The organism is [Clostridium] aerotolerans DSM 5434, from assembly GCF_000687555.1.
GTDB classification, from domain to species: domain Bacteria; phylum Bacillota; class Clostridia; order Lachnospirales; family Lachnospiraceae; genus Lacrimispora; species Lacrimispora aerotolerans.
In genome coordinates this window covers 57,672-173,014 of record NZ_JHWJ01000007.1, presented here as the reverse complement: position 1 = coordinate 173,014, position 115,343 = coordinate 57,672, and the positions used below count along the sequence as shown (strand labels likewise).

Here is a 115,343-nt window from a genome sequence, read left to right as displayed (position 1 = left end):
ACCCTGGCTTCAGGACTTTACTGCCTCATATCTGGATCATTATATTCCCTATGGACCCAAGGAGGTAAGAGCTCAGATTCAGGCGGTCTACGATGCCGGATATGATGAGTGGATTCTGTGGAGTGCTTCCAACCGCTATACATGGGAAGGGCTTCTTACCAAAGAAGAAGGGGAAAAAGAACAAAAAGAGCTGGAGCGCTTAAGGCCGACTTCCAGTGCCTCCCAGGCGGAGACCAGTAAGGCTTATGAAAGCCTGGAGGGAAAGGTGGCCAAGGAAGAGCCCACGCCTGAAAGCTCTGAAGATAAAAAACCAAACGTCAGGAAAAAACCAAATGTTGTGATTGTAACCACAGGTGGTTCCAGGAATTAGGAAGTGAGGAAAGCCATGGAAAAAGAACCCAGGCCAGGAGATTTTTACAGACATTTTAAAGATAAGATGTATCAGATCGTATCGGTAGCCACTCACTCGGAAACAAGGGAAAAGATGGTGGTATATCAGGCGCTTTACGGTACCTATCAGGTATATGTCCGCCCTTATGATATGTTTGTCAGTGAGGTGGATCATGAGAAGTATCCCGAAGTAAAGCAGAAATACCGGTTTGAGAAGATAAACATAGAAGCAGCCCCGGAAACAGTCCCCCAGGTGGAAGCTTCCGCAGAGACTAAAGCGGAAGATTTCAGGGGAGCCAATAAAAATCTTCTTGCATTTCTTGACGCAAGGACGTATCATGAGAAACTGGAGGTTCTTTTCGATAGAAAGGATGAATTTTCACCGGAAGAGCTTCTTGCTATTTGTGAAATACTGGAGATCGGACGGCTGGATTCTGAACCGGAAGAGAAGTATTACGCAATTAAGCGGCATCTGGAACTGCAAAATAAGTACGATGGATCAAGATTGAGGTGATTCGTTTTCATGGACCACATCGAATTTAATATAGAAGAAGAATTAAAAAAACTGCCGTCCCAGCCTGGAGTGTATATTATGCATGACAGGAGGGACGAAATTATCTATGTAGGAAAAGCAATCAGCTTAAAAAACAGGGTCAGGCAGTATTTCCAAAGCAGCAGAAACAAGACGGCAAAAATCGAACAGATGGTGTCGAGGATCGCCCGGTTTGAATACATTATAACAGACTCGGAATTGGAAGCCCTTGTATTGGAATGCAATTTGATCAAGGAGCACCGTCCCCGCTATAATACCATGCTTAAGGATGATAAAACCTATCCTTATATTAAAGTTACGGTAAACGAGGATTTTCCCCGTGTCCTGTTCTCCAGAGAGATGAAAAAGGACAAATGCAAGTATTTTGGTCCCTATACCAGCGCTGGAGCTGTGAAGGATACCATAGAGCTGATTCATAAGCTATATCAGATACGGACCTGCAACCGGAATCTGCCCAGGGATATCGGCAAGGAACGGCCATGCTTAAATTACCATATTAAGCAGTGTCAGGCTCCATGCCAGGGCTATATCAACAAGGGAGATTACGGAAAGTCCATTAGTCAGGCTCTGGAATTTCTGGGCGGGAAATACAGTCCGGTCATTACCATGTTAGAGGAGAAGATGCAGGCTGCCTCAGAAGAGATGGATTATGAAAAGGCCATTGAATTCAGGGATTTGTTAAACAGCGTAAAGCAGATCGCCCAAAAGCAGAAGATTACGGACAGCGGTATGGAAGACCGGGATATCATTGCCATGGCAAAGGATGAAAAGGATGCCGTTGTTCAGGTGTTTTTTGTGCGGGAAGGCAGGCTGATCGGCCGGGAGCATTTCCATGTAAATATCGGAGCAGCTGAGGATAACCAGCAGATTCTGACTGGTTTTGTAAAGCAGTTCTATGCCGGAACGCCTTTTGTTCCCAAGGAGCTGTGGGTACAGACCGGACTTGAGGATGATACGGTAATCGAAGAATGGCTGTCTGCCAAGCGAGGCCAGAAGGTGAAAATCATGGTTCCGAGAAAGGGCCAGAAGGAACGTCTGGTGGAGCTTGCGGAGAAGAACGCTGCCCTTGTCTTATCCCAGGATAAGGAAAAGATCAAACGGGAAGAGCTGCGTACCATTGGAGCCATGAACGAAGTGGGCAATTGGCTGGGGCTTACGGAAGTCAGAAGGATTGAAGCGTTCGACATTTCAAATATAAGCGGTTTCGAGTCAGTAGGCTCTATGATAGTCTACGAAAATGGGAAACCAAAGCGTAATGATTATCGAAAGTTTAAAATAAAATGGGTAAAGGGAGCTAATGACTATGCTTCCATGCATGAGGTGCTGACCCGAAGATTTTCCCATGGATTAAAAGAAGCAGAAGAGCTAAAGGAAAAGGGCGTGGATGAAGAGTTCGGAAGCTTCACCCGTTTTCCTGACCTCATTATGATGGACGGCGGCCGTGGGCAGGTAAATATTGCACTTCAGGTTATCAAGGATCTGGGGCTTGCAATTCCCGTCTGCGGTATGGTAAAGGATGATAACCATCGTACCAGGGGACTTTACTATAACAATGTGGAGATTCCCATTGACCGGCATTCAGAGGGGTTTAAGCTGATTACAAGAGTCCAGGATGAGGCCCACCGGTTTGCAATTGAATACCATAGAAGCTTAAGAAGCAAGGGACAGGTGAAGTCCATCCTTGATGATATTGAAGGAATTGGGCCAAACCGCAGAAAAGCGCTTATGCGTGAATTTAAAGGGCTGGAGCCTATAAAAGAAGCTTCGATGGAGGAACTTTTAAAAGTTCCGGGCATGAACGCCAGAGCGGCTAAGAGTGTTTATGATTTTTTTCATTGACCATTATAAGCTTTTCAAAATACGGAATCTGTGTTAGTATGAAAAAAACAGATGGAAAAAGGAGCGTTTCGCCATGCATGGAGTAGCGATTACGGATTTGATCGAAAAGATGAGTCTTAGAAATATGACTCCCGAAATTGATGCGGATAAAATTGTATTAAGCCATCCTGATGTCAATCGTCCGGCACTGCAGCTTACTGGATTTTTTGATCATTTTGACAATGAAAGAGTGCAGATCATCGGCTATGTGGAGCAGGAATATATCAATCAGATGAGCAAAGAGAGAAAGCTTGAGATGTATGATAAGCTTTTAGCCTGTCAGATTCCGTGCCTGGTATACAGCCGCAGCCAGGTTCCTGATGAGGATATCCTGGCTCTTTGCAACCATTACGGCGTTCCCTGTCTTGTTTCAGATAAGACCACATCTGACTTAATGGCAGAGGTTATCCGCTGGTTAAAAGTTAAGCTGGCTCCCTGCATCAGCATTCACGGAGTTTTAGTGGATGTTTTTGGTGAAGGCGTGCTTATCATGGGGGAGAGCGGTATCGGAAAAAGCGAAGCAGCTCTGGAACTGATTAAACGAGGACACCGTCTGGTGACCGATGATGTTGTGGAGATCCGTAAGGTAAGTGATGCTACCCTGATCGGAAGAGCTCCGGAAATTACAAAGCATTTTATCGAATTAAGGGGAATCGGTATTATTGATGTAAAGACCCTGTTCGGTGTGGAAAGCGTAAAAGATACCCAGGCCATTGATATGGTAATTAAATTAGAGGACTGGGATAGAGATAAAGAATATGACAGACTGGGGATTGAAGACCAGTATACGGAATTTTTAGGAAACCGGGTGGTGTGTCATTCCATTCCAGTACGTCCAGGACGTAACCTGGCCATTATCGTTGAATCAGCGGCTGTCAATTACAGACAAAAGAAGATGGGGTACAACGCGGCTCAGGAATTATATAACCGCGTCCAGGCAAACCTGTCAAGAAAACAGGATGATTGAGGTGTCTGATGACTGATATTTATGAAAAACTTCTTGGTGCAGCCGATAAAAACCATATAAAAGTAGGGGAAGAGATGCGAAAGCATACATCCTTCAAGGTAGGCGGACCTGCTGCCTGCTTTGTAACTCCAACCGAGGAAAAGGAGCTTTCTGGTGTTCTGCGTGTATGCCGGGAGGAAGAGGTTCCTTATTTCATTCTGGGAAATGGAAGCAATCTTCTGGTGGGAGATGAAGGGTTTGACGGAGTTGTGATATCCATGGACGGCTTTGCAGGCTGCGAAGTGGACCGGGAGACAGGGATTGTTCAGGCTGGTGCCGGACTTTCTTTAGCCCGGATTGCCCAGGAGGCTTATAAGGCATCCTTAACAGGGTTTGAATTTGCAGCAGGCATCCCGGGTACACTGGGAGGAGCGGTTGTAATGAATGCCGGTGCATATGGTTCTGAGATGAAAGAGGTGCTGCGCTCTGTAAGAGTATTGACTCCTGAGGGCGAAGTAAAGGAAATTCCAGCTCCTGAGCTGAATCTTGGATATCGAACCAGCTGCATCATACCAATGGAATATGTGGTACTGGATGCCAAAATCCGGTTAAAGGAGGGAGATCCTGTTTCTATTAAGAGCAGGATGGATGAACTTGCCGGAAGAAGAAAAGAAAAACAGCCTTTGGAATATCCCAGCGCAGGCAGTACCTTTAAAAGACCGGAAGGTTATTTTGCTGGTAAGCTGATCGAAGATGCAGGACTGAGGGGATTTACCCTGGGTGGTGCGCAGGTATCAGATAAGCATTGCGGTTTTGTGATCAATAAAGATCATGCCACTGCGGCGGATATCAAGGCACTTTGTGAGGAAGTTAAGGAACGGGTAAGAAAAAAATCCGGAGTAGAGCTTGAGATGGAAGTAAAGACGCTGGGTAAGTTCTAACAGTGCAAAGGAGAACAACGTGAGGCTTGTAATAATAACTGGCATGTCTGGAGCAGGAAAGACGCAGGCGTTAAAGATGTTGGAAGACATGGGGTTTTACTGCGTGGATAATCTTCCCATCCCTTTGATTGAAAAGTTCGCGGAACTGACCCTTAATAATCCGGACGGCATACCCAATGCTGCTCTTGGAATTGATATCCGAAGCGGAGAGGATTTGTCGGTACTGAATCGGATTTTTGATGAATGGTCCAGAAACCGTGTGCCCTTTGAGATCCTTTTCCTGGATGCTGGTGATGAGACACTCATCAAGCGGTATAAGGAGACCAGAAGGGCGCACCCTCTGGCAGCAGGAGGACGGATTGACAGCGGTATCTTAAAAGAGCGGGGGAAGCTGGCGTTCTTAAAGGAAGAGGCAGATTATATTATAGATACCAGCAAGCTTCTCACAAAAGAATTGAGGCAGGAACTGGAGAAGATTTTTGTTAACCATGAATCTTACCGGAATCTATACATTACTCTGCTTTCCTTTGGTTTTAAATATGGGATTCCTACTGACGCAGACCTGGTGTTTGATGTGAGATTTCTCCCTAATCCTTATTATGTGGAAGACCTTCGGCACAAAACCGGAGAAGAAAAGATTGTGCGGGACTATGTCATGCAGCATGGAACCGCTGACGTATTTTTGGACAAGCTATATGATATGCTGGATTTCCTCATTCCCAATTATGTGCAGGAAGGGAAAAACCAGTTGGTAATAGCCATTGGCTGTACCGGAGGCAAGCACCGTTCCGTAACCATTGCAAAAGCAGTCTACGACAGGCTTAAGCCCAGTGAGGAATTTGGGCTTAAGATAGAGCACAGAGATATTGATAAGGATAGTATACGGAAAAGGATGGGCTAGACATGTCATTTTCTTCCAAGTTAAAAGAAGAGCTTTCCCGGCAGATCAGTCCGGCAAGGCATTGTCAGATTGCGGAGATGGCCGCTATTATCAGTCTTTGCGGGAAAATAATCATATCCGAAGAAGACAGATACACCATTAAAATTCATACGGAAAATGTAGCAGTTGCAAGAAAGTACTTTACATTATTGAAAAAAACATTTAATATAAGTACTGATGTTTCTATTAGAAGAAACGCTTACTTGAATAAGAACCGGACGTATACCGTTACTATCCGGGAGCATGAGGATGCCCTTAGGGTCTTGCATGCAGTAAAGCTTCTTGATGAAAACGGAGAAGTTGGGGAAAACTTAAATGTAGTACAGAATGTAGTCATCCAGCAGTCCTGCTGTAGAAGAGCATTTATCAGAGGAGCTTTTTTATCCTCAGGTTCCATTAGCGATCCTGAGAAATTCTATCATTTTGAAATCGTTTGTGCAACAGAAGAGAAAGCAGAGCAGTTAAAGAATATCATTGCCACCTTTGGCCTTGAAGCAAAAATTGTAAAAAGAAAGCGTTATTACGTAGTCTATATCAAAGAGGGAAACCAGATCGTAGATATCTTAAATGTGATGGAAGCCCCGGTTACCCTAATGGAGCTTGAGAATATCAGGATTTTAAAGGACATGCGTAACAGCGTAAACCGTCAGGTAAACTGCGAAACTGCCAATATTAACAAAACGGTATCCGCTGCGGTTAAGCAGATAGAAGATATAGAGTATATCAAAGATACAATAGGACTTGATAATCTTCCCGACAATTTAAGGGAGATTGCCAGAGAGAGACTTGAAAGACCGGAAGCGACCTTAAAGGAGCTTGGAGAAGCGCTTGACCCACCAGTGGGAAAATCAGGTGTGAATCACCGGCTGAGGAAACTTTGTGATCTGGCAGGACGTCTGCGCAGCGCAGGTATGGGCAGCAGAATGGAATAGATTCGTTCATAGGAATGAGGAGGATAATTATGGTAAGAAGAACAGTCACCGTGGAACTCGCATCAGGCTTAGAAGCCAGACCGGTAGCTATGTTAGTTCAGGTTGCAAGTCAGTATGATAGCAACATCTATGTTGAGATCGAATCCAAAAGAGTCAATGCAAAGAGCATTATGGGTATGATGACCCTTGGTCTTGCGGCTGGGGAACAGATTACGGTCACAGCTGAAGGTACGGATGAGGAACAGGCTGTTACCGAGATTGAGAAGTATTTAAGCAATCATGAGTGATTCTGAAATAATAGGTAGATGATAAGGCGGAGATTTCCATAGAACTGTATGGAAGCTCCGCCTCTTGTTGTTTTTGAAAAGTTGGGATAAGATGTTTCAGGGCGACTCCCTTTGTGTTATAATAGAAGAAATAAGGAAAGTAGGAGATACGACAGATGGCATTTACGCATTTACACGTCCATACAGAATACAGTCTTTTGGATGGTTCCAGTAAAATCAAAGAGCTTGTGCACAGAGTCAAGGAATTGGGTATGGACAGTGTAGCGATCACAGACCATGGTGTCATGTATGGTGTGATCGATTTTTACAGAGCAGCCAAAGAAGCCGAAATCAAGCCCATTATTGGGTGTGAGGTGTATGTGACCTCCGGTTCAAGATTTGACCGGGAGGTTAACAGCGGAGAAGACAGATACTACCATCTGGTACTTCTTGCGGAAAACAACCAAGGGTATCAAAACCTGATGAAGATTGTTTCCAAGGGATTTGTGGATGGATTTTATTATAAACCAAGAGTGGATTATGAGGTTTTAGAGAAGTATCACGAGGGAATCATAGCTCTTAGTGCATGTCTGGCAGGCGAGGTCCAGCGGTACATAAGCCGTGGTCTTTACGATCAGGGAAAGGCGGCAGCCCTTCATTATCAAGAGATATTTGGAAAAGGAAACTTCTTTTTAGAGCTTCAGGATCATGGAATACCGGCCCAGCAGACCGTCAATCAGGGACTGGTCCGCATGAGCCAGGAACTCGGGATTGATCTGGTGGCAACCAATGACATTCATTATACCTATGCAGAAGATGAGGCACCACACGATATCCTCTTATGCATTCAGACGGGGAAAAAGGTTGCAGATGAGAACCGGATGCGCTATGAAGGCGGCCAGTACTATTGCAAGACTGAGGAAGAGATGAGAACCTTGTTTTCCTTTGCCACGCAGGCTGTTGACAATACTCAGAAAATTGCAGACCGTTGTAACGTAGATATTGAGTTTGGAGTGACCAAGCTTCCTAAATATGAGGTGCCGGAAGGGTTTGATTCCTGGTCTTATTTAAATAAACTGTGCCTTGATGGTTTTAAACAGCATTATCCGGAGGATGATGGAACCTTAAAGGAGAGACTTGATTATGAGCTTGATGTCATCCACTCCATGGGATACGTGGATTACTTCTTAATCGTTTGGGACTTTATCCATTATGCCAGATCCCAGGACATTATGGTGGGGCCAGGAAGAGGGTCTGCCGCCGGCAGTATTGTATCCTACTGTCTGGGCATTACCAATATTGATCCCATACGCTATAACCTGCTGTTTGAACGTTTCCTGAACCCGGAACGAGTATCCATGCCTGATATTGATATTGACTTCTGCTTCGAACGGCGGCAGGAAGTCATTGACTATGTGGTGGAGAAGTACGGCAAGGATCAGGTAGTTCAGATCGTGACCTTTGGTACCCTGGCAGCAAAGGGTGTGGTCCGTGACGTTGGAAGGGTGCTTGACATGCCTTATGCCCGCTGTGACGCCATCGCGAAGATGATCCCGGGTGATCTTGGCATGACTCTTGAGAAGGCCTTAAAACAAAGCCCTGACCTTCGTAGTGCCTATAACGAGGACTCAGAGGTCAAATACTTGATCGATATGTCTATGCGTCTGGAGGGGCTGCCAAGGCATACCTCTATGCATGCAGCAGGAGTGGTAATCAGTAAGAATTCAGTGGATGAATACGTTCCCTTATCAAGAGCAGCGGACGGAACCATCACCACCCAGTTTACCATGACGACTCTGGAAGAACTGGGACTGTTAAAGATGGACTTCCTGGGACTTCGTACCCTTACCGTTATCCAGAAGGCAGTTGCAGAAGTAGAGAAAAACAGAGATATGGTCATTGATATGGACCGTATTGATTATGATGATAAGGCTGTTTTAAATTCCATTGGTACCGGAAAAGACGAAGGCGTGTTCCAGCTGGAGAGTTCTGGTATGAAGAGCTTTATGAAGGAGCTGAAGCCAGAAAGCCTGGAGGACATCATAGCCGGAATCTCCCTGTATCGTCCAGGTCCTATGGACTTTATCCCCAAATACTTAAAAGGGAAGAATGACAGGGCCTCCATCACCTTTGACTGTCCCCAGCTTGAGCCTATCTTAAGGCCGACTCACGGCTGTATCGTATATCAGGAACAGGTTATGCAGATCGTGCGGGATCTGGCTGGTTACACCATGGGCCGAAGCGATCTTGTCCGCAGAGCCATGTCAAAGAAGAAGACATACGTCATGGAAAAGGAGCGCCAGAACTTTGTTTATGGTAATCCGGAGGAAGGAGTTACCGGCTGTATAGCTAATGGAATTGATGAAAAAGTGGCGAATCGCATCTACGATGAGATGATCGATTTTGCCAAATATGCCTTTAACAAATCCCATGCAGCCGCTTATGCAGTGGTTTCCTATCAGACAGCTTATTTAAAATATTATTATCCTCAGGAGTTTATGGCAGCTTTACTTACCTCTGTTATGGATAATGTAACAAAGGTATCGGAATATATTTTAAACTGCAGACAGATGGGCATTCAGATTCTTCCCCCTGATATTAATGAGGGAGATAGCGGATTCTCTGTGTCAGGGGGTTCCATTCGCTACGGCCTTTCAGCCATCAAAAGCGTGGGACGATCTGTGGTGGAACTTATTGTCCAGGAGCGCCAGCAAAATGGGGTGTTCCATGACATGGAAGATTTTATTGATCGCATGAGCAACAAGGAAGTCAACAAACGGACCCTGGAAAACTTCATTAAATCAGGAGCCCTTGATACTCTTCCCGGGACAAGAAAGCAGAAGCTTTTGATCGCGCCCGAGCTTTTAGATCAAAGGAGCAAGGAACGTAAAAATACCATGGAAGGCCAGATGACTCTTTTTGATTTTGCAGGAGAAGAGGAAAAGACCCACTACCAGATTACATTCCCGGACGTGGGAGAGTTTATCAAAGAGGATATCCTGGCATTTGAAAAGGAGACCCTTGGAATTTACTTAAGCGGTCATCCCATGGAAGCCTATGAGGAGACCTGGAGAAACAACATCACCGCGGTCACCAATGATTTTATCGTAGATGAGGAAATCGGAGCCGCAAAGGTACAGGACGGTTCTTATGTGACCATCGGAGGAATGATTACCGGGAAAACAGTAAAAACTACAAGAAACAACAAAATGATGGCTTTTATTACTCTGGAAGATCTTCTTGGGTCCGTGGAAGTAATTGTATTTCCCAAAGACTATGAAAGCAAGCGGGACGTTTTTATAGAAGAATCTAAAGTATTTATTCAGGGAAGAGTATCCATTGGAGATGATCCTGTAGGAAAGCTGGTCTGCGAGCGGGTGATTCCCTTTGCAGTTCTTCCCAAGGAGCTTTGGCTGAAATTTCCGGATAAAGAGGCTTATGCAGGCAGTGAACGGGAGATTTTAGAAGAATTAAAGGAATCAGAGGGTAATGATTCTGTTATCATCTATCTGGAAAAGGAACGGGCAAAAAAGGTTCTTCCAAGCAATCGCAATGTCAATGCCGATGAAGAGCTGATTCGTCATTTAGCCAAGAAACTTGGTGAAAAAAATGTCAAAGTTGTGGAAAAAAAACTTGAAAAGATTGGCAAAATGAATTAGAATACAACGTGTACGTATTGAAAAACAATATTAGTATCCATAAATCAGGAGGAAGTTACTATGGCAAATCAAGTGAAAACCATTGGCGTCTTAACCAGCGGCGGCGATGCACCAGGTATGAATGCTGCAATTCGCGCTGTTGTCAGGACTGCAATCCATAAAGGATTAAAGGTAAAGGGAATCATGAGGGGATACGCGGGCCTTCTGCAGGAAGAAATCGTGGATATGGACAGCACCAGTGTGTCTGATATCATTCATCGTGGAGGAACGATTCTTTATACAGCCAGATGTCAGGAGTTTACCACTGTCGAAGGGCAGAAAAAAGGCGCCGAAATCTGCCGGAAGAATAACATTGACGGCATTGTGGTAATCGGCGGAGACGGATCCTTCCGTGGAGCGGGTAAGCTGTCTGCACTTGGTATTAATACCATTGGACTTCCAGGAACCATTGATTTGGATATTGCTTGCACGGATTATACCATTGGCTTTGACACAGCTGTGAATACGGCGATGGAAGCCATTGATAAGGTACGTGATACCTCTACCTCTCATGAGCGCTGCAGCATCATCGAGGTTATGGGCCGTAATGCAGGATACATCGCCCTTTGGTGTGGTTTTGCAAACGGAGCCGAGGATATCCTTCTTCCAGAGCGTTATGATGGAGATGAACAGTCTTTAATTAATCGAATTATCGAAAACAGAAAGCGTGGAAAGAAGCATCACATTATTATCAATGCAGAGGGTATCGGTCATTCTTCCTCTATGGCAAGAAGAATCGAAGCTGCCACCGGAATTGAGACAAGAGCTACCATTCTCGGTCATATGCAAAGAGGCGGAGCGCCTACCTGTAAGGACCGTGTTTACGCTTCCATTATGGGAGCCAGAGCGGTTGAGCTTCTTTATGAAGGAAAAAGCAACCGTGTGGTAGGCTATAAGCATGGAGAATATGTTGACTTTGATATCCAGGAAGCGCTTGCTATGACAAAAGATATTCCGGAAGATCAGTATCAGATCAGTAAGATGCTGGTGAGATAAGGAGAACATAAATATATTAGTTAATTGCAAGATAGCTCATATAAGATAGTTTCAGAGGTACGATTAATCCATAAAACGATACCCCTATATAGGACAAAGAAATCTAAAAATCCTATATAGGGGTATTTTGTTGTTATATGTAATAATTTTGCATCAATGCACACAACAAAACAATTTTGTCCCAGTCTTTCCTCCTGTTATAGATTTTCCATCCATGTATGAGCCAGAGAGATCCAGTTTTGGCACTGAGGCACGATGTGTTTCCCATCTACATCTGAGACTTCCTGGTTCGCAAGAGATAACCCATGGCAGCCGGTGGGATATATGTGCATTTCCACATTTACCCCATGTTCTGTCAGAGCATCTGCCAGAAGATAACTGTTTTTTACTGGTACTGCATCATCCGTGGAAGTATGCCAGATAAATGTCTTTGGTGTGTGGGAACCTACCTGATGCTCCAAAGAAACCAGCCTCCGGATCGTTTCATCCTCTGCTCTTTCCCCTAACAAATTCTGGAAGGAGCCGGAATGACAGCAGGGCCCTGCGGATATTACGGGATAAGCCAGAATCAGACCATCTGGACGGATGTCATCTGGACTCAGACCAAGAGAATCATATAAGAATGACTGATTCCAGAATGCTCCAAGGCTGCATGCCAAGTGTCCGCCTGCAGAAAACCCGGTTACCACAATCTTTTCAGAGTCAATGGGATACTCTGAGGCAAGGGAACGGACCATGGCTACAGCCATAGCCAGCTCCATCTGAGGATAGGGAAAGCCGTCTGGAGCAAGACTATAATGAAGAATAAACGTATGGTATCCCATCCCTAAGAACTGCATGGCTATAGGTTCTCCTTCACGGTCCGATAGATGGCAATAACCGCCGCCCGGGCAGATGATAACCGCCGGTCGTTTTCGGTCCATGCATACTGATATGGAATCAAGGATATAAGCGTCAAGACTTGCCGGAGCTCCAGACTTTTTAAGGCCTGCCTGCTCCTGTGAAATGAATATCTTTTTTGTAAATTGTTTCATGATTGTTTTTTGTTCCTTTCTTTATGTTCCTGTCAGAATTTCTACCTTGTACACCTCATTTTAATATGTTACCGTACAATGACTGGTTGTTTCTTTGTTCTAATATCCATATCGAAAGCACAAATTTAATAGATTCGGTTAGAACTGTCAATATAGCTAAAAATGAATCCATATGTTGTGTAAGTGCTTACACTCTTCATTTATATTACCAGAAGATAGAAAAGATGAAAGGTGAAAATTGAATAAAAAAGAAAATATTTATTATGAAAAACAACTAAAAAACCAAGACAAGCGCCCCATATGGTAAGGAGGGGAGAGTGAGGTTTCAAAGGGATATTTCATGAACAGGGTTTGACAACTTAGTTATTTCCAGTTATGCTGATAGAAAGCTGACCACGGTGGAACGCAGTATCGTCCAGATGGGGACTATGGGGTTGAACATGCTCCTTACCTATGTGGAAGATGGAATACATCCGGGGAGAGGTATGGCAGAATCAGAAACCGAAACAGCTTGTAAATGGATCAAAACCAACAACACAAATAGCAAAGTGAGGAATACGAGCGTGGATGCAATTGAGATGTACATCAATGAGCTGATGGAAAAAAGTACGCCGGACTGCCCGGCCTGGAACATTGAGAAACTCCTTTCCGGAGAAAAGTCAGGTTGGAATTACATTGACGGCTGCATGATTAAGGCTATTTTAGAAATGTATGCCATAACAAAGGATTCCAGATATTTTGAGTTTGCGGATGCTTTTATTGATCACCGGGTAAGAGAAGACGGCACCATTGACGGCTACGATGTGGAGGAATTGAACATCGACAATATCAATGCCGGAAAAACTTTGTTTGAGCTTTACGATCTGACCGGTAAGGAGAAATACAGAAAAGCAATCGATTTGATTTACAGCCAGATTGGAATGATGCCAAGAACAAAAGAAGGTAACTTCTGGCATAAAAACATTTATCCGAATCAGGTATGGCTTGACGGTCTTTATATGTGCCAGCCATTTTATATGGAATATGAAACAAGATTTCACGATAAAAAGAATTGCAATGACATTTACAGCCAGTTTTCCAATGTGAAGCAATTTATGAAGGATACAGAAACCGGTCTTTATTACCATGCCTATGATGCAGAGCGTGAGATGTTCTGGTGTGATAAGGTCACTGGCCTCTCTCAGAATTTCTGGCTGAGGGCTCTTGGCTGGTATTCCATGGCTCTTCTTGATACCATGGATAAGGCGGACCCATCAGATATTCAGGAAGTGAATGGGATGAAAGAGGCATTTGTAGGCTTGATTGATGCCATGCTGAAATACCAGGATGAAAGCGGCATGTGGTACCAGGTGGTAAATTTAGGCGGCATGGATAAGAATTATCTGGAGACCAGCGGAAGTGCAATATTCTCCTATGCTATTTTAAAAGGGGTACGTCTTGGATACCTTCCAGCAGATTACGCCCAGTACGGAAAGAAAGCCTTTCTTGGTATCTGTGACAAGTACTTAAATCTGGAAAAAGGCAATATGAGCCTTGGTGGAATTTGTCTTGTAGCAGGACTTGGCGGAAAGGACAGAAGAAACGGAACCTTTGATTACTATATGTCAGAACCGATTGTTAAGGATGATGCAAAAGGAGTGGGACCATTCCTTCTTGCCTATACAGAGATGAAACGGACTGGCTGGGAATACCAGTCATAACATAGAAAGAGGATCAGAGCTCACATGGAGTTCTGGTCCTCTCTTATATTAACTTAAGCTGTTCTGTGCATACTTCTTCGGTGAGATCCCTGTTTTTTTGGTAAAGGCTTTGAAGAAATTGCTATAATCATTAAATCCGCACATGAGATAGACCTCATTGACGCTGTAGCCGCCTGACAATAAAGTCTGAGCCAGCTCGATCCTGCGGTTGGTAATATAGGAATTAATGGTGGTGCCAGTCCCCTTTTTAAATAATCTGCAAAGATAAGAGGTGCTTAAGTAAAAATGAGCTGCTATCTCTCCGATGCTAAGGGGGGAATCAATGTTATGATGGATGTAAGTGATGATATCTGCCACTTTACTGTTAAAATACTGTCTCTGGTCCTCGGTTTCGTCACCTGCGGAGGCATCCATGGCCAGTTTTGTCACAAAAACCATAAATTCGGCGAAAACAGACCGTTCCTCCACGTCCTGCCCAAAGCCTTCCTCAGCGGATAATTTGTTGATATAGTAAGTAAATCGTCGTTGCTGGCCCTGGTTCAGAGCGATTCGATGGGAGAATTTGTCAGGTCTGTGAGTGAAGCAATAGGTTAAATCTGTCAGTGGAGTGGAAATGCTTTTTAAATAAGAAGGATCTATAAAAATAGTGTATCTTTCGTGTGGTATGGTAGAATCCATTTGAATCACCTGATGCTTTTCGTGATTGTTGATCATGAACAAATTCCCTGGTTCTACGCGGTAATTATTGTCCTCGATTAAAAAAGTACGTTCCCCGCTGATGGAATAATTGAACTCATAACAGCGGTGGCTGTGCATACTTAATACACCGGATTCTTTATGAAGATGGGCAATTGAGAAGTATTTGGAAGCCATGCAATGGTCAATTCCGTCTGAATATGAGGTAAGTACTTTCATAAATTGGATTCTCCTTAGCTAATATTACTAAAATTATACCATAGGATGTCAATATATTCAATGTTTTGTGCCGTATTTGAAATGAATTATAAGATGATGGATGCTATAATATAGAAAAAGCACAGTGTAAGCGCTTACGCAATGGTTGAAAAAATTGTTGAAAATTGTAAATGCTTCCAAAGGCTTTTAAAGAACTCATTTGAGGGATAGAAAAAAGGAGAGAGAAAAATGAGAAAAATCAAACAGTGGACAGCAATGGGGTTAGCGACTGTTATGGCTATGTCATTATCTGCATGTGCAGGCGGCAAGAGCACGACCGAGACAACCAGTGCAGCTGAGACAACAAAGGCAGCAGAGACAACTTCTGCAGCAGCTTCAGACACAACCTCTGGAGAGCCAGTAGAAATCAAGTTTTCCTGGTGGGGTGGAGACAGCAGACATGCTGCAACAGAAGAAGCAATCAAAGCCTTTATGGCAAAATATCCAAACATAACAGTTACTCCTGAGTACGGCGCATGGACAGGCTGGGAAGAGAAACAGTCCTTAAACATCTTAGGCGGCAACGCAGCAGATGTTATGCAGATCAACTGGAACTGGATCGAATCTTACGGCCAGGGCGGAAAGTCATTCGCTAATCTTGAGGATTACTCCGATGTTCTTGATTTAAAGCAGTTTTCACCGGAAAGCCTTGAGCTTTGTAAATTAGATAGTAAGTTAATGGCAGTTCCGATTTCTTTAACAGGACGTCTGTTCTACTGGAATAAATCAGCTTTTGATGAGGTTGGTGTAGCAATTCCTACAGACCTTGATTCCCTGTACAAAGCAGGAGAAGCTTTCAAAGCAAAAGATCCTGATATGTATCCATTAGCAGTTGGTGAGTATGATCGTATGATCTTAATGGTTTACTATCTTGAGTCCAAATATGGCAAGAACTGGGTAGAAGAAGGTCAGATCAACTACACAGAAGATGAAGTAAAAGATGGTATGGATTTCATTACTGGTTTAGAAGAGAAGCACGTTATCCCAACATTAGCTACCATCAATGGCGATATGGCTGACTCTCTTGACAAGAATGCAAAATGGATCGATGGCAAGTATGCAGGTATCTTCGAGTGGGATTCCTCTGCTTCCAAGTTCAAAAAAGCACTTGAAGGCAGTGTTAACAAGCCAAACCAGGAATTTGTTCTTGGCGACTTCATTAAGATGGGCAACAACAACGGTGGATTTACAAAAATCTCCATGGCATTTGCAGTTCCTTCAAGCTCCAAGCATCCAAAAGAGGCAGCTATGTTAATCAACTTCCTTTTAAATGATGAAGAAGGCGTTAAGATCGGTTCTACAGAGAGAGGAATTCCTTGCTCTGCAGAAGGCTTAAAGATTCTTCAGGATAACAAGCTTGGCGATCCGTTAACCATCGAAGCTAACACAAAGGTTATGGGTTACAGCAAGTTCACTCTGGACAGCAAATTTGAGCACAACGACTTAAAGGCTAACCCAGACGGCGTTTACTTCAAAGTATTTGGTAAATTAAGTGCAGGTGAAATTGATTCCAAGCAGGCTGCAACCGACTTAGTAAAGGGTGTTACAGATACTCTAGAGAACTAATTAACCTTATAGAAAAGCAATACACATTTCATACGAGCCGCCATAACGTTATGGCGGCTCCCATAAAGAAAAGGGCAGACAAAAGTCATGGAATGCAGATATGAGACATTGAAACCATACCAGCTGACTGGTGCAGTACAAATGTATGAGGCTTTTGGGGAAGAGTCTTATAAAGAATTTGTACTGTATCATTTAAGCGGGCTTAAGGCCCTGGAGGGGACGGCAGGCAGCCTGCCGATGCAGGACTATTTAGCATATTTTTTTGCTTATGGGCAAACAGACAATGAGGAATACAGACAGAAGATTGATAATGCAATAATATCAAATGAATGGACTATGGATTTCATGCCATTTGTTACAGCGTATGAAACGAGATATAATAGGAAAGAACATTATAATGAAATTGCTGCAATGTTTCGGAACAGGGAATCCTTTACAGGAGATGATTTAGTAGCCCTGATCGAGACCATCAGTCAGATGTCAGAAGAGATCTACGAATATTATAGAGAATTAAGGGATTTGTTTCAGGTTATAGTCAAGGAAAAGATGAAAGACCTCCCGGATTCTCCTGAAATTTTGGAAATCGGTTATTCCATCCTAAAGGCGTGCAACATTGGCGTTCTTCAAAGGGAGAAATACAGCAATTTCGGGGAACTTGTTTGGAATATGATTGCGGGGAACGATAATCAAGCTTGCGTAGGTTTAGAGAATATGATCCGTGCGCAATACACAATACTTAAAAAACAGGAGGTATAAGCAGTATGAAGTCTAAGGGTATTCATAAGTTCCTGGCAGAGAATGCAGGATTTTTCTTTGTGCTACCGTGGCTGATTGGATTTATACTTTTTAAAGTTTATCCGTTCGCATCTTCACTGTACTATAGCTTTACAAATTATGACCTGTTCAGTGGTGTAACAAAGACAGGTTTGATGAACTATAATAAGATTTTCACAGATTCTGACATCAGAAGAGCTTTCATGGTTACATTCAAATATGCAATTATTGATGTTCCTGTAAAGCTGACATTTGCATTATTCATTGCATATATACTAAATTTTAAATTAAAGGGTGTAAACTTCTTTAGAACTGCATATTACATTCCCTCCATTCTTGGCGGTTCCATTGCCATAGCAATTCTATGGAGAGCGGTATTTAATACAGACGGTCTGATCAATACCGTAATTGGCGTTTTCGGAGCTGAAAAAATCAACTGGATGGCATCTGCCAACGGCGCTCTTGCAGTTATCATTCTGTTAAGAGTATGGCAGTTTGGATCTGCCATGGTTATCTTCCTTGCCGCTCTAAAGGGCGTATCAGAAGATCTCTATGAAGCAGCATCTATTGACGGAGCAGGAAAGTGGACACAGTTTTTCAAGATCACAGTTCCGCTTATCACACCAGTTATTTTCTACAATCTGATTACCCAGCTATGCCAGGCATTCCAGGAGTTCAACGGACCATTCCTTGTAACAAAGGGAGGACCAAACGGAGCGACAACACTTATTTCCATCTTGATTTACAACAACGCATTCTTACGTCACAAGATGGGTATGGCAAGTGCACAGGCATGGATTCTGTTCCTTATCGTTATGACCTTTACGGCTGTGGCGTTCGTAAGCCAGAAGAAGTGGGTTTACTATTCAGATGAGGACGGGAGGTAGATAACATGACGAAAGAGACTAGAAGACAAATCAGTACAGTGATTCGTTATACGCTTCTTATTGCTGTAGGTTTCATTATGGTATACCCCCTGATCTGGATGGTGGGAGCTACCTTTAAAACAAACTCTGAGATTTTTACCAGCGCATGGTTCTGGCCAAAGAATCCTGTTATGGACGGATATGACAATGCATTTGTTGATTACGGCGGCAAGATAAACTTAATCAAGTCCATGCTCAACACTTATAAAATCGTAGTACCTAAAGTAATTTTTACTGTTTTCTCTGCAACCATTACTGCTTACGGTTTCGGACGGTTTGAATTTAAGGGAAAAGCAATCCTCTTCTCCTTAATGATCTCCACTTTATTCCTTCCACAGGTAGTTTTAAATGCACCACAGTACATCATGTTCAATCAGTGGGGATGGACGAACTCCTATCTTCCATTGGTGATTCCTTCTCTGTTTGCAGGAGATACTTACTTCCTGTTCATGCTGGTACAGTTCTTAAGAGGTGTGCCAAAGGAGCTTGAGGAAGCAGCTAAGATTGATGGATGTAACTCCATTAAAACCTTATGGTATGTAATCGTTCCTATGTTAAAGCCATCTTTGGTTTCCGTTGCACTGTTCCAGTTCATGTGGACCACCAATGACTTTATGGGACCCCTCATTTACGTTTCAGATATGCCCAAATACACAAACTCCATTTACTTACGTATGTCAATGGATGGTGATGTTGGATTCCAGTGGAACCGAATTTTAGCGATGTCTTTAATCTCTATCATTCCTTCCCTGATTGTATTCTTCTGTGCACAGGATGCCTTTATTGATGGTATCGCAGCCGGAGGCGTAAAAGGTTAATTGAATTAGATTGGGCGTAGTATTAAGTTGCTGCGCCCTTTTTGAATATACGAAAAGAAAATGCGAGGTTAAGTCAGTATGAAACTTAGAGTTGCTTTAAAGACAGCACGTTCTGCAACCATTGAAACCATAACAGAGCAGATCTATGAATATGATACTCCTGGGACGATCTATGTAAATGGAGAAAGCCATGGAGAGACAAAAAAGACCGTATTTACTTTATTTGACTTAAAACCGGATATGGATTATAATATCTGCTTGGAAAGAGATGGAAAAAAGGCAGAAGTAGTTTTTCGTACCGATTATGAGTTTGTCACCTTAAATGTTCGTGAAATCGGGGCAAAGGGGGATGGCATTCAGGATGATACTCCCTTTATCCAGGCGGCTATTATGGCTTGTCCTAAAGATGGAAGAGTACTTATTCCAAAAGGTACCTACCACATTACCAGCCTGTTCTTAAAGAGCCATATTAAGATAGAGCTTGCCGAAGGTGCCGAGCTTCAGGCAGATACAGACCGTAACAAATTCCCAAGATTTCCGGGTGTCATAGAAAGCTATGACGAAAAGGAAGATTATAATCTGGGAACATGGGAGGGCAACCCCTTACCGATGTTTGCTGGAATTATTACTGGTATCGATGTAGAGGATGTTGTGATCTACGGAAGAGGTTTGATCAATGGACAGGCTGATTTTGATAACTGGTGGCACGATGTTCGACAGATGAAGATTGCCTTCCGCCCCCGTATGGTATTTTTAGAGAGATGTAAAAATGTAAGCTTACAGGGATTTTCTTTGAAGGACAGTCCGGCATGGGTGCTTCACCCTTACTTTAGCCAAGATTTGAAGTTCATTGATTTAACCATCAATAATCCTGCCAATTCCCATAATACAGACGGATTGGATCCAGAATCCTGTAAAGATGTTGAGATCCTGGGGGTTCATTTCTCTTTAGGAGATGACTGTATTGCCATTAAGTCCGGAAAGATTTATATGGGAAGAAAGTATAAAACACCTTCTGAGAATATTATGATCCGTCAGTGTCTGATGGAAAACGGCCACGGTGCGGTTACTGTAGGAAGTGAAGTAGGAGCCGGGGTTAAAAACATTCGGGTGGAATACTGTCTGTTCCGCCATACCGACAGAGGGTTGAGAATTAAGACGAGAAGAGGTCGGGGAAAAGATTCTGTGCTTTCCGAAATATATTTTGACCATATCCACATGGATCATGTTATGACACCTTTTGTGGTAAACAGCTTTTATTTCTGCGATCCAGATGGGAAATCCGATTATGTACAGTCTCGCGAGGCCTTGCCTGTTGATGAGCGGACTCCCAGCATCAAAGGGCTGTATTTCACAAACATAAAAGCAGAGAATTGTCATGTGGCTGCTTCCTTCTTTTACGGACTCCCAGAACAGAAGATTGAGCGTATTGAACTTAAGAATGTTGAGGTTTCTTTTGCAGAGGAAGCAAACAAAGGTGCACCAGCCATGTTAAGCGGAATCGAGGAATGCTCAAAGAAAGGTTTCTTAATCAATAACGTTGAAACGTTGATTCTTGATCAGGTTTCGATTTCCGGACAAGTTGGGGAAGCGTTTGATGTGACCAATGTGGATCACTATGATGTAAAATAAAGGAGAAGTGAATTATGCAGATTGGAATCCGGTTACACGATGTAGCACCAGGCACAATAGAAGAACGATTAAAGATTGCACAGGAACAGGGGTTTTGCTGTGCTCATCTGGCATTAACCAAAACGGTGAAGGAGCATTCCGTAGACGACTCTGCATTGACTCCAGGCTATGCTACCTATCTTCGTAAGCTGTTTGCCAAGTATGATGTGGATATTGCAGTGTTAGGCTGTTATCTGAATCTGGCACATCCTGATCCAGTTGAGCTTAAAAAGATTCAGGAACGTTATTTTGCACATCTTCGTTTTGCCTCCATGTTAGGATGCAGCGTAGTGGGTACGGAAACCGGGGCACCTAATGCAGAATACCGCTTTGTACCGGAAAGCCATACAGAGGAATCCTTACAGACTTTCATTAAGAATTTTCGTCCCGTGGTAGAATGCGCGGAAAAATTTGGTGTTATCATGGCCATAGAACCAGTGTGGAGCCACATTGTATATGACTCCAAACAGGCGTTAAAGGTATTAAAGGAAATCAACTCACCCAATCTAAGAATCATCTTGGATCCAGTAAATCTTCTTTCTGTAGAAAATAGCGCTCGTTATGATGAGGTGATTACAGAAGCTATTAAAGATCTGGGCGAGTATACAGATGTGGTTCATATGAAAGACTTTGTTATCGAAGGAGATAAGGTTGTTTCAGGAGCGCCTGGAAGTGGCACCATGAAGTATGATACCATTCTCAACTTCGTAAAGAAAGACAAACCTTTTATCCAGATGACCATTGAAGACAGTACTCCTGATAATGCGGAGTGGTCCAGGAAGTTTCTTGAGGATTATAAATAAACTGGAAACGAGCTTTGAAGTCCTGTATGTCAGGGTTTCAAAGCTCGTTTTGGTTATATAGTTATCCGGTGATGCGTTTGAGCAGATAATAATACTCTGTACTGTGTATCATGCTGAATTCCCCGGGCTTCATGCCGGGGACAATAAATACCTTGGTCTCTGGTATCATATCAATCAGCTTATGGATGGAAGGGTCCATACGCTTAATTTCCCTGGAACCTATGATAATCATTACATTGGCTCTGGTGTTTTTTAATTCATCTGAGACCGCATAAGAAGTGTGATTCACTGCGATGTTTATCAGGGAATCTTTTGTCATGGAGCTGGTGTCGCTGAAGTATTGAATAAAATGTTGTTTCTTTATAGATAATTCTCTTGCTCTGATTTTAGCAAACCATTTCCGATGATAAAGTCTGTACGCGAGTCTGCCTGCCAAAACTGTTAAAAATGTCAGAGATTTAGATGGTATCACCCAAGGACTTTCTATGATGGCATACCTGGCAATATCAGTCCTTTGAGACAGCGCCTCAACGACTATCTGTGCCCCCAGAGTGGAACCGCCCATGGCAAAGACGGAACCGTTGTTATTTTCATCAATATACTGGATCAGTTTACGGGCAGAATCCTGGATACTTAAAAAAGTAGTCTGCGCATCTTCTCCGTGTCCGTCTATAATGGGAGCTACGATGTGGTAATCCCTCTTTAGCAGTTCAATGGTTTCCATCAGAGACCACCAGGAAAGGCCGCCTTCATGGAGAAGGACTATGGTCGGTGCACTGGCGGTTCCAAACTCTTTAAATATCATGCGGCTAAGCACCTCCGTTCCCTGGCAGAAGACTATTTCCCTGATCCCAGTGCCTCGGCCAGATGGTCTAAATAAGAGTTATGGGTGATTGCAACTATCTTGTCACCAGCAATCAGATGAGTGTTTCCTCTGGGTAAAAGAAGCTGATCCTTTCGAAGGATAGCGACCAGAACACATTCCAGAGGCAGATTTATCTCCTTTACCGTTTTCCCAGCGGCTGGAGATGCCGGATCCACCATACGCTCTACCAGAGAGTACTGACCGCCGTGTAGCTTTAAAAGGGTCATCATATCGCCCATAGTCATTTCCTCTGCCACCAGACGAGCCATTAGATCTGCCTGGTTAAGAGCTGCATCGACTCCCATGATTCCCTGAAAGAGCCATGCATTTTTAGGATTATTTACCCTTCCTACCACACGGCGTACCCCATACTCCATGCGGGATAGAGTGGCTACCACCAGGTTTGTTTCATCTGAGCCGGTCACGGCAGCCACCACATCGGCCTCATTGATCCCAGCGGCCTCTAAGACCCTTGGCTCGGCTCCATTTCCGCAGATGACACATTCCTCAGGAAGGTCCCGCTTTAAGACCGGTATTCTGGTTTCTCTTACATCAATGATTTTAATTTCATGCCCCCGTTCCAATAGAAGGGAAGCTAAATATGCGCCAACCTGGCCGCCCCCAATAATTATGACCTTCATCTTCATATCCCCTTTCCATTGGAAATTCCAAATAAACGTTTTAACCGGTCAAAGGAGGATACGGCGGCAGCTACATAGAGAATATCTCCTTTTTGCAGTGCAGTACCAGTTGTGGGCAGTATGGTCTTGTTTCCCCTTGTAATGGATACAATTTTCACTTCCCCGGGGATGGAGAGTTCACTGGCCTTATGGCCTTCCATGAGAGGCGTGGTCTCAATTTCCACAAGCTCCACATCTCCATTTCCCATGCTGAATATGGTATGAAGAGGAGAGTAGCAAAGCAGGTCAACAGCCCTTTGAATTCCCCAGGCAGTAGAGGATAAGGTCTGTACGCCCAGGCGCTTATAAATCTCGGCCTTTTCCCTGTCATGAAGACGGGCGACCACCTTTGGTACATGATAAATTTCTTTGGAGATTCGTGCAATCACTGCATTGGATTCATCACTGGAGGTAAAGGCAGCCAGTGCATCGGTCTTTTTGATCTGTGCCTTTAAGAGGACCTCCTGGTCAAACCCAATTCCCTCTATGGTCTCTCCCCGAAAATTAGGGCCAAGCTCTTTAAATGATCCTGGGTTGGAATCTATAACGGTCACGTTGTGGCCCATTTTACTTAATGCCAGTGCCAGGCCGGAACCATTTCGTCCGCAGCCTACGATAATCATTCTCATGAATTATACATCTCCTTCTTCTCATAATTTCCTTTACTCTTTCTGGGTCTAAGATTTCGCAGGAAGAATTTCCTGATTTCATCAATGAGCAGAACCGCAAATGGAATCCAGATTAAGAATGCCCATTCCTTTAAGCCCAGTGGAGCCGTATTAAAAAGATTGTGGAGGAACGGAAGGTAGGTGATGAGGCTTAAAAGGATCAGCTCTACCACGATTCCTACAAGAATCAGCTTGTTGGTATGAAATCCTGTTTTAAAGATGGATACCCGCTCGGTCCGGCAGGCAAATACAGCGCCTACCTGAGCCAGTACAATGGCTGCAAATGTCATGGTGGTCGCCATCCGGTAAATCGTTCCTGTACCGGGAAGGGGAGTACCAGGCCAGCCGTTCAGCCAGTTTAGGTAAAAGAAAGCAGCCATACAGGCGATTGCTTCCATGGAGCCGTACCATAAGAGGGCACGTGACAGCAGTTTTTTAGTCAGCAGAGACTCTTTTTGTGAACGGGGTGGAATATCCATAATTCCAGGCTCCGGTGATTCTGCACCAAGACCCATGGCCGGTACCATATCGGTTCCAAGGTCAATACAAAGAACCTGCATAATGGTCAGGGGAAGTGGAATCGTACCTCTGGAGAAAAGATAAAAAATCATAGGCACTGCCTCAGCCATATTGCTGTTGAAAATGTACACTGCAAATTTACGGATATTATTGTAGACCGCACGCCCTTCCTCCACTGCGTTGACAATGGAAGCAAAGTTATCATCGGTCAGGATCATGTCAGCAGCTTCTTTTGCTACATCAGTGCCGGAAAGCCCCATGGCAACGCCGATATCTGCTTTTTTCAGAGCGGGTGAATCGTTAACTCCGTCACCGGTAACCGCAACGATATGCTTCATCTCCTGAAGTGCAGTTACCACCTGCAGCTTTTGTTCCGGTGCCACTCTGGCAAAGAGAACTTCACCCTCCAGGGCATTTTTCAGTTCTTCCGGCTGCATTTTCCCAAGTTCGATTCCAGTAATAATTCTTGGATGCTCTCCTTTTATGATTCCGATTCGGCGGGCAATGCTTTCTGCCGTGAGGCCGTAGTCACCGGTAATCATAATAATCCGGATGCCTGCCCGGTGGCATTTCTTAACTGCTTCGGATACCTCAGGACGGGGAGGATCTACCATGGCAATGAGGCCTAAAAAGGTAAGCTCCTGCTCAATGAGCTCCGGGGTATATTGGCTTAAGCTTTGAGGAATCCCGGTAATGCCCTTTAGATTTCTGGATGCAACAGCAAGGACTCTGAGGCCATTTCTTGCATAACGGTCATTGATTTCCATGATTTCGGCACGGGTCTTTCCGTCCATTTCCATGGAGGTTCCATTTACCTTTATGTGGGTGCATAGCTCAAGAACTTCCTTTGGCGCGCCTTTTGTAAAGGCAATCCGGTCGTTTGAGACCTGGTGAATCGTGGTCATACGTTTTCTTACGGAGTCAAATGGTAGCTCACGAAGGCGGAGTTCTTTCTTATTTAAATCCTCTGGTGTTAAGCCATACTTTTGAGCAGCCACCAGAAGAGCAGCCTCTGTGGGGTCTCCAAGTACAGTAAAACGGGAAGATTCCGGGCCTGGGGGCACGAGATGAGCGTTGCAGCAAAGGGCCGCTGCACCTAAGAGCCTGCTTAAATCAGGTGTTTCTGATGCCACAGGATGCCCGTTTTCTAGAATTTTGCCTTCCGAAGGGTCATAGCCTACTCCGGTTACATCAAGGGATTTTCCCCCAATCCAAATATTGCTTACGGTCATCTCATTTTGAGTCAGAGTTCCTGTCTTATCTGTACAGATCACAGTGGTACAGCCCAGTGTCTCCACAGCAGAAAGGCGCTTTATAAGGGCATTTCTTTTTGCCATTCGCTGAACACCCATGGCAAGGGATAAGGTAACTGTGGGAAGGAGTCCCTCCGGGATAAAAGCGACGATCATACCCATGGCGAAAATAAATGCCACGGCTAATTCTGTACCAACAAGAACAATGGACAGCAGGAAAAATACTACGCCAATGCTGATGGCAAGGATGGAAACAGTCCTGGTCAGCTTATTCATCTCTTTTTGAAGAGGACTTAATTCTTCTTTCAGCGTCTGGGTAAGGCCCGCAATTTTGCCAAACTCTGTATTCATGCCAGTCGCATAAACAATTGCCTTACAGGTTCCTGCCGCTACGTTGGTACCGGCAAAAATCATATTAGGCTGTTCGGAACGGGAGAGGTCATCCCGTATTACCTCATCCTTAGATTTGTGGACCGGGTGGGATTCTCCGGTCAGGGTGGATTGATTCACGCTTAAATCATTGTCCTCCACCAGACGGGCATCGGCTGAAATGCGGTCCCCTTCTCCAAGGAGGATGAGATCACCAGGGACCAGATCCTCTGCCAGTATTTTTTGTTCTTCCCCGTCTCGGACCACACGGGCATAATCTGGGAGGAGCTTCTTTAAAGCCTCGGTTGCTTTGCCAGCCCGGAATTCCTGCCAGAAACTGAACGCACCGTTTATGATGTTTACCATCCAGATTGCAATTCCAAGTTCAGGCAGCTGGGCAATGAAGCCTACTAAACCTGCACACCAGAGGAGAATGGCCATAAAGTGGGTAAAGTTAGAGAGAAATTTAAAGATAAGTGGCTGACCCTTCTTCTCCTGGAGCGCATTTTTTCCAAACTGGTGGATGCGCGTGGTGACCTCTGATTTTAACAGCCCTTTTTCTCCGGTGTTTAAAGCAGAATACACCTCTTTTACGGGCAGTTTTTGTAAATCGGATAACACATCGGGAGAAAATGCTTGCTTTAATGTTTTACTCATAGCGATCTATCTTCCTATCCTTTTTCGTAGATTGACAGCTTGGGAAAAAAGCCGTCTGCTTTTTCATTGCTTTGCCAGATCGATTTGGTAATTTCTATCATAGCTCTTAATTTGTGAGTGGAGTGTGAGAATGGAAGAGGGGGTGTGAGAATGGTGTGAGAACGGTATAAGAATCGTATGAGAAAGAAAAACAGGGATAAGAAGTCATAAAGAACTTCTTATCCCTGGATAGATTGTTGCTGTCTGTCTACTCATCCACCAGCCGGTACCCCACCCCTATTTCCGTTATAATGTAGCGAGGTTTGGCTGGATTTTTTTCGATTTTCCGCCTGAGGCCGGCCATAAGGGCCCGGAGTGCCTGGGTGTCATTGCCGTAGTGAATCCCCCAGATCTCAGTCAGTATCTGCCTTGTGGTCAGTACCTTACCCATGTTTTTAAAGAACAGGGTCAAAAGACTGTATTCCATAGGAGTCACATGTACCTCCTGGTTTTCCAGATAGACCAGTCTTTTTTCAAAATCAATTTGAAGGTCACCTGCCTGAAGGTGGTTCTGGGCCTTATCCGGTCCATTGTGCTGGTTTAAGTGCCGTAGTGCCACTCGAATCCGTGCAAGAAGCTCTGTGGCGGAAAATGGCTTTGTGAGATAATCGTCGGCCCCCAAGTCAAGTGCCGCCGCCTTTTCCTTGTCCTGATCTCTGGCAGAAACCACGATAATGGGAAGCTCTGACCATTCCCTTACCTTCTTAATGACTTCCATGCCGTCAAGATCCGGCAGTCCAAGATCCAGGAGCATGATATCAATTTGATCCGATAGAAGGATACTGAGAGCCCCCTGGCCGGCGCCTGATGTGACATAGGCAAACCCTTCCTGATCAAGGGAATAGCTGATGAAATTTCTTATTTGCTTGTCGTCTTCAACAATCAGGATTTTTCTGTTATTTAGATTCATGAAAATTCTCCTTTAAAGGAAGGGTGAAAATAAATTCTGCGCCCGGTCCATTCTCCCTGTTCCTTGCTTTAATTTCCCCGCCGTGAGCTTTTACAATGGCTTCGCAGATGGTCAGCCCCAGTCCAACTCCCAGCTTAACGTCGTTTCGCCTGGAAGCAGAGGTATAAAACATTTGAAAGATATTAGAAATATCTGATGCATCAATGCCTTCTCCATGATCGCAGACAGAGAAAACAGCAAAATTACCGCTGTTCTCCTTTTTTAAGGAGACCTGGATTTCCTGTTCCGGCTTTGTATGCTTGATGGCATTGTCCAAAAGATTGATCAGAACCTGCCGGATTAATTTGGCGTCCATGGGAATGAGAAGCAGTTCCTCGGGAGCAGTGACCCATATGTCGTGCTCCGGGTGAAGGTGCAGGACGTGGTGTACCGCAGCACCTATGACCTCCTCCCCAGCTTCCTCCTGCTTATGAAGAACTAATTTTCCTTCATGGAGGCGGGTCAGGCTTAGGATGTTTTCCACCAGAGAATGGAGCCAGTCCGCGTCTCCGTATATTTCCTTGATCAGATCATACCGGTTGTCGTCCTTCCCTGTCATAGTAAGAAGCATTTCTGCTGTGCCCATAATTCCTGTAAGAGGAGTGCGAAGGTCGTGAGAGATAGCCTGAAGCAGATTGCCCCGGTAACGCTCCTGGACGATGGCCTCATTTGTCTTACGCCGCTGCTCTGATGCATGAAACCGGTCCATGGCAAGTGCCGTGTTTTCAATCATTCCCTGAAGCAGCCGTGTCTGGGTAGGAGTCATGCGCTTTGCATCATCCATGGGAATTCTTATAACACCTAAGGTAGAGTCCCTTCCGGATATGAGCCAGTCAAAAAAGGATTTCTGAGAGGCTGCCTCCTCCGGCGTCCCATTCTTTGGAGAAAACTGCCGGGAAAAGGCTTCGTCCGGTTTCCCGGATTCATCAAAGCAGACACAGCCGACCCTGCAGTTTAGCATCTCACAGACCGCACTTGCTGCAATGTCTGCAATTTCAGGAATGTCTGCCGCATCAGTCAAACGGTTGGTAAGAGAATAGAGTGCTTTCGCTTCCTCCTCCCGTTCTCTGGCCCGAAGGGCATTTTGCTTGGCATGGGTCGTTAAGGTACTGGTAATAAAGGCGGTGATTGCCATAATGGTAAAGGTAATAATATAGTTTGGTGTATTAACTGAAAAGGTGTAATAAGGCTCCATAAATAAAAAATTAAAGATAAAGGCAGCAAAGAGAGAGACCCAGAAGCCAAAGAGGTATCCTCCCGTATACCGTGCCGTTAAAAGGACAGCCAGCAGATAAACGATGGCAATATTGGTTTCCTGTAATTGGAGTGCTTTAAAGCTATATCCGATTAAGGAGGCTCCCAGTAAAAATGAAAACATGATGCTCATACGGATTAGAAATGGAGCCATGGCAGAATAATGGTCCTGGATACCTTTCCCGTTCTCAGGGGCATTTTTAAAGAAATTCATTTCGTATTCTCCTTTATGAGCCATGAAGTTATTTTATAAATAGTATATTAGCATAGGAAGAATTATACAAGATACCTGTTAAGAAATATTGTTTCATATAGATTCCTTTGGTATAATAAGCAAAATCAAGTACAGGAGGAGGAAATAATGAGCATAAGCATACGAAAAGGAATAAGGCGTGATGTGGATGATCTGGAAATTTTGTATGATGCAATCAATGACCATATGGAAAATGGGATTAATTATTGTGGTTGGAAAAAGGGAGTCTATCCCACGCGCAATGATGCCATGCGGGGAATCGAAGAGGGCAATTTACACGTTGCTATAAATGAAGGCGTTATCGTTGGCTCCATGATCTTAAGACACAAACCGGAAGAAGCTTATTTAAGCGTCAGGTGGAAGAAAGATTTATCCTATGATAAGGTTCTCGTAGTTTATACATTTACCGTTCATCCAGGTTATTTCAATCAGGGAATTGGATTTAAACTGTTAAAATATGCAGAAGAACTGGGAATAGAAGAGGGAACAGAATCCTTACGGCTAGATGTTTACACAGAGAATGTTCCAGCCATTCATCTTTATGAAAAGTGTGGTTTTGAGTATATTGATACGGTAAGTCTTGGATTAGAAGAAGCTGGACTTGATTGGTTTAAACTATATGAAAAATTGATTTAAGATTAAAAAATAAGGCCCATGTATGAAACATACACAGGCCTAAGAGGTTTATTTACTGACAGTCTTTCATGACTGCATAAGCACCCTTTTCTTCAATGGCTTTTAAGTAACCTGCCACAGCTGTTTCAAATCCAGGGATCTTGCTTAAATCCTCATCCCAGAAATCGGTATTGCTGCAAACGGCATGAGCCAGAGTTTCTGCATCATCATCTTTATGATCATAGAAGAACTGAAGGACTGGCTTATCGTCTTTTACCGTATATTCGTCGCCTGCTGGTCGGGAAGCAACCAGGCCCTCCTCGGTTAAGTTCATGCCGTGATAGAAGGCGATGTAGAATGCAAAGGAAGCTGTGATGCATTTTGGCAGTTCCCCGGTTTTCTCTACATATCCTTTAAAGGAAGGCATAACTCTTGCTTTCCACTTGGAGGTGGAGTTTAAGGAAATGGCAAGCAGAGCATGATCGATGAATGGATTCTTAAAACGTTCTGTGACGGAACCAGCAAAGCTCAATAATTCTTCCTTTGGCAGTGTCAGAGTAGGAATGATTTCATCATAGATAGTCTTGTTCATAAATCCGCAGATCACTTCGTCATCCATACAGTCTCGGACAATATCCTGACCAGCAAGGTATGCACCTAATACAAAGGAAGTATGAGCACCGTTTAAGATACGTACCTTTCTCTGCTTGTATGGCTTGTGGTCATCGCAGATAATAACCGGAAGGCCGGCTTCTTCAAAAGGAAGCTCTTTCTTTAAAGATTCAGGACCTTCAATGACCCAGAAGCCAAAGACTTCACCAGTATTGATCAGATTATCCTGATAGCCTAATTCTTCGCAGATGGAGGAAGCTTCATTTCTTGGATATCCGGTTACGATACGGTCTACCAGAGTAGAGCAGAAGATGTTCTCAGCCTTGATCCAGCTGATAAATTCTTCTCCTAAGTTCCACTGCTTTGCATACTGCAATACGCATTTCTCAAGCTCTTTTCCGTTGTTGTCAATCAGCTCACAGGAGAGAATAACAAAACCTTTGCCGGCTTCCTTACCGAACTTCTCAAATCTTTTATATAAGAACTGAGTCAGTTTTCCAGGATAGCTGTCAGCTGGTACATCGGTAAACTGACAGGAAGGATCGTATGCAATTCCTGCTTCTGTTGTGTTGCAGGCAATGTAGCGAAGGTCCGGGTTTTCTGCGCAGGCAAGAACCTCATCATACTCCTTATAAGGGTTTAAGCATCTGCTGACGCAGGAAATGACTCTTTTGTCATTTACTTTCTTTCCGTTTTCAAATCCGCGGAGGAAGAGGGTATAAAGTCCCTCCTGCTCGTTAATCATATCTGCAAGACCTGGGGCGATGGGCTGGCATAAAACGACTTTGGAATTAAAACCAGTTCTCTCGTTGAGCATATCAACAAAATAGTCCACGAAAGCCCTTAAAAAGTTTCCTTCGCCAAACTGCAGAACACGCTCAGGTGCATCCTTTAAAAGATAACCGTCATAACCCTGCTTTTCCAGTGTTGCATAACATAACTTTTCCATTCGAATTAATCTCCTTTTCCTGTATCCATGAAGTATTATAAAGTCACGCCCCGTTTGAAGATGGCCATATCGTGGAAGCCTGCTTCCTCGGATTTTACCTTCTTGCCGGAAGCAACTTCAATTACAAAATCAAAAAACTGGTTCTTAAGGGTATCCATATCGGTGTCTTCTACTAAAACACCGCAGTTGAAATCGATCCAGTTACTCTTTTTCTCGCTCAGGGCTGTGTTGGTAGCAATCTTCATCGTAGGTACCGGACATGCAAATGGAGTTCCGCGGCCTGTGGTAAAGAGAACAATATGAGCTCCGGAAGCAGCAAGAGCCGTAGAAGCAACCAGGTCATTGCCAGGAGCGCTTAATAAGTTTAAGCCCTTTGTCTGTACTGGCTCTCCGTATTTTAATACATCCACCACTTCAGCGCTGCCTGACTTCTGGACGCATCCTAAGGATTTATCCTCCAGTGTGGAAATGCCGCCTTTTTTATTACCAGGTGACGGATTTTCGTAAATGGTCTGGTTGTGGCTGGTAAAGTAGTTTTTAAAGTCGTTGATGAGCTCTACTGTTTTTTCAAAGGTTTCCTCATCTTTACAACGATTCATCAGAAGTGTTTCCGCTCCGAACATCTCCGGAACCTCAGTAAGAATAGTGGTGCCGCCCTTAGATACCAGCATATCTGAGAAAGCGCCTACCGTTGGATTGGCTGTAATTCCAGACAGACCGTCAGAGCCGCCGCACTTCATGCCGATGATCAGCTCGCTGCAGCTGATTGGTTCTCTGTGGAACGTACCTGCATACTCCGCTAATTCTTCGATGAGAGCCATGGAATCCTCCATCTCATCCTCAGATTCCTGAGCCACCAGGAATTTGACCCTGCGCTCATCATATTCCCCGATGTAGCGCTTTAACTCCTGAACGTTGCTGTTTTCACAGCCAAGTCCAAGGACAAGAACGCCTCCTGCATTGGGGTGGTTGATTAAATCTGCTAAAATGGTTCTGGTGTATTCCTGATCGTCGCCCATCTGGGAACAACCGTATGGGTGTGGGAATGCCGCTACTTCGTCAATGGATCCGGTAATGTATTTTTGAGATGCACGTTCAATGGCAGAAGCAATCTTATTGACACAACCAACCGTTGGGATAATCCAGATTTCGTTTCGTACGCCTACTTTACCGTCAGGCCGTCTGTATCCCATAAAGGTGCGGTCCTCTGTCTTTGAAAGACTGCTATCCTGTTTGTCGTAACTGTAAGTAAGTAAATCCCCTAACCCTGTTTTTAAATTGTGTGTGTGAATCCAGGCCCCTGCCGCAATATTCTCCTTTGCTGCGCCGATGGCACAGCCGTATTTCATGACGGATGAGCCGGCAGGTATATCGGTAAGGGCAAATTTGTGGCCCTGAGGGATATCTTCCAGAAGGGTCACTGCCGTATCGCCTGTCTCAATGAAAGTACCGGCTGCAAGCGGCTTTAAGGCAACGGCTACGTTATCTTCGGAATGAATTTTGATAAAATCCTGCATAAGCTTCCTTTCCTTTCTTAGTACCGGTTTTATATTAAATACATGCAATGTAAGTACTTACATAAAACATACACCATTTTAATCCTATAGTCAATAGGGAAAGAGCGAAAGAAAGTTTTTTTCTTTATAGATAAGCCGATTTATTAAAATAAAATATCAATTATTTCCTATATTAATGCTGAATAACGGTTGCTTTCTATGAAATAATCCTGTATAATTGACCGAGAATAGTGTAAGCGCTTACGCTGGCTTTCAAAAACGGCAAAAGCTGCCTTACCTGCATTGAAATTTATGATACTAAGAGGGACTACAATGAATATTTATGATATCGCACAGCTTGCAGGAGTTTCCATTGCTACGGTATCCCGGGTGGTGAATGACAGCCCCCGAGTAAGTGAGAAAACGAAAAATAAAGTAAGAGCTATTATGGATGAAAATGGCTATACTCCCAATGTGTTTGCCAGAGGTCTTGGACTGGATTCCATGAAGACCATTGGAATTATGTGCCCTGATGTTTCAGATGCTTATATGGCCACAGCAGTGGCTCATTTGGAAAGCCGCATGCATGAGCATGGATATGACTGCATCTTATGCTGTACGGGATATGAACAATCAGTGAAAGAAAAGTATGTAAGCCTTCTTTTAGCGAAAAGAATCGATGCACTTATTATGGTAGGCTCAGTCTATGCAGGTTCCGGTGACAGTGACAGCCTGATTCAGTATGTCCGTGACGCCGCTAAGACGGTTCCTGTTTTTCTCATCAATGGTTATCTGGATAATGAAAATGTATACTGCGCCTACGGAGATGATTATAAAGCCACCTTTGATGTAACCAGCCAGATGATTGAAAGAGGAAGAAAGCGGATTCTCTTTCTCTGCGATTCCCATTCCTACAGTGCGACCCAGAAGCTGGAAGGCTATGAGGCAGCTTTAAAAAGCCACGGACTTCCCGTGCTTGGCGACTTAAAGCTTTATGTAAAGAACCGGATCCATTCCGTGCGGGATATCCTTCTGGAACGGAGAGATTTAAACTTTGACAGCGTGGTGGCTACTGACGATGGTCTGGCAGTCGGCGCCATTAAATATGCAAATTCAAAGCTGTTAAAGATACCAGAGGATCTTTGCATTACCGGGTTTAATAATTCTGCCCTTTCCATCTGCAGCGATCCTGAACTATCCTCTGTTGATAATAAGGTAGAAGAGCTGTGTAATCTGACCATTAGCAATATGATGAAAATCCTTCACGGAAATGGAGAGGAAGTTCCCCGTGACAGCAAGATTCCCTGTAAGCTGATTAAACGCTGTACTACTGATTTTTAACCTTGTCTTTTTATATCCGTTATGCTACAATATAAAGCCAGTAAAGCAAATGAAACGCCCTGCTGGCTTTTTTTTATGAAAAAATGCAGGGAATTTTAGATAGAAAGTGCGGTGGCAGGAATAAAGATGGAACATGATGGAGACAATGTGGTGCTGTGTGGTGCCAATTCCTATGAGCAGAGATTCTATTTTAACCAGCAATTCCAAAGCCTTCCGGAAAGCATCAAACAGGATTTAAAAGTCATGTGCGTGCTTTATACGGAAGACGTTGGCGGTATCCTCCTTCTGGAATTTACCGAGGATGGCACACTGGAATTTAAAGTGACGGCAGAAGAGAGCGATTACCTGTTTGATGAAATTGGAAGCGTGTTAAAGATAAAGCAGTACCGGAAGGAAAAAAGGGAACTCCTGGAAGCCTTAGAGATGTATTACCGGGTATTTTATCTTGGAGAAGAATTAGAAAATGGAGCAATGGATAAGTGAAGCTTAGAATTGGAAATGTGACGCTTGACAATAACCTGATACTGGCGCCGATGGCAGGGGTTACAGACCTGCCATTTCGATTTTTGTGCAGGGAGCAGGGCTGCGGTATGGCAGTAACCGAGATGGTCAGCGCCAAAGCGATTTTATATAAAAACAGAAATACAAAAGAATTATTGGAAGTTGCAGACGGCGAAGGCCCGGTTAGCGTTCAGCTTTTTGGGTCAGATCCTTCCATTATGGCAGATATGGCGGCCCAGATTGAATCTGGTCCTTTTGCCTTTATAGATGTAAATATGGGCTGTCCCGTTACCAAAATCGTCAAAAATGGGGAAGGCTCTGCACTTATGAAGGACATAAAGCTTGCGGAGCGCATATTATCTTCCATGGTGAAAGCAGTAAAAAAGCCTGTAACGGTTAAGTTTAGAAAAGGCTTTGCCGAGGATGATATTAATGCGGTTGAGTTTGCAAAAATGGCAGAGAGCTCCGGAGTGGCGGCAGTAGCTGTCCATGGACGGACCAGGGAACAGTATTATTCCGGAACCGCGGACTGGGATATCATACGTAAAGTTAAAGAAGCGGTCTCTCTTCCGGTCATTGGCAACGGCGATGTCTTTAAGCCGGAGGATGCCAAGGCACTTTTGGAGGAGACTGGATGTGACGGCATTATGATTGCCAGAGGCGCAAAAGGAAATCCCTGGATCTTTTCCAGAACCCTTCACTATCTGGAAACAGGAACCTTGCTCCCGGAGCCGAATGCAGGAGAGATCAGCCAAATGATCCTGCGTCATGGCAGTATGCAGATGGAGCAAAAAGGAGAAAATGTAGCCATGCGTGAGATGCGAAAGCATATGGCATGGTATACCGCAGGACTTCCTCATTCTGCCAAATTGAGAAATGATATCAATCAGGTAGAAACCATGGACGAATTAAGGCGATTTGTGGAAGAAAGAATCTTAGTATTGTAACCAGTAAAACCAAGCAGAATCTTGACATTTTCAGATGTTTACGCTATAATATCTGGAATGCGAATGAGCGAGTAAGAAACCAGGAGGAATCGAAAACCATGGTAGATAAGAAAAACATTTTAACCTACGAAGGTCTTAAAAGATACGAAGATGAGCTTCAGAACTTAAAGGTAGTTAAAAGAAAAGAAGTTGCCCAGAAGATCAAGGAAGCCAGAGAGCAAGGCGACTTATCCGAGAATGCTGAGTATGATGCCGCTAAGGATGAACAAAGAGACATCGAGCTGCGTATAGAAGAACTGGAAAAATTACTCAAAAATGCAGAAGTCGTTGTGGAAGATGAGATAGACCTTGATAAGATTAACATTGGCTGTAAGGTAAAAGTTTACGATGTTGATGAAGACGAAGAGATGGAATTCAAGATTGTAGGCTCAACAGAAGCGAACAGCCTTCAGAATAAGATTTCCAACGAATCCCCGGTTGGCCAGGCGTTAATGGGCAAAAAGGTGGGAGACGTTGTGGAAGTGGAAACCCAGTCTGGAGTGATTCAGTATAAGGTACTGGAGATCCAGAGAGTATCATAATAATTAACTGTTCGAGGAGCCGCAAGGCGAATCGAACTTCCTTATTTTATAGTTCACAAAGGAGTGCAAACAGGTGGCAGAACAGCAGAATCAAAACCAGAATCAGGTTGTGGAAGAGGATTTAAACCATTTATTAAAGGTTCGCCGTGAGAAGTTAACAGAGCTTCAGGAAGCGGGAAAGGATCCATTTCAGGTAACAAAATACGATGTCACTGTACACAGCAGCGACATTAAGGAGCATTACGATCAGTGGGAAGGCAAGGAAGTAACGATTGCAGGACGTTTGATGTCCAAGAGAGTTATGGGAAAGGCTGCCTTTTGTAATGTTCAGGATTTAAAGGGCAATATTCAGTCCTATGTAGCCAGAGACAGCATTGGAGAAGAAGAGTATAAGGAATTCAAAAAGCTGGATATTGGTGATATCGTTGGAATTAAGGGTACTGCATTTACCACGAAAACAGGCGAGGTTTCTATCCATGCAGAAAGGGTAGATCTGCTGACCAAGAGCCTTCAGATTCTTCCTGAAAAGTTCCACGGACTTACCAATACAGACACCCGTTACAGACAGAGATATGTGGATCTGATCATGAATCCGGAGGTAAGAGATACCTTTGTAAAGAGATCCCAGATCATCAAAGCAATCCGTGACCATCTGGATGGCCAGGGCTTTATGGAAGTGGAAACACCTATGCTGGTAGCCAATGCCGGCGGTGCTGCTGCAAGACCATTTGAAACCCACTATAATGCACTTGATGAAGATGTAAAGCTTCGTATTTCTCTGGAGCTTTATTTAAAGCGTCTCATTGTAGGCGGTTTAGAGCGTGTCTATGAAATCGGACGTGTTTTCCGTAATGAGGGCGTCGACACCCGCCACAATCCGGAATTTACTCTTATGGAATTATACCAGGCCTATACCGATTACCATGGCATGATGGATTTGGTTGAGAACCTCTTCCGTTCCGTTGCCTTAAAGGTACTTGGTACTGCTGTTGTTACTTACGATGGTGTTGAAATTGACTTATCAAAGCCATTTGAAAGAATATCTATGGTAGATGCTCTTAAGAAGTATAAGGATATTGACTTTACAGAGGTTCATACAGACGAAGAAGCAAAGGCGCTGGCTGACAAGTATCACGTATCCTACGAAGCACGTCATAAGAAAGGTGATATCTTAAGCCTTCTGTTTGAAGAGTTCGTGGAAGAGCACCTGATTCAGCCTACCTTTATCATTGATCATCCGGTGGAAATCTCCCCGCTGACCAAGAAAAAGCCAGAAGACCCAGAGTACACCGAGCGTTTCGAGCTGTTCATCACAAAGCGTGAGATGGCTAATGCTTATTCTGAGTTAAACGATCCTTTGGATCAGATCGAGCGTTTCAAGGCGCAGGAAGCACTTCTTGCTGCTGGTGATGATGAGGCGAACTCTATGGATGATGACTTTATCAATGCGCTGATGATTGGTATGCCACCAACTGGCGGTATTGGTATTGGTATCGACCGTTTTGTTATGCTACTTACAGATTCTTATGCGATTAGGGATGTTCTGCTGTTCCCGACGATGAAAACCATCGACAAGTAAAAACCTAATAAAATCAATAGTCTACACAGGTTTTTTGCTTTAAAATTAGAGGTTTTACATCAAATTTACATCAAATAGTTAATTTGATATAAGCAGGGATAAAGCTTTACACGTTTATGTAAAAAGTATCAGTGATTGATTCATACAATATAATATGGCAGAATTGCTTATTATTTGGACATTTCCTTAAAAGGGAGTGTCCTTTTTTTCTCCTCTTAAATTCGTATTAGTGAAAAATCGTGAAAGTTGTAAATATTATGTAGCTTACTATTTAAGACATATAATAGGAAAATATCTGTCATCATTTTCTTTTATATCGGTTGTATATCTCGCCCAAATTCTTAACGAAGCTTCATTTGACTTTAATATATCCGCAGTCACATATTTAAATCCTGCTTTTTTAATAATCGGTAGAAATAACGAAAAAGTTTCCTTGCCATAACCTTTTCCCCATAAACGACTTTCTAACCAATATCCACACCCAGCTGTTGAATCATCTCTTTTATAAAATGATATAGAACCAATCGGTCTCTCATTATATAGAATCACAAAATTACTTCCGTTTTTTCTTATTTCCCATGCCTTGCATCCTTCATAATACTCATTACCTGTAATATTTTTGCGTGGACTGTTTAGAGAAAATGCTAAATGTAATTTTTCATCTGAATTTAGCAATTCAGCCAAATCATTACAATAAACTTTATCTATTATTTTTATCGTAATACCCATTATTATTTCTCCTCATATCATATACAGAATAATTTACCTATATGTGTTAGATAAAGATAGGTGCTCTATCCGTGACCTATCTTTCCCCTAATAGAATATTTCGTCTCATTAATCCTATAATATCTGTGATTCGGCGTAGTTTTGATAATGATAGCGTTACATCTTATGCATTTCTGACAGGTGATGTTGCAGAAACTTTTGAATGTGTATTCACATTTGACAGCAACGATAGAACTGTAAGCGCATTTAAGGTTGAAAATCCTGGTAAACAGATTCCGTTAATTATGTCGTTTTGCAATTTGATTAAGGAATTAAACCTATCATGGGACGAAGATGTTATTAAGACTAAATTACGCGTTACAGGTGGCAACGATGCAAGTGGAACAGCTTTGTCCATTGCTTCTTTAAATCCATCGGTTAATAAATACATTACAAACTTCAGCTGCTTTTACAATGATATGAGTGTAGCGTTAAGAATGTCTATAACAACATGGACCATTAAAGCTGGCGAGGAGAAGTCCCATAATACTGTTTAAAGGCCTTATAGAAATTGCTGCTATTGCTGTATCCCAGCATATCAGCAATTTTTTCAATAGAAAGATCCGTATGATCCAATAATAGCTTGGCTCTACGCATCAGTGATTCGGTTACCAGAGCAGAAAAGGTCTTCCCTGTCTTTTCCGGCAAAAGACGGGAAATATAAACGGGGTGATATCCAAAATGGGATGCAATCTCTTTCAATGTTACAGAATCAGAGTGTGATTCAATATATTCCATAATCCGGTCAATTAATGTGGTGCAAGCAGGGGTATGCTGACGCTTGTACTCATAGGAAAGATACATTGCAAGGGACATGACCATAGGCTTTAATATTTTCTGTGTGTCCTCAGTTTTATGAGCGTATTCAAGAATCATGACATTCAGCAGCTGCCAGATTGGCGAAGAGGCTGGAATTTCCAGATGAATGAACTCTTCTGAATATTTGTCTTTCTGTGGTTTTAGAAAAAAATTAAGCATGAAGCTATCTGCTGAGAGTGCACTTAAATATTCCCGGAAAAAGGTTTCTTTACGAATCAGTACTGCGAGAATAATACATTCGTGATTACAATCTCGCTGGACAGCATAGCCGCTGTAGGGCTGACCGATATAGCAGTCTCCTTCTTTTATCGTGATCCGATTGTTACAGCTGGCGCTTAATGCATCATAATCTCCGAGGTAAGCAAAATGAATGAAAAAAAAGTCCTGGCGGTGAAAACGCTCCTGAAATTTTTTCCCTTCAAATGCGCTTACCATAACTTCCTCGTATTCCTCTCCCAGCCAATGGGAAATCAATTCGTTATTTCCTGAGGAGGGATCAGGGCTAAAGTCCCAATTAAGGTGCAGAAAGTCCTGACTGAGTTTTTCTAATGCGTGATCGATTTCGGTATTGCAATTCCAAGACATAACAACGTTCCTTTCTTCAAACAGACATACTTAAATCCGATTATAAGTTAAAATAAGCCACAATTCAAGTTAATATTTAGCGCTGATTTGGAAGGCTAAAATCTATATGATAAATTAGTGACAAGAAAATTCAGATTGGGAGGAATCGTACATATGTACAATTTTGATTTTTATATGCCGACGAAAGTATTATTTGGAGCGGGAAAACTTCAGGAGCTGCATACAGAAGTTCTGCCGGGTAAGAAAGCCCTGATCGTGACATCCAATGGTTCATCTGCGAAGAAGTTCGGATATCTGGACGCGCTTATAAAAGAGCTGGAACTTGCAGGAGTCACCTATGAGTTATTTGATGAGATCCGTCCAAATCCCACAAACCGCAATATTATGGATGGTGCAGCGAAAGCAAAGAGTACTGACTGTGAGTTTGTCGTTGCACTTGGGGGAGGCTCCGTCATGGACGCCAGCAAATGTATCGCACTCATGATGACCAATCCGGGTGATATCTGGGATTACAGTTATTCGTTAAATGGAGGAAAAAAGAATCCAGAGAATAATGCCGCTCCAATTGTCGCTGTTACCACATCAGCAGGAACGGGAAGTGAAGTGGATTGCTGTGCGGTGCTCAGCAACGACAAGGTAAGTGAAAAATCCGGTTTTTTAGCTCCATCCATGTTCCCGGTACTGTCTGTCGTTGATTCCAATTTGATGATGAGTGTATCGCCTAAATTTACAGCTTTTCAGGGAATGGATGCTTTTTTCCATGCAGCTGAGTCTGTGATTAATAAAAATGAGCATCCGATGGGAGAAATGTTTGCTTTGAAAGCGATTGAACTGATTGCCGCCAATCTTCCGGTTGCATATCGGGATGGCAGCAATAAGGAAGCGAGAGCAAATATGGCACTGGCTAATTCACTTGCGGGCTACTACATGCTCATCACATCAGCGCATACAATGGAGCATGCCATGGGATCCTATCACGAAAACCTGGTCCACGGTGCTGGTCTGATTATGATTGCTCATGCCTATTATGATTTCTTTGCAGAACGCAAAGCCGCAGAAGGACAGATGATCAAAATGGCAAAAGCAATGGGAGTGGAGAACCCCTCATCCGGAAAAGATTTTATCAGAGCATTGGATGAACTGATTGAAGCAGTGGGATGTAAAGATCTCCGCATGAGCGATGCAGGAATCAAGGAAGAAGAGCTTGTTAAGTATCCAAAGAGAATACACGAGGTAATGGGAGGAGATACTACCGCAGATCCGTTACCGCTTACGGATGAAGATTATCTAGAAATCTATAAGAAATCATATCGTTAAGAGCATAATTCATTGTATAATTGTGATTCATTACAAATTTAAAGGAGATTAAACATGTCTAGAAAAAATATTGGAGCAAAGCCATATATCACACCCATGCCGGTGTTGATGATTTCATCTTATGATGAAGCAGAAAAGCCCACTGCCATGTTAGCAGTATGGGGAGGAATCAGCAATGAGACAGAAATTACGATTGTCGTGGCAGCCCAGAGAAATACGTTAAAAGGAATTCTTGCCAGAGGCTCCTTTGTTGTAAGTATGGCGGATGTGGAAAATGAAGTTGCCTGTGATTACCTTGGTATAACAGCAGGAAGTAAAGTGGAAGATAAATTTGAAAATTCAGGATTTCATACAACAAAATCCGAATTCGTAGATGCACCGATTATCGATGAGCTTCCATTTGCCGTTGAATGCAGAGTGAAGAGCTATGATGAGGAAACCTGGAGACTGGTTGGCGAAATCGTCAATGTAAGTCTGGATGAACGGATTCTTGGAGAAGATGGCAAGGTATCATTTGAAAAATTCCATCCGATCACTTTCGATTGGATGAATAAGTCATATCTGTCCGTTGGTGAGAAGGTCGGTAATGCTTACCGCGATGGACTACAGCTTAGAAAGAATAACTAAGAGGAGATTGCATATTATGATGAAAAACTTAGGTCCAAACGCTTTTTCCTATGGATATCCAGCGCCGGTTTTAATGATTGGCACTTATAATGATGATGGAACAGTTAACGTGATGAATCTGCATGAGTGTACAAGGACGAATGCCGGTGATCTGGCATTGTGTGTTGGTCCACGCAGTAAGACCCATGAGAACATTGAAAAGAGACGGGAATTTACTGTTGCTCTGGTAAATCAGAATTTGATAACGGAAGTGGATTACTTTGGAATTGTATCCGGCCGTAGAGTTCCTGATAAATTTGCAAAAACAGGCTTGAAGGCTGTAAAGAGTGAACACATCAATGCCCCTATCATCGAAGGCAGTCCACTGGTCATCGAATGCGAACTCATAGAGGTCGTAAGAGCAAATAATTTTACTACCGTACTTGCAAGGATTGTCAATGTAGCAGCAGATGAGTCAGTATTAGATAAAACTGGTCAAATTGATGCTAAGAAAGCAGGAATGTTATTCTTTGATTCATTCAGCAACAGCTATTTTTCATTAGGTGAGAAAGCAGGAAATGCATGGGTGGAAGGAAAAAAATATATGTAATTCCATTCAAATAAAATGGTAAACTGTATCCTGATAGTTAGACACAAAGAATCTGTGCTTAATTATCAGGGTACAGTTAATCCCTTTATTGTAACGTTCACAGAGAGCACATAGCTAAGGCTTCAAATATATATTTAGCAGTGGAAGCAGCTATGTCTTGCATTGTTTCATAAAAGTATCAGGGTCAGACAAATTAATCAAATTTCAGCTTTCCAGAGCGTATATCATCTGTCATTCCTTCATAAGGGGCTTGGGAAACAACCTTCTCATTATTTACTCCTGGATGCCCGATATAGGTAATTTCAGCAAATTCCGGCACGACATACTTTGGATACGTATCGTATTTCTCACGAGATTCTAACATTAAATCTATAAAATCATTTTGATAGCAAACAGTAATTTCAGGGTGATCATGTACCCATTTTGGGAAAAATATAATCCCATGCATTTTCTTAATATTGGGCATATAGCTGAGAGAAACATCTGTGCCAGTAGGCTCAGTCCATGATACCTTAAATACACCATCTACAAGCTTAACCAAATCAACCTTTTGGTCACGAACCCAGCGGCCGCCTACCATTCCGCTATGAATACGATAATCAATCGTATCCTCATTTTTTATATAGATTTCATATTCCCATCCGTTATCATACGTGTAAATCAACTGACTTCCTATAAAATCATCTAAATTTTGCATAAATATATCCCCTTTATATTAAAAACTATCTTTTGCAAGCAATACAAAGCATTCATATTCAAATTTTATTAATTACAAAAAGTTCAATATGAAAAGGCAGGTCTTCTATAAGACCTAATAACAATAATATGAGAAGAAAAAATAATTGTTACATTTTTGCATGCTGTCATTTAACACAGGAACGATATGTAACTGATTTAATGTGAAGGCACACAAAACAGAACCTCCATTATAAATTTTCTCTATTTATAATGTTATTGGAGTAAAATTGTAATACGCTTTTATGCGTGTAGCCTGCAATTATAATTCTTCTTTTCTTTCTTCCCTCTTTATAGTATGATATAAAATACGTCATTGAATCGTATTAGGATTGCTGGAAAGAATATGTAAAGAGGAGAGCGAGATGACAAAACGAATGTGGGATTTTCTGCTGGTAGTTGCGGGATCAATTATAATGGGCTGTGGAATCGCCTTTGAAGCAAAATCAAATTTTGGATTAGATGCACTTTCATTGTTTAATGAAGGATTGGGGAAGCTTTTTGGTGTTCCCTTGGGGACGGCATCCCAGATTTTCGTTGTAACCATCATCGTCATTCTGTTTTTTATAGACAGAAAAAGAGTGGGTATTGGTTCCATTGTCAATGGTGTTTTAGTAGGAGCTTCCGCCAATTTCTTTATGCCGCTTGTAAGCCAGTTAGATGATAACACCCTGCTAAAGGTATTGGCATTAATCATAGGTATACTTCTGGTGAGCGCTGGAATCGGAATCTACGTTTCGGCAGGTCTGGGAGAGGGCGGAGTAGACGCCTGGATGATGTTTGTTTCAGAAAAGCTAAAGAAAGAGGTCCGGTTTGTAAGAATCACTCTGGATGGCTTTTTGATTGTCATCGGGGCATTGTTAGGAGGAAGCATAGGACTGGGCACGTTAATCTCCATGCTGCTTTATGGTCCCATCATTCAGTTCACTCTCAACACCATGAAAAGGCTAAGAGAAGGTAACGATTAAGTGATATAGGATATTCCATATGGATATAAGCTTAAATCCAGAAATGAGTGAATGATACACTTGTTTCTGGATTTTCTGACCCATAATCACTTCCAGGAGGCGAACAGAAGAGGCCCGCTTTTTTATCAATGATAAGCCTGTTTTTATTGTGTTGTTTCCGTTTTATTGCTAATATATTAATGGTTATACTGGGTAAAATACATCTCTTCTATAGCAGAATGATGCATTTAAAAAACATTATTTTTTGAAAAAAAGCTTTGATTTTCTTGTTATTTGTGATATATTGATAATAGTAATTATTACTTATATGATATTTGCGGAGGTTGCTATGATTTTGTGTTCTGGAGATAAAATTATGATATATGAAGAAAATAAAGAAAAGTGCTTTCATGTAGCAGAAGCAACAGAAGACTATGTAAAGCTGACCAATGATGCTTGCTACTTCATCAATGAGACCATTGATTTGAATGATAAATCAGTTCATGTAATGTCGACCCAAAGTGATGTCGGCGGGTCTAAAGATAATGTCACTCAGATGGTCATGAATAAGATGCATAATGTAAAACAGATCAGCTATGAGAAAGCAATAAAAATTTTAGAAATACTTATGGATGTAGACAGCGAAGAGTAAGCCTGGCTGCATGGATAAGAGGAGCCATTCCTTATAAGGCTCCTCTTTTTTAATGAGATAAGCCCAGACATACTATCACTAATATCCTAGGAGGGACTGGATTTGTATTTCATATACAGTTCATTGGCGTAGCACCAGTCCACCACCTGAAACCAGTCATCGATATAGGCTGCTCTCTGGTTGTAATGTTTCAGATAATAGGCATGCTCCCATACATCAATGGCTGCAATGGGGCAGAGATTTTTAACAATAGGGGTATTCTGGTTGGCAGAAGTTACAAGCTTAAGTCCGCTGCCCCGTTCTAAGACAAGCCAGGCATAACCGGAGCCGAATACTGACAGGGCTTTGTTCTTAAATTCCTGAAAAAAGGAGTCAATAGAACCAAAGTCCTCCAGGATCGCAGAAAAAAGCATCCCGGCATTGCTCCGTGATTCCAGATCTGACATTCCATTGAAATAAAATATGTGGTTGTAAACGCCGCCGCCATTATTTTGAATGGATTGCCGAATGACTTCCGGCAGGCAGTCTGCGTTACAAATCAGCTTTTCCAGTGACCAGTCATGAAGGTCACACCAGCCCTTTAACGTCTCGTTTAAATTGTTTACATAGGTCTGTAAATGTCTGTCATGATGCAGGCACATGGTTTTTGTATCGATAAATGGCTCCAGCGCATCATAAGCGTAGGGAAGCGGAGGATTTACAAAAGGATAATGCTCGTTCATAAAAAAACCTGTTATTATTTTTGCTATATCATATTCCAGGAACATAGGGATGTGTGGAATGCCCAGCATAAAAGAAAGAAAAATAATAAAAATGGAATAAAAATAGGATATTAGATAAAAAAATATTATTTTTTTTGTTAAATGTCTTGACTTATATGCATATAATCCGCATAATAGTAACAATCAGATTCTATAATTGCTTATAGAAATACATAACAATCATGAATAATGAATATAGTAAATGAATAATGCCTTAATAGGCATATTTTTATACCCTATAAACATATATAAACAATATGTATATATGTTGGGGGCAATCGTATATCATTTCTATGAGCCAATAATAACCATTCTGGTTGATGCATGAAGCTGATTAAAAAAACTACATCTTTATATGCATAAGGAGGGATTATGAAAAAGACAAAAAACTTAAGGCTTACATTCCTGCTCTTTGGCACGGCTCTTATCCTGTCAGGGTGCGCAAAGACAACGACCACAGCAACCGATGGCAAACTAACCATCACCAACGCTTCCTACGACCCCACCAGAGAATTTTATATGGCCTATAATGAAAAATTTGAGGCCTATTATAAAAACAAAACAGGTAAGGAGATCGAGGTAATACAATCCCATGGAGGTTCAGGCAGTCAGGCCAGATCCGTCATTGAGGGAGCCGGAGCCGATGTGGTGACCCTGGCTTTGGCCCATGATATTACCCTGATTGAAAAAGCGGGGTTGATTGAGCCAGACTGGATCAAGGAGTTTAAGGATAATTCTGCTCCCTATACTTCAACCATTGTTTTCCTGGTAAGAAAGGGAAATGAAAAAGGAATTAAGGATTGGGATGATCTCATCCGGGAAGGAGTATCTGTTATCACTCCCGATCCCAAAAGCAGTGGAGGGGCATGCTGGAACTTTCTGGGTGCCTGGTATTATGCCGGCAAACAGTTTAACGGCGATGAAACTCAGATGAAGAATTTTATGTCTAAGCTTTATTCCAATGTCACTGTTATGGACCCGGGAGCAAGAGGTGCCACTACCACTTTTGTGGAAAACGGCCAGGGAGATGTGCTGATTGCCTGGGAAAATGAAGCGATCATGGCAACAGAAGAATATCCAGATAAATTTGAAATCGTATCACCAAGTATGAGCATCTTAGCTCAGCCCAGTGTAGCCATTGTAGACGAAAATGCGGATAAAAATAATACCCAGGAAGCAGCCAAAGAATATCTGGATTATCTTTATACCGATGAAGCCCAGAAAATCATTGGTGAGTATGGCTACAGACCATCCAATCAGTCGGTGTTAAAGGAATTTTCCAGTAAATTCGATTTGAACATGAAACTATGTACCATTGATGATTTTGGAGGCTGGGATGCGGCATATGAGAAATTTTTTGCTGATGGCGGTATTTTCGATGAAATCTATGAAAATTAGAAATTCTGACAGGAGTTTAATATGGTGAAAAAGTACATAAAGAAAGACCGGGTGATCCCCGGATTTGGTCTGACCATGGGGATTACGCTGTTCATGCTTTCTTTCCTTATATTATTGCCCCTTTTATCGGTGATGGTCTTTTCCTTAAAGCTTACCCCTCATGAATTTATAACGTTGATCACCAAAGAAAATGTAATAAATTCATTTCAAACAAGTATCCTTTGTTCCTTTGTTGCTGCAGTAGTGAATTGCTTTTTTGGAGTCATCCTGGCCTGGGTTCTGGTAAGGTATGACTTTCCAGGGAAGCGAATCATGGATGGTCTTATCGAATTGCCCTTTGCCCTTCCAACTGCAGTGGCAGGCATTACCCTTTCCAAGCTGTACTCGGATACAGGAATCCTTGGAAAGCCCCTTGCCCAGCTGGGATTCAAGATTTCCTATACAAAGGCTGGACTTTTGATTGCCCTTGTATTTATTGGCCTGCCTTTTGTCGTCCGTGCCATTCAGCCGGTGCTTGAAAAGCTGGATCCTCAATATGAGGAAGCGGCTTACATACTGGGAGCGGGAAAGGTAAAAACGTTTCTAAAGGTAATATTGCCGGAACTTCGTCCTGCGCTTTGGACCGGTTTTGGCCTGGCATTTGCAAGAGGTATGGGAGAGTATGGAAGCGTTATTTATATCTCTGGAAACAGCGCCAGAGAAAAGACCCAGGTGATTTCATATGTAATTATGCAGAAGCTTAATTATGTGGACTATGCGGGTGCCACTGCAATTGCGCTGATTATGCTTATTATTTCCTTCCTCATTTTGCTTGTCATCAATATGATTCAGATTTGCCAGTCAAGGCGTACGAATTTCATTTAGGAGGTATAGAATGAAAAAGGATAAGAGAAGAGAGAGTCAGGGGGTCAAATGGCTTTTGATTGGAATCAGTGTTCTTTTTATGGCAGTTATGCTGGTATTGCCCTTAGTTTCTGTTATTGTCAATTCTTTCAGTCTTGGGATTCCGTTCTATGTACGTTCCTTGCAGGCAGAGTTCACCAGATCGGCTCTTAAAGTCACTCTTTTGGCAGCCGTGATTGCCGTTACGGTGAATACCTTCTTTGGCATAGGAGCCGCCTGGGTGATCACTAAATTTTCCTTTAAAGGAAAGCAGATACTGGCGGCTCTCATTGATATCCCGTTCTCCATTTCTCCTGTAATCGCAGGTCTGGCGTTCTTAATGACCTTCGGTCGTCTTGGATGGGCCAATTCCCCTATCACACAGCTGAACCAATGGCTGGGGACGGATATCAAGATCGTCTTTGCTCTGCCGGGAGTCATTCTTGCCACCATATTTGTTACCTTCCCCTTTGTATCCAGAGAAATCATACCAGTCCTTCATGCACAGGGAACGGATGAGGAGGAAGCGGCCGCCCTTATGGGAGCCAGCGGTTTTTATATCTTCCGAAAGATCACATTTCCCCATATTAAATGGGCTTTGGTCTATGGCGTGATTTTATGTACAGCTAGAGCACTTGGAGAGTTTGGTGCGGTCAATGCTCTTTCAAAGGCAAGAGGAAAGACCTTTACCCTGCCTCTTGAAATAGATGCTTTATACCTGTCTGGTTCCAGTGATTCCATTACGGCGGCGTTTGCAGTTTCTTCCCTGCTTGTTATCATGGCGATAACTGTAATCGCAGTGAGAAACATTTTGGAATATCAGTCAGGGAAAAAGGAAAAAAGTGTTTGAGAACAGGAAGGGAGGAAGAGATGTACGTTGAACTGAAACATATACATAAAACCTATGGAAGCTACAAGGCATCTGAGGATATTAACATCGGGATTCAAAAGGGAAGGCTGGCTGCACTTTTAGGGCCGAGCGGAAGCGGAAAGACCACCATACTGCGCATGATCGCAGGACTGGAGACCCCTGATTCCGGAGATATCATCATTGATGGGAGAAGAGTCAATGACATTTCTCCGGCGGAGAGAGGAATCGGCTTTGTTTTTCAGAACTATGCCTTATTCCGCTATATGACGGTTTATGAAAATCTGGCTTTTGGCCTGGAGATTAAAAAGCTGCCAAAGAAAGAAATAAAGGAACGAATTTCAGAGCTTATGGAGCTTACGGGGCTTCAGGGACTGGAAAAAAGATATCCCAATCAGCTTTCAGGAGGCCAGAGACAGCGTGTGGCTTTCGCAAGAGCCCTTGCACCAAACCCCAGCCTTCTTCTCCTTGATGAGCCATTTGCAGCCATCGATGCCAAAATCAGAGGAGAGCTTAGAATCTGGCTTCGAGACATGATACATAAAGTGGGCATCACCAGTATCTTTGTTACCCATGATCAGGATGAGGCAGTCGAGGCGGCGGATGAAATCATCATCACCAACAAAGGCCGGATTGAACAGTCAGGTTCTCCCCTTGATATATATAAAAATCCTGAAACTCCATTTGTGGCGGAATTTATCGGTGAATCCTCTAAAATAGATGGGTATCATCAGCTGAAGGGCTTTGAAAAGGGAAGTTATAAAGGGGCGATCATCAGGCCTGAATTTGTAGAGAGCTTTAAAAGTGACAACACGAAATTTAAGGATATCATCAATCATTCAGAGGAAGGGACTATTGAAGATATTTCCTTTCGGGGAAATTGCCTTGAGGTCAAGCTGAGAGTGGGGGATATTTTGCTGACCACTCATCGTTCCCTGGAACGAAGACCTGTAACCATTGGAGAGCGGATGCACGTCATCGTATACCGAATGTATGCCTATGACGATGAAAAGTCTTATTTACTGGAAAATAAAGAACTGATCGGAAAGGAAATGGTCACCTTTTAAGTTCCCGATCAGGTAAAGATGGGAGATAACATGAGTAAGAAGCTGGACCATAAAGTGATTCATACGGATGTATTAATTATAGGCGGAGGAACTGCCGGGTGCTATGGGGCAGTTACAATCAGTCAACATTCAAACCTTTCCGTAGTCATTGCGGAAAAGGCAAATATAAAACGAAGCGGGTGTCTTGCGGCAGGGGTCAATGCCATCAATGCCTATATTGTAAAGGGCAGAACACCGGAGGATTACGTAAATTATGCCACAGAGGATGCCAAGGGCATTGTACGAAAGGATTTGCTTCTGACTGCGGCAGAGCGCTTCAATTCCGTGACAGCTGCCATGGAAGAGCTTGGTCTTGTCATCTTAAAGGATGAAGAAGGCAATTATGCGGCAAGAGGTAACCGGAATATTAAAATCAACGGAGAGAATTTTAAGCCTCTTCTGGCAAAGGCGGTTAAGGAAGCTTCCAATGTCACCGTGCTGAACCGGGTCAATGTGACAGACCTAATTGTGGAAGAGAATGAAGTAAAGGGAGCAATTGGCTTTCATATCCTTGATGAAACTGTTTATGAAATCCGCGCCCGTAAGGTATTAATGGCAACGGGAGGGGCTGCTGGTCTCTACCGGCCCAATAACCCTGGATTCTCCCGCCACAAAATGTGGTATCCCCCCTTTAATACAGGAGCGGGATACGCCATGGGAATTTTATCCGGGGCAGAGATGACTTCCTTTGAGATGCGCTTTATTGCCTTACGGTGTAAGGACACCATAGCGCCTACAGGGACCATTGCCCAGGGGGCTGGTGCAAGGCAGATCAATTCCTCCGGGGAAGTTTATGAGGCTAAGTATGGAATCACCACAAGCGAACGGGTATACGGTACCATCAGGGAGAATTTAGAGGGCAGAGGTCCCTGCTATCTTAAGACCAGCGGAATGGATACCGATAAGGACGAGGAGCTGTTAAAGGCGTACCTTAATATGGCGCCCAGTCAGACCTTAAAGTGGCTGGAGAGCGGCAAAAATCCCAGCGAACAGGATGTAGAGATTTCAGGAACAGAGCCTTATATCGTGGGAGGCCATACAGCCAGCGGCTACTGGGTGAATACAAAGCGGGAGACAACAATCAGGGGCCTCTATGCAGCCGGAGACGTTTCCGGTGGCTGTCCTCAAAAATATGTGACCGGGGCTCTTGCAGAAGGTGAGATTGCAGCTCTTGATATCATTGAAAAGATACAAGAGGAAAAAGAATTGTCCGGGGATTTGGCCTTTGCTGCTTCTAAGATAGAAGAATATGAAGGGAAGCTTAAAGATAAGCCTGGATTATTTACCGTTCAGGAGCTGGAGGAAGCCATGCAAAAGGCAATGGATGAGTATGCAGGAGGCATTTCCACCTATTACCAGTTCAATGAATCAAACTTAAGCCTTGCAGAGGAAAAAATCAATCAGATATTAGGACTTTGGGAGGATTTAACCGCCTGCGACATGCGGGAGCTGATGGAGATTTATGAATTAAGAGAACGTCTCATTGTCTGCAAGTCGGTCATTGCCCATCTGCTTCACAGAAAAGAAACGAGATGGCATTCCTTTAATGAAAATCTGGATCATATGGAAACAGACAAAGCTTATGAAAAGTATGTTAACTCCAGACTGACAGAAGGAAATCTACAGATGATTTACAGAGATATTGTAAAGGAGGCTGAGTATGAGCATAAGGATTGATCAAGACAAATGCGTGGGCTGTATGAAATGCATTGATGTCTGCCCTGGAAGCCTGATTGTTGAAAAAGATCACAAGGCTCATATGAGATACCCCAAAGATTGCTGGGGCTGTGTCTCCTGTGTAAAGGAATGCAGGTTTTCAGCCATTGATTTTTATCTGGGAGCAGATATCGGAGGAAACGGAAGCACCATGAATGTATCCATAGAGGGAGATATCCTTCACTGGATCATCAGGAAAAAGGACGGAACTATAACTGAAATCCAAGTAAACAGCAAGGATTCAAATAAATATTAGGAGAGATGAAAATGAGCAGATTATCACATCTGGATGAGCTGGAAGCAGAGGCCATCTATATCATCAGGGAGGTTGCGGCAGAATGTGAGAAGCCGGTTATGCTTTATTCCATAGGTAAGGACAGCTCGGTCATGCTTCGGCTTGCCATGAAAGCATTTTATCCCGAAAAGCCCCCCTTTCCCTTTCTGCATGTAAATACCACCTGGAAGTTTAAGGAAATGATAGAATTCAGGGATAAGACAGCCAAAGAGCTTGGAATTGAAATGCTTGAATACATCAACGAGGAGGGGGTAAATAATGGCATCAATCCCTTTGATCATGGTTCCTCCTATACGGATATTATGAAAACTCAGGCTCTTAAACAGGCGTTAAATAAATATGGATTCACTGCCGCCTTTGGAGGCGGAAGACGGGATGAGGAAAAAAGCCGTGCCAAAGAGAGAATCTTCTCCTTTCGGAATGCCTCTCACGCCTGGGACCCTAAAAATCAAAGGCCGGAGATGTGGAAGCTCTATAATACGGAAATAAACAAGGGAGAGAGCATTCGGGTATTCCCTATATCCAACTGGACGGAAACGGACATCTGGCAGTACATAAAACAGGAAGAGATTCCAATCGTTCCCCTTTATTTTGCCGCTGAGAGGCCTGTGGTGGAACGGGATGGAAACCTTATCATGGTGGATGATGACCGTATGCGGTTAGAGCCGGGGGAGATTCCTCAGTTAAAGCCGGTCCGTTTCCGGACACTGGGCTGTTATCCCCTATCCGGTGGCGTCTTGTCTCAAGCCTCTACCTTAGATGAAATCATAGAAGAGACATTAAGCTCCGTGGAATCAGAAAGAACCAGCCGTGTCATCGACAAAGACGGTGGCGGGGCGAGTATGGAAAAAAGGAAGAGAGAAGGGTATTTCTAAATGAGTGGATTGCTTAAATTTATTACATGCGGCAGTGTAGATGATGGGAAATCAACACTGATCGGGCATATTTTATATGATTCCAAGCTGCTTTATGCAGACCAGGAAAAGGCACTGCTTCTTGACAGTAAGGTTGGTTCCAGAGGCGGAGAAATCGATTATTCCCTCTTATTAGATGGCCTTATGGCTGAAAGGGAACAGGGAATTACCATTGATGTGGCTTACCGTTACTTTACGACGGAGCGCAGGAGCTTTATCGTTGCCGATACCCCAGGCCATGAGGAGTATACAAGAAATATGGCGGTAGGAGCTTCCTTTGCCAATCTGGCAGTGATTTTAGTGGATGCCAAACAAGGCGTCCTGGTACAGACGAGGCGCCATTCACGGATTTGCGCCTTGATGGGAATTCACCATTTTGTCTTTGCGGTCAATAAGATGGATTTAGCTGATTACAAGGAAGAGAGATTCAACGAGATAAAGAAGGAAATTCTTACTCTTTCAGAGGAACTATCCCTGAAAAACATCAAGATCATACCTGTCAGTGCAACGGAAGGGGATAATGTAACAAAAAGATCAGACCGTATGGACTGGTATCAGGATGAGACGCTGATGGAGCATTTAGAAACCGTGGATATTACTGAGAGCGAAAATCTTGATGATTTCTATCTGCCGGTGCAAAGAGTATGCCGCCCCAACCATGAATTCAGAGGATTTCAGGGACAGATCGAGTCGGGAAAGGTAAAAACCGGTCAAAAGCTTTACTCACTGCCTGGCAGCGAAAGTGCCAGAGTGGAGCGGATTTTAGTTGGAGATAAAGAGGTATCGGAGGCATCTTACGGGCAGGCGGTTACCATTCAGCTGGACCGGGAGGTGGATGTGAGCAGAGGCTGCGTTCTTACGGACAATGAGTCCCTTCCCATTGGAAAGAATATAAAGGCTTCCCTGCTTTGGATGGATGATGAGCCTTTAAGTGCAGCCAAGAATTATCTCATTAAGCTGGGAACGAAGCGGCTTCCTGCCATCATTAAAAAAATTGAATATAAGGTTGATGTCAACACCGGTGAACATATAAAAACGGACCGGGGAGTAAAAAATGAAATCCTGTTTTGTGAAATCGAATGTTCTGAGAATATCGTGGCAGATTTATTTAAGAACCATAAGACTCTTGGTGAGCTGATTCTCATTGACCGTTTAAGCCACATGACATCTGCCTGCGGAGTGGTTGAGCATGTGGAAGGCCAAAGGAAAAAACCATATTTTGAAAAGGATTCTATCTGGGCAGAGGGCTATATATTTGAAGAATTTTACTTTAATCTGGAGCATGCATTCCTTTCTAAGCCTAATTCCGCCGATACGACCTATCATGTGGGGGATGCCGTGCCAATAAAGGGTGACAGCTTTCACTATCCGGAGTACTTTGATATTATTGATGTTGAGCGGTCGGCAGCAATTCTCATCCGCGGTGCTTTCATAAAGGACATCATAAGCCTGACGGAATATGAATACTCCGGCCTTCCTGTACTGGATGAAAGAGGTTTTGCCCTTTTAGTGACTTCAGAAAAAGATGTGGACCGTTTCTTTAAGGAGTACAAATTACTGGAAAAGGATAACAAAGTAGCATTTGTAAACAGATGGTCCAGATTTGAGACCTATAGAAGTGTGGTATGTAACGATAATTACTGGATGATTTAAGTGCCAGTCAGAGAGAAACTTTACTTCCTATTTCTATTATCTGAATGTATAATAGAAAGGGAAGTATAGATTCCTCCTGACAGCAGGAGGCAAAGAGGAGACAATGATGAAATATATTCCGAATATCTTATCTGCAATGAGAATCCTGTTATCCCTCCTCCTTCTTTTGACCCGGCCTCTCTCATCCGGGTTTTTTGCGATTTATCTTATGTGCGGACTGAGTGATATGCTTGACGGATATTTTGCCAGAAGATTTGGGGCTGCCAGTAGGTTTGGCGCTGCCCTTGACAGCCTGGGTGATTTTATCATGATCCTTATCGTACTTTATATGCTGTTTCCGTACCTTGATCTAACTTTAACCGTTATGCTGTGGATAGGAGCAATCGGAGGAATCCGGTTTGCCTCTGGTATTGTTTCTTTTCTTAAATACAGGACCTTTGTGTTTCTTCACACCTATGGAAATAAGGCGACAGGATTTCTGCTATTTTGCTTCCCTCTGTTATTTATGTTCCTGGGAGTGGAAAGGGCAGCGGTCTTTCTTTGCGTGGCAGCAACCATTTCTGCTGTAGAGGAATTTCTCATACAAATCAAATCAAAAAAATTAAATCAGGATATCATCTCTATTTTTCACCTTTGACCCCGGTAAGAACTTTTGAAAATAAATCAAACTTTTAAGAAAATTAGGACAAGTCCAACGAATTGTCATAAATTGTATCTTAATGGAAAAAATTGTCTATAACCAAGTTGACTTTTCCTTTTTTAGATGACATAATACTAGACATTGATTTAGGCCATGAACGCAGAGAGGAAAGTCGTATGAAAAAAATTGAAACAAGAATCCTTTTCATCATTGGAGGGGTTGTTATCTTCTTCATGATATGTACGGGTATTTTAATGATATCCTTTACCAGAAAGACAGTCATTTCGTCGGAAAGCAGCATAGCAGCGCTTTCAGCAGACAAGATGACGGTAGAGGCAGACAGCTATTTTAAAAGGTATATTTCCGTAGCCCAGCAGATGGCAAAAGATTACAGCGGTATGAATCTTCTTATGACCACCAGTTCCAGAGAAGATTTAAAAAGCTCTCAGTACTGGCCGTCCACCTATGGCATGCTGAAGAAGACGATGGAGTCAGACGATGAGATCTTATCCGCATATTATGCAGATGCAGATACCAATATCGCCTTTGACGGAGGAGACTGGGTAGCAGATCCGGACTTCCGTTTAGATGATAGGGATTATGTATTTAAAACAGATGACCAGCTGAAAAAAGGATACATAATTACGGAGCCATATGTGGATCTGGATACCGGAGAACAGGTAATCACCTTTTCCGCACCTGTTTATGATGCTTCTGGAAATAAAATTTTAGGAGTTGCAGCTCTTGACGTAAAGCTTACAAACTTAACCAAGCAGATACAAAGCTATAAGCTTTCCCATGAAAGCGGCGAAGTACGCCTCATCAGTACGTCTGGAATCATACTGGTAAGCCCTGATGAGAATGAGGTCTTAAAAAATATCAAAGAAATAGGACTCCCTGCGGAAATGATGGCAGACTATGAAAATCCGGGAAAGCGTGTCATTACATATCATAATAAGGGGAACGTGGCCTGTGGCATTACACGAATGATCGACAGTGCGGACTGGAAAGCGATCATAACTGTGGACCAGGCTGATTTTACCCGGGTTGCTTCCGCGGCAGGCGTAAGCATGGCAGTCCTCTTTCTTCTTATTGGTATCGTTCTGATAGTTACCATGTATATTGTGGCAAGAAGCGTAGCCAGGCCTTTAAAGAATCTGACTAAAGTTACGGACCAGCTTGCAGCGGGCAATCTTTCCGTGGAAATATCCGTAAGCAGCAAAGACGAGGTGGGGCAGCTTGCAGAGTCGTTAAAGAATCTGACAAAACGCCTGGTAACGTACATCGCATACATTGACGAGATATCCCATACCCTTGATGAATTTGGCAGAGGAAATTTTACATTAAATCTGGCTCATAGCTATGAGGGAGAATTTTCAGCGGTAAAGGATTCTCTTATGAGAACCTCAGATGTACTAAGATCCACCATTGGAGAGATTGCTTTAGTATCCCAGCAGGTATCCAGTGGCTCCGGTGAGGTGGCAAACGGCTCCCAGGCCCTGGCTCAGGGGACCATGGAGCAGGCAGGTGTTATGGATGAATTGTCCGTGACCATGGAAAAGATTTCTATAAATATTACAAAGACGGCTGAAAATTCTACTCAGGCAGAGGCGAGGGCCATTGCAGCAGGGGAAGCCGCAGATGAAAGCAGCGTACATATGAATATGCTTCTGACTGCCATTGAAGATATCAATGAAAAGTCGTCTGAAATTAGTAAAATTATAAAGACTATTGAGGACATTGCTTTTCAGACGAACATTCTTGCTCTGAATGCTGCGGTAGAGGCAGCGAGGGCAGGAGAGGCAGGAAAAGGCTTTGCAGTGGTTGCAGATGAAGTGCGGAATCTGGCAAATAAATCAGCCCAGGCAGCTAAAAATACGGCACAATTAATTGACAGCTCCATACTATCTGTGGATCATGGCACAAAAATAGCCGAAGAGACAAGCCGTATTCTGGGAGAAGTGCTTCTGGGAGTCAGCGATACCGTAGACAGAATTAAGGAGGTATCCCAGGCTTCCTCGGAACAAGCGGAGTCCTTAAGCCAGGCCCTTATGGGATTAGAGCAGGTAAATTCAGTGGTTCAGTCAAATTCTGCCACAGCCCAGGAAAGTTCAGCAGCCAGTGAAGAGCTTTCTGCTCAGGCAGGACTTTTGAAGGAACTTGCAAACAAATTTAAAATATAAGAAAAAAAGACTGTTTTGATGTCCCATAAACCAGGGAATCAAAGCGGTTTTTTTTGTTAATCCATGAAAAGTATAAAAATTTAGAAAATTATAAGAAATTTATACTTAAAAAACCTCTCTTAAACCGCTATAATGAAACAAAGGAAATGGAATAAAGCAGGAGGGAAGAAAGAATGAACGTTTTTAAGCGAAAAGGCAAAGAAAATAAAGACGATACTCTGGAAATGGAATCCTTAAAGGAGCCAATGCCAGATGAAGTATTTGAAAATGAGCTGGAGAACCTGTTGAAGGAAGACAGCGAGGGAAACCACAAAAAGAAAAAGGTAAGAAAAAAATGGAGTAAGAAACGAAAAATCATCACCATCGGAGCAGGTGCATTTTTGGGTCTGTTCCTCCTGTTTTCTATCTTTGGCGGAAAAAAGCAGGCAACGATCGTTCACACGTTTCCCCTGGAAAAAGGGGAAGTAGTAGAGGAATTATCCATTAGTGGTCCTGTTCAGGGAACAGACAGCGTAGAAGTTGTGTCTAATCTTCATGCTGAGATTCTGGAGCTTCCGGTAAAGGAAGGGGAAAAGGTTGAGAAAGGCCAGGTACTGGCGGTTCTCGATGATAAGGATGCCAAAAAAGAGATGGATATCGCGCAGAATGCGTATGATCTGGCTGTCAGTACATATCAGGATCAGCAGACAGAGGCGGAAAATGGCTATGCGAAGGCAAAGCAGGATTATGATACCGCTAAACTCAATTATGACAGAACTCTGACTCTGTATCAGGCAGGAAGCGCGTCCCAGGTAGAGATGGAAACAGCCTCTAATACCATGAATGACGCCAAACGCCAGCTAAGTACATTCACCTTAAAAAACGGCAAGCCCATAGCCAACGAATCTTACACACTTCAAATAGAAAAAGCAGCCTTTGAGGTGGAGCAGAAAAAGGAAGCCTTAAACAATACAAAGGTCACCAGTCCCATTGCAGGAACCGTGGTCCGTGTCAATTGTAAGGTAGGCCGGTTCGCGGATAAAACAGACGACGATAAACCAATGTTTATCATCAACAATCTGGATGTTCTGGAGATGAAGATCAATGTCAGCGAGTATTCCATTGGTAAGGTGTCCATAGGACAGCCGGTAGAAATCACCGCTGATATCTTAGGCACTGAATCAGTAAAAGGGGAAGTAAGCTCTATCTCCCCAACCGGAGAAGAAAAAGGAAATGGTTCCACAGAACGAGTGATTCCTACCACAATCCGAATCATCGACCAGAACAGCCGCCTGATCGCCGGAATCACCGCTAAGGCAAAGATAGAACTGAATAAAGCGGAAAATGTATGGACTGTTCCATTTGCTTCTGTGATTCAGAAGCCGGACGGAACCATGGCAATTGCAACCGTAGAGAATAATGTTGTAAAGATGATACCTGTTAAGAACGGAGTGGAAAGTGATATCCAGACTGAGATCATTCCGGAAGAAGAAGGTGCCCTTAAGGAAGGGATGCAGGTAATTGATGCTCCAACCGAACTCTTAGAGGATGGTACGACGGTGGTAGTGGCTCCGTCCGGTCAGTAAAGGGGGAGGCAGCATGTGGAAATGGAAAAAGAACAATCCTCCCCATGGAACAGAGTACATGGGAGAGGACTTAATAAAGCTAGTGGATATGGTAAAGGTATATGATACCGGAACCATTAAAGTATTAGGATTAAAAAGGGTAAATTTAACGATTAAGCGGGGAGAGTTCGTGGCTATCATGGGACAGTCCGGATCTGGAAAATCTACGCTGATGAATGTATTAGGCTGTCTCGACCGTCCTACCATGGGCCATTACTATCTGGATGGCATTGATACAGCCAATCTTTCCCCCGATGAGCTATCAGCCGTTCGAAACCGTAAGATTGGATTCGTGTTCCAGTCGTTTAACTTAATATCCCGTACCTCATCTTTAAAGAATGTGGAGCTTCCCATGACCTATGCCCATGTTTCTCAAAAGGTGAGGGAAAAAAGAGCTATGGAGCTTTTAGACAGGGTAGGACTTGGAAGCCGGCATGAGCACATGCCTAATGAGCTTTCTGGCGGACAGAGGCAGAGGGTAGCAATTGCAAGAGCACTTGCCAATGAGCCTCCCTTAATCCTTGCTGATGAGCCGACGGGAAACTTAGATACGGCTTCTTCCGTAGAAATCATGGAGCTGTTTTCCCAGCTCCACAAAGAAGGAGCAACAGTGGTTGTTGTAACTCATGAAGAGGATATTGCGGCATTTACAGAGCGGGTCATACGATTCAGGGATGGGGAAATGGTCAGCGATACGCGAAATGAACCTCAGAACCTGACCGTGGAAGAAGCTGTTAGAATGCAGAAAGAGGGGCGCCATGCTGATTGAAAATATGAGTATGGCATTCCACGCCATACGGGCCAATAAGATGAGATCCTTTCTTACCATGCTTGGTATCATCATTGGAATTGGAGCAGTCATTGCCATTGCAGCCGTTGGTGACAGCATGAGAAATATGTTTACTGATGCTTATAAAGATGTAGGCCTTAACCGGGCTGTTGTCATGGTTTCCTGGCAGGTAGATACTTTCCGTATGTCGGATCAGTTTACAAGAACTGAGATGGACCGGATCAAGGATATTTACAGTGACCGGATTGAGTATATTGATTCCAATGCGACTGAGAGGACCGAGGCAATCAATGGCCGCAGAAAAGTTTCTTACGAGTTTCAGGGAGTGGATTACAATTACACCGATGTGCAGCCTACGAATATTATTTATGGCAGATTTCTAAATGAAGCGGATGTAAAAGGGGCTGCCAATCACGTGGTGCTGGAAGACAAAGGAGCCATTAAACTATTTGGCACTGCAGATTGTGTTGGCAGAACCTTTCGCATGACCATAAAAAAGAATACACAGGAATATAAAGTGGTTGGAGTCTATCACAAGGATCTGTCTCCTATGGTGGCTATGATGCTTGGAGCAGGGCAGAATCAGTCCGGTTTTATTCCGGATACCGTTCTGACAAAATCCAGCGATACCTTTCAGGCCATCAATCTCTATTCCCGTCCCGGCACTAACATGAGACAGCTTATGATTGAGATGAAACAGTACGTAGCTAAGCTGAAAGGCCGTCCGGAATCTGAAATTATGGCTCAGTCCGCGGTGGAGCAGATGGGAGCCATGGATGCTCAGCTGGGTGCCATGTCAGCAGCGGTTGGAGGAATTGCAGCCATTTCCCTGCTGGTAGGCGGTATAGGTATCATGAATATTATGATGGTATCGGTAACAGAGCGTACCAGAGAGATTGGAATACGAAAGGCTCTTGGAGCAAGAACAAAGGATATTATGATCCAGTTTTTAACGGAATCAGCCCTCATGTCTGCCTGCGGAGGTATCATTGGAGTCATTCTCGGCTTATCCCTGGTAAAAGTGGGAGGAGTCCTGCTGCAAATGACAGTCGTGGTGAATCCTGGTGTTGTAATTCTTGCTGTAGGTTTTTCCGCTCTGGTGGGTATTTTCTTTGGACTTTATCCGGCATCCAAAGCAGCCAAAGCTGATCCCATTGAAGCACTGCGATTTGAATAGAAGGAGGAAGCATCATGTTGTTTGAAAATATGTCAATGGCCGTTCATGCAATCAAGGCCAACAAGATGCGTTCCTTACTGACAATGCTTGGAATCATTATTGGTATCGGCGCAGTCATTGCCATTGTCTCCATCGGAGATACCATGCGCTATATGGTATCTGATCTCTATAAGAATGTAGGAACCAACATGGCTTATATATATGTATGGCCAAAGGATGGGGACGATATGAGAGATGGGGATTACTTTAAGCTGGATGAATTGGATCGAATCGAAGAGGCTTTTAAGGACGACATCATATATTTGGATAGTGAACCAACTGTTTCTGGTGAAGCTGTCCATGGACGTAATAAAATCAAGTATAATTTTGAAGGAATAAAAGACAGTTATTCCACGGTAAAGAAAATCAATATGATCTATGGACGCAATATCAACGAAAGTGATATTAAGGCCAGAAAGAACAATGTTGTTTTAGAGGCAAGCGGGGCTAAGGATTTATTTGGAACTGAGAATGCAGTGGGAAAGACCTTCAGGACTACCATAAACGGTGAGACCAGCTATTATAATGTGGTTGGAGTTTATCGGCTTGATTTAACTACTATAGAGAAAATGCTGAAGGGAGCCAGTACTACAAAAGAAGGGTATCTTCCGTACTCACTAATTGTCTGGCCCAATGATAATTTATTTTCCCTTCGCCTGTATGCAAAAGAAGGCGTGGATATGGATGCCCTTTCTGATAAAATCACCTCCTATCTGGCAAGGACGAAAAACCGGGACAAAGAGGACATATATTTTAATTCCATCGCCAGTGAGATGAAGAGCGTGGATACGATCATGGGAGGATTATCTGCTGCGGTAGGCGGCATTGCGGCCATCTCTCTGTTAGTTGGCGGTATCGGTATCATGAACATCATGCTGGTATCAGTGACAGAGAGAACGAGAGAAATCGGCATTCGGAAAGCTCTGGGGGCAAAGACACTGGACGTCATGATTCAGTTTTTAACGGAGTCAGCCATTCTTTCCGCATTTGGAGGAATTCTTGGAATCGCAGTAGGTGCAGGACTGGTATATTTAGGAGGAGCTCTTCTTGGTATGCACGTTGTTGTTAAGCCTGCCGTCATATTAATCGCGGTAAGCTTCTCCGCACTGGTTGGAGTGTTTTTTGGAATTTACCCGGCTTCCAAAGCGGCAAATGCAGATCCAATCGACGCATTAAGATATGAATAAAAGGGCGCAGCGGATTCGCTGCGCTTCCTTTTACCCAAATGATTTTAACTGTGTATGGAAATATCCGATTCATTACAAAATAAATAAAAATTCCTTATTTGGCTCGCAATGTCAAAAGTTCTATGCTATAATAAGTTGATATCTTATGGTATAGTGAGGAAACCATATGCTTAGTGAAGAGAAAATAAAAATAATGACAAGTCTTGCCATGTTTGAAAAGCATGAAGCTAAGAGGATATTTCCTGTGAACCGGTATTTTAAAGGTGACTACATCGGAAGCAGGCTGTTTCAGTCCTTTTTTAACTACACTCTGAGCTTTGTTTTATGCCTTTTTTTATGGGGACTGTATTATATGGAACGATGGCTCAGCACCATGGATGTGACTAGGCTTACCGGCGCCGGCATAAGGATTGGTATTATTTATGGCATAGGCCTGGCCGTTTACTTGGGAATCAGCTTTCTTATTTACAGGAAACGGTATGAATACGCCGTCCGGGGAGGAAAGGTGTATCTGTCTAAGTTAAAGCGGCTGGACAAGCGATATGAAGGAAATACCAGACCTTTAAAAAGAACTAAAGGAGGGCGGACATCATGATGGGCCTTCTTGTGTTGAAAGAGCGGCTGAAAGGATTTTATGCCAGATTTGATATCTATGTAAATCCTTTGATCAAATTTATTTTCAGCTGCATGGCATTTTTTCTGATGAACGGTAATATCGGTTTTTCATCAAAGCTTACAGAGCCTTTTGTACCACTGGTTCTGGCTTTGTTATGCTCTTTTTTGCCTTATGGAGCGATTTCATTTCTGGCATCTGGCTTTATGCTCATTCATCTGTCGGGAATATCCATTGAAATTACTTTGGTAATGGCTATTTTCATAGTCGTAGTGGGACTTCTTTATTATGGATTTCAGCCGGGAGACAGCTATCTTCTTGTCTTAACGCCGATTTTTTTCCTGCTTAAGATTCCATATGCCATTCCCTTGATTGTAGGACTTTCCGGAAGTGCGATATCGGTCATTCCCGTGAGCTGTGGTGTATTTATCTACTATACACTTTTATATGTCAAGCAGAATGCAGGTGTTTTGACCAATGATATGTCAGTGGATGAGGTTCAGAAGTTTATGCAGATCATGAACAGTCTGCTGGCGAATAAACAGATGCTTCTCATGGTAGGGGCCTTTGCCCTTGCTTTGGTAGTCGTAGTGATTGTAAAGAACCTTTCCGTGGATTATTCTTGGATGATAGCGATCATCGCCGGAACCATTACACAGCTTGGTGTTATATTTATCGGAGATATTGCACTTGATGTATCAGTTTCTGTGATCAGTCTGCTGCTTGGAATGCTTGCCTCCATATTAATTTCAGTTATTTATACATTTTTTGTCTTTGCGGTGGATTATTCCCGCACAGAATACGTACAATTTGAAGATGATGATTATTATTATTACGTCAAGGCGGTTCCCAAGCTGACTGTCAGCACGCCGGATGTAAAAGTTCAGAAAATAAACGCCACAAAACTCCAAAGACCGCAAAGGTAGTGAAGGAATAAGAGGGAGGTGGTTTGGATGGCAAATTTTCTAGAAGGGATGTATTCCTGGGTATCATTTATTCCCAGAATTTCAAAGACAAACCTGGTTGAGATTGTGATTATAGCTGTGCTGCTTTATGAAGTCTTGACCTGGATCATGAATACGAGAGCGTGGACACTGCTTAAGGGAATTGTAGTAATTCTTCTTTTCTATGTCTTTGCTTATGTATTCCGATTGGATAATATTTTTTGGATTTTAAATAAAATAGCAACTCCTGCCGTTACGATGGCAATTGTTATCTTTCAGCCCGAGCTTCGTAAGGCTCTGGAGCAGTTAGGCAGCAAGAATCCATTTACAGGTATCCTGACTTTTGATGACGGAAGAGACAATTCTGCATTTACCGAAAAGACTATCAATGAGGTAGTGAAGGCTACCTTTGAGATGGCTAAGGTTAAGACAGGTGCTCTTATGGTCATTGAACGTGGGGATTCCTTAAAGGAGATCGAACGGACAGGAATTGAAGTGGGCGCTATCGTCAGCAGCCAGCTTCTCATTAATATCTTTGAGCATAATACACCCCTTCACGATGGAGCGGTGGTAATCCGGGGCAACCGGGTAGCGGCTGCCACCTGTTACCTTCCCTTATCTGACAACATGACCATAAGTAAGGACCTGGGAACAAGACACAGGGCAGCCCTTGGCGTCAGTGAAGTCAGTGACAGCGTTACCATCGTAGTTTCTGAGGAGACCGGGCGTGTAACAGTGGCCCTAGAGGGCGGCTTAAAGCGGATTCTTGACGCAGACGGACTGCGTACCGTATTAGCAGGTGTAAAGCAGTCAGAGGAGGAAGGAAGCAGATTCAGATTATTGAAGGGAAGGCGGAAGAATGAAGGAAAAGCTACTAAATAATCTTGGACTGAAGGTCGCATCCCTGGTACTTGCTTTTGCCGTATGGATGGCGATCGTCAACATCTCAAATCCCATTATCGACGATTCCCAGCTTGTTACCGTTGAGGTCCGTAATGCTGAAACTCTGGCATCCAGAGACTTGACCTATGAGATTCTTGGTAAGGACGTAGTAACCGTCAGCTATCAGGTAAGAACAAGGGATCGGTCTCTTGTGAAAGCGTCAGACTTTCACGCTTATGTGGATTTAAATGATTACAATGTTACCGGTGCGGTTCCTATTACGGTAGAAATCAATAAAGATAAGGAAAACCTGGTAAAGAGTGATGCAATCACTGCAAAGCCCATGGTAATCCGGATTAAAACAGAAGCCCTGCAGCGCAAGCAGTTTGATCTTCAGGTCAATACAAAGGGAACTCCGGAAGAGGGCTACGCCCTTGGAATCAGCAATCCGACTCCCAGCTTTGTGACGGTAGAGGGGCCAGAATCCTTGATTGGGCAGATCAGCCGAATGGGAGTGGAAGTGAATGTGGAGAATGCCAATGCAGATATAAATGTAACAGCAGCTCCTGTTTTTTATGATGCCAACGGCAACATACTGGATTTGGGAAATAAAGTTACCGTCAGTCCTCACGAGATTGAATGTCATATTTCTGTGCTCAAGGCCAAGAACATTGCCTTGAATTTTGAGGTATCTGGAAATGTAGCCAATGGATACCGATATACCGGTGTGGAGAGCAGTATAAAGAGCGTACCGGTCGTAGGAACAAAATCAGTGCTTGCCTCCTTAAGCACACTGTCTATCACCTCAGATAAGCTGAATGTTGACGGTGCTACAGGGGATAAAGTCATTGAACTTGATTTAAGCCAATATCTTCCACCCAATACTTCTGTGGTTGGAAATGCATATAAGAACGTCACAGTGAAATTAAAAGTGGAGCCGCTCATCACCAGGGCATTCAGCCTGGATCTGGATACACTGGATAAAAAGGGAATGGATGCAGATTATAATTATACCTTTGATAAGGAAACCTCTGATGTAACTCTAAGAGGCCTTAAGGAGGATTTGGATTCTCTTGATATCAAGAAGCTTAATGCCATTCTTGATGTGACGAATTTCCACTCTGGGCAGAATCAGGGAGTTTTAAAATTCCAGATTCCAGGTGGATTTGAGATGGTTGGTTATACACCGTTTGTTGTAGTGCTTACTCATAAGGAGCCGGCAAATAGTACTGTTGAAAGTACCACAGCAGCCACAACGCCTACGACAACGACCACTACCACTACCACTACCACAGCAGCAACGACAGAAGCGGCCGGGCCGCAATAGATAGGCTGTTCCTCTTTCCAGGGAGCAGTGTGATAATTAAAGGGAGGAATTCAGTATGGTCAGTGCTAAAGTTGCTATTAAGAATCCTACTGGTCTGCACTTGAGGCCGGCAGGAATTCTTTGTAGGGAAGCCATGAACTTTAACTCAACAGTCAGTTTTCGTTTTAAGAATACGACTGCCAATGCAAAAAGCGTGCTTAGTGTGTTGGGCGCCTGTGTAAAAAGCGGGGATGAGATAACCTTTGTCTGCGAGGGGGAAGACGAAGAGGAAGCTCTGGCTGCCATGGTCAAGGCCGTTTTAGAGGGCCTTGGCGAATAGATCAAGCTACATTAATTAATAAGGAGGAAGTGTAATGTTGAAAGGAACAAGCGCATCTGCGGGAATCGGCATTGGGAAAGCCGTTATCGTAGAAGAAACAGAACTTATTATTAGTAAAACTCCAGTAGAGGATGCAGAAGCAGAAAAAAGCCGTTTTCAGTCAGCGGTCAAGCTGGCTATGGAACAGACAGAAGCTTTGGCAAAGGATCTGGCAACAAGAGTAGGGGAAAAGGAAGCTGAAATTTTAAATGGACATATTCTGCTCCTTTCCGATCCGATGCTGGTAGGAGAGATTGAAAGTACAATATCTGGGGAGAATGTTGTAAGTGAATATGCGGTGGAGGCTGTATGCAACACATATGCAGATATGTTTGCATCTATGGGAGACGAGCTTATGCAGCAGAGAGCAACGGATATGCGTGACATTAAGACACGCATTCAGAAGATTCTTCTGGGTGTCAGCTCTGTAGATATCGCTGCACTTCCTATGGGAAGTGTTATTGTTGCAAAGGATTTAACACCTTCTATGACGGCTGGAATCAATCCGGCCAATGTTACTGGTATTGTAACAGAGCTTGGAGGTAAGACTTCTCACAGCGCCATTTTAGCAAGAGCTTTGGAGATTCCTGCTGTTGTGGCATTGGAAGGCTTTTTGGGGAAAGTGACTGAGGGCGCAGATCTGGTATTAGATGGTTCCGATGGAACCGTATTCATAAATCCGGATGAATCCGTTAAGGCAGAATATGCTGCTAAAAGAGAAGCTTTCTTAAAAGAGAAGAAAGAGCTGGAGCAGTACATCGGAAAGCCTACCATCACGAAGGACGGCGTGACCGTAGAGTTAGTCGCCAATATTGGAAAACCGGAAGATGTGGAAAAAGTGATTCAGTATGATGGAGAGGGCGTGGGCCTTTTCCGTACCGAATTCTTATTCATGGACCGTACTGCCATGCCAACAGAGGATGAACAGTTTGAGGCATATAAGAGAGTTGCATCTGCTTTAAACGGTAAGCCGGTCATTATTCGTACTCTGGATATCGGTGGAGACAAAGAGATTCCGTACATGGGCCTTAGTAAGGATGAAAATCCATTTTTAGGCTACCGTGCCATTCGTTTCTGTCTGGACCGGAAGGAAGATGTTTATAAGCCTCAGCTTCGCGCCCTCTTAAGAGCCAGCGCATTCGGAAATATCCGCATCATGGTACCGATGGTTACCTGTCTGGAAGAAATCCGGGAAGCAAAGGCACTTGTAGAAGAGATGAAAAAGGAACTGGATGAGAAGGGGATTGCTTACAAGAAAGATATTGAGATCGGTATCATGGTGGAAACAGCAGCAGCCTCTCTCATGGCAGATGTATTTGCAAAAGAGGTTGATTTCTTCAGCATAGGAACCAATGACCTTACTCAGTATACCATGTCCGTAGACCGTGGCAATGATAAGGTATCCTATCTCTACTCTCCGTTAAATCCGGCAGTTTTAAGAAGCATTCGCCATGTCATTGAGTGCGGCCGGAAAGAAGGCATCATGGTAGGAATGTGCGGAGAAGCAGCCAGTGATCCCACTATGATTCCTCTGCTTCTTGCCTTTGGTTTAAATGAATTCAGTATGAGTGCTTCTGCTATTTTAAATGCGAGAAAGCTGATTACAGGTTACAGTACAGAGGAATTACAGGAAGTGGCTAATCAGGCGATGTCCTTTGCGACTGCAAAGGAAGTAGAAGATTTTATGAAAGAATTTATCAGCCGTTCTTAATAGATTTATAAATGGATGGGCAGCTGTCGCCAGGGCGTTGGCTGCCCTTTCTATAGAAAGAAAGCTTTGTTATTTTTTACCAAAGGGGATTACGTAATGAGTGTATATCTAATCGGTTATGCAGCGTCTTATTTGTTTGCAAGGGCAGGATTTTATTGGTTGTCAGGCCTGGTTTTAGTACTGACTGCTCTTTTTCTGTATTGGTATGATTATCGGAGAACCGAGAATATTGTTCATCTGAGAGGACTGTTTTCCCTGTTCTGGGTCGGCGGTCAGGGCATTGCTTGTTTGAAGCTTTCTGAGCTTTCCAGCGACTGGAGTATTATTACCTGGCTTTGCTTTTTTGTAGCATTTCTGGGCTTCTGGGTGTCCTTTGAATTTTTTGCACGAATGCAGGGCGTATCAGGCGGCCACCGCCCCAGCTGGTTCAGCTTTAAAGGCTATGAAAAGCCATTATTTTATTCCATGGTACTGGTCACTGTGTTATCCCTTTTTGCATTCATTGCAGAGGCAGTATTGCTGGGATTTATCCCGTTCTTTGTAAAGGGAGTGCCTCATGCGTACTCCACGTTTCATATCACGGGCATTCATTATTTTACCGTCCTGTGTGTTCTCACCCCGGCCTTGTCCGTGCTTTATTTCTGTATTGAACAGGGGAGAAATGGAATCCGGCTTGTGATCGCAATCATTATGGATATCATTGCCTGTGCAATTCCGGTTTTATGCGTATCCCGGTTTCAGCTGATCCTGGCAGTGGGCCTGGCGGTCCTTACCTACATTGCTATGGAGCACAGACTTAAAATCGCTTATGCGGCTGGACTGATGCTTGGAATGATTCCTATTTATGTGGTACTGACCATTGCAAGAGGGCATGATGTATCTTATTTAAATGGGATATTCCAGATGAAGAACAGTGGTATGCCTATTTTCATTACCCAGCCTTATATGTACATTGCAAACAATTATGATAACTTTAACTGCATGGTGGAATGGCTGCCTTCTCACACCTTTGGCCTTCGCATGCTGTTTCCTTTATGGGCGCTCACCGGACTTAAGTTCCTTGTCCCCGCACTTGTGGATTTCCCCATCTATGTGACCAAGGAAGAATTGACGACCGTGACACTTTTTTACGATTCCTTTTATGATTTTGGAATCTTTGGAGTTCTGCTCCTTGGCTGTATTCTTGGAATCGCCGCATTTTTCCTTATGCGTATGGCGAAAAGAGTGCGCAACCCCATTGGTTATCTGTTTTATGCCCAGTTTGCCATGTATATGATACTGTCCTTTTTTACTACCTGGTTCAGCAATCCGGCAACCTGGTTTTACTTTGGATTTACTGGCGTATTGTATGTGTTTTGTTCGTGGAGAAACGATGGAAGACATGGGTAAGCAGAATATATAAAAATATAAAAATAGCCTCGAGTGGTCAAGCCATTCGGGGCTGTTTCTATCTGTAAGGATTCCTCTAAAAAAAAGACTGTTCCTTTATAGTATCAGAGGGTGAGGCGTGAAAATGTTTTTTATAGGCTCTGGAAAAGGTGGAGTAATTCTTAAAGCCGCTGTTAAAACAGGCCTCTGTCACAGAAATTCCGGTTTTTAGTAGATCTCTGGACAGTAAAAGCCGCTTTTCCGTAATATAATCAAACAGAGTGTACCCCGTCTCATCCTTAAATAAGTGCATCAAATGATATCGGCTGATAAAACAGGATTCTGCAATGGAATCTACGGTCATATCATCTATTAAGTGGCTGTTAATGTAATCCATTATGGTTAAGATTCTCTTATCTGCCGTGGCGGGCGGGAGGTACTTTACCAGGTTGGTTAAAGAGGCTCTGTTAAGCTGGATCATAAACTCCAGGAAGACCACCTGACAATATAAGTCTCTGGCATAGCCATCATGGGTACAAGCGTACTCTAATTCTGTCACGGAACGATATAAACTGCTTTTTTCCATGGAATGAAGCCTTAAAACATGGGAATGAAGTTCTTTGGATTTCTGAAAGCAGGCACTTAGATCATAGCTTTCTGATTGATAAGCCTGTAAAAAGCCGGGAGATAAGTATACGATAATTCTTTCGTATGGAACCGTGGGGTCAATATCCGGTTTGTGGATGTCGTTATGGCTTACCAGCAAAACGTCGTAAGGTTCCAGCTTATAGGTGCATGCTTCAATCCGATAGGTCACATTTCCCTGTATGAAGATAATGATTTTGTCAAAATCATGGTAGTGGTATTCAAAGTCCTGTTTCTTCGTATCGAGGAGATGGAACAGCTTAAAGTCACTGTTTAAATATCCCCGTTTTTCGTAATTGTCCATGGATAAAAACCTCCTCCCTTCGTTCCTTTTATTTTACAACACAATCTGCAATATAAAAAGCATTATTTTAGTAGAAATGATGAATAGTGCTGTATATAATTAGAATATAGAACCGATGATCACAACGAGAAGAAGGTAGATTATATTGAAAATCGTAGTGCTGGCAGGTGGTTACAGCCCGGAACGGGACGTATCATTATCTTCAGGTGCCATGATAACCAATGCCCTGATGGAGAAAGGCCATGATGTTTGTCTCATAGATTCTTACTTAGGAATTGCCAATGGAGAAGAGATACGGTTTCAAAGCCTAAACGATGGCGGGAACCATTATTATGAGATTGGGAAGGATGCCCCTGATCTGGAACAATTAACTGGTGCTTTTCATAGACGAGGCTTTATAGGAAACCGGGTGATAGAAGCCTGCAGTCTTGCAGATATTGTTTTTCTGGCACTTCATGGAGGAGCAGGAGAGAACGGTCAGATACAGGCAGTTTTTGATGCCTATGGAATTTCATATACAGGTACCGGCTATGAAGGGTCTATAAAGGCCATGGATAAGCATATAGCAAAGCTGATGATGCGGGAAGCTGGGATACTTACTCCGGATTGGAAGGTGTATACAAAAGGAAAAAGAATTGAGCCCTATACACTTCCCTGTGTGGTAAAGCCTTGTGGCTGTGGATCCAGTGTGGGCGTTGTCATGGTAGAAAATTTAAGCCAGTGGGAAGACGCGCTCCATGTTGCTTTTCAGTATGAGGAGCGGATCATGGCAGAAGCTAAGATAACAGGAAGAGAATTTTCAGTAGGAATTATGGGCAAAGAGGCATTGCCTGTCATAGAGATCATTCCAAACGAAGGGTTTTATGATTATGAAAATAAATATCAGCCTGGTAAGACAGAAGAGATCTGTCCGGCCCAGTTAATCGAGGAAAAGGCAGAAGAGATGAAGCAGCTTGCGCTTTTGGTTCATGAGACTCTTTCACTTGGCTATTATTCCAGAGTTGATTTTTTAATGAAAGAGGATGGAAGTCTATATTGTCTGGAAGCAAATACTCTGCCTGGCATGACGCCATTTAGTCTTCTCCCTCAGGAAGCTTTGGCAGCCGGAATCACATATGCTGATTTATGCAACGAGATCGCGAAACACGGGAAAGGAGTTTTATCATGAATATAACGTTAGAAAAATACCACGGACTGGGAAATGATTACCTGATTTTTGATCCTAATAAAAACGAGCTGGAGTTGACAGAGGAAAATATCCGCTTGATCTGCAACCGAAATTTTGGAGTTGGATCAGACGGCCTTTTGGTGGGTCCTATCCTTGGCAATGACAAGCTGGAGGTAAAGATTTTAAATCCCGATGGAAGCGAAGCAGAAATCAGTGGAAACGGAGTCAGAATTTTTGGTAAATACTTAAAAGACGCTGGATACGTACAAAAAAATCGTTTTACGATCAATACATTAAGCGGACAGCAGACCATACAGTACTTAAATGAAGAAGGAACCAAGATAAAGGTATCCATGGGGAAATTAAGCTTTTACAGCGATGAAATTCCTGTTACAGGACCGAGAAGAGAAGTTCTGAATGAGACCATGATGTTTGGCAGCATTCCTTACCGGGTCACTTGTGTTAACATAGGAAACCCACATTGTGTGATCTGGTTAAATGATATTTCCAAGGAACTGGTATGCCGGATCGGAAAGCATTCCGAATCCGCCGAGTGTTTCCCGGAAAAGATCAATACTCAGCTGTTAAAGGTCTTAGACCGTACCAATATAGAAATTGAGATCTATGAGCGCGGGGCAGGATATACCCTTGCTTCCGGAACCAGTGGCTGTGCAGCCGCCGGAGCAGCGTACCGCATGGGACTTACGGAACGGAAGATGTATGTTCATATGCCAGGTGGTGTTCTTGAAGTGGAAATCGAGGAAGATGAAAATGTATTAATGACCGGTGAAGTGGGATATGTGGGCAGATTTACACTTTCCCATGAGATGGCAGAGCAGCTTAAGTCACTCCAGTAAAGAAGCATATTTAGTAGAATAAGTAAAACAGACCAGCCATGAGGAAAAGCGGAGAAAACTCCATCAGAACTCATGGCTGGTTTTTGTGTGCTCCCGATTAGAAAAAATCTTTTTATTTTCCTTCGCATGATATACATTATCTGCTGGATACTTTATTAGATTTTCGTATAGTTTTATTTGTATTTTTCTTATAAGTGTGTATAAAGTTGTATAAAACACGAAAATAGTGCATAAAAATACTGGTCGATCCATTGTGGATTCTGTTGACGTAACCATCATTTTCATACTATAATATACAATAATTTAGTAGGTGCGTAGTTAATGAGATGCAGGAGAGGCGGGAATGTATGAATCAAATGTCGGCTGATAATGGAGAGGCCGGTATCTACATCATTGACCAGGAATACAGGATTATTTACATGAATGATATGGCAAAATCGTATTATCCCGATCTGAAAGCAGGAATGTACTGTTATGAAGAATTGGGAAAGAATTCTGTTCCCTGTAAGGTCTGTCCGGGAGCTTTAAATGATTCCGGACAAGTGATATTTTATGATGCTGCCTCCAAGCTGTGGCTGAGTCTATCCTCTGGCCTGATTGACTGGCCGGGATATGAGGGAAGCAGATTAGTTATGTTCCGCCCCGTTGGGGAACAGAATAAAAATCTGTTTTATAGTCTTACGAATAACACAGCATATGAAGAATTATTTGAACTGAATTTGAATTCAAATTCATATAAGATCATCTTCTGTGAGAAAAATAAATTTAAGCTCCCTGCCGAAGAGGGGGAGCTGGTACCTATGTATACAGAGGTGCTAAGAACCATGATTCACCCCAGTGACAGGGAAGAGTTTTTGAAATTCTGGGATCGTCCCACCTTACTGGATCGTCTGAATGAAAGTGAAAGAATTATAAAAGCAGAGTTTCGCAGGCAGCTTTTGGATGGGAGCTACCACTGGGTCAGCCTGACCGTTGTATTATTTCTTGACGAACTTAGGGACGAATCTCTGGTCATGTGTTATGTGAAGGACATAGACAGCTTAAAGAAGAAGGAAGAGGAGCAGAAACAGCAGCAGGAGAGAAGAGATGAAACAGATTCTCTCACAGGACTTTTAAGATATGGTCCATTCTTTGAAAAAGCCAGACTATTTTTGGAGCAGCGGCCCCAGGAACCCTTTTTCATGGTTGCCATCGATATTGAGCATTTCAAGCTCTATAATGAATGGTATGGGGAAGATGAGGGTGACCGATTCTTAATTAAGATCAGCGAGTATTTAAGGATGATGGAGGCCACCCGGGATACCATTGCAGGCTATATGGGAGGCGATGATTTCGTCATTATCCAGCCTCAGGATTCAGAGCTTTTGCATCAGCTGGAACAGGAGATTAACGGCTATGCCAGACAATTCGGCGGAAATGCCGGTTTTCTGCCGGCTTTTGGAATATACTGCATCGAGGATCGTCATTTAACAGTAAGCACCATGTACGACCGGGCAATTATCGCTCTGAATTCCGTAAAGGGCAATTATGCAAAACGGGTGGGCTGGTATGATCCGGGAATGAAACGCAAGATGGAAAATGATCAGGTCCTGCTGTCAGAGATACAAAGGGCCCTGGAGAATAAAGAGTTTATTTTTTATGCACAGCCTCAGTGTAATATGCTGACCGGAAAAATCATCGGCATGGAATCTCTGGTACGGTGGGAGCATCCTACCCGTGGAATGATATCTCCGGGAGAATTCATTCCACTTCTGGAGCAGAATGGCTTTATCACCCATCTTGATGTCTATATCTGGGAGATGGTCTGCAAACAGCTTAGCAAGTGGATAAAGGCAGGAATCAAACCCATTCCTATTTCCGTTAACATGTCCCGTATGGATCTTTACGGCATTAACGTGGTTGAGACTTTTAAAGGGCTGATAGAAGAATATGAGATTGATCCCAAATACCTTGAAATTGAGATAACGGAAAGCGCCTACGCCGAGGATTATGATTTGATCCGACAGGTAGTTGAAGATTTAAGGCGGGCAGGATTTCCTGTTTTCATGGATGACTTTGGCAGCGGTTATTCCTCCCTTAACATGCTGAAAGATGTGAACGTGGACGTAATCAAGATCGATACCAAGTTCCTGGATATGAACGAAAGCAGTATTAAGCGTGGAATGGGCATTCTTGAGACCATTGTAAGGATGGCAAGGGTCATGCAGTTTAAGGTGATTGCAGAAGGGATAGAGGAGAAGGAACAGGCTGATTTCCTCATTAACATTGGCTGCATTTACGGACAAGGATATTACTATTACAAGCCCATGACCGTGACAGAGGTGGAGGCGCTTTTAAGAAATGACAATAATCTGGATTACAGAGGCATTCAGGCCCGGCAGATGAAGGAGTTTAAGCTGGAGGATCTGTTTAACGAAGATATTACCAGTGAGGCCATGTTAAACAATATGCTGGGAGCCATTGCCCTATATGAGGTTTATGAGGACCGCTGTGAGGTTTTAAGGGTAAATGAAGAGTATTACCGCATTACCGGAGATAATCCCGTGGATGCGGGAGAACGAAGAAGATTTATGCTTCACAAGGTTTATAAGGATGACATTGACTGGGTCCTTAGAATCTTTGAGAATGCGTATAAGAATCCGGTACACGGAGCAGAAGGGATTTTCAGGCGTTACCGGTTAAGCGGAGAGCTTATGTGGGTGCATCTTAGAGTATTCTTCTTAAGAGAGCAGGATGACCGAAGACTTTATTATGGAACCGTTCAGGATGCCACCGAGCAGATGGAGCAGAGAAAAAAGCTTGAGGATTCTCAGAAGATGCTCAGTGAAGTAATGAAGCTCGCCGGACGTAATCTCTCCTTTGATAACATGGCCCAGGAAAATCAATGGGCGGCAAGCGTTATCTTCGCTCAGGCGGCTCCGGGAGGTCTGGTTGGAATCTATTGCGAAAAGGAACTGCCTCTTTATTTTGCCAATAACGAGATGCTAAGTATGCTGGGTTACGATTCCTATGAACGCTTTACAAGGGATATTGGCGGAATGATGGTGGATATCATTCACCCGGATGACAGGATTCTCATTCGGGAAGTGATTCTTTGCTGCGATACCCCGGGCATGGAGTACAATCTCCGGCACAGGATCAGAAAACAGGACGGAAGTTATCTGTGGATCATGACAAAGGGACGTACGGTTCAGGCAGAGGATGGACGTCTGGCGGTGGTAAGCGCTTGTATGGATATAACAAATACAGTGCTTGCAGAGCAGCAGCTCAAGCATACGGTTGAGGTTCTGGAAAAGAAGGAGGACGAGCTTGATTTCTTAAGCTCTGGAATACCAGGCGGATACTTCAGATGCATCAAAAACAATGATATGACGTTCCAATACACAAGCTCCCGTTTTCATGAATTGACCGGCTTTGAAAGAGAAGAACTGGCATCCTGCTTTAAGGGAAGCTTACTTGAGATGATTCATCCGGATGACAGGGAAATGCTCCTTAAGATGTCAGAGGAATTAAGTCCGGGAAAAACCTTATGGGATTTTAAATACCGGATCAAAATAAAGACGGGTTATATGACGGCTCTATCCAATTTCAGAATCTCTGCCAGGGATAATAGCACGTTATACGGCGTCATGGTGAACTTAGAAGAAATGATGGAGTACCCTCAAAACTGGAACGAAAGCAAAGAAAATGTTCTTAAGCTGAATTCTCAGGAAATCTGGCTGCCATCGGAAGTAAGAGGATTTTTAGACCGCAGGAGATTTCAGGAAAGTCTTAAGATATATCTGGAACGTGACAGATTTCAGACCTCCTCTCTGGCCGTCTTTGAAATGAGCCGTCCAAAGGTCATAAACGGACAGGCAGGAAAAGATGGAAAAACCTTGTTTTTAAAACAGGTCAGCCGTTTGAAAGGCTATTTCCGTCAGGAAGATCTTCTTTGCTTAAATGGTGGATATGAGGTGGTCGTGCTGTGTAAAAATATTCGGGAAAGTGATATGGAGGCGAAGCTGAGCGGAATCATTAAGAACTTAAATCATGAGATGTCAGGAGACGAGAGACGGAACTTTCTGCCGGTAAGGGGAACCTTCGCTATGATCGGAATAAGGGAAAAAGAGTTTGCCAATAGTTTCAAGCAGGCAAGGAACGCCCTGGAAGACTATATAATTTAGCGAATTAAAGCATTAAAATACATAGACCGTTTTAAGGACTTGTGATATAATTCCATATAACCATTTCAGGATAAAGGAAGGTAACGATTATGATATCAGAGAAAATGAGACCTCTTGTAGAAAACAATTCCGCAATCCGTGCCATGTTTGAGGAAGGAAAGAAACTGGCAGCTTTATACGGACGGGAGAACGTATATGATTTTAGTCTGGGAAATCCCAATGTACCGGCACCTTCGGCGGTCAATAAAGCCATTCTTGACATCGTCACAGAGGAAGAGACGACTATGGTCCATGGTTATATGAGCAATGCGGGATACGAGGATGTGCGGGATGCCATTGCCCAGTCTTTAAACAGACGGTTCGGGACTCATTTTCGATTGGAAAATATATTGATGACCGTTGGCGCAGCCAGCGGCATGAACGTTATATTAAAGACCATACTGGATCCGGGAGATGAGGTGGTTGTTTTTGCCCCTTATTTCATGGAATATGGTTCTTATGTAAGAAATTATGACGGGGTACTGACTGTGGTGCCTCCTGATACAGAGACCTTTCAGCCGGATTTAACCGAATTTAAACGGCGGATCACGGAGAAAACAAAGGCAGTCATTATCAATACCCCCAATAATCCTACGGGTGTGATTTATTCCTCTGAAACGTTAGAAAAGATTTCAGAGATTATGAAGGAGAAGGAAAAGGAATACGGTAATTCCATCGTTCTTATTTCCGATGAGCCTTACAGAGAACTGGCTTATGATGGGGCAGAGGTTCCGTATGTGACTCCATTTTACCATAACACAATGGTCTGCTATTCCTACAGTAAATCCCTGTCTCTTCCGGGAGAGAGAATCGGCTATCTGGTCATTCCGGATGAAGTCGATGACTTTCAGGCTGTGGCAGCGGCAGCGGCCATAGCAAACCGGGTGCTTGGCTGTGTCAATGCTCCTTCGCTGATGCAGAGGGTCATTATGCGCTGTGTGGATGAACAGGTCAATGTAGATGCATATAATCAAAACCGGGAACTCCTTTACGGCCGTTTGAAGGAATATGGATTTACCTGTATCAAACCCCAGGGAGCCTTTTATTTATTTGTGAAAGCGCCTGTGGATGATAAGGAATTCTGTCAGTTCTGCAAAGAGCATAGAGTGCTTCTCGTTCCAGGAAGCTCCTTTGCCTGTCCTGGATACGTCCGCATCGCATACTGTGTCTCTTATGACCAGATTCTTCGTTCCCTGCCGGCGTTTGAAGCCATTGCAAAGGCCTATGGACTTTTGGATAATAAGGAGGGAGATGCATGAGACCCTGGGAATCAAATATAAGAAATGTGGAACCTTACGTGCCGGGAGAGCAGCCAAAGGGAGGGGATTTAATCAAGTTAAATACCAATGAAAATCCTTATCCTCCGTCGCCCTCTGTAGAGAAGGCATTAAAAGAGCTGGACTATGACCAGTTTCGGAAATATCCAGATCCAAAAGCTTCGGACCTTGTCCATGCGCTTTCAGAATATTATGAGGTGAGTCCGGAGGAAGTTTTTGTCGGCGTAGGATCTGATGATGTCATTGCCATGGTATTTATGACGTTTTTTAATTCAGAACTTCCCATCCTTTTTCCTGATGTAAGCTACTCCTTTTACAAGGTTTGGGCGGAGCTCTTTCAAATTCCTTATGAGACCCCGGCGCTTCAAGAGGATTTTACTATAAGAAAAGAAGATTATTATAAAGCAAATGGAGGCATAATATTTCCGAACCCCAATGCGCCCACCGGTGTTTTGCTGCCCCTTGATGAAGTAGAGGCAATCATTGCACATAACCAGAATTCTGTGGTAATTATCGATGAAGCATACATTGATTTTGGTGGTGAGAGCGCAGTGAAGCTCACCAGGAAGTATGAAAATCTTCTGGTGGTACAGACCTTCAGCAAATCCCGCTCCTTAGCAGGTATGAGAATCGGATATGCCATAGGGCACCCGGACTTAATCCGTTCGATCCATGATGTGAAGTATTCCTATAATTCCTATACCATGAACATGCCTTCCCTGATCCTTGGAAGAGAGGCAGTAAAGGATGACCGTTATTTTAAAGAATGCCTTGATAAAATCATAAAAACGAGAGAAGAGGCTAAGAAACGATTAAAAGACCTTGGATTTTCCTTCCCGGATTCCAAAGCGAATTTTATTTTTGCGGCTCACAAGGAGAAAAAGGCGGAAGAGATCTATAAGGCTCTTCGTGAAAATCATATCTTTGTTCGTTATTTTAATCTGCCAAGACTTGACAATTATCTGCGTATTACCATTGGCACAGAAGAGGAGATGAACCAATTATTTGATTTTTTAGAGGTTTTTCTTTCGAATTAATTTATTTGCCAGAAGTTCCCTGGGATAGTATAATAGAAACAGGTGATGGAAATGGATTCTGTGAAGAAATATTTGAAATTGATACTTAATATTGTCATCCCCATTCTGTTCCTGTACCTGGTCTGCGTATGGGGACCAAGGGTGATGAAATTTTTTCTGCCTTTTGTGATTGGCTGGGTCATTGCTGTGATAGCCAATCCTTTGGTGCGCTTTTTGGAAAAGCGTTTAAAGATCGTTCGAAAGCACAGTTCCGTATTAATTGTGGTAGGTGTGCTTACTCTCATAATTGTGGCCCTTTATTTCCTGATTTCCAAGCTTATTTATGAGACCATAGGTTTTGTGGAGCACATTCCTCAGTATTACGAGGCGGCGTGGGTGGAGATTCAGAAGATTCTTATTAACGTACAGGGAATTTTAAAGTTCCTGCCTCAGGGAATGCAGGATTCCGTGAATCAGTTTATTGCTCATATCGAACAATATATGAATGTTGCGGTTCAAAAGATAGCTTCACCTACGGTCATGGTAGCCGGCAGCGTGGTAAAAAGCATACCGGCAGCTCTTGTTTATACTGTGGTGACCATTTTTTCTTCCTATCTCTTCATTGTAGACAGGGATAAAATTATGGATATTATCCATCGGTATATTCCAAGAGGAGGAACCAGATATTACAGCTATTTTAAAAAGGATGTGAAGCATCTGGTAAGCGGTTATTTTCTCGCCCAGTTTAAGATTATGTTTATCATCGGCGCAGTACTGGCCGTGGGATTTCTGGTACTGGGTGTAGACTATGCGCTTTTGCTGGCAGTGCTGATTGCATTTCTTGATTTTCTGCCAATTCTGGGGACGGGTACTATATTAATCCCATGGGCTCTGGTGCGGATCGTATCCGGTGATTATGCCTTTGGACTTGGCCTTGTTGCCATATATGTACTGACTCTTGTATTAAGGCAGATCATACAGCCAAAGATCGTGGGAGATACGATGGGACTTGACCCTCTCATGACGCTGTTGTTTTTATATTTGGGATTTAAAATAAGCGGAATTGCAGGAATGATTTTAGCAGTGCCCATTGGAATGCTGTTTTTAAGCTTATATGAATTTGGGGCTTTTGATCTGTTCTTTTACAGTGTGAGAACATTGATTCATGATATCAATGTGTTTCGGAAAGAGCCCGATCAATAGAATTAATAAGTTATATTTGGGGGAAATGATAACATGAACATAAGAATGAGGGTCACTGCAGGCATTATTGCAGGTTTAGTTACCTCTATGATAATAGCAACGCCAATGAATGGTTTTTCCGGGGAAGCCTGGAGCCGGGAAAATGGTCAATATGTAGATGCATCGGGAAAGCCAATTGCCGGGGCATTGGAAAAAGGAATCACGGTCTCTAAATATCAGAACCGCCAGAATGAAGAAGGCGGTGGAATCGACTGGGATAAGGTGAAGGAGTCCGGTGTTTCTTTTGCCATGATCCGTCTTGGTTATTTAAATGATAAAGACCCTTACTATTCCGTTAATATGACAAATGCAGCAAAAAGCGGAATCAAGACAGGCATCTTCTTTTATACACAGGCTCTTGATGTTGCCACCGCTGAGGAAGAAGCAAGATATGTGCTACGTGAGATCAAGGATTATCCCATTTCCTATCCGGTGGCCTATGACGTGGAATCTCAGTATCTTTTAGACAACCATATGACCAGACAGCAGATTACAGATAACATCACTGCCTTCTGTAAAATCATAGCGGATGCAGGGTATCGTCCCATTGTTTATGCCAATAATAAGTGGCTTAATTACCACATTGATATGAGCAGGATTCCGTACGATGTCTGGTACGCAAGGTATGGCACTGTCAATGACTGCACGAACCGCACTATATGGCAGTGTACCGACCAGGGAAGAGTGGCTGGAATTGATGGAGATGTGACCATTGAGTTTTCATTTAAGGACTATAATGGCCTCATTCCGGCGGACGGCTGGAAGACCATAGACGGAAACCGGTATTACATGAAGAATTTCAATAAGCAGACTGGCTGGCTTTCTCTGGACGGAGCGTGGTATTACTTAGACCAGAATGGTGTTATGGTTCACGATACGGATATGGTGATTGATGGAACCTCCTATCACTTTGAGTCTGATGGAACCACAAAAGGAAAGTCGTAATATTAAGCTTTTGAATACAACGATAAAAAAACGTCTTGAATGGAAATTTCAATGAAATTCCCGATCAAGACGTTTTTCTGTTATCTACTTTTTTCAGCCATCTGACATAAAACATTCGTTTTATTTATGATTCCTTACATCTGGCCTTCCATATTTAGTTACTGTGCCTTTTTATATTGATAAATTCCAAGTCTGTCATTTGTTATGTATAGAATGGGAGTAAAAATCTTTTTAAAGCCTGGGATGAGGTACTTTAGCTCATCGGTAAAATTAATAAGTCCGGTCTGCTTTAGAGTTGGACAGAGTTTCACTACTTCGCTGCCATCCTTAACGCCCCAATTAAACTCCGCCTTTGTCTTTTTTACAGTGTCATGCATTTTGCCTTTGTTGACCATACCTTTATATAGCAGATCAAATTGGGCTTCAAACTGATCAAATCCATTGGTAAGGATATGCAGAAACTTTTTAACTTCCTCTTCCTTGAGATACATCATCATGCCTTCGGAAAGAATTAAAAGCTTTTTTCCATCCGTTTTAACATCCTCTGGCCAGGTGGGATCCAAAGCCGATTTAGATATGTTTGTCTCTCGTTGGTTTCGTGCAATGTATTGCTCCCGTTTGGCAATGACCTCTGGAAAGTCCAGATTATACCACTGAATTTTTCCGTTATCCACACGTGAAAATCTGGTGTCCAGGCCGCAGCCCACGGAGACTACCACGCAGTCAGGATATTTTTTAATAAATGCCTTTGCCCTATCATCCATGATCTTTGCCCGTGCCAGAACACCATAATAGGACATGGTGCCGTGTTCGAATTTCTTGAAATCGTAGTCAATTTTCTTTACGATTTCTACTGCCTTCCTATCATTGAGTACGGGATTATTGCTGGTGGCATCCTTTGCCCTAACGAAAAGAGTAATAAAAAGTGTTTCCATAACTCCGCCAAGCTCTGTAGACATAATGCTCCTCCTTATTTGAGTGAACAAGACGATTAGTTTAGACTAACTATATTTCACCCATTATAACCCTTTTGTTATTTCCTTGTCAAGAACCGGAGGATTGATATCTGGATACTCCAAATTTCCAAAGCAGTATGGCAGGAATCAGAAAGAGACACCCGGCAATGGGCAGCAGCCCATACCATGCATGCTCTGCTTTACCTGTTAAATAAAGAAACGGATAGTACTGAAATAAGGAAAAGGGCACGATGTAAGTACAGATCGTAACAACAGTCTTTCCATAGACTCCAATGGGATATTTTCCGTACTCCCTGGCACCGTCTGTAAATACATTCATAAATTCCAGTCCCTCCAGAGTAAAAAAGCAGATGGAAGCAAATATAAGGTAAATAGAAGCAAATACCACAACTCCTCCCAGAACCATAAGCGCTATGACGATGATGCGGAAAGGAGTCCAGTCTATGGTGCTGTATAAAATTCCATATGCGAACATAAGAAGGGTCTGTAAAAGCCGTCCAATACGGGTAAATTCTATTTTGCTGCATAATACAGTGAAGAGGCTGTTTCTCGGACGAAGAAGAATCCGGTCAAATTCGCCATTTCTTATGATGGAATCAAAGGTATCCAGACTCCGAAAGAAAAGCTCTGCAATGGTAAAGGCCATAAGCGTGATGGAAAAGCAGAGCAGCACTTCCTCATAAGAGAAGCCTTTTACCTGTTGAAAACGGTCCATCATGAAGTAGACTCCTAAAAACAGATTAAAGGACATCAGGAAAATTCCAATGGTATTTAAAAGAAAAGAGACCTTATGCTGCATGATACATTTTAAGTGAATGATACAATATTTTTTGTACAAATATAATGATTTCATATAATCCCTCCTTTCAGCCGCCCTGAATTACAACACGTTTCAAAGCCCTTTGCTCCATGGCTCGTCCGATGAGTAAAAAGGTGATAAACCAGAAACACTGTAAAAGAAGGCTGATATACATCTCCCTGCCAGTCAGATCTCCCCCGAAGATACGGAAAGGAACATTTTGTGCAGAAGCAAAGGGAAGGACATTTACGATTTCCCGGATACCATCTGGCAAAAAGGGCAAAGGAATCACCGCTCCTCCTAAAAATTCAGAGACGGAAGAGGCCAGGAGCTTAATACCCTGGGAAGAGATGGTATAAAAAACGGACATATAAACGATCATTCCAAAGGCGATCACAAGGAGAAATGCAAGTGTCATGGAGAGCAGGGTAAAAAACCATGTTCTAAAGTCCGCCGGTAATGTAAGTCCATAGGGAGCTGGGAGAAGCCAGGCAAATAATAAGACTGGGATACATCGAAGCACTGCCTTGGATAGACGGACAGCCATGCCCCGGACAAACCACATATTATAGAGACGTACCGGCCGGCAGAGCTCATAAGCCACATCCCCGTTTGTAATAGAATCAAACAGCTGAGATTCCCAGAACCAAATCAAATAGAGAGCCAGAAACGCCTGCTGGAGCCACACATAATTGGAAAGTGCCTGAAAGGTCATGGGGAAGCTTTCCGGAGATGCCTGGTAGAAGGCGCGGAATAATAAAATCTCCATGATGCCCCAGATAAACTGAGTGATCATGCCGGAAACAGCCGCAGTCCGGTATTGAAGACCATGGATGAACCGAATACGGAAAAATGAAGCGTATTTTTTCATGTTCCGCCTCCTAAATATCGTAGTCCCGGTAAAGGGCAGCGATGATTTCGTCCAGGGTTGCATTTTCTCTTGGCTGGTGAGTCATTAAATCTGGAAGGGACCCATCAAAAAGAAGCGTACCTTTTCCAATTAATAAGACCCGGTCCGCCAGGGCTTCAATGTCCTGCATATCATGGGTGGTAATAAGGACAGTGGTGTTATGCTTTTTGTTCTGCTTTCGGATAAAATCCCGTACCGCCAGCTTGGAAACAGCATCAAGGCCGATGGTAGGCTCATCCAGGAACAAGGTCTTTGGACTATGTAACAGAGATGCGGCAATCTCACAGCGCATTCTTTGGCCCAGGGATAGCTGTCTGGCAGGAGTTTTTAATAGCTCCTTAAGAGATAGAAGCTCCGTCAGTTCTTCTAAATTTTCTTCATAGGTTTGTGTTGGGATTTCGTAGATGTCTCGCAGAAGCTCGTAAGAGTCAATGATTGGGACGTCCCACCATAGCTGGGTCCGCTGGCCAAACACCACGCCAATGTCCTTTACATGCTCTTTTCGTTCCTTCCAGGGAATGCGGCCGTTTATGATACAGGTACCGTCATCCGGGGTGAGGATTCCGCTTAAGATTTTGATGGTAGAGCTTTTTCCGGCTCCGTTCGGTCCGATATAGCCTACCATTTCTCCGTCTCCAATGGAAAAGGAGATGTCAGAAAGAGCGCGGATGGTTTCCGTCTCTCTTTGAAAAAGTGCCTTAATGGCCTGGGAAAAGCCGGCGCTTCTTTTTGCGACTTTAAAAGTCTTGTTCATGTGTTCCACTTGAATCATGTTAATTCCTCCTGGTAGTAATATTTTGGAACGTGATCCTTCCGGCAGCGGACAGTGAAAATCTGTCATAACTGGTGGGAGCGTTCTAATATCTTGCCAAGCGGTGAGCACAGCCGGTCCATAGACCATAGCGCCTCTCTCCGGAAATTATAAATTTCCGGGGACCCTACCGTGGTATAAATATTCTCTTTTCCTGAAAATCAGATGTGATCATAGAATGGAAAAGGAACTTTAGTGTACCACCCTTAAAAACCAGTGTCAAGTCAGTGAGTGTAATGTCTTGACAAATAGATGAGATGTGATAGTATAAACATATGAACAGTTATTCATATAATAATATTAACTACAAGGAGGTATGTTATGGAGCTGGATCTTAAAAAGAGCAGAGCAGAAACTGACTTCGATCAGTGTGATTTTATCTGTGTCCATGAGAGTGTAGTGAGCCAGGTATTAAATGTTATGCCGAAAGAACAGGAGCTTCTTGATCTGGCTGAATTCTATAAAGTATTTGGTGATGCCACACGAATTAAGATTCTATATGTACTCAGCCAATCGGAGATGTGCGTATGCGACCTGGCAAATCTATTGCAGATGGGACAGTCAGCTATTTCCCATCAGTTAAGAGTATTAAAGCAGATGCGTCTGGTGAAGTTTCGCAGAGAAGGTAAGACTGTTTTTTATTCTCTGGCAGACGGTCATATCGAGACCATTCTGGCTCAGGGAATGGAGCATATCAGCGAGTAGGGAATAAAAAGAATAAAAAACAAGGAGAGAGTGATAATATGAAAAAGATCGTTAAATTAGAAGGGTTATGCTGTGCCAACTGTGCAGCTAAGATTGAAGAAGGGGTTAAGAAATTATCCGGCGTGGAAAGTGCTTCTTTAAGCTTTATGACACAGAGACTGACCATGGAAGTTCAGGAAGATAAGACTGATGAGATTTTGGAAGCTGCCAGAAAACTTGCAAACAAGATTGAGCCAGAAGCAGAATTTAAGGTAGTACGGTAAGACTAAAGGAGCTTTTATGACTAAAAAACAAAAAAAGATGATAATCAGGCTTCTCATAAGCGCCCTGTTCTTTGCGATCGGGATGCTTTTTGAAGGTAGGACATCCTGGTATCTGGTTCCATTTATAATTTCCTATCTTGCAGCAGGCTATGATGTGCCTTTGAGAGCCGTCCGCAGTATGAAGAACGGCCAGGTTTTTGATGAGAATTTCCTTATGACCATAGCTACCTTTGGAGCCATAGCAATCGGCGCCATGGAAGAAGCCGTAGGAGTCATGCTGTTTTATCAGATCGGGGAGCTTTTCAATGACTATGCAGTCAATAAATCGAGAAAATCCATTACAGAACTGATGGATATCAACCCGGAATATGCCAACCTTTTAAGAGACGGGAAGGAAGAAAAGGTAGATCCTTATGAAGTGGAAGTTGGGGATACCATTGTTGTAAAGCCTGGAGAAAAAGTACCTCTTGATGGAGTGGTGATAAAAGGAGCCAGCGAGCTTGATACCAAAGCCCTTACGGGAGAATCCATGCCTGCTGAAGTCAAAGAGGGTAATGATATTATCAGCGGTTCCATTAACTTAAACGGTGTTTTGGAGATTCAGGTCACAAAGCTCTTTGATGATTCCACAGTAGCGAAGATTTTGGAATTAGTGGAGAATGCCAGCTCCAGAAAGGCAAAGGCAGAGACATTTATCACCCGGTTTGCAAGAGTCTATACACCTGCGGTCGTGGTTCTTGCCCTTCTCCTTGCCGTAATTCCTCCGTTGTTGTTTGGCGGAAACTGGAATACCTGGATTTACCGTGCCTTAAGCTTTCTCGTTGTTTCCTGTCCCTGTGCTCTTGTAATCTCAGTTCCCTTAAGCTTCTTTGGAGGCTTGGGAGCGGCTTCCAGTCATGGAATTCTATTAAAGGGAAGCAATTATCTGGAGTCCATGGCTTCCTTAGGTACCGTAGTCTTTGACAAAACAGGTACCCTTACCACTGGAAAATTCAAGGTCACCGACATAGAAGCAGTAACGGGTTCTAAAGAGGAGCTTTTAAAGCTGGCGGCTTACGGAGAATATCATTCCAATCACCCGATTGCCCTTTCTGTAAAAGAAGCATATGGAGAGCCACTTGACAAGACCATGATTGGACATGTAGAAGAGACGGCAGGCTTTGGCATTCGGTCTGAACTGTTTTTAGACGGGGAAACAAGGGAAATTTCCGTTGGTAATATGAGGCTTATGGAACAGCTTTCTATTTCCGTTCCTGAAAATCAATCAGTCATAGGAACCACTCTATACGTTTCTGAAGGAACCACATACTTAGGTTCCATCACCATATCTGATACCGTCCGGGAGGACGTGCCCATAGCCTTAAAGGGACTGAAAAGGGCAGGTGTGAAAAAGCTGGTCATGCTGACTGGTGACAAACCAGAGGTTGGTCAGGCAGTTGGAAAAGCTCTGGGTCTTGACGAGGTTCATGGAGGGTTGCTTCCAGGGGATAAAGTTCATAAGGTAGAAGAACTCCTTAAGAATCAGCCGGAAGGAACTATGCTGGCATTTGTGGGGGATGGAATCAACGATGCTCCTGTTCTTGCAAGAGCTGACGTTGGTATCGCCATGGGCGGAATCGGATCTGATGCTGCGGTGGAAGCAGCTGATATTGTCATCATGACCGATGAGCCGTCAAAGCTTACAGACATCATACTGATTGCAAGAAAAACCATGAAAATCGTGAAGCAGAACATTGCCTTTGCCATTGGTGTGAAGGTTGTAATTCTTATTCTGTCGGCCATGGGAATTGCTACCATGTGGGCGGCTGTATTTGGTGATGTAGGTGTTTCTGTACTGGCTATTTTAAATGCAGTCCGTGCCTTAAAGTATAAAATCAAAGATTAAAAACACGTTGACAAATTTTTTGACAGCTGTTATATTTTACACATATGAGGTGGTGCGAAGACGGTCCATGAAAAGGCTGTGTTTGCCCACCCTTTTTTTGGAGATACTTCCTATTAGGATATTTCGTTTCCCATAAGGCAATTATGCAGGTATGGAAGCGCACTGTGACAGAGAGTCCCTCTTTAGGACTCTCTATTCAAGGATTAAGAAAGGGAGATGTATGATGAGCAAATATAGCAAGGAAGATATATTCCGTATTGTGGAAGAAGAGGATGTGGAGTTTATCCGCCTTCAGTTTACGGATATTTTCGGTATGATGAAGAATGTGGCAATTACAAAGAACATGCTTCCAAAAGCCTTAGACAACCGCTGTATGTTTGATGGTTCTTCTATTGAGGGCTTTATCCGAAGCGAAGAGTCTGATATGTATCTCTATCCGGATCTGGATACCTTTGAGATATTCCCATGGCGGCCGCAGCAGGGCAAGGTAGCGAGGCTGATTTGTGATGTATACAACCCGGATCAGGCCCCATTTGAAGGCGATCCCAGATTCGTGTTAAAAAAGGTGCTTAAGAAAGCACATGATATGGGATTTGTATTTCAGGCCGGCCCGGAGTGTGAATTCTTTCTTTTCCATACCGATGAAGAGGGGCGTCCGACGACCCATACTCACGAGACCGCCAGTTATTTTGATGTAGCACCCATTGACCAGGCGGAAAATGTTCGCCGTGATATGGTGATTTCACTGGAAGAGATGGGCTTTATGATTGAAGCTTCTCATCATGAAATCTCACCGGGTCAGCATGAGATTGATTTTCAATATGCAGAAGGCATTGTTACAGCTGATAACATTATGACCTTCAGACTGGCTGTTAAGTCCATTGCGAAGCGTCATGGTCTTCATGCTACGTTTATGCCAAAGCCAAAGGCAGGAGTCAATGGTTCCGGAATGCATATTAATATGTCACTTTCCGATTTAAACGGCAACAACATGTTTAAGGACAATGAAGATGAGCAGGGATTAAGTAAAACAGCGTATTCCTTTATCGCAGGCATTCTCCACCATATGAAGGGAATGACCATTTTGACCAATCCTTTAGTCAATTCCTATAAACGCCTTGTTCCGGGCTATGATGCACCGGTTTACATTGCATGGTCCGCAAAGGCAAACAGAAGCCCATTGATCCGCATACCTTCCTCCAGAGGTTCCAGCACGAGAATTGAGCTTCGCTGCCCGGATTCTGCAGTCAATCCTTATCTGGCACTGGCAGCCTGCCTGGCGGCCGGACTTGATGGCATTGAAAATGGAATGACACCGCCGGAGAGCGTGGACAGCAATGTATTTGCCATGCCCGAGGAAGAGATTTTAAGCAGAGGAATTGAACAGCTTCCGGAAACTCTGGGAGAAGCCATTGAAGCGTTCCGGAAAGATGAATTTATGAAAAAAGTGTTAGGTGAGCATATTTTCACCAAATATCTGGAAGCAAAGGAAGCTGAGTGGCACATGTTCCGTGCCCAGGTAACTGACTGGGAAGTAGAAGAATACCTGTATAAGTATTAACTATTGTATCCCTGATACGGTTATCTGGAGGTGAGAGTGCTTGACCAATGTGATTGTGGCATTTTCCAAGGCGGAGGATGCGAAAAATATAAAGAATATACTAATGAAAAACGGCTTTTTCGTCTCCGCGGTCTGCACCTCTGGTGCACAGGCAGTCAACAGTGCAGATGAACTTGGAAGCGGAGTGGTGGTATGCGGCAGCAGATTTGCAGATATGGTATATCAGGAGGTTTACGAATGCCTGCCTCCGGGAGTGGAGATGCTTTTGGTGGCATCTCCAAGCCAGTGGACCGGAAGGGCGCCGGATGATATGGTCTGCCTTGGTCTGCCTTTAAAGGTTCAGGATCTTGTGAGCACTCTTGGTATGATGTTGGAGACCATTGCAAGAAAGCGGAAGAAGTTAAAGAGCCAGCCAAAGGAACGAAGCAGAGAAGAGATCGAGACGATTCAGCAGGCAAAGGAGCTTTTAATGGAGCGAAACCACATGTCTGAATCAGAAGCCCACCGTTACATTCAAAAGTGCAGTATGGACAGCGGAACCAATATGGTTGAAACGGCTCAGATGATCGTGAGTTTGATTAATCAATAGAAGTTGAGGAAACAGTTATGAAATTTACAAAAATGCAGGGAATTGGTAATGATTACGTATACATCAATTGTTTTGAGGAAACGGTTCAAAATCCGGCAGAGCTTTCTAAAAAGGTGAGCGACCGCCATTTTGGAATCGGTTCCGATGGACTGATACTTATCTGCCCCTCTAAGACAGCAGACTGCCGGATGCAGATGTTCAATGCAGATGGATCAGAAAGCGAAATGTGCGGAAATGGAATCCGCTGTGTGGGTAAGTATGTTTTTGATCACAAGCTGGTGGATAAAACAGAATTTGATGTAGAGACAAAGGCAGGGATCAAGCATTTAAAGATCACCGAAGAAAATGGTAAGGCAGTTAAGATTACTGTTGATATGGGAATTCCGGAGCTGACCAGTACAGTGCCGGAGCCCATTGTAATTGACGGTAAGGAGTATGAATTTATCGGTATTTCCGTGGGAAATCCCCATGCAATCTATTATATGGAAGGCATCGATGATCTGGACCTTGAATCCATAGGTCCCTCCTTTGAAACCCATGAGCGTTTCCCGGAGCGGACCAATTCTGAGTACATTGAGGTAATAAAAAAGGACTATATTCGTATGAGGGTATGGGAAAGAGGCAGCGGTGAGACCTGGGCCTGCGGAACTGGCGCTACTGCCAGTGCAGTAGCCTCAGCACTGAGCGGACGGACCTTAAACACGGTAGAGGTAGAATTAAAGGGCGGCAATCTGACCATTCACTGGGACAGAGAGGGCAGTGGTCATGTGTTTATGACAGGGCCTGCGGTGGAAGTGTTTGAGGGAGAATTTGACATTAACAATCTATAAGATAAAGCAGGAGGAACCTATGGTTAAGGTAAATGAAAATTATTTAAAGTTTCCGGGAAGCTATCTGTTTTCCACAATTGCAAAAAAAGTGAAAGCTTACATCGAAGCAAATCCTGATAAAAAAGTAATCCGTCTTGGAATCGGCGATGTTACCATGCCTCTGGCTCCATCTATTGTTGACGCTCTTCACGGGGCGGTAGAGGAGATGGGAAATGCAGAGACATTTCACGGCTATGCACCGGATCTTGGGTATAGCTTTTTAAGAGAAATCATTGCAAAAGAAGATTATATTAAAAGAGGCTGTCAGATCGAGGCAGACGAGATTTTTGTTTCTGACGGTGCCAAAAGTGACTGCGGCAACATTCAGGAAATCTTTGATGAGAGCAGTATCATTGCAGTCTGTGATCCTGTGTATCCTGTATACGTAGACTCCAATGTCATGGCAGGAAGAACCGGAACCTATGATGAGGTAACCGGAAAATGGAGCAAGGTGGTCTATATGCCTTGCACAGCAGAAAACGGTTTCGTTCCTGAGCTTCCAAAAGAGGCGGCAGACCTTATATACTTATGCGTTCCAAACAATCCAACAGGAACCACCTTAACCAGAGACCAGTTAAAGGCATGGGTGGATTATGCCAATAAAACAGGTGCAGTGATTCTTTATGACGCTGCTTATGAAGCGTACATTGCAGAGGACAACGTTCCTCACTCCATTTATGAGATTGAGGGCGCGAAGACTTGTGCCATTGAATTCCGTTCTTTTTCTAAGAACGCCGGATTTACCGGAGTACGTCTTGGATTTACCGTAATTCCAAAGGAATTGACCCGTGGCGGAGTGGCTCTTCACGCTCTTTGGGCAAGACGTCATGGAACTAAATTTAACGGAGCCCCTTACATCATCCAGAAGGCTGGTGAAGCCGTGTATTCCGAAGCAGGAAAGGCACAGCTAAAGGAACAGGTGGCATACTACATGAGAAATGCCAGAGTCATCTATGATGGGTTAAAGGAAGCCGGCTGTGAAGTCTACGGCGGAGTCAATGCTCCTTACATCTGGCTGAGAGTGCCGGAAGGAATGACCTCCTGGGAGTTTTTTGATCTGCTTTTAGAAGAAGCCAGTGTGGTGGGAACTCCTGGAAGCGGGTTTGGACCAAGTGGTGAAGGATATTTCCGTCTCACTGCATTCGGTACTTATGAAAATACAGTAGAAGCCATGGAACGGCTTAAAAAAATGCCTTCCTTAAGAAAATAAATGTTGACAAGTATTTGATAATTAGATATTATTAAGTGTATGAAAGATTTATAAGATAACGGCTTAATTTATAAGAACAAAAGCGTTCAGTACTTAGGAAGTACTGGCGCTTTTTTTATTTCAAGGAGGAAGATATGGACGATATCGATAAGAAAATAGTGCAGACCCTGCAGAAGAATGCTCGGGCATCCTTAAAGAACATAGCAGAAAATACTTTTTTATCCTCACCTGCAGTTTCCTCCAGAATCGAGAAGCTGGAGCGGGAAAAAATCATTACAGGGTACCATGCTTCCGTAGATCCGATGAAGCTTGGTTATCACATCACAGCATTCGTAAACCTGGATGTATCACCAATTGACAAGCTTCAGTTTTATTCCTATATGGAATCCATACCAAATGTGCTTGAATGCAATTGCGTGACAGGAGATTATTCCATGCTGATAAAGGTGGCATTTCAAAGTACCATGGAACTGGATGTTTTCATCGGCCAGCTTCAAAAATACGGAAAAACCAACACTCAGATCGTATTTTCCACTCCGGTAGGACCAAGAGGCGTGGATGTGATGGCGGAATTAGCAGAAAAAGAATAAAATTTATAAAAAATGTGGTACTTGAGAAGCTTCTCTCACATACGTTATAGAATAGAGGTATGTGAAAGGAGTTTTTCTTTTGGCTGAGAGACAGATCGTAGTGATAGATGCCGGCCACGGCGGTGCAGATCCTGGTGCAACCTATAACGGACGGCAGGAAAAGGATGATAACTTAAAGCTTGCGCTGGCAGTAGGTAAAGTTCTTGCAGACAGCGGACTTGATGTCAGATATACAAGAATTGACGATACCTACAATACACCTCTTGAGAAAACCATGATGGGAAACGATGCAGAAGCAAACTTTTTTGTTTCCTTACACCGAAATGCAATGCCTGTTCCTGGTTCTGGTTCCGGGGCTGAAGTCCTTTTATTTGAAAATAAAGGCCCTCAGGCTATGCTGGCAAGCAACATCATGGAAGCCTTAAGTAAGACCGGATTTAGTGATTTAGGAGTCATTGAACGCCCGGGATTGGTTGTTCTTAGAAGGACAAATATTCCGGCGGTTCTGATAGAGGCTGGATTTATAGACAATGAGGAAGATAATCATCTGTTTGACCAGAACTTTACTGAGATCGCACAGTCCATTGGGAACAGCATCGTAGCGACCATTCAGGAGCAGACAGAATCCCAAACAGAATATTACCAGATTCAGACTGGAGCGTACCGGGTGCGTTCACTTGCGGAAACGCAAATGAATGATTTAAAAGCCCAGGGATTTCCGGCTTTCATCGTTTTAGAAGACGGACTATATAAGGTTCGGGTGGGAGCATTCCATAATGTTGACAACGCGGTACAAATGGAGCAGGCCTTAAGACGGTACGGGTACAATACATTTATGGTCAAAAGGCCGGCTGTATTATGAAAATGGGTCGCCGGGACGAAGGCTTTATAAGAAAGGCCCCGCCCCTGCGGCTTTTTTTGTATTTCAGCTTGACAAACCCTCCTGGTTCCCTTATTGTCTGAATCAGAAAGATAGACAAGGAGAGACAACATGATTCAGGCAGTTATATTTGATATGGATGGGGTTTTGATTGACAGCGAAGGCGTGTATTTAAACTATCAGCTTGCATTCGCAAGGACAAAGAATCCTGCTGTAACAATGGAGCAGCTTTACCCCATGGTGGGTGCCACAAAAAAGGACTCCTGGGAAGTGGTGGAACGGGCGGTGAACAATGGACAAACCTGGGAGGAGCTTCGAAGTGAGTTTCGAAAAAAGGACATTTATGAGGAAATCGATTACAGAAAGCTCTACCGTAAGGAAGCCACAGAGGTCCTGAACACACTAAAAAGTGAGGGATACAAGCTTGCTCTTGCATCCTCTACCCACTTAGAGCTGGTGGAACGGGTTCTTGTTGAAAATGGGATACGTGACCTATTTGAAACTGTGGTCAGCGGCAATCAGTTTAAAAAAAGTAAGCCTGACCCGGAAATCTATCTCCATACGGCAAGCTGTCTCGGTGTAAAGCCAGAAGAGTGCCTGGCCGTAGAGGACTCCACCATTGGAATTACAGCAGCTCACAGAGCGGGAATGAAGATTGCTGCTGTGATTGATGAGAGATATGGCTTTGACCAGAGTCTGGCAGATTACAGGTTACCCAGGGTAAAAGATGTATTAGAAGTGGTGAAACAGGCATAGGATATGATAACGACAGAATTTCAGGAGGAATTGCTTGAAATATATCAGCGAGCTGTTAAAAGGCGTTATCATAGGTGTGGCCAACATACTTCCGGGAATCAGCGGCGGAATGCTTGCCATAACCATGGGAGTATACGACACGATTCTCCATGCGGTTACCCAGCTGTTTAAGGAGCCCGTAAAGAGTATACGGACGTTGCTTCCATACGGCATCGGGGCAGTGGCGGGAATTGTGTTTCTTTCTCTGGCTTTTGAATATCTTTTTCATACATATCCCCTTCAGACTAAGCTGGCATTTTTAGGGCTCATAGGAGGTGGGCTTCCAACCTTGTTTCGAAAGTCCTTTTCCAGGGAACATAAGGACAGGAAAAAAGGAATTTTGACTGCGGCAGTAACCTGCGGAGTGGTCATATTAATTACCGTTATTGCAGAGACGATAATCGCATCCGGAAGAAACGGCGGAGGAATGAACACACTTTCAGGGGCTTATTACCTGACTTCCGGTAAATACTGGGTGGTGACCTTGTTTCTTGTGGGGCTTCTGGCGGCAGGCACCATGATTGTTCCAGGTGTCAGTGGTTCTATGATTATGATGATGCTGGGATTTTATGAACCCATTTTACAGACGAACAATGCCTGTATCAGAGCTTTGTCTGTCATGGACTTTCATGGATTGTTCTATTATATCCTGGTATTACTGCCTTATTTCACCGGTATGGCTTTAGGGGTATTTTTCTTTGCCAAAATCGTGGAGGGCCTCTTAAGAAGTCATGAATGCCAGATGTACCGGGTTATCATCGGACTTGTGTTTTCATCCCCATTTGTGATTTTATGGAATATCCCATGGCAGGGCATAAAACTCTATGAATTAATGGGTGGAATATCCCTGGCACTTCTTGGATATGTAGCGGCAGACCTTTTAGGAGGAGAAGGCTGATTTTATGGCTTTACAGCATAGAAAGGGAAGGCGTCTGAAATGCATTGATTATAAATCAAATGCATTTCAAATGCCTTCCCTTTTGGTGAAGCCCTCAAAAATTTAAGAATATTCCGCAATCCTGGTAATGCCTACATAGATATGAGAAATCCGGTACCAGGTGGCAAAATCTATGATTCCGGTTACAGGAAGATTGAAAATTCTCTGGAACTGGCGAACTGCCTCAGCAGTCTGTTCACCAAAAACGCCGTCAGCCGTAATTCTTGGAATTGCTGTATAAACACCTGCTATGACAGCAAGCTGATCCTGAACCTGCTGAACCTTATCGCCGGTGGCACCTATGGTTAAGTTATAGCCAGGGAAGGAGGAGGGAACACCGGAAACCTGCTCTGCCGTGTTGATGTACATATCGCTTCCATAATAATTACGAAGGATCTGAATCGCTGTGTAGCCCTGTTCCCCAAGGGCGCAGCTCCCCCATTGTGACATCCAGTTCGGACACCGTACGCGCTGTCCGTCGCAGTACTGCGTAAGTATGGGCTGCCTGATTCCAGGACGTGACAGATAGCTGTTAAAAATTTCGTCAACGACCTGAGAGATACTTTCATATATGTTCCGCTCATGGATCCATTTATGATCAAAGGCAGTGGAAGAGGTTATGGTAAAATCATATCCCTGGTTCCGGTACCATTCGGTATACACACGGTTTAGGGTAAAACTCATAATTGCCAGAACATTGGCTATAATGGTTTCCCTGGGCCATGTTGCATAGATCTCGCTGGATGCCACGTTCTTAATGTAATCGCCGTAAGGCACGTAATAATTAGGAGCGGTGGGGTCTGTGGGAACACCGTCATGTACAATAATTGTCTGGGGAACCACCACTCTGCTAAGAACGATTTCACCGGTTTCCGCTACCGTTTTCACTTCTGATTCCGCAATCTTTGGAGGATATTCGCCGTATAAGGTATGGTCCGGGATAACGATGGGAACATCGGGAGATACTTGATCTTGAATGGGAGTCATTCGGGCAGGCTGCAAAGCAATGGTATCTGCAAGAATCTGGGTGCCTGAGATGGCTACCGGCTCAAAGCCTTGGGCACGGATCATCAGCGTGTATTCGGAGTAAGGCTGTTCAAGGCCTGGTGAAAGGCTTAAGTCCACAGGAGGTGCAGCAAGACTTACGAGTTCAGTCTGACCGGAAGCATCCGTAACTACCTGCTCCAGAGTACTAGTGGGGTCTCCTGTATAAGAAATGGTAATTTCTGCATCTGGAATGGGAAAGTTATTTTCTGCAGAGACAACATTAACCTGAAGGGAACCGATTGAATTGTTTTCCTGCGCTCTGTAAATCGTATATGGATTCATAGAATGCCCCTTATAACAATAATTGTTATAAATATATTACAGTAGAAATGGAATCATTACAAAAGTCCCCCGCAGATTGGGGAAAATCCATTCTGCGGGTGGCTTTTTAGAAAAATGAATTTTTAGGCTCTTTAAAAATAGATTCCACATAATTGCGCATTTCATCCCGGCTGTCAACGTTTCTTGCACCGTCGATAATGGAGTTCCTCTGAGATTCAGGAAGTCCTGCAAAACGGTTTAAAATATCGGAGTGCTGAGCCAATTCCATGGTAAAACCAATGGGCAGATCGCTGTTATCTATCATATTTATCACCTCATTACTATTTTCCCCGAATAGACCCTAAAGTATACTTTTGAATAATATTCCATCTCTATAAGTGCATAATTATACATTAGTTACATGGTAAAACACTGAATATTCAAAAAATATGAATAAAATTTAATAAAAGAAATACGAAAAAAACAGTTGAAAAATGTCACGAGATAATGTATAATCTATTCAATTTGGGCTGATATCAGAAAGCTCAAAACATACCATTAAGAAAGGATTGGGACTTTGCGTATGAAAGCTTTTTTAATACTGGAAGACGGTACTGTATTTACAGGGACGAGCATTGGTTCAACACGGGAAATTATTAGCGAAATTGTATTTAATACTTCCATGACAGGTTATTTGGAAGTCCTCACCGACCCTTCCTATGCGGGGCAAGCGGTTGTGATGACTTATCCGTTAATTGGTAATTACGGCATTTGTCAGGAAGATATGGAATCATTAAAACCGTGGCCGGATGGCTACATTGTCAGAGAATTATCTAGAATCCCCAGCAACTTTAGAAGCGAGGATACCATTCAGCATTTCTTAAAAGAAAACGACATTCCAGGTATCAGTGGTATCGATACGAGAGCCCTAACAAAAATCTTAAGAGAAAAAGGTACGATGAACGGCATGATCACAACCAATGAAGGTTTTGATCTCGATGACGTCATTTCGCGTATGAAAAATTATGAGGTTACCGGAGTCGTAAAAGCCTCTACCTGTAAGGAAACCTTTGTACTTTCCGGAAACGGAAAGAAAGTAGCACTGTTAGATCTTGGCGCCAAAAAGAACATCGCACACTCTCTGCATGAGAGAGGCTGCGAAGTAACCGTATACCCTGCCCTTACAAAGGCAGAAGAGATACTTGCCGCAAACCCGGACGGAATCATGCTTTCTAACGGCCCTGGCGATCCAAAAGAGTGTACGGAAATTATTGCTGAGATCAAAAAGCTTTATGATTCCAATGTTCCGATTTTTGCCATCTGTCTGGGACATCAGCTTATGGCTCTTGCAACCGGAGCGGACACACATAAATTAAAGTACGGACACAGAGGCGGAAACCACCCGGTCAAGGATCTGGAAACAGGACGTGTATATATTTCTTCCCAGAACCACGGCTATGTGGTAGATGTGGATACCATGGATCCATCGGTAGCAGTTCCTGCCTTTGTCAATGTCAATGACGGAACCAATGAAGGACTGAAATACACCAATAAAAACATATTCACAGTTCAGTACCACCCGGAAGCCTGTCCTGGACCTCAGGATTCCAGCTACTTATTTGACCGGTTCTTAAATATGATGGAGGAGAGATAATAATGCCGAAGATTCAGGATATTAAAAAAGTACTCGTTCTCGGATCCGGTCCGATCATCATCGGTCAGGCGGCAGAATTTGATTATGCAGGTACACAGGCCTGCCGTTCCTTAAGAGAAGAAGGGGTAGAAGTAGTCTTATTAAACTCAAACCCTGCAACCATCATGACGGATAAAGACATTGCAGACAAGGTATACATTGAACCCCTTACGGTAGAAGTGGTGGAACAGCTTATTTTAAAGGAACAGCCTGACAGCGTTTTGCCGACCCTTGGCGGACAAGCTGGTCTAAACCTGGCTATGGAGTTAGAAGACAGCGGATTTTTAAAAAAGCATAACGTTCGTCTGATTGGAACCACTGCCCTTACCATTAAGAAGGCAGAAGACCGTGAGATGTTTAAAGAGACCATGGAGAAGATCGGGGAACCGGTAGCACCTTCTGATATCGTAGAGAACGTAGAAGACGGTTTAAGAATTGCCAAAGAGATCGGATATCCCATCGTACTAAGACCTGCCTACACCCTGGGCGGTTCTGGTGGCGGTATTGCCGAGAATCCGGCACAGTGCCGTGAGATCTTAGAAAATGGACTTCGTCTCAGCCGTGTTGGTCAGGTTCTTGTAGAACGCTGTATCTCTGGCTGGAAAGAAGTAGAATACGAAGTAATGCGTGACGGCGCTGGAAACGTGATTACCGTATGTAATATGGAAAACCTTGATCCGGTTGGCGTTCATACCGGCGACAGCATCGTTGTAGCTCCTTCCCAGACCCTGGGAGACAAGGAATACCAGATGCTTCGTACTTCTGCCTTAAAGATCATCAGCGAGCTTGGAATTACAGGCGGCTGTAACGTACAGTATGCCCTTCACCCGGACAGCTTTGAATACTGTGTCATTGAGGTAAATCCTCGTGTGAGCCGTTCCTCTGCCCTTGCTTCCAAGGCAACCGGATACCCCATTGCAAAGGTGGCAGCGAAGATCGCGTTAGGCTATACCCTGGACGAGATCAAGAATGCAGTAACGAAAAAGACCTACGCAAGCTTTGAGCCTATGCTTGACTACTGCGTTGTTAAGATGCCAAGACTTCCTTTTGATAAATTCTTAAGCGCAAAGAGAACTTTGGGGACTCAGATGAAGGCAACCGGCGAGGTAATGAGCATCTGTACCAACTTCGAAGGCGGATTAATGAAGGCCATTCGTTCCTTAGAGCAGCATGTGGACAGTCTCATGTCTTATGATTTTACCGGCCTTACGGATGAAGAACTGACAGAGACCCTTCATCTTGTAGATGACAGAAGAATCTGGGTCATTGCAGAAGCACTGCGAAGAGGCTTCTCCTATGAGAGCATACATGACATTACAAAAATTGATGTCTGGTTCATTGATAAGCTTGCCATTCTTATAGAGATGGAAGAGGCTCTGAAAAAAGGCCCTCTTACCACAGAGCTGTTAAAGGAAGCAAAACGTCTGGAGTTCCCGGATACCGTGATATCAAGACTGACAGGAGTTTCTGTTGAAGAAATTTATGACAGAAGAAAAGAAAACGGCATTACCGCAGCCTTTAAGATGGTAGATACCTGTGCAGCTGAGTTTGCGGCTGAGACTCCTTATTACTACTCCTGTTTCGGAAGTGAGAATGAGGCCATTCAGACTTCCGGAAGGAAAAAGGTTCTTGTCCTTGGTTCCGGCCCAATTCGTATCGGTCAGGGAATTGAGTTCGATTACTGCTCCGTACACAGCACCTGGAGCTTCAGCAAAGAAGGATATGAGACAATCATTGTAAACAACAATCCGGAAACCGTAAGTACGGACTTTGACATTGCAGATAAGCTTTACTTCGAGCCTCTGACTCCCGAAGATGTGGAAAGCATTGTAGATGTAGAAAAGCCTGATGGAGCAGTGGTACAGTTCGGCGGACAGACTGCCATCAAACTGACAGAAGCTCTTATGAAGATGGGCGTTCCCATTCTCGGAACAGCAGCAGAAGATGTGGATGCAGCAGAGGACAGAGAGCTGTTTGATAAGATACTGGAAGAGTGTGAGATTCCAAGACCAGCTGGACACACCGTATTTACAGCGGAAGAAGCAAAAGAAGCAGCCAACAAGCTGGGCTATCCGGTCCTTGTAAGACCTTCCTATGTATTAGGCGGCCAGGGAATGCAGATTGCCATCTCTGACCAGGATGTGGACGAATTTATTGGAATCATCAACCAGATCGCTCAGGAACACCCGATACTGGTAGATAAATATATCATGGGAAAAGAGATTGAAGTAGATGCAGTCTGCGACGGGGAAGATATACTGATTCCAGGAATCATGGAGCATATTGAGCGTGCGGGTGTCCATTCCGGCGACAGTATCTCTGTATATCCGGCCCAGAGCATTGACCATGAGGTGAAGGAGAAGCTGGTGGAATACACCAGAAGGCTTTCAAGAGCCCTTCATGTAAAAGGAATGATCAACATTCAGTTCATTGTCTGCGGAAGCGACGTTTACGTCATCGAGGTAAATCCACGTTCCTCCCGTACCGTACCGTACATCAGTAAGGTAACAGGAATTCCAATCGTGCCCCTTGCAACTCAGGTTATCTGCGGACATTCCATTAAAGAACTTGGCTATGAGCCAGGTCTCCAGCCGGAAGCAGATTATATTGCAGTAAAGATGCCGGTATTCTCCTTTGAAAAAATCCGCGGCGCTGATATCAGCCTGGGACCTGAGATGAAATCCACAGGAGAATGTCTTGGAATTGCAAAGACCTTTAACGAAGCATTATACAAAGCCTTTGCAGGAGCAGGCATCAAGCTTCCAAAGCATAAGAATATGATCATTACCGTAAAAGATTCTGACAAAGAGGAAGTCGTTGAGATCGCCAGAAGATTTCAGGCTCAGGGCTATAAGATATTCTCCACCTCAGGCACTGCTAAGGTGTTAAATGACAATGGGGTAAAAGCTCTTATGGTCCGCAAGCTGGAACAGGAATCTCCAAATCTCATGGATTTGATCCTGGGACATGAAATTGACCTTGTTATCGATACACCGCCTCAGGGCGCTGACAGAAGCAAGGACGGCTTCATTATCCGTAGAAATGCCATAGAAACAGGCGTTACGGTCCTGACCTCATTGGATACGGCACAGGCCTTAGTGACCAGCATGGAAAACAAGGCAAAAGAATTGACACTCATTGATATTGCAAAGGTAAAAAATGTATAAGGGATTGTGATTTTATGATATTTTACATCAACAAACAGGCGGTAGAAATTAAAACCAGATTTGAAAATGCACCATTGACCTCACCAAATGAGGCCTGTGCGGCCATGGGAATGCTCTATAAGATATTTGGTCTTGCGATTCCACAAAAGCGGGAGATGGTAAGTCAGATGAAAGAGGATTTTCATAAGGCGGTAAAAGATCTTCCGGTTCCGTCGGAGTTTGCGAAAAAGATCATAACACTTTTAGATGGATATTATAAAGATGATCCGGTTACCGATGAAATATATGAGCTGTTAAAGTACAGCTACGAGGAACAAAAATAAATAAACCATTAATATAGAAGAAAAGCCGGAAGCGCATTCATTGCATTTCCGGTTTTTCTTATGATTAATCTACTGGTTTCTTTACAAACTGCTTATCAAATTCAGGGTTAAAATAATAGAAGTTCTTAGGGTCAAGATCTCCTTTGATATTTTCCAGTGCTTCTCCAAATCTCTGGAAATGAACGACTTCCCTTGCCCTTAAAAATTTAAGCGGTTCTCTTACATCAGGGTCTGGGATGATACGGATCAGGTTATCATAAGTGGTTCTGGCTTTTTGTTCGGCTGCCAGGTCCTCAATCAAATCGGTGATGGCATCGCCCTTAGACTGAAATTCACATGCATTAAATGGCACTCCGGCAGCGGCAGTGGGCCAGAGAGCTGTGGTATGGTCAACATAGTAGGCATCAAAGCCTGCTGTCTTTGCCTGTTCCACGGATAGATTTTTTGTAAGCTGATAAATGATAGAGCAGATAATTTCTAAATGCCCTAATTCCTCAGTACCGATATCGGTGAGCAGTCCGCCAACTTCCTTGCATGGCATGGAATATCTTTGGGAAAGATAACGCATAGAGGCAGCTAATTCTCCATCTGGTCCGCCAAACTGGCTGATGATAAGAGATGCTGTTTTAGGGCAAGTATTTTTGATGTTTACTGGAAACTGTAATCTTTTTTCATAGGTCCACATTATATCGTTCCTCCTTCCCACGGCAGCGGGCCATCCGACCAGGTGAAATGTCTCTGATCCGGATATTTTGTTTTTGTCTGGCTTTTGTTGTTGGTATCAGGGCACACGCAATTTATGGTAAGAGGTTCAAAGTTTTCAGCAAAGGTCTGTAAAAGCTGTTTTCTTTGTTCCATGGCCTCTTTAAAAGCATCGAGCGCATTTTCATCCAAAGGATGAGTGTCCAGATATAAATTTAAATCATTGACCGTAAAACTGATTTCGTTGATCTGCTGCAGAAGATTGTTTCGGTCTGCCATTACAAATCACCTCCCGTAACGTAAAATGGAAGATTAAGACTGGGGAAAATTGTTCCATGTTTTAAAGCTGCTGCTGGGTCATATGGCTGTTCCCAAGACTGCATGGGAACTGTGGCAATTGCAAGGTGAACTGATTCCGATGGTGTTGCAGGGGGTCTTTTTGATGTGTCATATCCACTAGAAGAAATCGTATTCATAGTAACACTCCTTTCATAGCTGTCTTAATATCTTCTTTTTTATTATGAACATATAAAAGGATAATACTTGACTAAAATTCTCCCATTTTAACCACTGTCATGTTATTGTAATAAATGGTAAAATGAAATATAATTAATAGGACGAGATTAAAATGACAGCAAAGACAGGATATGGGAAAACAAATTAAGACGGGAGAACAGGGTTTTGAGTGACAAAAAATTTGCAGTTTTGATTGATTCAGATAATATTTCAGCAAAGTACATTACATGCATTCTGGATGAGATGACACGATACGGGGTCATTACCTACAAACGAATTTATGGAGATTGGACAAGCGCTCAGATGGGAAAGTGGAAGCTGGAGCTTTTGGAAAATTCTATTACCCCGATTCAGCAGTTTTCCAATACCGTTGGAAAGAATGCCACCGACTCTGCACTTATTATTGATGCCATGGACTTACTTTATACGGACAATGTGGATGGCTTCTGTATCGTTTCCAGTGACAGTGATTTCACCCGCCTGGCAAGCAGGCTTCGGGAATCAGGAAAAGAAGTCATTGGTATGGGAGAAGAAAAGACACCCAAATCCTTCCGCGCGGCTTGTACAGTTTTTACCAATCTGGAAGTTCTTCTGGATCAGGATGAAGAGGGAACCGGCGGCGGAGCCATTGGAAAGGAAGTCATTGAGCAGGATATTACCTCCATCATTTTGGAAAATGATGATAAGAATAAGGCGACCGGACTTGGAGAGATCGGGAACCGTTTGGTAAAGAAGTATTCCGATTTTGACGTGAGAAATTATGGCTACAGCTCTCTGTCTAAATTTTTGGAAGAGATGGACAGCTTTGAGCTTAGAAAATCAAACAATGTAGTGACGGTCCGAATGAAGGACAACCGTACCAAACGCCAGGAGCTGGAAGAATTTGCAGTGAAGCTTGTAAAGGGCTCTGGTAAAAACGGAATGGAGCTTGCGGCTTTAGGTAATGGTATGCACCGGAAGTTTGCTGACTTTAAGGTAAAGGATTACGGGTATTCCACATTTTCCAAATTCGTCCACAGTGTTTCCATGTTGGAAGTACGGGAGAATAAAAACAACAGCAAAGCGGTATTTTTGAAAAAAGAATAATTGGATAATAAAAAGCCGTTGACGGAGCACTCCAAGACGGCTTTTGTGATTTTTTGTCTGTTTCAGGAGAAGAAAAAAGGCAGAAAACCTCGCAGGAATCAGAGTTTTAAGAGAAATGGAAAAAAAAGAAAATAATTGACAAAAAAGTGTTGACAATTAATACAATTCATATTATACTAATGAAGCAGTCGGGAACGAGAGAAAAACAAAGCTCCTGACAAGCACTGGGATCTTAGCTCAGCTGGGAGAGCATCTGCCTTACAAGCAGAGGGTCACAGGTTCGAGCCCTGTAGGTCCCACTGATAAACGAAGCGTTTATCAAACAATTTCATATGGCGGAATAGCTCAGTTGGCCAGAGCACACGGTTCATACCCGTGGTGTCGAGAGTTCGAATCTCCCTTCCGCTATTAACAGACACATTGAAAGTCTGACGTTAAGTCGGGTTCAATGTGTTTTTTATTTTACGAAAAAAGTCATTTCTCCTTTCTTTGACAAGGTTCGCTGACCTTTTTCTTTTTTTTATATTCAATTCTCCTGTTTTATGGTATACTAACAAATAGCAAAAAGTGGAGGGATCCCATGTACTATTTTATTGTAAACCCTAACTCACGCTGCGGACGTGGACAAAATACCTGGAATAAGCTTGAGGGAGCTTTGGAAGCTTCCGGTGTGGAGTATGAAGTTTATTTTACGGAAAAGCCGGGAGATGCGAGGATTTATGCCAGTAAACTGACAAATGGCTGTAAAGAATCCAATGTAATTGTTGCCGTAGGCGGAGATGGTACAGTGAACGAGATTCTGGATGGACTCTGTTTTTGTGGTTCCATAACCTTAGGGTATATTCCTGCGGGATCGGGCAATGATCTGGCAAGGAGTTTAAAACTGCCCAGAAACCCGGTCAAATGTCTTGACAGGATTCTTCATCCAAAGTATTACAAATTAATGGATTATGGGGTTATAACGTATGGGGACGGTGAAGTGGCGCACCGACGATTCATTGTAAGTGCAGGAATCGGTATGGATGCAGCTGTTTGCCATAATATATTATTTTCAAAATCAAAGGGACTGCTTCACAAGCTTCACATAGGAAGGCTGGCTTATCTATTAATCGGAATCAAGCAGCTTGCCCTGGCGAAGCCGTCTAAGGGTCATGTTCTTATAAATGGTGTTCAAAAGGTAGAATTTAATCACGTGTATTTTATATCCGCCCACATTCATCCTTACGAGGGCGGTGGATTCAAGTTTGCACCCGGTGCAAGTTTTGAAGATGGAAAGCTTACGATCTGTATTATGAATAACAGAAAGAAGCGTAAGCTGATTCCTGTACTGGCCTGTTCTTTATTAGGAAGAAAGATACCAAATACAGGGATCCGTTTTTATACTTGTGAGGAAATCTCCATTCACATGGAGCATCCGATGGCAGTCCATACCGATGGGGAAAGCTGTTTTTGTCAAAAGGATGTGCAGATTCGGTGTATCAGTAAAAAATTGCGGGTGATTGTTTAGCAGCGAATGTATATATATAGAAGAAAGGAAATATTATGAGAATTGGACAGGGATATGATGTTCATAAATTAGTAGAAGGAAGAGATCTTATCATTGGAGGTGTAACGATTCCATATGAGAAAGGACTTTTAGGTCATTCTGACGCGGATGTGCTGGTTCATGCTGTTATTGATGCTCTTTTTGGAGCGGCAGCCATGGGAGATATCGGAGAACATTTTCCGGATCAGGATCCGGCATATAAGGATGTATCCAGTATTGAGCTTTTAAAACAGGCTGGTAAGCTATTGGAAGAGGGGGGCTATATTATTGAAAATATAGATGCCACCATTATCGCACAGAAACCAAAGCTTCTTACCTATCGCCCTCAGATGATGGAGAACATTGCAGATGCGCTGAATCTGCCGGTAGGAAAGGTGAATGTAAAAGCCACTACGGAAGAAGGACTTGGATTTACCGGAAACGGCGAGGGAATTTCAGCTCAGGCTATTACCCTTCTTACTTCTGTGGAAGATTACTGTTATGATGATAAAATCATGGGTTCCGGTTGCGGAGGCTGTTCCGGAGGCTGCTGCGGAAGATAGAAACCAATTAACAGGAGGGAGATATTTATGAAGGTTTTTAATACATTATCCAGACAAAAAGAAGAATTCGTGCCATTGGAGCCCTTAAAGGTCAAGATGTATGTATGCGGTCCTACCGTTTACAATTTTATACACATTGGTAACGCAAGACCTATTATAGTCTTTGACACCGTACGAAGATATTTTGAATATAAAGGTTATGAGGTTAATTATGTATCCAACTTTACTGATGTAGATGATAAGATCATCAAAAAGGCAATCGAGGAAGGTGTGGATTCAGATGTCATATCCAAGCGCTACATTGAAGAGTGCAAAAAAGATATGGAAGCTTTGAATGTGAAGCCGGCGACTAAAAATCCTCTGGCTACAGAAGAAATCTGTGGAATGCTTGATATGATAAAAGGTCTGGTTGATAAAGGCCATGCATATGAGGCGGCAGACGGTACCGTTTATTTCCGTACCAAGTCTTTTAAGGAGTACGGAAAGCTGTCCCATAAGAACCTGGAAGATCTACAGTCAGGATTCCGTGAAATAAAAGTGACCGGAGAAGATGGCAAAGAAGAATCCTCTGACTTCGTTCTCTGGAAACCGAAAAAAGAAGGGGAGCCTTATTGGGAGTCACCCTGGAGCGAGGGAAGACCTGGCTGGCATATTGAATGCTCTGTGATGTCTAAAAAGTACCTTGGAGACCAGATTGATATCCATGCAGGCGGAGAAGATTTGATTTTCCCTCATCATGAGAACGAGATTGCCCAGAGTGAAGCGGCCAACGGAAAAGAATTTGCAAAATACTGGATGCACAATGCCTTTTTAAATGTGGATAACAAGAAGATGTCAAAGTCTCTTGGAAACTTTTTTACCGTAAGAGAAATCGGTGAAAAGTATGATTTACAGGTACTTCGTTTCTTTATGCTCAGTGCTCATTACAGAAGTCCGCTTAATTTCAGCGCTGATTTAATGGAATCTTCCAAAAACGGTTTAGACCGTATTCTGACAGCTGTAGATAAGCTTAAGGATCTGGAAGCAGTCATAAAGACAGATTCCCTTCGCGAGGGAGAAGAGAAAAAGCCGGTAGAAGAGCTGGTTGCCAAATATGAAGCTGCCATGGATGATGATTTCAACACAGCAGATGCGATTTCAGCCATTTTCGAATTGGTGAAACTAAGCAATTCCACCACCGATGAAAACAGCTCAAGAGAATATGTGACCTACTTAAAGGAAACCATTGATGAGCTGTGCGGTGTTCTCGGCATTATTGCAGAGAAGAAGGAAGAGATTCTTGACGAAGAAATCGAAGCCATGATAGAAGCAAGGCAGCAGGCAAGAAAAGACAAGGATTTCGCTCTTGCAGATGAGATTCGTGGAAAATTACTGGAGCAGGGTATCGTTCTGGAGGACACCAGGGAAGGTGTAAAATGGAAGAGAGTATAATGACCCTGAACGGATTTTCTGATTTCTTTAAAGAATCACTGCATTTAAAGAAAGTAGATATCAAAAGCTATTCCCCTCTGGCTCTCGCATATATTGGTGACGCTGTCTATGAGGTCATGATCCGAACAAAGGTAATGAATCATGGAAGCACACAGGTAAACAATATGCACAAAAAGAGTGCCAAGCTGGTCAATGCCGGGACCCAGGCAGAGATTATAAGGCGTCTGATGGAGGCGGAAGATTTAACACCGGAAGAGATTGCTGTTTATAAAAGAGGGCGTAATGCCAAGTCAGTCACAACGGCCAAGCATGCCACCATGGCAGATTACCGGACGGCTACTGGATTTGAAGCGTTATGCGGCTATCTGTATTTAAACGGAGATTTAGAACGGCTCATTGCCGTAGTGGGCAAGGGACTTGAACGAATAGGAGAACTGGAATGATAGAGGAATTTACCATAGAGGGAAGAAACGCAGTATTGGAGGCGTTTCGCTCCGGGAAGACAATTGATAAGCTGTACGTGCAAAAGGCAGTTCAGGATGGCCCCATCCAGTCCATTATCAGGGAAGCGAAAAAGAAAGATACCATCATTAATTTCGTAGAGAGAGAACGGCTGGACCAGATGTCTGAAGAAGGACATCACCAGGGCGTAATCGCTCATGCAGCGGCTTATGAATATGCAGAAGTGGAAGATATGTTAAAGGCAGCAGAGGAAAAGGGAGAACCTCCGTTTTTATTCTTATTGGACGGAATCGAAGATCCCCATAATCTGGGTGCCATTATCCGTACCGCTAATTTAGCCGGAGCTCATGGTGTTATCATTCCAAAGCGACGGGCGGTAGGTCTGACAGCAACCGTTGCAAAGACCTCAGCAGGTGCACTTAACTATACACCAGTGGCAAAGGTTACAAACTTAACAGCCACCATGGAAGAATTAAAAGAAAAGGGCATATGGTTTGTCTGCGCCGATATGGAGGGAGAGACCATGTACCGTATGAACTTAAAGGGTCCGATCGGACTTGTGATTGGAAGTGAAGGAAGCGGTGTCAGCAGGCTGGTAAAAGAGAACTGTGATATGGTAGCTTCTATCCCCATGAAAGGGGATATTGACTCTTTAAATGCCTCAGTTGCGGCTGGGGTCCTTGCCTATGAAATCGTGAGACAACGTCTGGGATAACACTGGGGGAGATGATAAAGATGAAGAAAAGTGGTGCGGTATTTGCAGCGGCATTTGCAGCCTTTATGGTCTACATTGCTGGCTTTGGACCAGAAGGGTCCATCTCTGCATCAGAAAATACAAAGGAAAGCATTGAATGGAAAACAGTTGTCAGTATTAAGGATGAAGCAGTTCCTTTGGCTTCCAAGCCTGCTGTCGGCAACATGAAAGTGCCAGTGGCATCTGGAACGGTTACATTTAGCGGCAATTCGGTAACGGTTGATGCATCCAATACAAGCCATGGTTATGTTATGGTCCAGTATACGGGCAGTGCTTCCAAGATAAAGGTACAGGTCATTAAAAGCGGCGGAGAGACTTATACCTATGACTTAAATGCAAGATCCGCCTATGAGGTATTTCCTTTAACAGAGGGAAATGGAACCTATACTTTGCGGGTTCTGGAGCAGGTACAGGGGACTCAGTACGCCATTAAATACAGTAATCAGCTGCAGGTCAGCCTTTCCAATGAGTATGAACCATTTCTATACCCAAACCAGTATGTAAATTTTACAGCTGGAAGTGCGGTGGTATCAAAAGGAGCGGAGCTTGCAGCGTCAGCACCGGATTCTCTTGGAGTTGTGACCAATGTTTATAATTACGTGGTGAAAAACTTTACCTACGATACTGCGCTGGCCAATTCCGTTCAGACCGGATACCTTCCTGATGTTGACCAGGCTCTGGCTAAGAAAAAGGGAATCTGTTTTGATTATGCGGCTGTTATGACTTCTATGTTACGATCACAGAACATTCCTACCAAGTTAGTGGTAGGCTATACGGGAAGTCTTTACCATGCATGGGTCAATGTCTATATCGAGGGACAGGGCTGGGTGGACAATGTCATATACTTTGACGGCTACGACTGGAAGCTCATGGATCCTACCTTTGCATCCTCTGGCGGTAACGATCCTGCAATCAAGCAATATATAACCAATAGCTCCAATTATAAAGGAAAATACACTTACTAAAGAAACCATATAGAAAAAGGAGAAACGGTATATGGCAAAGAGTGCGAGAAACATTTATTCTTCCAGAGAAATTTCCGCTTTCTGCCTTCAAATATCCCTTCTTCTTCATGCTGCAATCCCTCTTGACGAGGGATTGTCTGTTATGGCGGAGGATGCGGTATGGGGAGAAGAGAGAAAGATCCTGCTTTCCATGGCAGAGGAAGCGGAGCTTGGCATTCCATTTTCAAAAGTGCTGGAACAGGCAGGAGTCTATCCGCCTTATGTAATCCGAATGGTCAGAGTCGGAGAAGAAACCGGTAATCTGGATAAGATTATGGAATCCCTTGCAGAGTATTACGATAAAGAAGATGTGCTCTACAAGAACATAAAACATGCCCTTACATATCCCATCATCATGATCACCATGCTTCTTGTTGTATTGCTGGTTTTATTTACCAATGTCATGCCTATATTTGAAGGCGTATACCGGCAGCTGGGGGCAGAGATGCCGCCGGCTTCTCTTGCTGCTGCCAGGCTTGGTGGAATCTTCAGCGGAGCGGCTCTTTTATTAGGTGCTGTTCTTGGTATAGCTGTTTTCATCGTATGGCTTCTTGGAAAAAAGGGGAAAAAGCTTCCTGCAGCAGAAAAGTTCATTTGGTGGATCAAGAAGAATAATAAAATTGCTCTGTCTACGGCAAAGCGCCGTTTTACCTCTGTGTTATCCCTTACCTTAAAAAGCGGTCTGGATCTGGAAAAAGGTATGGAGCTGGCTGGCCAATTGGTGGATCATAAGATTGTGGAAGAGAAAATCAATCAGTGTTCCTTTGAACTGGAATCAGGGGCCACTTACTATACAGCCATGAAAAATACTGGTCTGTTCACAGGATTTTATGTTCAGATGATTAAAGTAGGGACGAAAAGCGGCCGTCTTGACAGTGTGATGGCGGAGATTTCGGACAAATACGAGGAAGAAGCAGATACTGCCATGGAGCAGATGATTAACCGTTTTGAACCAACGGTGGTGGCTGTTCTGGCCATATCCGTGGGACTCATTTTACTTTCTGTCATGCTGCCGCTTATGGGTGTATTATCTGCCATTGGTTAGGAGGAGAGATTATTGAAGCTTAAAAATTCCCTGAAAGAAATCTCAGGCAGCCTTCTTACCCTGGCAATATTCCCTTGTATGATTGGGGCCTTCATAATAGGAATATTATTCTTCTCCAATCGGGCAGATGCAGAGGGAGCAGATACTCTCCGGGACGCGATTCGTAGGGCCTCGGTACAATGTTATGCCATAGAAGGAAGATATCCCCCTAGTGTGGAATATTTAGAAGAACATTACGGAATACAGATTGACAGAGAACGGTATGATGTTTTTTACAGTGGCTTTGCCTCAAACTTCATGCCGGATATTACCGTCAATCTTCATGAATCAGCACCGGGAGGTGGCAAATGAGCGGGAGCATGGATAAAAGAAGCCGGATGACCGGCGCTCTTTTCACTCTGATACTGTTTCTGGTGTTTGTATTAAGCGCCCTGTTTCTGGTTCTTATGGGCGGAAAAGTGTATGAGAATATCAATCACAGAATGGAAGCTGCTTATCGGGAAGATGTGGCGTTAAGCTATATTGCCAATAAGGTAAGACAAGGCGATGAAGCCGGCAGTGTGTCTGTGAAAGAGGTTTCAGGCACCACTGTTCTGGAACTCAAGCAGGTCATTCAGGATTCAGTCTATGTGACGGACATTTACTATCAGGAAGGAAAACTGTGGGAGCTGTTTTCCCAGTACGGGAGCGGCCTTTCCATCGGAGACGGTAACGAGATATTATCATGTAGCCCGGTAACCATGGAGATGAACGATGGGCTGCTACATATAAAAACAGAGGGAACAGAGGGAGGCTCCCTTTGGCTTTCCTTAAGAAGCAAAGGAGCACAAGATGAATAGAAAAAGTCATTCTGGCGTATTTCTTATGGAAATGATAGGCGTCGTTTTTTTCTTCCTCCTTTGTGCCGGAATATGTACCCGGATCTTTACAAAGGCAGATCTTATAAGCCGGGAAGCCTCTGACTTAAACCGGGCAGTTGTTATCGCCCAAAGCTCTTGTGAGGTGTTTAAGGAAAAAGGGAAAGAGGGGCTAAAGGAAGTGTTCGCCCTTAAGGAAAGCGGTTCCGGTGGGGAACCAAGCCGAATGGAATTTGATAAAAATGGAGAACCCATGACCAGTGGTCAGGCTGTATTTTCTGCAGAGGCAGATTTTCAGGAAACAGATGAGATGGTCCTGACGGTTAAAAAAGGCGAGAAAATTCTATATACCCTTACTGTGAATCGCCATGAAAACGGCAGCTGACGGAGGTGAACCATGGCAAAACAGGAAATCAGATACAGAGCCAACATTGGAGGCCCTACCCTCATTTTAATTTTTATTGTGATGTGCCTTGTGACGTTTGGAATGCTCTCCTTAAGTGCAGCCAAAAGTCAACGTGAGCTGGCAGAGCGTAATGCTTCCGCAGTAAAAGAATATTATTTGACGGACAGTGAGGGAGAAGAGTTCTACCGGATGGTTCTGGAAGAAGTGAAAGAGATGAAACGAAACGCACCAGAGCTTGGGAATTATGAGGAGCTTCTGGCACAAGAGCTTGGAGATTATTATCAGCCGGAAGAAGGGATAGTAACGACCCAGATACCAATGGCTCATTCCCAGGCGCTTTCCATAGAGCTCTCTCCCAGTTTTTTAGGAGAAGGAGAGGTTTGGGTGCGTAAATGGAAGGTAATTCAGACCGAGGATTATACGGTTGATACGTTCATGCCCGTTTATAATGGGGGAGAATCAGATAATCAGGAGACTGGAAAATGAAGGTAGTGGATTTATTGAATGCTGCTGTGGCTAAGAATGCATCGGATATTTTTCTTGTGCCAGGTATGCCTTTTTCTTATAAGATAGGAAGCAGAATCGTATATCAGAATGAAGAAAAGCTGTTTCCGGCCCAGATGGAGACGTTGATTGAAGAACTGTATCAGTTGGCTGGAAACAGGGACATGGATAAGGTAAAGGAGCATGGAGATGATGATTTTTCCTTTGCCCTGCCAGGCATTTGCAGATTCCGCTCCAGCGTATTTCGCCAAAGGGGTTCTCTGGCAGCCGTAATCCGGGTAGTTACCTTTGATCTGCCGGATTATAAGGAACTTCATATTCCTGAGACCATTATGGACGTTGCCAGAATGACGAAGGGCTTCGTGCTGGTGACAGGTCCGGCTGGAAGCGGTAAGACCACGACTTTAGCCTGTATTATTGATAAGATCAACAACACCAGGAACGCCCATGTAATCACCCTGGAGGATCCTCTGGAATATCTTCACCGCCATAAGCAGAGTGTCGTGACCCAGAGAGAAATCACTACGGATACAGACAGCTATGTGACAGGCCTGCGGGCAGCCCTTAGACAGGCACCGGATGTCATTTTAGTTGGAGAGATGAGGGATTACGAGACCATTCGAATTGCCATGACGGCAGCGGAAACCGGCCATTTGGTGATTTCTACCCTTCATACGGTAGGCGCCGCCAACACCATTGACCGAATCATCGACAGCTTTCCGCCCAATCAGCAGCAGCAGATTCGCATGCAGCTTTCCATGGTGGTTCAGGCCGTCATCTCACAGCAGTTAATTCCGACCGTAGACGGAGGTGTTGAGCCGGCGTTTGAAATTATGTTTTTTAATAATGCAATTCGTAATATGATCCGAGAGTCTAAGACCCATCAGATCGATTCTGTCATAGCAACCGGACAGACAGAAGGGATGGTATCCATGGATGCCAGTCTCTTAAATCTGTACCGGGAAGGAAAGATCACCAGGGAAAATGCAGTTATTTACAGCAGCAACAGTGAATTAATGGCAAAAAAGATTGACCGGGGAATGTAAGGAGTATACTTTCCTGTTCAAGCGATAAAATAACTATAACAATGACAGGAGCGTGTTTGATGATGAGAACAGATAAAAGAAAAGTTGCATTGGTTGGCACAGGTATGGTGGGAATGAGCTATGCTTATTCCATGTTGAACCAGGGAGTCTGTGATGAATTGGTATTAATTGATATTAACCGTAAACGTGCAGAGGGAGAAGCCATGGATTTAAATCATGGACTTGCTTTTTCTGGTTCCCATATGAAAATTTATGCAGGGGAATACAGGGATTGCTCCGATGCAGATATTGTTGTGATTTGTGCCGGAGTCGCTCAGAAGCCGGGAGAGACAAGGCTTGATCTGTTAAAGCGCAACGCCGCGGTATTCCGTTCCATTGTGGAACCTGTAACAGAGTCCGGATTTAATGGTATCTTCCTTGTGGCTACAAATCCAGTGGATATCATGACAAGGATCACCTATTCCTTATCCGGCTTTAATCCAAAGCGGGTCATCGGAAGCGGAACCACACTTGATACCGCAAGACTTCGGTATCTTCTTGGGGAATCCTTAAGGGTGGATCCGAGAAATGTGCACGCCTACGTAATCGGAGAGCATGGAGACAGTGAGTTCGTTCCCTGGAGCCAGGCGATGATTGCGACAAAACCTATTTTATCTCTTTGCGGATCTGGCGGAGAGGAAGATATGGTGAACCGGGAAGAATTAAAGCGCATTGAAGAAGAGGTGCGCACAGCGGCATATAAGATTATAGAAGCAAAGCAGGCCACCTATTATGGAATCGGTATGTCTCTTACCAGAATCACAAGAGCCATTTTAGGAGATGAAAACAGCGTATTTACCGTATCCGCCATGCTTCGCGGAGAGTATGGACAATCTGAGGTATATGCAGGAGTTCCCTGTATCATCAATAAAAATGGAATTCAGAGGGTTCTTACTCTGTCTCTTACAGAGGATGAAAAAGAACGGCTTAATAATTCCTGTAACACCCTTCGGGAAAGCTTTGAAGGTATCTTTTAAATAGGGGAATTTATAGAAAGAGGAAGGACGTGTCTCACCTTTCCCTTCCTCTTTCCATTTCCCTATCTATGTAAAATTTTGTATATTTTTGTATTTAAGTAAAAAATTAAAAATATTATTGACAAAGATATTATCCCATGCTATGATATACGAGGTTCGAGGTAAGAACCATAAAGATGCTGATGTGGCACAGGTGGTAGCGCACCTCATTGGTAGTGAGGAGGTCACGGGTCCGAGTCCCGTCATCAGCTCTGAAAACAAACGGGAAGTCTTAGTTAAGAGACTTCCCGTTTTTGTCATATAAAAAGTAAAAGAAGGAGGCACATGGAAATGAAGAAACAAAGAAAGAAGAAAAAAACAAGATGGTCTGTCTTTTTAAAGCCCATAAAAGTGATTCTTTTTACGTTTCTGGCGGTTATGGTCTTAGGGTGCCTGGCCGGCGGTGCCGTATTTTTAAAATATCAGGATGAGATTCTGGCTTGCAAGGAGAAGGCAGATTCCATTATGAGTAAGACAAGCAAGACGGATTTTTCCCAGCCAACGGATACGAGAGTATACGATTCTTCCGGTACTCTTATAGGAACGATTAACTCTGGTCATTATGAGTATGTGCCGATTACGGGAATTAGTGAGAACCTTCAGAATGCTTATGTAGCTCAGGAGGACAGGCGGTTCTATAAGCATCACGGAATTGATTACCAGGGTCTTTTAAGAGCTGGTCTGGTGTTTCTAAAGAATAAGGGAGTCTTTACCCAGGGAGGCAGTACCATTACCCAGCAGGTAATTAAGAATACATACCTGTCACAGGAGAGGACCTTCCAGAGAAAGCTGACGGAGTTCTTTGCGGCACCTCAAATGGAGAAGAAGTATACAAAGCCGGAGATTCTGGAGTTTTACTGTAATACCAACTTCTATGCCAACCGATGTTACGGTGTGTCGGAGGCAAGCCGTTATTATTTTGATAAGGAAGCCAAAGACTTAACCATTTGGGAAGCAGCCACCTTAGCAGGAATCAGCAACAATCCGTCAAAATATGATCCGGTTGCTCACCCCGAAGCTTCTCAGAAGAAGAGAAATCAGATTATCAACAGTATGGCTATCTGTAAGTTCATTACAGAAGAGGAAAG

Annotated in this window: 109 protein-coding genes, 3 tRNA genes and 1 pseudogene (2 of these 113 cut by a window edge); 89 read left to right on the top strand and 24 right to left on the bottom strand. The window is 43.4% G+C overall.

Annotation, left to right across the window (positions count from 1 at the left end; all coding sequences use genetic code 11):
* The 10 genes from T546_RS0111810 to pfkA all read left to right on the top strand — a co-directional run.
* Window positions 1-370 carry the 3' portion of a putative glycoside hydrolase gene (locus tag T546_RS0111810; protein WP_026891798.1) on the top strand. 992 nt of this gene lie to the left of the window's left edge, so 370 of the gene's 1,362 nt are visible here — the last part of the coding sequence; its start codon lies beyond the left edge, outside the window; the stop codon is at window positions 368-370.
* A 15-nt stretch (window positions 371-385) separates the two neighbouring features.
* Window positions 386-904 (top strand): DUF1653 domain-containing protein, encoded by a 519-nt coding sequence (locus T546_RS0111805; RefSeq protein WP_026891797.1) that lies wholly within the window; start codon window positions 386-388, stop codon window positions 902-904.
* A 9-nt stretch (window positions 905-913) separates the two neighbouring features.
* Entirely contained in the window at window positions 914-2,782 is a 1,869-nt protein-coding gene (gene uvrC / locus T546_RS0111800; RefSeq protein WP_026891796.1) for an excinuclease ABC subunit UvrC, read from the top strand.
* A 73-nt stretch (window positions 2,783-2,855) separates the two neighbouring features.
* Entirely contained in the window at window positions 2,856-3,788 is a 933-nt protein-coding gene (gene hprK / locus T546_RS0111795; protein WP_026891795.1) for an HPr(Ser) kinase/phosphatase, read from the top strand.
* An 8-nt stretch (window positions 3,789-3,796) separates the two neighbouring features.
* The gene (murB, locus tag T546_RS0111790; RefSeq protein WP_026891794.1) at window positions 3,797-4,708 is read left to right on the top strand and encodes a UDP-N-acetylmuramate dehydrogenase; all 912 of its coding nucleotides are present in this window, start codon (window positions 3,797-3,799) and stop codon (window positions 4,706-4,708) included.
* A gap of 19 nt (window positions 4,709-4,727) precedes the next feature.
* Window positions 4,728-5,609: an RNase adapter RapZ gene (gene rapZ / locus T546_RS0111785; RefSeq protein WP_026891793.1), complete on the top strand. Its 882-nt coding sequence runs from the start codon at window positions 4,728-4,730 to the stop codon at window positions 5,607-5,609.
* Between the two features lie 2 nt (window positions 5,610-5,611).
* Window positions 5,612-6,580, top strand: a complete 969-nt coding sequence (whiA, locus tag T546_RS0111780; protein WP_026891792.1) for a DNA-binding protein WhiA — start codon at window positions 5,612-5,614, stop codon at window positions 6,578-6,580.
* 29 nt (window positions 6,581-6,609) lie between these two features.
* The gene (locus tag T546_RS0111775; RefSeq protein ID WP_024838425.1) at window positions 6,610-6,867 is read left to right on the top strand and encodes an HPr family phosphocarrier protein; all 258 of its coding nucleotides are present in this window, start codon (window positions 6,610-6,612) and stop codon (window positions 6,865-6,867) included.
* Between the two features lie 155 nt (window positions 6,868-7,022).
* Entirely contained in the window at window positions 7,023-10,505 is a 3,483-nt protein-coding gene (locus T546_RS0111770) for a DNA polymerase III subunit alpha (RefSeq protein WP_026891791.1), read from the top strand.
* A 60-nt stretch (window positions 10,506-10,565) separates the two neighbouring features.
* Window positions 10,566-11,540, top strand: a complete 975-nt coding sequence (pfkA, locus tag T546_RS0111765) for a 6-phosphofructokinase (RefSeq protein WP_026891790.1) — start codon at window positions 10,566-10,568, stop codon at window positions 11,538-11,540.
* Between the two features lie 197 nt (window positions 11,541-11,737).
* On the opposite strand, the gene T546_RS0111760 is transcribed toward pfkA, so the two are convergent.
* Entirely contained in the window at window positions 11,738-12,574 is an 837-nt protein-coding gene (locus T546_RS0111760; protein WP_026891789.1) for an alpha/beta hydrolase, read from the bottom strand.
* 563 nt (window positions 12,575-13,137) lie between these two features.
* Between T546_RS0111760 and T546_RS0111755 the strand changes: the two genes are divergently transcribed.
* Window positions 13,138-14,274: a glycoside hydrolase family 88/105 protein gene (locus T546_RS0111755; RefSeq protein ID WP_026891788.1), complete on the top strand. Its 1,137-nt coding sequence runs from the start codon at window positions 13,138-13,140 to the stop codon at window positions 14,272-14,274.
* A gap of 48 nt (window positions 14,275-14,322) precedes the next feature.
* On the opposite strand, the gene T546_RS0111750 is transcribed toward T546_RS0111755, so the two are convergent.
* A complete protein-coding gene (locus T546_RS0111750; RefSeq protein WP_024838418.1) occupies window positions 14,323-15,189 on the bottom strand; it encodes a helix-turn-helix domain-containing protein in 867 nt (288 codons plus the stop codon).
* 228 nt (window positions 15,190-15,417) lie between these two features.
* Here T546_RS0111750 and T546_RS0111745 point away from each other — a divergent pair, with 228 nt between their 5' ends.
* The 6 genes from T546_RS0111745 (at window position 15,418) to T546_RS0111720 (ending at window position 21,786) form a co-directional block, all read left to right on the top strand.
* A complete protein-coding gene (locus T546_RS0111745) occupies window positions 15,418-16,794 on the top strand; it encodes an ABC transporter substrate-binding protein (RefSeq protein WP_026891787.1) in 1,377 nt (458 codons plus the stop codon).
* Window positions 16,795-16,881: 87 nt separating this feature from the next.
* Window positions 16,882-17,550, top strand: coding sequence for a hypothetical protein (locus T546_RS0111740; protein WP_026891786.1), 669 nt, complete (start codon window positions 16,882-16,884; stop codon window positions 17,548-17,550).
* A gap of 5 nt (window positions 17,551-17,555) precedes the next feature.
* Entirely contained in the window at window positions 17,556-18,455 is a 900-nt protein-coding gene (locus tag T546_RS0111735; protein ID WP_026891785.1) for a carbohydrate ABC transporter permease, read from the top strand.
* Between the two features lie 5 nt (window positions 18,456-18,460).
* Window positions 18,461-19,312, top strand: coding sequence for a carbohydrate ABC transporter permease (locus T546_RS0111730; RefSeq protein WP_024838414.1), 852 nt, complete (start codon window positions 18,461-18,463; stop codon window positions 19,310-19,312).
* Between the two features lie 78 nt (window positions 19,313-19,390).
* Complete coding sequence (locus T546_RS0111725; RefSeq protein WP_026891784.1) at window positions 19,391-20,944, top strand: glycoside hydrolase family 28 protein; 1,554 nt, start codon at window positions 19,391-19,393, stop codon at window positions 20,942-20,944.
* A 14-nt stretch (window positions 20,945-20,958) separates the two neighbouring features.
* Complete coding sequence (locus tag T546_RS0111720; protein WP_026891783.1) at window positions 20,959-21,786, top strand: sugar phosphate isomerase/epimerase family protein; 828 nt, start codon at window positions 20,959-20,961, stop codon at window positions 21,784-21,786.
* Between the two features lie 61 nt (window positions 21,787-21,847).
* On the opposite strand, the gene T546_RS0111715 is transcribed toward T546_RS0111720, so the two are convergent.
* The 6 genes from T546_RS0111715 to T546_RS25035 all read right to left on the bottom strand — a co-directional run bounded on the left by T546_RS0111715 (window position 21,848) and on the right by T546_RS25035 (window position 29,253).
* A complete protein-coding gene (locus T546_RS0111715) occupies window positions 21,848-22,591 on the bottom strand; it encodes an alpha/beta fold hydrolase (protein WP_026891782.1) in 744 nt (247 codons plus the stop codon).
* A gap of 32 nt (window positions 22,592-22,623) precedes the next feature.
* Entirely contained in the window at window positions 22,624-23,292 is a 669-nt protein-coding gene (locus T546_RS0111710) for a potassium channel family protein (RefSeq protein ID WP_026891781.1), read from the bottom strand.
* A gap of 2 nt (window positions 23,293-23,294) precedes the next feature.
* Entirely contained in the window at window positions 23,295-23,960 is a 666-nt protein-coding gene (locus T546_RS0111705) for a potassium channel family protein (protein ID WP_026891780.1), read from the bottom strand.
* Entirely contained in the window at window positions 23,957-26,797 is a 2,841-nt protein-coding gene (locus tag T546_RS23425) for a cation-translocating P-type ATPase (protein WP_051629784.1), read from the bottom strand. The genes T546_RS0111705 and T546_RS23425 overlap by 4 nt, the downstream gene beginning before the upstream one ends.
* A 247-nt stretch (window positions 26,798-27,044) precedes the next feature.
* Window positions 27,045-27,746: a response regulator gene (locus tag T546_RS0111695; protein WP_026891779.1), complete on the bottom strand. Its 702-nt coding sequence runs from the start codon at window positions 27,744-27,746 to the stop codon at window positions 27,045-27,047.
* The gene (locus T546_RS25035; protein WP_026891778.1) at window positions 27,733-29,253 is read right to left on the bottom strand and encodes a sensor histidine kinase; all 1,521 of its coding nucleotides are present in this window, start codon (window positions 29,251-29,253) and stop codon (window positions 27,733-27,735) included. Before T546_RS25035 ends, T546_RS0111695 begins: the two co-directional genes overlap by 14 nt.
* A 147-nt stretch (window positions 29,254-29,400) precedes the next feature.
* Here T546_RS25035 and T546_RS0111685 point away from each other — a divergent pair, with 147 nt between their 5' ends.
* A complete protein-coding gene (locus tag T546_RS0111685; protein ID WP_026891777.1) occupies window positions 29,401-29,928 on the top strand; it encodes a GNAT family N-acetyltransferase in 528 nt (175 codons plus the stop codon).
* Window positions 29,929-29,980: 52 nt separating this feature from the next.
* On the opposite strand, the gene T546_RS0111680 is transcribed toward T546_RS0111685, so the two are convergent.
* Both T546_RS0111680 and T546_RS0111675 read right to left on the bottom strand, forming a co-directional pair.
* Window positions 29,981-31,468: a tagaturonate reductase gene (locus T546_RS0111680; RefSeq protein ID WP_026891776.1), complete on the bottom strand. Its 1,488-nt coding sequence runs from the start codon at window positions 31,466-31,468 to the stop codon at window positions 29,981-29,983.
* Window positions 31,469-31,503: 35 nt separating this feature from the next.
* Entirely contained in the window at window positions 31,504-32,985 is a 1,482-nt protein-coding gene (locus tag T546_RS0111675) for a UxaA family hydrolase (protein ID WP_026891775.1), read from the bottom strand.
* A gap of 312 nt (window positions 32,986-33,297) precedes the next feature.
* Between T546_RS0111675 and T546_RS0111670 the strand changes: the two genes are divergently transcribed.
* From T546_RS0111670 to lysS, 5 genes and pseudogenes are all read left to right on the top strand, one after another.
* Window positions 33,298-34,305 (top strand): LacI family DNA-binding transcriptional regulator, encoded by a 1,008-nt coding sequence (locus tag T546_RS0111670; RefSeq protein WP_026891774.1) that lies wholly within the window; start codon window positions 33,298-33,300, stop codon window positions 34,303-34,305.
* Between the two features lie 126 nt (window positions 34,306-34,431).
* Window positions 34,432-34,788 (top strand): DUF6145 family protein, encoded by a 357-nt coding sequence (locus T546_RS0111665; protein ID WP_024838401.1) that lies wholly within the window; start codon window positions 34,432-34,434, stop codon window positions 34,786-34,788.
* Entirely contained in the window at window positions 34,785-35,753 is a 969-nt protein-coding gene (gene dusB, locus T546_RS0111660; protein WP_026891773.1) for a tRNA dihydrouridine synthase DusB, read from the top strand. Before T546_RS0111665 ends, dusB begins: the two co-directional genes overlap by 4 nt.
* 98 nt (window positions 35,754-35,851) lie before the next feature.
* A complete protein-coding gene (greA, locus tag T546_RS0111655) occupies window positions 35,852-36,334 on the top strand; it encodes a transcription elongation factor GreA (protein WP_024838399.1) in 483 nt (160 codons plus the stop codon).
* 73 nt (window positions 36,335-36,407) lie between these two features.
* Window positions 36,408-37,904, top strand: a pseudogene (gene lysS, locus T546_RS0111650) (lysine--tRNA ligase); the annotation flags it as partial.
* Window positions 37,905-38,180: 276 nt separating this feature from the next.
* Here lysS and T546_RS0111645 read toward each other — a convergent pair.
* Entirely contained in the window at window positions 38,181-38,642 is a 462-nt protein-coding gene (locus tag T546_RS0111645) for a GNAT family N-acetyltransferase (RefSeq protein ID WP_026891771.1), read from the bottom strand.
* A gap of 125 nt (window positions 38,643-38,767) precedes the next feature.
* On the opposite strand from T546_RS0111645, the gene T546_RS25335 reads away from it, so the two are divergent.
* A complete protein-coding gene (locus T546_RS25335; RefSeq protein ID WP_166429817.1) occupies window positions 38,768-39,178 on the top strand; it encodes a hypothetical protein in 411 nt (136 codons plus the stop codon).
* Here the strand turns inward: T546_RS25335 and T546_RS0111640 are convergent.
* Complete coding sequence (locus T546_RS0111640) at window positions 39,141-40,085, bottom strand: response regulator transcription factor (RefSeq protein WP_026891770.1); 945 nt, start codon at window positions 40,083-40,085, stop codon at window positions 39,141-39,143. The two genes, T546_RS25335 and T546_RS0111640, sit on opposite strands and share 38 nt — an antisense overlap.
* Before the next feature lie 153 nt (window positions 40,086-40,238).
* Here T546_RS0111640 and T546_RS0111635 point away from each other — a divergent pair, with 153 nt between their 5' ends.
* Genes T546_RS0111635 through T546_RS0111625 form a run of 3 tightly spaced genes read left to right on the top strand, consistent with a single transcriptional unit; the run spans window position 40,239 to window position 42,618 of the window.
* Window positions 40,239-41,402, top strand: a complete 1,164-nt coding sequence (locus T546_RS0111635; protein WP_026891769.1) for an iron-containing alcohol dehydrogenase — start codon at window positions 40,239-40,241, stop codon at window positions 41,400-41,402.
* A 54-nt stretch (window positions 41,403-41,456) separates the two neighbouring features.
* On the top strand, window positions 41,457-42,029 hold the full coding sequence (locus tag T546_RS0111630) for a flavin reductase family protein (protein WP_026891768.1): 573 nt from the start codon (window positions 41,457-41,459) through the stop codon (window positions 42,027-42,029).
* Window positions 42,030-42,045: 16 nt separating this feature from the next.
* On the top strand, window positions 42,046-42,618 hold the full coding sequence (locus T546_RS0111625; RefSeq protein ID WP_026891767.1) for a flavin reductase family protein: 573 nt from the start codon (window positions 42,046-42,048) through the stop codon (window positions 42,616-42,618).
* Window positions 42,619-42,811: 193 nt separating this feature from the next.
* On the opposite strand, the gene T546_RS0111620 is transcribed toward T546_RS0111625, so the two are convergent.
* Window positions 42,812-43,315 carry a phenolic acid decarboxylase gene (locus tag T546_RS0111620; RefSeq protein ID WP_026891766.1) on the bottom strand — a complete coding sequence of 168 codons (504 nt, stop codon included), beginning with the start codon at window positions 43,313-43,315 and terminating at the stop codon, window positions 42,812-42,814.
* Between the two features lie 403 nt (window positions 43,316-43,718).
* Between T546_RS0111620 and T546_RS0111615 the strand changes: the two genes are divergently transcribed.
* Window positions 43,719-44,321: a YczE/YyaS/YitT family protein gene (locus tag T546_RS0111615; RefSeq protein WP_026891765.1), complete on the top strand. Its 603-nt coding sequence runs from the start codon at window positions 43,719-43,721 to the stop codon at window positions 44,319-44,321.
* A gap of 355 nt (window positions 44,322-44,676) precedes the next feature.
* A complete protein-coding gene (locus T546_RS0111610; protein ID WP_156951327.1) occupies window positions 44,677-44,952 on the top strand; it encodes a hypothetical protein in 276 nt (91 codons plus the stop codon).
* A gap of 86 nt (window positions 44,953-45,038) precedes the next feature.
* Here the strand turns inward: T546_RS0111610 and T546_RS0111605 are convergent, their stop codons facing one another.
* Complete coding sequence (locus tag T546_RS0111605; RefSeq protein ID WP_034599059.1) at window positions 45,039-45,674, bottom strand: superoxide dismutase; 636 nt, start codon at window positions 45,672-45,674, stop codon at window positions 45,039-45,041.
* 411 nt (window positions 45,675-46,085) lie between these two features.
* Between T546_RS0111605 and T546_RS0111600 the strand changes: the two genes are divergently transcribed.
* The 21 genes from T546_RS0111600 to T546_RS0111500 all read left to right on the top strand — a co-directional run bounded on the left by T546_RS0111600 (window position 46,086) and on the right by T546_RS0111500 (window position 69,389).
* Window positions 46,086-47,111, top strand: coding sequence for a sulfate ABC transporter substrate-binding protein (locus tag T546_RS0111600; RefSeq protein WP_026891762.1), 1,026 nt, complete (start codon window positions 46,086-46,088; stop codon window positions 47,109-47,111).
* 21 nt (window positions 47,112-47,132) lie between these two features.
* Window positions 47,133-47,975 carry a sulfate ABC transporter permease subunit CysT gene (gene cysT / locus T546_RS0111595; protein WP_026891761.1) on the top strand — a complete coding sequence of 281 codons (843 nt, stop codon included), beginning with the start codon at window positions 47,133-47,135 and terminating at the stop codon, window positions 47,973-47,975.
* Between the two features lie 10 nt (window positions 47,976-47,985).
* Window positions 47,986-48,843, top strand: a complete 858-nt coding sequence (locus T546_RS0111590; RefSeq protein ID WP_026891760.1) for a sulfate ABC transporter permease — start codon at window positions 47,986-47,988, stop codon at window positions 48,841-48,843.
* A 20-nt stretch (window positions 48,844-48,863) separates the two neighbouring features.
* On the top strand, window positions 48,864-49,928 hold the full coding sequence (locus T546_RS0111585) for an ABC transporter ATP-binding protein (protein ID WP_026891759.1): 1,065 nt from the start codon (window positions 48,864-48,866) through the stop codon (window positions 49,926-49,928).
* 30 nt (window positions 49,929-49,958) lie between these two features.
* Window positions 49,959-51,644 (top strand): adenylyl-sulfate reductase subunit alpha, encoded by a 1,686-nt coding sequence (locus T546_RS0111580; protein ID WP_156951326.1) that lies wholly within the window; start codon window positions 49,959-49,961, stop codon window positions 51,642-51,644.
* Complete coding sequence (locus tag T546_RS0111575; RefSeq protein WP_026891757.1) at window positions 51,628-51,939, top strand: 4Fe-4S dicluster domain-containing protein; 312 nt, start codon at window positions 51,628-51,630, stop codon at window positions 51,937-51,939. Before T546_RS0111580 ends, T546_RS0111575 begins: the two co-directional genes overlap by 17 nt.
* Window positions 51,940-51,950: 11 nt before the next feature.
* Window positions 51,951-52,853 carry a sulfate adenylyltransferase subunit CysD gene (gene cysD, locus T546_RS0111570; protein WP_026891756.1) on the top strand — a complete coding sequence of 301 codons (903 nt, stop codon included), beginning with the start codon at window positions 51,951-51,953 and terminating at the stop codon, window positions 52,851-52,853.
* Window positions 52,854-54,545, top strand: a complete 1,692-nt coding sequence (locus T546_RS23420) for a sulfate adenylyltransferase subunit 1 (RefSeq protein WP_084326355.1) — start codon at window positions 52,854-52,856, stop codon at window positions 54,543-54,545. It begins immediately after the preceding gene.
* 103 nt (window positions 54,546-54,648) lie between these two features.
* On the top strand, window positions 54,649-55,182 hold the full coding sequence (locus tag T546_RS0111560; protein ID WP_242842227.1) for a CDP-alcohol phosphatidyltransferase family protein: 534 nt from the start codon (window positions 54,649-54,651) through the stop codon (window positions 55,180-55,182).
* Window positions 55,183-55,361: 179 nt separating this feature from the next.
* The gene (locus tag T546_RS24630; RefSeq protein ID WP_051629782.1) at window positions 55,362-57,368 is read left to right on the top strand and encodes a methyl-accepting chemotaxis protein; all 2,007 of its coding nucleotides are present in this window, start codon (window positions 55,362-55,364) and stop codon (window positions 57,366-57,368) included.
* Window positions 57,369-57,541: 173 nt separating this feature from the next.
* Complete coding sequence (locus tag T546_RS23410; RefSeq protein ID WP_051629780.1) at window positions 57,542-58,933, top strand: efflux RND transporter periplasmic adaptor subunit; 1,392 nt, start codon at window positions 57,542-57,544, stop codon at window positions 58,931-58,933.
* 13 nt (window positions 58,934-58,946) lie between these two features.
* Window positions 58,947-59,741 carry an ABC transporter ATP-binding protein gene (locus tag T546_RS0111545; protein ID WP_084326353.1) on the top strand — a complete coding sequence of 265 codons (795 nt, stop codon included), beginning with the start codon at window positions 58,947-58,949 and terminating at the stop codon, window positions 59,739-59,741.
* Entirely contained in the window at window positions 59,731-60,939 is a 1,209-nt protein-coding gene (locus tag T546_RS0111540) for an ABC transporter permease (RefSeq protein WP_026891753.1), read from the top strand. The genes T546_RS0111545 and T546_RS0111540 overlap by 11 nt, the downstream gene beginning before the upstream one ends.
* Window positions 60,940-60,953: 14 nt before the next feature.
* Complete coding sequence (locus T546_RS0111535) at window positions 60,954-62,165, top strand: ABC transporter permease (protein ID WP_026891752.1); 1,212 nt, start codon at window positions 60,954-60,956, stop codon at window positions 62,163-62,165.
* A 166-nt stretch (window positions 62,166-62,331) separates the two neighbouring features.
* Window positions 62,332-62,760: a hypothetical protein gene (locus tag T546_RS0111530; RefSeq protein ID WP_026891751.1), complete on the top strand. Its 429-nt coding sequence runs from the start codon at window positions 62,332-62,334 to the stop codon at window positions 62,758-62,760.
* Window positions 62,757-63,704 (top strand): hypothetical protein, encoded by a 948-nt coding sequence (locus T546_RS0111525; RefSeq protein ID WP_026891750.1) that lies wholly within the window; start codon window positions 62,757-62,759, stop codon window positions 63,702-63,704. Before T546_RS0111530 ends, T546_RS0111525 begins: the two co-directional genes overlap by 4 nt.
* Before the next feature lie 27 nt (window positions 63,705-63,731).
* Window positions 63,732-64,604 (top strand): diadenylate cyclase CdaA, encoded by an 873-nt coding sequence (gene cdaA / locus T546_RS0111520; protein ID WP_026891749.1) that lies wholly within the window; start codon window positions 63,732-63,734, stop codon window positions 64,602-64,604.
* Window positions 64,582-65,931: a CdaR family protein gene (locus T546_RS0111515; protein ID WP_026891748.1), complete on the top strand. Its 1,350-nt coding sequence runs from the start codon at window positions 64,582-64,584 to the stop codon at window positions 65,929-65,931. The genes cdaA and T546_RS0111515 overlap by 23 nt, the downstream gene beginning before the upstream one ends.
* Window positions 65,932-65,986: 55 nt before the next feature.
* Window positions 65,987-66,250 carry an HPr family phosphocarrier protein gene (locus T546_RS0111510; RefSeq protein ID WP_024838368.1) on the top strand — a complete coding sequence of 88 codons (264 nt, stop codon included), beginning with the start codon at window positions 65,987-65,989 and terminating at the stop codon, window positions 66,248-66,250.
* A gap of 34 nt (window positions 66,251-66,284) precedes the next feature.
* Complete coding sequence (ptsP, locus tag T546_RS0111505) at window positions 66,285-68,000, top strand: phosphoenolpyruvate--protein phosphotransferase (RefSeq protein WP_026891747.1); 1,716 nt, start codon at window positions 66,285-66,287, stop codon at window positions 67,998-68,000.
* A gap of 96 nt (window positions 68,001-68,096) precedes the next feature.
* Window positions 68,097-69,389 carry an O-antigen polymerase gene (locus tag T546_RS0111500; protein WP_026891746.1) on the top strand — a complete coding sequence of 431 codons (1,293 nt, stop codon included), beginning with the start codon at window positions 68,097-68,099 and terminating at the stop codon, window positions 69,387-69,389.
* Between the two features lie 76 nt (window positions 69,390-69,465).
* On the opposite strand, the gene T546_RS0111495 is transcribed toward T546_RS0111500, so the two are convergent.
* Window positions 69,466-70,317: an AraC family transcriptional regulator gene (locus tag T546_RS0111495; RefSeq protein ID WP_026891745.1), complete on the bottom strand. Its 852-nt coding sequence runs from the start codon at window positions 70,315-70,317 to the stop codon at window positions 69,466-69,468.
* A 145-nt stretch (window positions 70,318-70,462) separates the two neighbouring features.
* Between T546_RS0111495 and T546_RS0111490 the strand changes: the two genes are divergently transcribed.
* The 7 genes from T546_RS0111490 to T546_RS0111460 all read left to right on the top strand — a co-directional run bounded on the left by T546_RS0111490 (window position 70,463) and on the right by T546_RS0111460 (window position 81,027).
* On the top strand, window positions 70,463-71,485 hold the full coding sequence (locus T546_RS0111490) for a D-alanine--D-alanine ligase family protein (protein ID WP_026891744.1): 1,023 nt from the start codon (window positions 70,463-70,465) through the stop codon (window positions 71,483-71,485).
* The gene (gene dapF / locus T546_RS0111485) at window positions 71,482-72,342 is read left to right on the top strand and encodes a diaminopimelate epimerase (RefSeq protein WP_026891743.1); all 861 of its coding nucleotides are present in this window, start codon (window positions 71,482-71,484) and stop codon (window positions 72,340-72,342) included. The genes T546_RS0111490 and dapF (T546_RS0111485) overlap by 4 nt, the downstream gene beginning before the upstream one ends.
* Before the next feature lie 347 nt (window positions 72,343-72,689).
* Entirely contained in the window at window positions 72,690-76,508 is a 3,819-nt protein-coding gene (locus T546_RS0111480; protein ID WP_026891742.1) for an EAL domain-containing protein, read from the top strand.
* Between the two features lie 89 nt (window positions 76,509-76,597).
* Window positions 76,598-77,806: a pyridoxal phosphate-dependent aminotransferase gene (locus T546_RS0111475; protein WP_026891741.1), complete on the top strand. Its 1,209-nt coding sequence runs from the start codon at window positions 76,598-76,600 to the stop codon at window positions 77,804-77,806.
* Window positions 77,803-78,861, top strand: coding sequence for a histidinol-phosphate transaminase (hisC, locus tag T546_RS0111470; protein ID WP_026891740.1), 1,059 nt, complete (start codon window positions 77,803-77,805; stop codon window positions 78,859-78,861). The genes T546_RS0111475 and hisC overlap by 4 nt, the downstream gene beginning before the upstream one ends.
* A gap of 51 nt (window positions 78,862-78,912) precedes the next feature.
* Window positions 78,913-80,043 (top strand): sporulation integral membrane protein YtvI, encoded by a 1,131-nt coding sequence (ytvI, locus tag T546_RS0111465; protein WP_034599058.1) that lies wholly within the window; start codon window positions 78,913-78,915, stop codon window positions 80,041-80,043.
* Window positions 80,044-80,130: 87 nt separating this feature from the next.
* Window positions 80,131-81,027 (top strand): glycoside hydrolase family 25 protein, encoded by an 897-nt coding sequence (locus T546_RS0111460; RefSeq protein ID WP_334291591.1) that lies wholly within the window; start codon window positions 80,131-80,133, stop codon window positions 81,025-81,027.
* Between the two features lie 158 nt (window positions 81,028-81,185).
* Here the strand turns inward: T546_RS0111460 and T546_RS0111455 are convergent, their stop codons facing one another.
* From T546_RS0111455 to T546_RS0111440, 4 genes are all read right to left on the bottom strand, one after another.
* Entirely contained in the window at window positions 81,186-81,986 is an 801-nt protein-coding gene (locus T546_RS0111455) for a class I SAM-dependent methyltransferase (protein ID WP_026891737.1), read from the bottom strand.
* Window positions 81,987-82,071: 85 nt separating this feature from the next.
* A complete protein-coding gene (locus T546_RS0111450; RefSeq protein WP_026891736.1) occupies window positions 82,072-82,857 on the bottom strand; it encodes an ABC transporter permease in 786 nt (261 codons plus the stop codon).
* Between the two features lie 13 nt (window positions 82,858-82,870).
* The gene (locus T546_RS0111445) at window positions 82,871-83,674 is read right to left on the bottom strand and encodes an ABC transporter permease (RefSeq protein ID WP_026891735.1); all 804 of its coding nucleotides are present in this window, start codon (window positions 83,672-83,674) and stop codon (window positions 82,871-82,873) included.
* A gap of 10 nt (window positions 83,675-83,684) precedes the next feature.
* Complete coding sequence (locus tag T546_RS0111440; RefSeq protein WP_026891734.1) at window positions 83,685-84,485, bottom strand: ABC transporter ATP-binding protein; 801 nt, start codon at window positions 84,483-84,485, stop codon at window positions 83,685-83,687.
* Window positions 84,486-84,845: 360 nt separating this feature from the next.
* Between T546_RS0111440 and T546_RS0111435 the strand changes: the two genes are divergently transcribed.
* The 11 genes from T546_RS0111435 to T546_RS0111385 all read left to right on the top strand — a co-directional run bounded on the left by T546_RS0111435 (window position 84,846) and on the right by T546_RS0111385 (window position 94,769).
* Window positions 84,846-85,229, top strand: coding sequence for an ArsR/SmtB family transcription factor (locus tag T546_RS0111435; protein WP_026891733.1), 384 nt, complete (start codon window positions 84,846-84,848; stop codon window positions 85,227-85,229).
* Window positions 85,230-85,267: 38 nt separating this feature from the next.
* Entirely contained in the window at window positions 85,268-85,492 is a 225-nt protein-coding gene (locus T546_RS0111430) for a cation transporter (RefSeq protein WP_026891732.1), read from the top strand.
* Window positions 85,493-85,508: 16 nt separating this feature from the next.
* Window positions 85,509-87,377, top strand: coding sequence for a heavy metal translocating P-type ATPase (locus tag T546_RS0111425; protein WP_026891731.1), 1,869 nt, complete (start codon window positions 85,509-85,511; stop codon window positions 87,375-87,377).
* Between the two features lie 223 nt (window positions 87,378-87,600).
* Window positions 87,601-88,938: a type I glutamate--ammonia ligase gene (gene glnA / locus T546_RS0111420; RefSeq protein WP_026891730.1), complete on the top strand. Its 1,338-nt coding sequence runs from the start codon at window positions 87,601-87,603 to the stop codon at window positions 88,936-88,938.
* Between the two features lie 40 nt (window positions 88,939-88,978).
* Window positions 88,979-89,527, top strand: coding sequence for an ANTAR domain-containing response regulator (locus tag T546_RS0111415; protein WP_026891729.1), 549 nt, complete (start codon window positions 88,979-88,981; stop codon window positions 89,525-89,527).
* 17 nt (window positions 89,528-89,544) lie between these two features.
* On the top strand, window positions 89,545-90,357 hold the full coding sequence (gene dapF / locus T546_RS0111410; protein WP_026891728.1) for a diaminopimelate epimerase: 813 nt from the start codon (window positions 89,545-89,547) through the stop codon (window positions 90,355-90,357).
* 19 nt (window positions 90,358-90,376) lie between these two features.
* The gene (locus T546_RS0111405) at window positions 90,377-91,606 is read left to right on the top strand and encodes an LL-diaminopimelate aminotransferase (RefSeq protein WP_026891727.1); all 1,230 of its coding nucleotides are present in this window, start codon (window positions 90,377-90,379) and stop codon (window positions 91,604-91,606) included.
* A gap of 134 nt (window positions 91,607-91,740) precedes the next feature.
* Window positions 91,741-92,196 (top strand): Lrp/AsnC family transcriptional regulator, encoded by a 456-nt coding sequence (locus T546_RS0111400; RefSeq protein WP_026891726.1) that lies wholly within the window; start codon window positions 91,741-91,743, stop codon window positions 92,194-92,196.
* Between the two features lie 79 nt (window positions 92,197-92,275).
* Window positions 92,276-93,058 (top strand): N-acetylmuramoyl-L-alanine amidase, encoded by a 783-nt coding sequence (locus T546_RS0111395; protein ID WP_026891725.1) that lies wholly within the window; start codon window positions 92,276-92,278, stop codon window positions 93,056-93,058.
* 129 nt (window positions 93,059-93,187) lie between these two features.
* Window positions 93,188-93,832 (top strand): HAD family hydrolase, encoded by a 645-nt coding sequence (locus T546_RS0111390; RefSeq protein WP_026891724.1) that lies wholly within the window; start codon window positions 93,188-93,190, stop codon window positions 93,830-93,832.
* A 34-nt stretch (window positions 93,833-93,866) separates the two neighbouring features.
* On the top strand, window positions 93,867-94,769 hold the full coding sequence (locus T546_RS0111385; protein ID WP_026891723.1) for a DUF368 domain-containing protein: 903 nt from the start codon (window positions 93,867-93,869) through the stop codon (window positions 94,767-94,769).
* A 102-nt stretch (window positions 94,770-94,871) separates the two neighbouring features.
* Here the strand turns inward: T546_RS0111385 and T546_RS0111375 are convergent, their stop codons facing one another.
* Entirely contained in the window at window positions 94,872-96,137 is a 1,266-nt protein-coding gene (locus T546_RS0111375; protein WP_051629778.1) for a peptidoglycan-binding protein, read from the bottom strand.
* Window positions 96,138-96,243: 106 nt separating this feature from the next.
* The gene (locus T546_RS0111370; RefSeq protein ID WP_026891721.1) at window positions 96,244-96,441 is read right to left on the bottom strand and encodes a hypothetical protein; all 198 of its coding nucleotides are present in this window, start codon (window positions 96,439-96,441) and stop codon (window positions 96,244-96,246) included.
* Between the two features lie 258 nt (window positions 96,442-96,699).
* On the opposite strand from T546_RS0111370, the gene T546_RS0111365 reads away from it, so the two are divergent.
* The 3 genes from T546_RS0111365 to T546_RS0111355 are packed head-to-tail and all read left to right on the top strand — an operon-like array spanning window position 96,700 to window position 101,299.
* Window positions 96,700-97,770 carry a carbamoyl phosphate synthase small subunit gene (locus T546_RS0111365; RefSeq protein WP_026891720.1) on the top strand — a complete coding sequence of 357 codons (1,071 nt, stop codon included), beginning with the start codon at window positions 96,700-96,702 and terminating at the stop codon, window positions 97,768-97,770.
* A 2-nt stretch (window positions 97,771-97,772) separates the two neighbouring features.
* Window positions 97,773-100,976: a carbamoyl-phosphate synthase large subunit gene (gene carB / locus T546_RS0111360; protein WP_026891719.1), complete on the top strand. Its 3,204-nt coding sequence runs from the start codon at window positions 97,773-97,775 to the stop codon at window positions 100,974-100,976.
* 14 nt (window positions 100,977-100,990) lie between these two features.
* Entirely contained in the window at window positions 100,991-101,299 is a 309-nt protein-coding gene (locus T546_RS0111355; protein WP_026891718.1) for a DUF3837 family protein, read from the top strand.
* A gap of 64 nt (window positions 101,300-101,363) precedes the next feature.
* Here the strand turns inward: T546_RS0111355 and T546_RS0111350 are convergent, their stop codons facing one another.
* From T546_RS0111350 to T546_RS0111340, 3 genes are read right to left on the bottom strand one after another with little or no spacing between them, the layout of a single operon-like run.
* Window positions 101,364-101,984, bottom strand: coding sequence for a manganese catalase family protein (locus T546_RS0111350; RefSeq protein ID WP_026891717.1), 621 nt, complete (start codon window positions 101,982-101,984; stop codon window positions 101,364-101,366).
* The gene (locus T546_RS0111345; protein ID WP_026891716.1) at window positions 101,984-102,280 is read right to left on the bottom strand and encodes a spore coat protein CotJB; all 297 of its coding nucleotides are present in this window, start codon (window positions 102,278-102,280) and stop codon (window positions 101,984-101,986) included. The genes T546_RS0111350 and T546_RS0111345 overlap by 1 nt, the downstream gene beginning before the upstream one ends.
* A complete protein-coding gene (locus T546_RS0111340; RefSeq protein ID WP_026891715.1) occupies window positions 102,280-102,477 on the bottom strand; it encodes a spore coat associated protein CotJA in 198 nt (65 codons plus the stop codon). The genes T546_RS0111345 and T546_RS0111340 overlap by 1 nt, the downstream gene beginning before the upstream one ends.
* Before the next feature lie 205 nt (window positions 102,478-102,682).
* On the opposite strand from T546_RS0111340, the gene T546_RS0111335 reads away from it, so the two are divergent.
* From T546_RS0111335 to T546_RS23405, 18 genes are all read left to right on the top strand, one after another.
* Window positions 102,683-103,603: an NYN domain-containing protein gene (locus tag T546_RS0111335; RefSeq protein WP_024838333.1), complete on the top strand. Its 921-nt coding sequence runs from the start codon at window positions 102,683-102,685 to the stop codon at window positions 103,601-103,603.
* 226 nt (window positions 103,604-103,829) lie between these two features.
* Window positions 103,830-103,902: transfer RNA gene (locus tag T546_RS0111330), tRNA-Val, on the top strand.
* Between the two features lie 35 nt (window positions 103,903-103,937).
* Window positions 103,938-104,011, top strand: a tRNA-Met gene (locus T546_RS0111325).
* 172 nt (window positions 104,012-104,183) lie between these two features.
* Window positions 104,184-105,110 (top strand): diacylglycerol/lipid kinase family protein, encoded by a 927-nt coding sequence (locus T546_RS0111320; protein WP_026891714.1) that lies wholly within the window; start codon window positions 104,184-104,186, stop codon window positions 105,108-105,110.
* 35 nt (window positions 105,111-105,145) lie between these two features.
* Window positions 105,146-105,691: a 2-C-methyl-D-erythritol 2,4-cyclodiphosphate synthase gene (gene ispF / locus T546_RS0111315; protein WP_026891713.1), complete on the top strand. Its 546-nt coding sequence runs from the start codon at window positions 105,146-105,148 to the stop codon at window positions 105,689-105,691.
* A 27-nt stretch (window positions 105,692-105,718) separates the two neighbouring features.
* Window positions 105,719-107,122, top strand: coding sequence for a cysteine--tRNA ligase (cysS, locus tag T546_RS0111310; RefSeq protein WP_026891712.1), 1,404 nt, complete (start codon window positions 105,719-105,721; stop codon window positions 107,120-107,122).
* Entirely contained in the window at window positions 107,107-107,565 is a 459-nt protein-coding gene (locus T546_RS0111305; RefSeq protein WP_026891711.1) for a Mini-ribonuclease 3, read from the top strand. The genes cysS and T546_RS0111305 overlap by 16 nt, the downstream gene beginning before the upstream one ends.
* Window positions 107,562-108,299 (top strand): 23S rRNA (guanosine(2251)-2'-O)-methyltransferase RlmB, encoded by a 738-nt coding sequence (gene rlmB, locus T546_RS0111300; protein ID WP_026891710.1) that lies wholly within the window; start codon window positions 107,562-107,564, stop codon window positions 108,297-108,299. The genes T546_RS0111305 and rlmB overlap by 4 nt, the downstream gene beginning before the upstream one ends.
* A gap of 20 nt (window positions 108,300-108,319) precedes the next feature.
* A complete protein-coding gene (locus tag T546_RS0111295; protein ID WP_026891709.1) occupies window positions 108,320-109,303 on the top strand; it encodes a transglutaminase-like domain-containing protein in 984 nt (327 codons plus the stop codon).
* Between the two features lie 31 nt (window positions 109,304-109,334).
* Entirely contained in the window at window positions 109,335-110,387 is a 1,053-nt protein-coding gene (locus T546_RS0111290) for a type II secretion system F family protein (RefSeq protein WP_026891708.1), read from the top strand.
* 12 nt (window positions 110,388-110,399) lie between these two features.
* The gene (locus tag T546_RS0111285) at window positions 110,400-110,738 is read left to right on the top strand and encodes a hypothetical protein (protein ID WP_026891707.1); all 339 of its coding nucleotides are present in this window, start codon (window positions 110,400-110,402) and stop codon (window positions 110,736-110,738) included.
* Complete coding sequence (locus tag T546_RS0111280; protein WP_026891706.1) at window positions 110,735-111,226, top strand: DUF4860 domain-containing protein; 492 nt, start codon at window positions 110,735-110,737, stop codon at window positions 111,224-111,226. The genes T546_RS0111285 and T546_RS0111280 overlap by 4 nt, the downstream gene beginning before the upstream one ends.
* The gene (locus T546_RS0111275; RefSeq protein WP_026891705.1) at window positions 111,219-111,629 is read left to right on the top strand and encodes a hypothetical protein; all 411 of its coding nucleotides are present in this window, start codon (window positions 111,219-111,221) and stop codon (window positions 111,627-111,629) included. The genes T546_RS0111280 and T546_RS0111275 overlap by 8 nt, the downstream gene beginning before the upstream one ends.
* A gap of 12 nt (window positions 111,630-111,641) precedes the next feature.
* Complete coding sequence (locus T546_RS0111270; RefSeq protein WP_026891704.1) at window positions 111,642-112,136, top strand: hypothetical protein; 495 nt, start codon at window positions 111,642-111,644, stop codon at window positions 112,134-112,136.
* Complete coding sequence (locus T546_RS0111265; RefSeq protein WP_026891703.1) at window positions 112,133-113,200, top strand: type IV pilus twitching motility protein PilT; 1,068 nt, start codon at window positions 112,133-112,135, stop codon at window positions 113,198-113,200. Before T546_RS0111270 ends, T546_RS0111265 begins: the two co-directional genes overlap by 4 nt.
* A 62-nt stretch (window positions 113,201-113,262) precedes the next feature.
* A complete protein-coding gene (locus T546_RS0111260) occupies window positions 113,263-114,216 on the top strand; it encodes an L-lactate dehydrogenase (RefSeq protein WP_026891702.1) in 954 nt (317 codons plus the stop codon).
* A 178-nt stretch (window positions 114,217-114,394) separates the two neighbouring features.
* Window positions 114,395-114,467, top strand: a tRNA-Thr gene (locus tag T546_RS0111255).
* A 79-nt stretch (window positions 114,468-114,546) separates the two neighbouring features.
* Window positions 114,547-115,343: the 5' end (the start) of a transglycosylase domain-containing protein gene (locus T546_RS23405; RefSeq protein WP_084326351.1), read on the top strand. Its footprint extends 1,753 nt past the window's final position; 797 of the gene's 2,550 nt are visible here — the first part of the coding sequence; it begins with the start codon at window positions 114,547-114,549; the stop codon falls past the right edge of the window.

Bases quoted from the DNA above. Each gene is read 5' to 3' on its own strand.
- T546_RS0111645 (WP_026891771.1), bottom strand. From the start codon at position 38,642: ATGGGTATTACGATAAAAATAATAGATAAAGTTTATTGTAATGATTTG.
- T546_RS0111535 (WP_026891752.1), top strand. From the start codon at position 60,954: ATGTTGTTTGAAAATATGTCAATGGCCGTTCATGCAATCAAGGCCAAC.
- T546_RS0111540 (WP_026891753.1), top strand. From the start codon at position 59,731: ATGCTGATTGAAAATATGAGTATGGCATTCCACGCCATACGGGCCAAT.
- T546_RS23425 (WP_051629784.1), bottom strand. From the start codon at position 26,797: ATGAGTAAAACATTAAAGCAAGCATTTTCTCCCGATGTGTTATCCGAT.
- T546_RS0111510 (WP_024838368.1), top strand. From the start codon at position 65,987: ATGGTCAGTGCTAAAGTTGCTATTAAGAATCCTACTGGTCTGCACTTG.
- T546_RS0111770 (WP_026891791.1), top strand. From the start codon at position 7,023: ATGGCATTTACGCATTTACACGTCCATACAGAATACAGTCTTTTGGAT.
- T546_RS0111580 (WP_156951326.1), top strand. From the start codon at position 49,959: ATGAGTAAGAAGCTGGACCATAAAGTGATTCATACGGATGTATTAATT.
- T546_RS0111445 (WP_026891735.1), bottom strand. From the start codon at position 83,674: ATGAAAAAATACGCTTCATTTTTCCGTATTCGGTTCATCCATGGTCTT.
- T546_RS0111340 (WP_026891715.1), bottom strand. From the start codon at position 102,477: ATGAATACGATTTCTTCTAGTGGATATGACACATCAAAAAGACCCCCT.
- T546_RS0111260 (WP_026891702.1), top strand. From the start codon at position 113,263: ATGAGAACAGATAAAAGAAAAGTTGCATTGGTTGGCACAGGTATGGTG.
- T546_RS0111295 (WP_026891709.1), top strand. From the start codon at position 108,320: ATGAAGAAAAGTGGTGCGGTATTTGCAGCGGCATTTGCAGCCTTTATG.
- T546_RS0111355 (WP_026891718.1), top strand. From the start codon at position 100,991: ATGATATTTTACATCAACAAACAGGCGGTAGAAATTAAAACCAGATTT.
- T546_RS0111390 (WP_026891724.1), top strand. From the start codon at position 93,188: ATGATTCAGGCAGTTATATTTGATATGGATGGGGTTTTGATTGACAGC.
- T546_RS0111275 (WP_026891705.1), top strand. From the start codon at position 111,219: ATGAATAGAAAAAGTCATTCTGGCGTATTTCTTATGGAAATGATAGGC.
- T546_RS0111805 (WP_026891797.1), top strand. From the start codon at position 386: ATGGAAAAAGAACCCAGGCCAGGAGATTTTTACAGACATTTTAAAGAT.
- T546_RS0111745 (WP_026891787.1), top strand. From the start codon at position 15,418: ATGAGAAAAATCAAACAGTGGACAGCAATGGGGTTAGCGACTGTTATG.
- T546_RS0111345 (WP_026891716.1), bottom strand. From the start codon at position 102,280: ATGGCAGACCGAAACAATCTTCTGCAGCAGATCAACGAAATCAGTTTT.
- T546_RS0111560 (WP_242842227.1), top strand. From the start codon at position 54,649: ATGATGAAATATATTCCGAATATCTTATCTGCAATGAGAATCCTGTTA.
- T546_RS0111680 (WP_026891776.1), bottom strand. From the start codon at position 31,468: ATGGAAAAGTTATGTTATGCAACACTGGAAAAGCAGGGTTATGACGGT.
- cysD (WP_026891756.1), top strand. From the start codon at position 51,951: ATGAGCAGATTATCACATCTGGATGAGCTGGAAGCAGAGGCCATCTAT.
- cdaA (WP_026891749.1), top strand. From the start codon at position 63,732: ATGGCAAATTTTCTAGAAGGGATGTATTCCTGGGTATCATTTATTCCC.
- T546_RS0111750 (WP_024838418.1), bottom strand. From the start codon at position 15,189: ATGAAAGTACTTACCTCATATTCAGACGGAATTGACCATTGCATGGCT.
- T546_RS0111635 (WP_026891769.1), top strand. From the start codon at position 40,239: ATGTACAATTTTGATTTTTATATGCCGACGAAAGTATTATTTGGAGCG.
- dapF (WP_026891728.1), top strand. From the start codon at position 89,545: ATGAAATTTACAAAAATGCAGGGAATTGGTAATGATTACGTATACATC.
- greA (WP_024838399.1), top strand. From the start codon at position 35,852: ATGGTAGATAAGAAAAACATTTTAACCTACGAAGGTCTTAAAAGATAC.
- T546_RS0111455 (WP_026891737.1), bottom strand. From the start codon at position 81,986: ATGTCTACAGAGCTTGGCGGAGTTATGGAAACACTTTTTATTACTCTT.
- T546_RS0111725 (WP_026891784.1), top strand. From the start codon at position 19,391: ATGAAACTTAGAGTTGCTTTAAAGACAGCACGTTCTGCAACCATTGAA.
- T546_RS0111625 (WP_026891767.1), top strand. From the start codon at position 42,046: ATGATGAAAAACTTAGGTCCAAACGCTTTTTCCTATGGATATCCAGCG.
- T546_RS0111320 (WP_026891714.1), top strand. From the start codon at position 104,184: ATGTACTATTTTATTGTAAACCCTAACTCACGCTGCGGACGTGGACAA.
- T546_RS0111575 (WP_026891757.1), top strand. From the start codon at position 51,628: ATGAGCATAAGGATTGATCAAGACAAATGCGTGGGCTGTATGAAATGC.
- T546_RS23420 (WP_084326355.1), top strand. From the start codon at position 52,854: ATGAGTGGATTGCTTAAATTTATTACATGCGGCAGTGTAGATGATGGG.
- T546_RS0111605 (WP_034599059.1), bottom strand. From the start codon at position 45,674: ATGAACGAGCATTATCCTTTTGTAAATCCTCCGCTTCCCTACGCTTAT.
- T546_RS0111610 (WP_156951327.1), top strand. From the start codon at position 44,677: ATGATATATGAAGAAAATAAAGAAAAGTGCTTTCATGTAGCAGAAGCA.
- hprK (WP_026891795.1), top strand. From the start codon at position 2,856: ATGCATGGAGTAGCGATTACGGATTTGATCGAAAAGATGAGTCTTAGA.
- T546_RS0111600 (WP_026891762.1), top strand. From the start codon at position 46,086: ATGAAAAAGACAAAAAACTTAAGGCTTACATTCCTGCTCTTTGGCACG.
- T546_RS0111480 (WP_026891742.1), top strand. From the start codon at position 72,690: ATGAATCAAATGTCGGCTGATAATGGAGAGGCCGGTATCTACATCATT.
- T546_RS0111435 (WP_026891733.1), top strand. From the start codon at position 84,846: ATGGAGCTGGATCTTAAAAAGAGCAGAGCAGAAACTGACTTCGATCAG.
- murB (WP_026891794.1), top strand. From the start codon at position 3,797: ATGACTGATATTTATGAAAAACTTCTTGGTGCAGCCGATAAAAACCAT.
- T546_RS0111400 (WP_026891726.1), top strand. From the start codon at position 91,741: ATGGACGATATCGATAAGAAAATAGTGCAGACCCTGCAGAAGAATGCT.
- ptsP (WP_026891747.1), top strand. From the start codon at position 66,285: ATGTTGAAAGGAACAAGCGCATCTGCGGGAATCGGCATTGGGAAAGCC.
- T546_RS0111685 (WP_026891777.1), top strand. From the start codon at position 29,401: ATGAGCATAAGCATACGAAAAGGAATAAGGCGTGATGTGGATGATCTG.
- cysT (WP_026891761.1), top strand. From the start codon at position 47,133: ATGGTGAAAAAGTACATAAAGAAAGACCGGGTGATCCCCGGATTTGGT.
- uvrC (WP_026891796.1), top strand. From the start codon at position 914: ATGGACCACATCGAATTTAATATAGAAGAAGAATTAAAAAAACTGCCG.
- hisC (WP_026891740.1), top strand. From the start codon at position 77,803: ATGAGACCCTGGGAATCAAATATAAGAAATGTGGAACCTTACGTGCCG.
- T546_RS0111405 (WP_026891727.1), top strand. From the start codon at position 90,377: ATGGTTAAGGTAAATGAAAATTATTTAAAGTTTCCGGGAAGCTATCTG.
- T546_RS0111665 (WP_024838401.1), top strand. From the start codon at position 34,432: ATGGAACATGATGGAGACAATGTGGTGCTGTGTGGTGCCAATTCCTAT.
- T546_RS0111495 (WP_026891745.1), bottom strand. From the start codon at position 70,317: ATGGACAATTACGAAAAACGGGGATATTTAAACAGTGACTTTAAGCTG.
- T546_RS0111515 (WP_026891748.1), top strand. From the start codon at position 64,582: ATGAAGGAAAAGCTACTAAATAATCTTGGACTGAAGGTCGCATCCCTG.
- T546_RS0111430 (WP_026891732.1), top strand. From the start codon at position 85,268: ATGAAAAAGATCGTTAAATTAGAAGGGTTATGCTGTGCCAACTGTGCA.
- ytvI (WP_034599058.1), top strand. From the start codon at position 78,913: ATGGATTCTGTGAAGAAATATTTGAAATTGATACTTAATATTGTCATC.
- T546_RS0111265 (WP_026891703.1), top strand. From the start codon at position 112,133: ATGAAGGTAGTGGATTTATTGAATGCTGCTGTGGCTAAGAATGCATCG.
- T546_RS0111705 (WP_026891780.1), bottom strand. From the start codon at position 23,960: ATGAGAATGATTATCGTAGGCTGCGGACGAAATGGTTCCGGCCTGGCA.
- T546_RS0111375 (WP_051629778.1), bottom strand. From the start codon at position 96,137: ATGAATCCATATACGATTTACAGAGCGCAGGAAAACAATTCAATCGGT.
- T546_RS0111630 (WP_026891768.1), top strand. From the start codon at position 41,457: ATGTCTAGAAAAAATATTGGAGCAAAGCCATATATCACACCCATGCCG.
- T546_RS0111735 (WP_026891785.1), top strand. From the start codon at position 17,556: ATGAAGTCTAAGGGTATTCATAAGTTCCTGGCAGAGAATGCAGGATTT.
- T546_RS24630 (WP_051629782.1), top strand. From the start codon at position 55,362: ATGAAAAAAATTGAAACAAGAATCCTTTTCATCATTGGAGGGGTTGTT.
- T546_RS0111545 (WP_084326353.1), top strand. From the start codon at position 58,947: ATGTGGAAATGGAAAAAGAACAATCCTCCCCATGGAACAGAGTACATG.
- T546_RS0111280 (WP_026891706.1), top strand. From the start codon at position 110,735: ATGAGCGGGAGCATGGATAAAAGAAGCCGGATGACCGGCGCTCTTTTC.
- T546_RS0111675 (WP_026891775.1), bottom strand. From the start codon at position 32,985: ATGCAGGATTTTATCAAAATTCATTCCGAAGATAACGTAGCCGTTGCC.
- T546_RS0111740 (WP_026891786.1), top strand. From the start codon at position 16,882: ATGGAATGCAGATATGAGACATTGAAACCATACCAGCTGACTGGTGCA.
- T546_RS0111450 (WP_026891736.1), bottom strand. From the start codon at position 82,857: ATGAAATCATTATATTTGTACAAAAAATATTGTATCATTCACTTAAAA.
- T546_RS0111530 (WP_026891751.1), top strand. From the start codon at position 62,332: ATGCTTAGTGAAGAGAAAATAAAAATAATGACAAGTCTTGCCATGTTT.
- T546_RS0111350 (WP_026891717.1), bottom strand. From the start codon at position 101,984: ATGTGGACCTATGAAAAAAGATTACAGTTTCCAGTAAACATCAAAAAT.
- carB (WP_026891719.1), top strand. From the start codon at position 97,773: ATGCCGAAGATTCAGGATATTAAAAAAGTACTCGTTCTCGGATCCGGT.
- T546_RS0111620 (WP_026891766.1), bottom strand. From the start codon at position 43,315: ATGCAAAATTTAGATGATTTTATAGGAAGTCAGTTGATTTACACGTAT.
- T546_RS0111760 (WP_026891789.1), bottom strand. From the start codon at position 12,574: ATGAAACAATTTACAAAAAAGATATTCATTTCACAGGAGCAGGCAGGC.
- T546_RS0111500 (WP_026891746.1), top strand. From the start codon at position 68,097: ATGAGTGTATATCTAATCGGTTATGCAGCGTCTTATTTGTTTGCAAGG.
- T546_RS0111585 (WP_026891759.1), top strand. From the start codon at position 48,864: ATGTACGTTGAACTGAAACATATACATAAAACCTATGGAAGCTACAAG.
- T546_RS0111365 (WP_026891720.1), top strand. From the start codon at position 96,700: ATGAAAGCTTTTTTAATACTGGAAGACGGTACTGTATTTACAGGGACG.
- whiA (WP_026891792.1), top strand. From the start codon at position 5,612: ATGTCATTTTCTTCCAAGTTAAAAGAAGAGCTTTCCCGGCAGATCAGT.
- T546_RS0111370 (WP_026891721.1), bottom strand. From the start codon at position 96,441: ATGATAGATAACAGCGATCTGCCCATTGGTTTTACCATGGAATTGGCT.
- T546_RS0111670 (WP_026891774.1), top strand. From the start codon at position 33,298: ATGAATATTTATGATATCGCACAGCTTGCAGGAGTTTCCATTGCTACG.
- T546_RS0111640 (WP_026891770.1), bottom strand. From the start codon at position 40,085: ATGTCTTGGAATTGCAATACCGAAATCGATCACGCATTAGAAAAACTC.
- glnA (WP_026891730.1), top strand. From the start codon at position 87,601: ATGAGCAAATATAGCAAGGAAGATATATTCCGTATTGTGGAAGAAGAG.
- T546_RS0111440 (WP_026891734.1), bottom strand. From the start codon at position 84,485: ATGATTCAAGTGGAACACATGAACAAGACTTTTAAAGTCGCAAAAAGA.
- T546_RS0111730 (WP_024838414.1), top strand. From the start codon at position 18,461: ATGACGAAAGAGACTAGAAGACAAATCAGTACAGTGATTCGTTATACG.
- rlmB (WP_026891710.1), top strand. From the start codon at position 107,562: ATGATAGAGGAATTTACCATAGAGGGAAGAAACGCAGTATTGGAGGCG.
- T546_RS23410 (WP_051629780.1), top strand. From the start codon at position 57,542: ATGAACGTTTTTAAGCGAAAAGGCAAAGAAAATAAAGACGATACTCTG.
- T546_RS0111715 (WP_026891782.1), bottom strand. From the start codon at position 22,591: ATGATATTTAAAGAGTTTGGAACCGCCAGTGCACCGACCATAGTCCTT.
- T546_RS0111425 (WP_026891731.1), top strand. From the start codon at position 85,509: ATGACTAAAAAACAAAAAAAGATGATAATCAGGCTTCTCATAAGCGCC.
- pfkA (WP_026891790.1), top strand. From the start codon at position 10,566: ATGGCAAATCAAGTGAAAACCATTGGCGTCTTAACCAGCGGCGGCGAT.
- T546_RS0111290 (WP_026891708.1), top strand. From the start codon at position 109,335: ATGGCAAAGAGTGCGAGAAACATTTATTCTTCCAGAGAAATTTCCGCT.
- T546_RS25035 (WP_026891778.1), bottom strand. From the start codon at position 29,253: ATGAATTTCTTTAAAAATGCCCCTGAGAACGGGAAAGGTATCCAGGAC.
- T546_RS0111720 (WP_026891783.1), top strand. From the start codon at position 20,959: ATGCAGATTGGAATCCGGTTACACGATGTAGCACCAGGCACAATAGAA.
- T546_RS0111460 (WP_334291591.1), top strand. From the start codon at position 80,131: ATGATAATAGCAACGCCAATGAATGGTTTTTCCGGGGAAGCCTGGAGC.
- cysS (WP_026891712.1), top strand. From the start codon at position 105,719: ATGAAGGTTTTTAATACATTATCCAGACAAAAAGAAGAATTCGTGCCA.
- T546_RS0111270 (WP_026891704.1), top strand. From the start codon at position 111,642: ATGGCAAAACAGGAAATCAGATACAGAGCCAACATTGGAGGCCCTACC.
- T546_RS0111525 (WP_026891750.1), top strand. From the start codon at position 62,757: ATGATGGGCCTTCTTGTGTTGAAAGAGCGGCTGAAAGGATTTTATGCC.
- T546_RS0111710 (WP_026891781.1), bottom strand. From the start codon at position 23,292: ATGAAGGTCATAATTATTGGGGGCGGCCAGGTTGGCGCATATTTAGCT.
- T546_RS0111590 (WP_026891760.1), top strand. From the start codon at position 47,986: ATGAAAAAGGATAAGAGAAGAGAGAGTCAGGGGGTCAAATGGCTTTTG.
- T546_RS0111695 (WP_026891779.1), bottom strand. From the start codon at position 27,746: ATGAATCTAAATAACAGAAAAATCCTGATTGTTGAAGACGACAAGCAA.
- ispF (WP_026891713.1), top strand. From the start codon at position 105,146: ATGAGAATTGGACAGGGATATGATGTTCATAAATTAGTAGAAGGAAGA.
- T546_RS0111305 (WP_026891711.1), top strand. From the start codon at position 107,107: ATGGAAGAGAGTATAATGACCCTGAACGGATTTTCTGATTTCTTTAAA.
- dapF (WP_026891743.1), top strand. From the start codon at position 71,482: ATGAATATAACGTTAGAAAAATACCACGGACTGGGAAATGATTACCTG.
- T546_RS0111775 (WP_024838425.1), top strand. From the start codon at position 6,610: ATGGTAAGAAGAACAGTCACCGTGGAACTCGCATCAGGCTTAGAAGCC.
- T546_RS0111615 (WP_026891765.1), top strand. From the start codon at position 43,719: ATGACAAAACGAATGTGGGATTTTCTGCTGGTAGTTGCGGGATCAATT.
- T546_RS0111475 (WP_026891741.1), top strand. From the start codon at position 76,598: ATGATATCAGAGAAAATGAGACCTCTTGTAGAAAACAATTCCGCAATC.